The 113650-nt window shown below is 66.7% G+C and carries 114 protein-coding genes, 2 pseudogenes and 1 riboswitch (2 of these 117 running past the window's edge); of the genes and pseudogenes, 45 read left to right on the forward strand and 71 right to left on the reverse strand.

Translation table 11 applies throughout. From position 1 onward, the window contains the following. A protein-coding gene (locus ABZS43_RS05170) for a nitronate monooxygenase (RefSeq protein ID WP_355034533.1) crosses the window boundary here: on the forward strand, positions 1-572 show its 3' portion. 520 nt of this gene lie to the left of the window's left edge; 572 of the gene's 1092 nt are visible here — the last part of the coding sequence; its start codon lies off the left edge, out of view; its stop codon occupies positions 570-572. A gap of 114 nt (positions 573-686) precedes the next feature. Here the strand turns inward: ABZS43_RS05170 and ABZS43_RS05175 are convergent, their stop codons facing one another. Beyond that, complete coding sequence (locus tag ABZS43_RS05175; protein WP_355034534.1) at positions 687-1442, reverse strand: SDR family oxidoreductase; 756 nt, start codon at positions 1440-1442, stop codon at positions 687-689. A gap of 102 nt (positions 1443-1544) precedes the next feature. Between ABZS43_RS05175 and ABZS43_RS05180 the strand changes: the two genes are divergently transcribed. Then, entirely contained in the window at positions 1545-2372 is an 828-nt protein-coding gene (locus ABZS43_RS05180; protein ID WP_355034535.1) for a helix-turn-helix domain-containing protein, read from the forward strand. Between the two features lie 39 nt (positions 2373-2411). Here ABZS43_RS05180 and ABZS43_RS05185 read toward each other — a convergent pair whose 3' ends face one another. The 4 genes from ABZS43_RS05185 to ABZS43_RS05200 form a co-directional block, all read right to left on the reverse strand. Next, positions 2412-3602 (reverse strand): acetyl-CoA C-acetyltransferase, encoded by a 1191-nt coding sequence (locus ABZS43_RS05185; RefSeq protein ID WP_355034536.1) that lies wholly within the window; start codon positions 3600-3602, stop codon positions 2412-2414. Between the two features lie 8 nt (positions 3603-3610). Further along, positions 3611-4261: a TetR/AcrR family transcriptional regulator gene (locus ABZS43_RS05190; RefSeq protein ID WP_355034537.1), complete on the reverse strand. Its 651-nt coding sequence runs from the start codon at positions 4259-4261 to the stop codon at positions 3611-3613. Between the two features lie 42 nt (positions 4262-4303). Beyond that, on the reverse strand, positions 4304-5035 hold the full coding sequence (locus ABZS43_RS05195; RefSeq protein ID WP_355034538.1) for a hypothetical protein: 732 nt from the start codon (positions 5033-5035) through the stop codon (positions 4304-4306). A gap of 104 nt (positions 5036-5139) precedes the next feature. After that, positions 5140-5301: a hypothetical protein gene (locus ABZS43_RS05200; RefSeq protein ID WP_355034539.1), complete on the reverse strand. Its 162-nt coding sequence runs from the start codon at positions 5299-5301 to the stop codon at positions 5140-5142. A 241-nt stretch (positions 5302-5542) separates the two neighbouring features. Here ABZS43_RS05200 and ABZS43_RS05205 point away from each other — a divergent pair, with 241 nt between their 5' ends. Beyond that, the gene (locus ABZS43_RS05205; protein ID WP_355034540.1) at positions 5543-6034 is read left to right on the forward strand and encodes a hypothetical protein; all 492 of its coding nucleotides are present in this window, start codon (positions 5543-5545) and stop codon (positions 6032-6034) included. A 113-nt stretch (positions 6035-6147) separates the two neighbouring features. On the opposite strand, the gene ABZS43_RS05210 is transcribed toward ABZS43_RS05205, so the two are convergent. Together ABZS43_RS05210 and ABZS43_RS05215 are read right to left on the reverse strand one after the other, a co-directional pair. Beyond that, positions 6148-6594, reverse strand: a complete 447-nt coding sequence (locus ABZS43_RS05210) for a serine hydrolase (RefSeq protein WP_355034541.1) — start codon at positions 6592-6594, stop codon at positions 6148-6150. Between the two features lie 550 nt (positions 6595-7144). After that, on the reverse strand, positions 7145-7300 hold the full coding sequence (locus tag ABZS43_RS05215; protein ID WP_355034542.1) for a hypothetical protein: 156 nt from the start codon (positions 7298-7300) through the stop codon (positions 7145-7147). A 158-nt stretch (positions 7301-7458) separates the two neighbouring features. On the opposite strand from ABZS43_RS05215, the gene ABZS43_RS05220 reads away from it, so the two are divergent. The 5 genes and pseudogenes from ABZS43_RS05220 (at position 7459) to ABZS43_RS05240 (ending at position 11464) form a co-directional block, all read left to right on the forward strand. Then, the gene (locus ABZS43_RS05220) at positions 7459-7764 is read left to right on the forward strand and encodes a hypothetical protein (protein WP_355034543.1); all 306 of its coding nucleotides are present in this window, start codon (positions 7459-7461) and stop codon (positions 7762-7764) included. Continuing rightward, positions 7761-8234 (forward strand): DEAD/DEAH box helicase family protein, encoded by a 474-nt coding sequence (locus ABZS43_RS05225; protein ID WP_355034544.1) that lies wholly within the window; start codon positions 7761-7763, stop codon positions 8232-8234. Before ABZS43_RS05220 ends, ABZS43_RS05225 begins: the two co-directional genes overlap by 4 nt. Positions 8235-8314: 80 nt before the next feature. Continuing rightward, positions 8315-9399, forward strand: a pseudogene (locus ABZS43_RS05230) (N-6 DNA methylase). A 281-nt stretch (positions 9400-9680) separates the two neighbouring features. After that, entirely contained in the window at positions 9681-10538 is an 858-nt protein-coding gene (locus tag ABZS43_RS05235) for a DNA-processing protein DprA (protein WP_355034545.1), read from the forward strand. A gap of 401 nt (positions 10539-10939) precedes the next feature. Continuing rightward, the gene (locus ABZS43_RS05240; RefSeq protein ID WP_355034546.1) at positions 10940-11464 is read left to right on the forward strand and encodes a phosphoribosyltransferase; all 525 of its coding nucleotides are present in this window, start codon (positions 10940-10942) and stop codon (positions 11462-11464) included. 122 nt (positions 11465-11586) lie between these two features. Here the strand turns inward: ABZS43_RS05240 and ABZS43_RS05245 are convergent, their stop codons facing one another. Beyond that, positions 11587-12384 carry an SDR family oxidoreductase gene (locus ABZS43_RS05245; RefSeq protein WP_355034547.1) on the reverse strand — a complete coding sequence of 266 codons (798 nt, stop codon included), beginning with the start codon at positions 12382-12384 and terminating at the stop codon, positions 11587-11589. Then, complete coding sequence (locus ABZS43_RS05250; RefSeq protein ID WP_355034548.1) at positions 12381-13571, reverse strand: acyl-CoA dehydrogenase family protein; 1191 nt, start codon at positions 13569-13571, stop codon at positions 12381-12383. The genes ABZS43_RS05245 and ABZS43_RS05250 overlap by 4 nt, the downstream gene beginning before the upstream one ends. A gap of 108 nt (positions 13572-13679) precedes the next feature. Here ABZS43_RS05250 and ABZS43_RS05255 point away from each other — a divergent pair, with 108 nt between their 5' ends. The 7 genes from ABZS43_RS05255 to ABZS43_RS05285 all read left to right on the forward strand — a co-directional run bounded on the left by ABZS43_RS05255 (position 13680) and on the right by ABZS43_RS05285 (position 20876). Further along, positions 13680-15233: a FadD3 family acyl-CoA ligase gene (locus tag ABZS43_RS05255; protein WP_355034549.1), complete on the forward strand. Its 1554-nt coding sequence runs from the start codon at positions 13680-13682 to the stop codon at positions 15231-15233. Next, positions 15230-16150 carry an enoyl-CoA hydratase gene (locus ABZS43_RS05260; protein WP_355034550.1) on the forward strand — a complete coding sequence of 307 codons (921 nt, stop codon included), beginning with the start codon at positions 15230-15232 and terminating at the stop codon, positions 16148-16150. The genes ABZS43_RS05255 and ABZS43_RS05260 overlap by 4 nt, the downstream gene beginning before the upstream one ends. Then, positions 16150-17292: an acyl-CoA dehydrogenase family protein gene (locus tag ABZS43_RS05265; RefSeq protein WP_355034551.1), complete on the forward strand. Its 1143-nt coding sequence runs from the start codon at positions 16150-16152 to the stop codon at positions 17290-17292. The genes ABZS43_RS05260 and ABZS43_RS05265 overlap by 1 nt, the downstream gene beginning before the upstream one ends. Beyond that, on the forward strand, positions 17289-18320 hold the full coding sequence (locus ABZS43_RS05270; protein WP_355034552.1) for an acyl-CoA dehydrogenase family protein: 1032 nt from the start codon (positions 17289-17291) through the stop codon (positions 18318-18320). Before ABZS43_RS05265 ends, ABZS43_RS05270 begins: the two co-directional genes overlap by 4 nt. Next, complete coding sequence (locus ABZS43_RS05275; protein ID WP_355034553.1) at positions 18317-19372, forward strand: acyl-CoA dehydrogenase family protein; 1056 nt, start codon at positions 18317-18319, stop codon at positions 19370-19372. Before ABZS43_RS05270 ends, ABZS43_RS05275 begins: the two co-directional genes overlap by 4 nt. Before the next feature lie 190 nt (positions 19373-19562). Further along, the gene (locus tag ABZS43_RS05280) at positions 19563-20315 is read left to right on the forward strand and encodes a DUF427 domain-containing protein (protein ID WP_355034554.1); all 753 of its coding nucleotides are present in this window, start codon (positions 19563-19565) and stop codon (positions 20313-20315) included. A 150-nt stretch (positions 20316-20465) separates the two neighbouring features. Continuing rightward, a complete protein-coding gene (locus ABZS43_RS05285; protein ID WP_355034555.1) occupies positions 20466-20876 on the forward strand; it encodes a cupin domain-containing protein in 411 nt (136 codons plus the stop codon). Positions 20877-20960: 84 nt separating this feature from the next. On the opposite strand, the gene ABZS43_RS05290 is transcribed toward ABZS43_RS05285, so the two are convergent. Both ABZS43_RS05290 and ABZS43_RS05295 read right to left on the reverse strand, forming a co-directional pair. Beyond that, positions 20961-21290: a hypothetical protein gene (locus ABZS43_RS05290; RefSeq protein ID WP_355034556.1), complete on the reverse strand. Its 330-nt coding sequence runs from the start codon at positions 21288-21290 to the stop codon at positions 20961-20963. Next, the gene (locus ABZS43_RS05295; RefSeq protein WP_355034557.1) at positions 21290-22504 is read right to left on the reverse strand and encodes a Rieske 2Fe-2S domain-containing protein; all 1215 of its coding nucleotides are present in this window, start codon (positions 22502-22504) and stop codon (positions 21290-21292) included. Before ABZS43_RS05295 ends, ABZS43_RS05290 begins: the two co-directional genes overlap by 1 nt. Before the next feature lie 198 nt (positions 22505-22702). Between ABZS43_RS05295 and hsaA the strand changes: the two genes are divergently transcribed. Genes hsaA through hsaB form a run of 4 tightly spaced genes read left to right on the forward strand, consistent with a single transcriptional unit; the run spans position 22703 to position 26285 of the window. Then, on the forward strand, positions 22703-23866 hold the full coding sequence (gene hsaA, locus ABZS43_RS05300; RefSeq protein ID WP_355034558.1) for a 3-hydroxy-9,10-secoandrosta-1,3,5(10)-triene-9,17-dione monooxygenase oxygenase subunit: 1164 nt from the start codon (positions 22703-22705) through the stop codon (positions 23864-23866). Positions 23867-23878: 12 nt separating this feature from the next. Further along, entirely contained in the window at positions 23879-24775 is an 897-nt protein-coding gene (hsaD, locus tag ABZS43_RS05305) for a 4,5:9,10-diseco-3-hydroxy-5,9,17-trioxoandrosta-1(10),2-diene-4-oate hydrolase (RefSeq protein WP_355034559.1), read from the forward strand. Next, the gene (gene hsaC / locus ABZS43_RS05310) at positions 24775-25680 is read left to right on the forward strand and encodes an iron-dependent extradiol dioxygenase HsaC (protein WP_355034560.1); all 906 of its coding nucleotides are present in this window, start codon (positions 24775-24777) and stop codon (positions 25678-25680) included. Before hsaD ends, hsaC begins: the two co-directional genes overlap by 1 nt. Next, positions 25677-26285 (forward strand): 3-hydroxy-9,10-secoandrosta-1,3,5(10)-triene-9,17-dione monooxygenase reductase subunit, encoded by a 609-nt coding sequence (gene hsaB, locus ABZS43_RS05315; protein WP_355034561.1) that lies wholly within the window; start codon positions 25677-25679, stop codon positions 26283-26285. Before hsaC ends, hsaB begins: the two co-directional genes overlap by 4 nt. 113 nt (positions 26286-26398) lie before the next feature. Here hsaB and ABZS43_RS05320 read toward each other — a convergent pair whose 3' ends face one another. From ABZS43_RS05320 to ABZS43_RS05345, 6 genes are all read right to left on the reverse strand, one after another. Then, on the reverse strand, positions 26399-26926 hold the full coding sequence (locus ABZS43_RS05320) for a hypothetical protein (protein ID WP_355034562.1): 528 nt from the start codon (positions 26924-26926) through the stop codon (positions 26399-26401). Positions 26927-27080: 154 nt separating this feature from the next. Then, entirely contained in the window at positions 27081-27821 is a 741-nt protein-coding gene (locus ABZS43_RS05325; RefSeq protein ID WP_355034563.1) for a hypothetical protein, read from the reverse strand. A gap of 46 nt (positions 27822-27867) precedes the next feature. Next, entirely contained in the window at positions 27868-29706 is a 1839-nt protein-coding gene (locus tag ABZS43_RS05330; RefSeq protein WP_355034564.1) for an asparagine synthase-related protein, read from the reverse strand. Between the two features lie 11 nt (positions 29707-29717). Continuing rightward, positions 29718-30203 (reverse strand): hypothetical protein, encoded by a 486-nt coding sequence (locus ABZS43_RS05335; RefSeq protein ID WP_355034565.1) that lies wholly within the window; start codon positions 30201-30203, stop codon positions 29718-29720. Between the two features lie 12 nt (positions 30204-30215). Beyond that, positions 30216-31031: a hypothetical protein gene (locus ABZS43_RS05340; RefSeq protein ID WP_355034566.1), complete on the reverse strand. Its 816-nt coding sequence runs from the start codon at positions 31029-31031 to the stop codon at positions 30216-30218. After that, the gene (locus ABZS43_RS05345) at positions 31016-32035 is read right to left on the reverse strand and encodes a hypothetical protein (protein WP_355034567.1); all 1020 of its coding nucleotides are present in this window, start codon (positions 32033-32035) and stop codon (positions 31016-31018) included. The genes ABZS43_RS05340 and ABZS43_RS05345 overlap by 16 nt, the downstream gene beginning before the upstream one ends. A gap of 217 nt (positions 32036-32252) precedes the next feature. On the opposite strand from ABZS43_RS05345, the gene ABZS43_RS05350 reads away from it, so the two are divergent. Beyond that, complete coding sequence (locus tag ABZS43_RS05350) at positions 32253-32462, forward strand: DUF433 domain-containing protein (protein WP_355034568.1); 210 nt, start codon at positions 32253-32255, stop codon at positions 32460-32462. 209 nt (positions 32463-32671) lie between these two features. Here ABZS43_RS05350 and dmpG read toward each other — a convergent pair whose 3' ends face one another. From dmpG to ABZS43_RS05370, 4 genes are read right to left on the reverse strand one after another with little or no spacing between them, the layout of a single operon-like run. Further along, a complete protein-coding gene (gene dmpG, locus ABZS43_RS05355; RefSeq protein WP_355034569.1) occupies positions 32672-33709 on the reverse strand; it encodes a 4-hydroxy-2-oxovalerate aldolase in 1038 nt (345 codons plus the stop codon). A 10-nt stretch (positions 33710-33719) separates the two neighbouring features. After that, positions 33720-34664 carry an acetaldehyde dehydrogenase (acetylating) gene (locus tag ABZS43_RS05360; protein ID WP_355034570.1) on the reverse strand — a complete coding sequence of 315 codons (945 nt, stop codon included), beginning with the start codon at positions 34662-34664 and terminating at the stop codon, positions 33720-33722. A 51-nt stretch (positions 34665-34715) separates the two neighbouring features. After that, entirely contained in the window at positions 34716-35501 is a 786-nt protein-coding gene (locus tag ABZS43_RS05365; RefSeq protein WP_355034571.1) for a 2-keto-4-pentenoate hydratase, read from the reverse strand. A 1-nt stretch (position 35502) separates the two neighbouring features. Further along, positions 35503-37149 carry an FAD-binding protein gene (locus tag ABZS43_RS05370; RefSeq protein WP_355034572.1) on the reverse strand — a complete coding sequence of 549 codons (1647 nt, stop codon included), beginning with the start codon at positions 37147-37149 and terminating at the stop codon, positions 35503-35505. A gap of 110 nt (positions 37150-37259) precedes the next feature. On the opposite strand from ABZS43_RS05370, the gene kstD reads away from it, so the two are divergent. Further along, entirely contained in the window at positions 37260-38960 is a 1701-nt protein-coding gene (gene kstD, locus ABZS43_RS05375; RefSeq protein WP_355034573.1) for a 3-oxosteroid 1-dehydrogenase, read from the forward strand. Between the two features lie 105 nt (positions 38961-39065). Next, positions 39066-39926, forward strand: a complete 861-nt coding sequence (locus ABZS43_RS05380; RefSeq protein ID WP_355034574.1) for a MaoC/PaaZ C-terminal domain-containing protein — start codon at positions 39066-39068, stop codon at positions 39924-39926. 56 nt (positions 39927-39982) lie between these two features. Here ABZS43_RS05380 and ABZS43_RS05385 read toward each other — a convergent pair whose 3' ends face one another. The 6 genes from ABZS43_RS05385 to zapE form a co-directional block, all read right to left on the reverse strand. Continuing rightward, entirely contained in the window at positions 39983-40456 is a 474-nt protein-coding gene (locus ABZS43_RS05385; RefSeq protein WP_355034575.1) for a hypothetical protein, read from the reverse strand. Next, on the reverse strand, positions 40453-41880 hold the full coding sequence (locus ABZS43_RS05390; protein WP_355034576.1) for a DUF58 domain-containing protein: 1428 nt from the start codon (positions 41878-41880) through the stop codon (positions 40453-40455). Before ABZS43_RS05390 ends, ABZS43_RS05385 begins: the two co-directional genes overlap by 4 nt. A gap of 2 nt (positions 41881-41882) precedes the next feature. Then, entirely contained in the window at positions 41883-42845 is a 963-nt protein-coding gene (locus ABZS43_RS05395) for a MoxR family ATPase (RefSeq protein ID WP_355034577.1), read from the reverse strand. 46 nt (positions 42846-42891) lie between these two features. Continuing rightward, positions 42892-43389, reverse strand: a complete 498-nt coding sequence (locus tag ABZS43_RS05400; RefSeq protein WP_355034578.1) for a hypothetical protein — start codon at positions 43387-43389, stop codon at positions 42892-42894. Positions 43390-43408: 19 nt separating this feature from the next. Beyond that, entirely contained in the window at positions 43409-44320 is a 912-nt protein-coding gene (locus ABZS43_RS05405) for a DUF4129 domain-containing protein (RefSeq protein WP_355034579.1), read from the reverse strand. 181 nt (positions 44321-44501) lie between these two features. Then, a complete protein-coding gene (zapE, locus tag ABZS43_RS05410; RefSeq protein WP_355034580.1) occupies positions 44502-45479 on the reverse strand; it encodes a cell division protein ZapE in 978 nt (325 codons plus the stop codon). A 64-nt stretch (positions 45480-45543) separates the two neighbouring features. On the opposite strand from zapE, the gene ABZS43_RS05415 reads away from it, so the two are divergent. Next, the gene (locus ABZS43_RS05415; RefSeq protein ID WP_355034581.1) at positions 45544-46278 is read left to right on the forward strand and encodes a TetR family transcriptional regulator; all 735 of its coding nucleotides are present in this window, start codon (positions 45544-45546) and stop codon (positions 46276-46278) included. A 13-nt stretch (positions 46279-46291) separates the two neighbouring features. Here the strand turns inward: ABZS43_RS05415 and ABZS43_RS05420 are convergent, their stop codons facing one another. Continuing rightward, complete coding sequence (locus ABZS43_RS05420) at positions 46292-48898, reverse strand: valine--tRNA ligase (protein WP_355034582.1); 2607 nt, start codon at positions 48896-48898, stop codon at positions 46292-46294. Between the two features lie 64 nt (positions 48899-48962). After that, the gene (locus ABZS43_RS05425; RefSeq protein ID WP_355034583.1) at positions 48963-49409 is read right to left on the reverse strand and encodes an NUDIX domain-containing protein; all 447 of its coding nucleotides are present in this window, start codon (positions 49407-49409) and stop codon (positions 48963-48965) included. A 172-nt stretch (positions 49410-49581) separates the two neighbouring features. Between ABZS43_RS05425 and ABZS43_RS05430 the strand changes: the two genes are divergently transcribed. Next, entirely contained in the window at positions 49582-50004 is a 423-nt protein-coding gene (locus tag ABZS43_RS05430; protein WP_355034584.1) for a YciI family protein, read from the forward strand. 49 nt (positions 50005-50053) lie between these two features. After that, positions 50054-50449 (forward strand): annotated as a pseudogene (locus ABZS43_RS05435) (sigma factor); the annotation flags it as partial. Between the two features lie 269 nt (positions 50450-50718). On the opposite strand, the gene ABZS43_RS05440 reads toward ABZS43_RS05435, so the two are convergent. The 6 genes from ABZS43_RS05440 to ABZS43_RS05465 all read right to left on the reverse strand — a co-directional run bounded on the left by ABZS43_RS05440 (position 50719) and on the right by ABZS43_RS05465 (position 57736). Beyond that, positions 50719-51900: a lipid-transfer protein gene (locus ABZS43_RS05440; RefSeq protein ID WP_355034585.1), complete on the reverse strand. Its 1182-nt coding sequence runs from the start codon at positions 51898-51900 to the stop codon at positions 50719-50721. Between the two features lie 39 nt (positions 51901-51939). Beyond that, a complete protein-coding gene (locus ABZS43_RS05445) occupies positions 51940-52362 on the reverse strand; it encodes a MaoC family dehydratase (RefSeq protein WP_355034586.1) in 423 nt (140 codons plus the stop codon). Further along, positions 52359-53243, reverse strand: coding sequence for an OB-fold domain-containing protein (locus ABZS43_RS05450; protein WP_355034695.1), 885 nt, complete (start codon positions 53241-53243; stop codon positions 52359-52361). The genes ABZS43_RS05445 and ABZS43_RS05450 overlap by 4 nt, the downstream gene beginning before the upstream one ends. 67 nt (positions 53244-53310) lie before the next feature. Then, the gene (locus tag ABZS43_RS05455; RefSeq protein ID WP_355034587.1) at positions 53311-54480 is read right to left on the reverse strand and encodes an acyl-CoA dehydrogenase family protein; all 1170 of its coding nucleotides are present in this window, start codon (positions 54478-54480) and stop codon (positions 53311-53313) included. Beyond that, positions 54465-55529 (reverse strand): acyl-CoA dehydrogenase family protein, encoded by a 1065-nt coding sequence (locus tag ABZS43_RS05460; protein ID WP_355034588.1) that lies wholly within the window; start codon positions 55527-55529, stop codon positions 54465-54467. The genes ABZS43_RS05455 and ABZS43_RS05460 overlap by 16 nt, the downstream gene beginning before the upstream one ends. 26 nt (positions 55530-55555) lie before the next feature. Continuing rightward, entirely contained in the window at positions 55556-57736 is a 2181-nt protein-coding gene (locus tag ABZS43_RS05465) for an acyl-CoA dehydrogenase (protein ID WP_355034589.1), read from the reverse strand. Positions 57737-57883: 147 nt separating this feature from the next. Between ABZS43_RS05465 and kstR the strand changes: the two genes are divergently transcribed. From kstR to ABZS43_RS05490, 5 genes are all read left to right on the forward strand, one after another. Then, positions 57884-58615 (forward strand): cholesterol catabolism transcriptional regulator KstR, encoded by a 732-nt coding sequence (gene kstR / locus ABZS43_RS05470; protein WP_355034590.1) that lies wholly within the window; start codon positions 57884-57886, stop codon positions 58613-58615. Positions 58616-59008: 393 nt separating this feature from the next. After that, positions 59009-61579, forward strand: a complete 2571-nt coding sequence (gene otsB, locus ABZS43_RS05475) for a trehalose-phosphatase (protein WP_355034591.1) — start codon at positions 59009-59011, stop codon at positions 61577-61579. 267 nt (positions 61580-61846) lie between these two features. Further along, complete coding sequence (locus tag ABZS43_RS05480; protein ID WP_355034592.1) at positions 61847-62740, forward strand: zinc ABC transporter substrate-binding protein; 894 nt, start codon at positions 61847-61849, stop codon at positions 62738-62740. Positions 62741-62751: 11 nt separating this feature from the next. Next, positions 62752-63642 (forward strand): metal ABC transporter ATP-binding protein, encoded by an 891-nt coding sequence (locus ABZS43_RS05485; RefSeq protein ID WP_355034696.1) that lies wholly within the window; start codon positions 62752-62754, stop codon positions 63640-63642. Continuing rightward, positions 63639-64508 (forward strand): metal ABC transporter permease, encoded by an 870-nt coding sequence (locus ABZS43_RS05490; RefSeq protein ID WP_355034593.1) that lies wholly within the window; start codon positions 63639-63641, stop codon positions 64506-64508. Before ABZS43_RS05485 ends, ABZS43_RS05490 begins: the two co-directional genes overlap by 4 nt. A 29-nt stretch (positions 64509-64537) precedes the next feature. Here the strand turns inward: ABZS43_RS05490 and ABZS43_RS05495 are convergent, their stop codons facing one another. Next, the gene (locus ABZS43_RS05495; protein ID WP_355034594.1) at positions 64538-65419 is read right to left on the reverse strand and encodes an alpha/beta hydrolase; all 882 of its coding nucleotides are present in this window, start codon (positions 65417-65419) and stop codon (positions 64538-64540) included. Positions 65420-65499: 80 nt separating this feature from the next. Between ABZS43_RS05495 and ABZS43_RS05500 the strand changes: the two genes are divergently transcribed. Beyond that, complete coding sequence (locus tag ABZS43_RS05500; RefSeq protein WP_355034595.1) at positions 65500-66669, forward strand: acyl-CoA dehydrogenase family protein; 1170 nt, start codon at positions 65500-65502, stop codon at positions 66667-66669. 72 nt (positions 66670-66741) lie between these two features. Next, a complete protein-coding gene (locus ABZS43_RS05505; RefSeq protein WP_355034596.1) occupies positions 66742-67548 on the forward strand; it encodes an enoyl-CoA hydratase-related protein in 807 nt (268 codons plus the stop codon). Positions 67549-67576: 28 nt separating this feature from the next. Here the strand turns inward: ABZS43_RS05505 and ABZS43_RS05510 are convergent, their stop codons facing one another. The 6 genes from ABZS43_RS05510 to carD all read right to left on the reverse strand — a co-directional run bounded on the left by ABZS43_RS05510 (position 67577) and on the right by carD (position 72248). Then, on the reverse strand, positions 67577-67855 hold the full coding sequence (locus ABZS43_RS05510) for a DUF4190 domain-containing protein (RefSeq protein ID WP_355034597.1): 279 nt from the start codon (positions 67853-67855) through the stop codon (positions 67577-67579). 155 nt (positions 67856-68010) lie between these two features. Then, entirely contained in the window at positions 68011-68994 is a 984-nt protein-coding gene (rlmB, locus tag ABZS43_RS05515; protein WP_355034598.1) for a 23S rRNA (guanosine(2251)-2'-O)-methyltransferase RlmB, read from the reverse strand. Positions 68995-69064: 70 nt separating this feature from the next. Next, positions 69065-70465: a cysteine--tRNA ligase gene (cysS, locus tag ABZS43_RS05520; protein ID WP_355034599.1), complete on the reverse strand. Its 1401-nt coding sequence runs from the start codon at positions 70463-70465 to the stop codon at positions 69065-69067. A gap of 66 nt (positions 70466-70531) precedes the next feature. Continuing rightward, the gene (gene ispF, locus ABZS43_RS05525) at positions 70532-70999 is read right to left on the reverse strand and encodes a 2-C-methyl-D-erythritol 2,4-cyclodiphosphate synthase (RefSeq protein WP_355034697.1); all 468 of its coding nucleotides are present in this window, start codon (positions 70997-70999) and stop codon (positions 70532-70534) included. 2 nt (positions 71000-71001) lie between these two features. Beyond that, on the reverse strand, positions 71002-71757 hold the full coding sequence (ispD, locus tag ABZS43_RS05530; RefSeq protein WP_355034600.1) for a 2-C-methyl-D-erythritol 4-phosphate cytidylyltransferase: 756 nt from the start codon (positions 71755-71757) through the stop codon (positions 71002-71004). Positions 71758-71759: 2 nt separating this feature from the next. After that, positions 71760-72248, reverse strand: a complete 489-nt coding sequence (gene carD / locus ABZS43_RS05535; protein ID WP_011206964.1) for an RNA polymerase-binding transcription factor CarD — start codon at positions 72246-72248, stop codon at positions 71760-71762. Between the two features lie 487 nt (positions 72249-72735). Between carD and ABZS43_RS05540 the strand changes: the two genes are divergently transcribed. Next, positions 72736-73362 carry a hypothetical protein gene (locus tag ABZS43_RS05540; RefSeq protein WP_355034601.1) on the forward strand — a complete coding sequence of 209 codons (627 nt, stop codon included), beginning with the start codon at positions 72736-72738 and terminating at the stop codon, positions 73360-73362. Between the two features lie 120 nt (positions 73363-73482). Further along, the gene (gene radA / locus ABZS43_RS05545) at positions 73483-74871 is read left to right on the forward strand and encodes a DNA repair protein RadA (protein WP_355034602.1); all 1389 of its coding nucleotides are present in this window, start codon (positions 73483-73485) and stop codon (positions 74869-74871) included. A gap of 100 nt (positions 74872-74971) precedes the next feature. Here the strand turns inward: radA and ABZS43_RS05550 are convergent, their stop codons facing one another. Both ABZS43_RS05550 and ABZS43_RS05555 read right to left on the reverse strand, forming a co-directional pair. Then, entirely contained in the window at positions 74972-75616 is a 645-nt protein-coding gene (locus tag ABZS43_RS05550) for a hypothetical protein (protein WP_355034603.1), read from the reverse strand. Positions 75617-75729: 113 nt separating this feature from the next. Continuing rightward, positions 75730-76353, reverse strand: a complete 624-nt coding sequence (locus tag ABZS43_RS05555; protein WP_355034604.1) for a carbonic anhydrase — start codon at positions 76351-76353, stop codon at positions 75730-75732. 99 nt (positions 76354-76452) lie between these two features. On the opposite strand from ABZS43_RS05555, the gene ABZS43_RS05560 reads away from it, so the two are divergent. After that, positions 76453-77382, forward strand: coding sequence for an A/G-specific adenine glycosylase (locus ABZS43_RS05560; protein WP_355034605.1), 930 nt, complete (start codon positions 76453-76455; stop codon positions 77380-77382). Between the two features lie 30 nt (positions 77383-77412). Here the strand turns inward: ABZS43_RS05560 and ABZS43_RS05565 are convergent, their stop codons facing one another. Next, on the reverse strand, positions 77413-78159 hold the full coding sequence (locus tag ABZS43_RS05565; RefSeq protein ID WP_355034606.1) for an alpha/beta hydrolase: 747 nt from the start codon (positions 78157-78159) through the stop codon (positions 77413-77415). Between the two features lie 103 nt (positions 78160-78262). Here ABZS43_RS05565 and ABZS43_RS05570 point away from each other — a divergent pair, with 103 nt between their 5' ends. The 3 genes from ABZS43_RS05570 (at position 78263) to ABZS43_RS05580 (ending at position 79853) form a co-directional block, all read left to right on the forward strand. Next, positions 78263-78580: an antibiotic biosynthesis monooxygenase gene (locus ABZS43_RS05570; protein ID WP_355034607.1), complete on the forward strand. Its 318-nt coding sequence runs from the start codon at positions 78263-78265 to the stop codon at positions 78578-78580. 89 nt (positions 78581-78669) lie between these two features. Beyond that, positions 78670-78822, forward strand: a riboswitch (cobalamin riboswitch). Positions 78823-78849: 27 nt separating this feature from the next. Beyond that, complete coding sequence (locus tag ABZS43_RS05575; protein WP_216913352.1) at positions 78850-79044, forward strand: CbtB-domain containing protein; 195 nt, start codon at positions 78850-78852, stop codon at positions 79042-79044. Between the two features lie 20 nt (positions 79045-79064). Continuing rightward, positions 79065-79853, forward strand: a complete 789-nt coding sequence (locus ABZS43_RS05580; protein ID WP_355034698.1) for a CbtA family protein — start codon at positions 79065-79067, stop codon at positions 79851-79853. A 111-nt stretch (positions 79854-79964) separates the two neighbouring features. On the opposite strand, the gene ABZS43_RS05585 is transcribed toward ABZS43_RS05580, so the two are convergent. From ABZS43_RS05585 to ABZS43_RS05600, 4 genes are all read right to left on the reverse strand, one after another. Beyond that, entirely contained in the window at positions 79965-80405 is a 441-nt protein-coding gene (locus ABZS43_RS05585) for an OsmC family peroxiredoxin (protein ID WP_355034608.1), read from the reverse strand. Between the two features lie 56 nt (positions 80406-80461). Continuing rightward, complete coding sequence (locus tag ABZS43_RS05590; protein WP_355034609.1) at positions 80462-80848, reverse strand: SRPBCC domain-containing protein; 387 nt, start codon at positions 80846-80848, stop codon at positions 80462-80464. 156 nt (positions 80849-81004) lie between these two features. After that, complete coding sequence (locus tag ABZS43_RS05595; protein ID WP_355034610.1) at positions 81005-81841, reverse strand: ABC transporter permease; 837 nt, start codon at positions 81839-81841, stop codon at positions 81005-81007. Positions 81842-81849: 8 nt separating this feature from the next. Next, the gene (locus tag ABZS43_RS05600) at positions 81850-82752 is read right to left on the reverse strand and encodes an ABC transporter ATP-binding protein (protein ID WP_355034611.1); all 903 of its coding nucleotides are present in this window, start codon (positions 82750-82752) and stop codon (positions 81850-81852) included. A 217-nt stretch (positions 82753-82969) separates the two neighbouring features. Between ABZS43_RS05600 and ABZS43_RS05605 the strand changes: the two genes are divergently transcribed. Both ABZS43_RS05605 and ABZS43_RS05610 read left to right on the forward strand, forming a co-directional pair. Further along, positions 82970-84292: a histidine kinase gene (locus ABZS43_RS05605; RefSeq protein ID WP_355034612.1), complete on the forward strand. Its 1323-nt coding sequence runs from the start codon at positions 82970-82972 to the stop codon at positions 84290-84292. Positions 84293-84314: 22 nt separating this feature from the next. Then, complete coding sequence (locus ABZS43_RS05610) at positions 84315-84977, forward strand: response regulator transcription factor (RefSeq protein ID WP_355034613.1); 663 nt, start codon at positions 84315-84317, stop codon at positions 84975-84977. A 45-nt stretch (positions 84978-85022) separates the two neighbouring features. On the opposite strand, the gene ABZS43_RS05615 is transcribed toward ABZS43_RS05610, so the two are convergent. The 19 genes from ABZS43_RS05615 to ftsH form a co-directional block, all read right to left on the reverse strand. Beyond that, entirely contained in the window at positions 85023-85676 is a 654-nt protein-coding gene (locus tag ABZS43_RS05615) for a vWA domain-containing protein (RefSeq protein ID WP_355034614.1), read from the reverse strand. 264 nt (positions 85677-85940) lie between these two features. Continuing rightward, positions 85941-88499, reverse strand: coding sequence for an ATP-dependent Clp protease ATP-binding subunit (locus ABZS43_RS05620; RefSeq protein ID WP_355034615.1), 2559 nt, complete (start codon positions 88497-88499; stop codon positions 85941-85943). A gap of 370 nt (positions 88500-88869) precedes the next feature. Further along, the gene (locus tag ABZS43_RS05625; RefSeq protein WP_355034616.1) at positions 88870-89487 is read right to left on the reverse strand and encodes an anthrone oxygenase family protein; all 618 of its coding nucleotides are present in this window, start codon (positions 89485-89487) and stop codon (positions 88870-88872) included. Between the two features lie 145 nt (positions 89488-89632). Beyond that, positions 89633-90193 (reverse strand): FHA domain-containing protein, encoded by a 561-nt coding sequence (locus tag ABZS43_RS05630; protein ID WP_355034699.1) that lies wholly within the window; start codon positions 90191-90193, stop codon positions 89633-89635. A 319-nt stretch (positions 90194-90512) separates the two neighbouring features. Continuing rightward, complete coding sequence (locus ABZS43_RS05635; protein WP_355034617.1) at positions 90513-90872, reverse strand: Lsr2 family protein; 360 nt, start codon at positions 90870-90872, stop codon at positions 90513-90515. A 115-nt stretch (positions 90873-90987) separates the two neighbouring features. Continuing rightward, positions 90988-92499 (reverse strand): lysine--tRNA ligase, encoded by a 1512-nt coding sequence (gene lysS / locus ABZS43_RS05640; RefSeq protein ID WP_355034618.1) that lies wholly within the window; start codon positions 92497-92499, stop codon positions 90988-90990. 270 nt (positions 92500-92769) lie between these two features. Continuing rightward, positions 92770-93192 (reverse strand): rhodanese-like domain-containing protein, encoded by a 423-nt coding sequence (locus tag ABZS43_RS05645; RefSeq protein WP_355034700.1) that lies wholly within the window; start codon positions 93190-93192, stop codon positions 92770-92772. An 8-nt stretch (positions 93193-93200) separates the two neighbouring features. Further along, the gene (locus ABZS43_RS05650; RefSeq protein WP_355034619.1) at positions 93201-93797 is read right to left on the reverse strand and encodes a cysteine dioxygenase family protein; all 597 of its coding nucleotides are present in this window, start codon (positions 93795-93797) and stop codon (positions 93201-93203) included. Between the two features lie 192 nt (positions 93798-93989). Further along, positions 93990-94781, reverse strand: coding sequence for a type III pantothenate kinase (locus tag ABZS43_RS05655; RefSeq protein ID WP_355034620.1), 792 nt, complete (start codon positions 94779-94781; stop codon positions 93990-93992). A gap of 31 nt (positions 94782-94812) precedes the next feature. Next, positions 94813-95232 (reverse strand): aspartate 1-decarboxylase, encoded by a 420-nt coding sequence (gene panD, locus ABZS43_RS05660; RefSeq protein ID WP_355034621.1) that lies wholly within the window; start codon positions 95230-95232, stop codon positions 94813-94815. A 13-nt stretch (positions 95233-95245) separates the two neighbouring features. Then, a complete protein-coding gene (gene panC / locus ABZS43_RS05665; protein ID WP_355034622.1) occupies positions 95246-96205 on the reverse strand; it encodes a pantoate--beta-alanine ligase in 960 nt (319 codons plus the stop codon). Continuing rightward, a complete protein-coding gene (locus ABZS43_RS05670) occupies positions 96202-97167 on the reverse strand; it encodes a DUF2520 domain-containing protein (protein ID WP_355034623.1) in 966 nt (321 codons plus the stop codon). The genes panC and ABZS43_RS05670 overlap by 4 nt, the downstream gene beginning before the upstream one ends. A gap of 107 nt (positions 97168-97274) precedes the next feature. Continuing rightward, positions 97275-98489, reverse strand: a complete 1215-nt coding sequence (locus tag ABZS43_RS05675) for a DUF6779 domain-containing protein (RefSeq protein WP_355034624.1) — start codon at positions 98487-98489, stop codon at positions 97275-97277. Positions 98490-98646: 157 nt separating this feature from the next. Continuing rightward, complete coding sequence (locus ABZS43_RS05680) at positions 98647-99123, reverse strand: DUF3180 domain-containing protein (RefSeq protein WP_355034625.1); 477 nt, start codon at positions 99121-99123, stop codon at positions 98647-98649. Next, complete coding sequence (gene folK / locus ABZS43_RS05685) at positions 99120-99668, reverse strand: 2-amino-4-hydroxy-6-hydroxymethyldihydropteridine diphosphokinase (RefSeq protein ID WP_355034626.1); 549 nt, start codon at positions 99666-99668, stop codon at positions 99120-99122. The genes ABZS43_RS05680 and folK overlap by 4 nt, the downstream gene beginning before the upstream one ends. 37 nt (positions 99669-99705) lie before the next feature. Continuing rightward, positions 99706-100131, reverse strand: coding sequence for a dihydroneopterin aldolase (gene folB / locus ABZS43_RS05690; RefSeq protein ID WP_355034627.1), 426 nt, complete (start codon positions 100129-100131; stop codon positions 99706-99708). Beyond that, positions 100128-100979 carry a dihydropteroate synthase gene (gene folP / locus ABZS43_RS05695; RefSeq protein ID WP_355034701.1) on the reverse strand — a complete coding sequence of 284 codons (852 nt, stop codon included), beginning with the start codon at positions 100977-100979 and terminating at the stop codon, positions 100128-100130. Before folP ends, folB begins: the two co-directional genes overlap by 4 nt. A 99-nt stretch (positions 100980-101078) precedes the next feature. Further along, a complete protein-coding gene (gene folE / locus ABZS43_RS05700; protein ID WP_355034702.1) occupies positions 101079-101666 on the reverse strand; it encodes a GTP cyclohydrolase I FolE in 588 nt (195 codons plus the stop codon). A 197-nt stretch (positions 101667-101863) separates the two neighbouring features. Beyond that, on the reverse strand, positions 101864-104281 hold the full coding sequence (gene ftsH, locus ABZS43_RS05705) for an ATP-dependent zinc metalloprotease FtsH (RefSeq protein WP_355034628.1): 2418 nt from the start codon (positions 104279-104281) through the stop codon (positions 101864-101866). A 534-nt stretch (positions 104282-104815) separates the two neighbouring features. On the opposite strand from ftsH, the gene ABZS43_RS05710 reads away from it, so the two are divergent. Then, positions 104816-105760 (forward strand): hypothetical protein, encoded by a 945-nt coding sequence (locus tag ABZS43_RS05710; RefSeq protein ID WP_355034629.1) that lies wholly within the window; start codon positions 104816-104818, stop codon positions 105758-105760. Positions 105761-105781: 21 nt separating this feature from the next. On the opposite strand, the gene ABZS43_RS05715 is transcribed toward ABZS43_RS05710, so the two are convergent. Next, entirely contained in the window at positions 105782-106603 is an 822-nt protein-coding gene (locus ABZS43_RS05715) for a DUF1266 domain-containing protein (RefSeq protein ID WP_355034630.1), read from the reverse strand. Between the two features lie 129 nt (positions 106604-106732). Between ABZS43_RS05715 and ABZS43_RS05720 the strand changes: the two genes are divergently transcribed. Then, positions 106733-106978: a DUF2277 domain-containing protein gene (locus ABZS43_RS05720; RefSeq protein WP_355034631.1), complete on the forward strand. Its 246-nt coding sequence runs from the start codon at positions 106733-106735 to the stop codon at positions 106976-106978. 3 nt (positions 106979-106981) lie between these two features. Here ABZS43_RS05720 and ABZS43_RS05725 read toward each other — a convergent pair whose 3' ends face one another. Further along, positions 106982-108280 carry a helix-turn-helix domain-containing protein gene (locus ABZS43_RS05725; RefSeq protein ID WP_355034632.1) on the reverse strand — a complete coding sequence of 433 codons (1299 nt, stop codon included), beginning with the start codon at positions 108278-108280 and terminating at the stop codon, positions 106982-106984. A 173-nt stretch (positions 108281-108453) separates the two neighbouring features. Between ABZS43_RS05725 and ABZS43_RS05730 the strand changes: the two genes are divergently transcribed. From ABZS43_RS05730 to ABZS43_RS05740, 3 genes are all read left to right on the forward strand, one after another. Then, positions 108454-110046, forward strand: coding sequence for an aldehyde dehydrogenase family protein (locus ABZS43_RS05730; protein ID WP_355034633.1), 1593 nt, complete (start codon positions 108454-108456; stop codon positions 110044-110046). Further along, positions 110043-110870: an SDR family oxidoreductase gene (locus ABZS43_RS05735; protein ID WP_355034634.1), complete on the forward strand. Its 828-nt coding sequence runs from the start codon at positions 110043-110045 to the stop codon at positions 110868-110870. The genes ABZS43_RS05730 and ABZS43_RS05735 overlap by 4 nt, the downstream gene beginning before the upstream one ends. A gap of 438 nt (positions 110871-111308) precedes the next feature. Continuing rightward, positions 111309-112187, forward strand: a complete 879-nt coding sequence (locus tag ABZS43_RS05740) for a LysR substrate-binding domain-containing protein (protein ID WP_355034635.1) — start codon at positions 111309-111311, stop codon at positions 112185-112187. A gap of 64 nt (positions 112188-112251) precedes the next feature. Here ABZS43_RS05740 and ABZS43_RS05745 read toward each other — a convergent pair whose 3' ends face one another. After that, positions 112252-113650: the 3' portion of an amidase family protein gene (locus ABZS43_RS05745; protein ID WP_355034636.1), read on the reverse strand. The gene runs 182 nt beyond the window's last position; only the last 1399 of its 1581 coding nucleotides appear in the window; its start codon lies beyond the right edge, outside the window — the gene reads right to left on this strand; it ends in the stop codon at positions 112252-112254.

Consider the following 113650-nt stretch of genomic DNA (forward strand, 5'->3'; position numbering starts at 1 on the left):
GTTTCTTCGACGGCCGCGGCCTGGCCGCCGCACTGGCCTACGGCGCGGCGGGAGTAGCCATGGGCACCCGTTTCCTGCTCACGCAGGAGAGCACGGTTCCCGACGCGGTCAAACAGGAGTACCTGAGCAGGCAACTGCAGGACACCGTGGTCTCGACGAAGGTCGACGGCATGCCGCACCGGGTGCTCAATACCGAACTGGTGCAACGTCTGGAGCATTCGGGCCGTTGGCGCGGACTGAGCGCGGCCCTCGCCAACGCCGCCCGGTTCAAGAGTATGACCGGCATGAAATGGTCGACCATGGTTCGCGACGGTCTCGCCATGCGCAAGCAGAAGGATCTGACCTGGTCGCAGGTGGTCATGGCCGCGAATACCCCGATGCTGTTGCGCGCGGGACTGGTCGAGGGCAATACCCACGCCGGTGTGCTCGCGGCCGGACAGGTCACCGGCATCATCGAGGATCTGCCCACCTGCCGGGATCTGATCGAGCGCATCGTCACCGATGCGGCGGCGCGGATCGACGCGATGGGCGCGCTGACCGAGGAGACCGCGGCCGCCGAGCCCTCTGCTTGATGTTTCGAAATGGGGCCGCCGATCAATGACGGCCGCTGTCACCGCGGGAACATCGACCCGTCGAGGGTTCGTACCGAACGAGCCGCCCGGATCACCGATCCGGGCGGCTCGCGTTCACCAGGGCAGCACACCGTACTCGTCCTTGCCCGCACCTCCCCAGCGGTAACCCCAGAGTTGGCCGGTCGGACCGTCGGCGGGCAGGGTCGCCAACCGCACACTCACCTCGGCCCCCTGCGCTGCCGTGCGGAATCCATTGTGGCCATTGAGATCTGTCGCGCAATAGCCGGGATTGGCGGCGTTGACCTTGATGGGCGTATCCCACAACTCCTTGGCGTACATCCCGGTGACCATGGTCAGCGCGGTTTTCGATGACGGATAGGCGATCGCGGCCACCGGCCACATCGGACTGTCCGGATCCATCATCATGCCGAAGGAACCGACCTCGCTCGACACGTTCACGATGCGGGCGGCTTCGGCACGGCGCAGCAGCGGCAGCATGGCGTTGGTGACCGCGACGACGCCGAAGACATTGGTTTCGAACACTTCTCGCACGGTGCTCACGGCCGTGGAGGACGGTTTACCGTCACCGTCGAGTCCACCCGTGATGCCCGCGTTGTTGACGAGGACGTCGAGCCTGCCGAATTCGGCGTCGATATCGGCGGCGGCGCCGGCGATCGACTCCGCGTCGGTCACATCGAGGGGAACGAACCGGGCGTCGGCTCCCTCGGCCGCCAATCTCGCTGTCGCGTTCTTGCCGCGATCGGTATCGCGCGCTCCGATCAGGACGGTCATCCCCGTCGCGGCCAGCAGCCGGGCCGTTTCGAATCCGATCCCCTTATTGGCGCCGGTGATCAATGCGATGGTTGTCATATCACTGAGATTTCCACCGCATACGGCCGTCGGGGAGGCCCCTTCGAACGTGGTATCGGCTGTACCTCCCCCGCGACCACTCGAATCATCGACACTGGATCGGTGACCGACAAGACCGAACTGGCGGCATTCCTGCGAGCGCGACGCGCCCGCCTGCGTCCCGCCGATGTCGGCCTCCCCGAGACCGGCCCGCGCCGTACCCCCGGCCTGCGACGGCAGGAGGTCGCCCAATTGGCGGGCATATCGGTCGAGTACTACATCCGATTCGAGCAGTGCCGTGGCCCGCGTCCTTCGCAACAGGTGCTCGCCGCCCTGTCCAGAGCGCTGCTGCTCACCGTGGACGAACGCGATTACCTGCTCCGCCTGGCCGGATATCATCCGGCACCGGTGGTCGGCCCGAATCGCACTGTGCCGGAATCGATCCGGTTCATCCTCGACAGCATGACCGAGACGCCCGCCTACGTGGTGGACGCGACCTACGACGTGCTCGCGTGGAATCGGGCGGCGGTGCCGTTCATCGGCGATCTGGCCACCGTGCCCGAGGCCGAACGCAATATCGTGCGCTGGACATTCCGCACGGCGGCCGAGCACCCCCGATGGTCGGACGAGGACACCCTCGCCTTCGCCCGTTCCACGGTCGCCGACCTGCGCGCGGCCTACGCCCGCTATCCCGGACATCCAGCCATCGCCTCGCTGGTCACCGAATTACTCGGTACCGCACCGAGATTCGCGTCCATGTGGCACGATCACGATGTCGAGACCCGGCGCACGCACCGTAAACAGGTCGAGCATCCCGAATTCGGGCACCTCGAATTCGAATGCCAGGTACTGCATATCAGCGATACCGATCAGCGCATGATCGTGTATTGCGCCGCACCGAATTCGCCTACCGCCGAGGTGTTCCGGTCGTTGTCGGCGGCGAGCAGATGACCGTGGCGGCACGGCACGCCGCGCCACCACGGAACGAGATCAGCGATCCAGTCGTTCGATAATGGTGACGTTGGCCGTGCCGCCGCCCTCGCAGATGGTGAGCAGCCCGTACCGGCCGTTCACCCGCTCGAGTTCGTTGAGCAGCGTCGCGAACAGTTTCGCGCCGGTGGCTCCGAGCGGATGTCCGAGGGCGATCGCGCCGCCGTTGACATTGACCTTGTCCGGGTCGGCTCCGGTCTCCTTCAACCAGGCCAGTACCACGGGCGCGAACGCCTCGTTGATTTCGACGGCGTCGATATCGTCGATGGTGAGGCCGGTCTTCTCCAGCGCCCATTTGGTGGCCGGAATCGGCGCGGTCAGCATGAAGATCGGGTCCGCGCCACGCGCGCTGACGTGGTGGACGCGTGCCCGCGGCGTCAAACCGTATTCCTGCACGGCCCATTCCGAGGCGAGCAGGGTGGCGCTCGCACCGTCGGAGATCTGGCTGGCAATCGCCGCGGTGAGCGGGCTGCCCTCGGCGAGCGCGGGCAGCGAGGCCATCTTCTCCAGGCTGGTCTCGCGCGGGCCCTGGTCGATCCAGAAATCGCCGACCGGCACGATCTCCTTGTCGAAGCGCCCGTTCTTGATGGCGTCGCGGGCCCGCTCGTGGCTGCGCAGCGCCCACCGCTCCATATCCTCGCGGCTGATATCCCATTTCTCGGCGATCAACTGCGCGCCGCGGAATTGGGAGACCTCTTCGGTGCCGTACCGGTGATCCCAGCCCTCGGCACCGACGAACGGCGAGTCGAAGCCGTATTCCTTACCCGCCAGCATGGCGGCGGAGATCGGGATCCGGCTCATATTCTGGACACCGCCCGCGACGATCACCTCGGCGGTGCCGCTCATGATGGCCTGCGCGCCGAAATTGATGGCCTGCTGGGAAGATCCGCACTGGCGGTCCACCGTGACACCGGGAACCTCCTCCGGGAATCCGGCGGTCAGCCACGCCGTACGCCCGATGTTGCCCGCCTGCGGTCCGACATTGTCGACGCAGCCGACGATCACATCGTCGACGTGCTTCGGGTCGACCGGATTGCGATCCAGCAGCCCACGCAGGGCGGCGGCGCCGAGATCGGCCGGGTGCACGTCGGCGAGCGCGCCGTTGCGCTTGCCGACCGGAGTGCGCACCGCGTCGATCACATAGGCATCCCGTAGCGGGGCGTAGGGCCGACGGGCGGATGGTGCAGACATGGAATCTCCTACTCGGACTTGCCCTCGGGTACGACCGACCCGGAGCCGATGGCTTGCGTAGCCGTTGGGACGGTGAGCCCGTCCAGCACGATGGTCAGATATTGCTTGGCGAGGTTGTCGACGGTGATGGGGCCGCCGGGCTGATACCACCGCACCGCGACCCACACCGTGTCGCGCAGGAATCGGTAGGCCAGTTCGACATCGATCTCGGCGCGGAAGCTGCCGTCTTCGACACCGTTTTTCAGCACCCGGTGCCAGAGTTCACGGAATTCGGTGTTGTACTCGGCGATATAGGTGAACCGCTCCGAGTCGCGCAGCCGTTTGGCCTCGGCCTGGTAGATCGCGACGGCGGCGTGGAACCGGTCGAACGATCCATAGGACGCGATCACCAAGGCTTCCAAGGTATCTCGCGCACTCAGTCCGGCGGCGACGATCTCGCGATAGCGCCCGAACAGGTCATCGAGGAAACCGCGCAGGATCTCGTCCACCATCGATTCCTTGGAATCGAAGTGGTGGTAGAGGCTGCCCGATAAGATTCCGGCCGCGTCGGCGATATCGCGGACGGTGGTCGCACGCAGTCCTCGCTCGGCGAACAGGTCGGCCGCCAGCGCCAGCAACTCGTTGCGGCGCGCTGATTTCGAGGAGTCCGGTGCGGTCACCACGTCATAGTACAACCAAGCATTTGCTTGGTGCCAGCGGCGTCAGCGTGACGAATAGCGCAGCGGGGACGACATCGACAGGTCGGCGAGCAGTCGGTCGCAGATGAGCACGGGGGAAATTCCCGCGCGAACCATGCGGGCCACCAGGGCGAGTCGTCGTTCGCAGCTGTCCCATTCGACGGTGACGGGGCCGCGCTCCGGGCCCGCGTCCACGGTCGCCATGACCCGGGGCGGGCCGTGCGGGGTCGGTTGTTCGATAAGTTTCAGCACCATGCCGCGCTGCCAGGCCTGAAAGGTCTCCATATCGGAGCCGATGACCAATTTGTCGGTGGCGGCGCACAGTCCCGCCGCGATCTCGTCGGCGAAGGCGACGCGATCGAAGCGGAACCTGCGGCTCTTGTGGACGAGTTCGAGCAGATCCGCGCGCACCTCGCGCATCAGCGCCATCTGCCGCTGCCTGTGCCGATCCCGTTCGGAGGGCACACCGGCCTCGGGGTGGAGTCCGATGCGGCGGGCGCGCTCGTGGGCACGCGCCGTGTCGGCGCGCAGCGCGCCTCGCGGATCACGGGTGACCTCGGCTTCATCGACGGCGAACTGTTCGAGGATCTGGGCGGCCCTGCACGCGGTGGCCCGCGCGGATTCGTGCGCCATGAGTTCGGCGCCCAGGGTCAGCGCCGCGAGTACGAGGCTGTCCACTCTGCGTTTGGCCAGCACGACATCGCGCACCACTTCGAGTTCCAGTTGTTCGCGGGCGCGTGGGCGATTCGTGCCCATAGCCATCGCCCCTTAGGGAGTGCGGGATCCGACCACCCTCAGCATGGCACACCCGACAGCCCACCGCGCCCCCTTTTTCCCTGATCAGCGCCATCACCGTGGCCTCATGCGCGCACATGTCCGAGCGACGGCAGCGCGAGCGTCGACCGCCACCCGGCACCCGCCCACTCGAGTCCGCTGGGCTGCGCCGCGGCGGCCGCGCGCAGCGATGACATCACCGGGCCCGAGGATTCGTCGGGATGGTCCTCGCCTCGGTTGACGCCCACCTGATGGCCACCACTTGACACCATCGTCGGATAGCTCGGTCTGCCCGGCCTACGACGCGGACTGCTCGTCAGTCGGGGATGCGGTGGCTCCTCGGGAGTGTCATCCGGGTCCTTCGAAACGACCGTTCGCGAAACGATCAGGAATCGAGAAGCGCAGGTCACCGGCCATAGCTAATGTCGTCGTGATTGAAGCTCCCCGGCGGATCGCCGGGCGACGGCGGCTCGAATCAGAGGAGAATCGATGAATCGGAACATGCGGGTTCGGCAGACGCATCGTGTACTCGCTGTCGTCTTCACGGCGACCGTCGTTGTCACCGTCGTCGTGGTGGCGCTGAAGGGGCCGGTCTGGGTGTCGTATGTACCGCTGCCCCCGCTGGCCCTGCTCCTGTTCTCCGGCCTGTTCATGCTGGTGTCGTGGTACGTCGACGGACGTCGCGGCCGAGGGACCGCGGACGGCCCGGCAAGGCAGGTCGGGGCAGCGGCGGGCGGCTCGACCGCACCGCGCGCCCGCCGCCTGCATCGCGGGTCGGCCATCGTGTTCGTCGTGACCGTCCTGGCGACCTTCCTCGCCCTCGCACAGAAGGAACCCATTGTCTGGGTGTCCTACCTGCCGCTGTTGCCCCTGGCCGCACTCCTGTTCTCCGGCCTCTATATGTACGCCCTGCCGTATACCGCAGGACGACGCGGTGATCGGCCGGGGTCGCCGGTCCCCTTTCCCCCGACTGCGCGCTGACCGGCACGGTCAGCGCGCACGATGCAGCCTCACTTCTGTTCAGGGCGTGGAATCGTCGTGACGCGGGCAGACCGCGGAAGTCGCGGACGGCGGTGGCGTGTCTGTCCACGCCGTCACCGGTGAGCAGACCGGGCAGATACGTGTCGATCGACCGGGTCGATGTCGATCCTGTGTCCGGCCACCAGTTGCAGCACGATCACGGCGGTGAAGGTCTTGGTGACGCTACCGACCCGGACATGCTGGGGAAGATCGGTAGGGATCGGGGTTCCCTCGGCGATATCGCCGAGACCGGCGGTCACCACGGTGGTGGCGCCGTTTTCGGTGAGCGTGGCAATGGCCCCGGCACCCGAGCGCGGATCACCGCGTCGAGATCGCCGCGCACCGTGTCCACGAGGGCGGCTGCGCCCGATGGTGCGGAGGCGGGCTCGACCGTGCTCGTCGTGCAGGCAGACAGGAGCACCGCAGCTGTGCAGATCGGACGAGCGAAGGCTCGTATACGCATGAGCCGACGGTAGGAACTTCAAGCCCGCGAACACATCGTGCTGGAGTACTGCGGACATCAGCCTGGAGTACCGGGCTACGAACTGCCAGCGGAACCAGTACTCGGGCGACCACCGTTCCCCTGTTTGCTCCAGTCCACGAAAAGTGTATAGGTATCGCCGTGTGCGAGTCGGCACGACGCAACTCCCGGCGGATAGCTATTTACAGCCTGCTGGCACAGCTTGCGACCATTCGGTCCCGCGAACTGCCCAGCAATCTCTTCCCCCGCAGAGGCAGTCCCGGTACCGGAAAATCCGATCAGCGCAGCACTTGCGAGCGCCGCCGCAGTAGCTTTCGTCAGCATTCAGTTGTCCTTTTCCTCTCATCGGACCGCCTGACCCGACGGAGGGATCCTACCGTCCACCGCTGCCCGGACTCCCGGACTCGACTGCCGCGAGATCATCGACGCCCTGACCACTGCGCTGGCATAGCTCGAAGCGGTCGCGGCCGTGTTGGGGCAGAGCGCGGGGGCTAAACCGGAACTGTACTGAATACTGCCCGATCAACCGTTGCGCCGCCCTCACGCACATCAGCCCCGCCCTCGGCGAAATCCTCTGCCGCGCTGTCGGTTCAGCCTCCCTCGGTCAACCTGTAGACATCTTTACCCGCCGAATCGAGCGCCGACCGCAACGCGGCCGACAGTTCATAGACGTACGTACCGACGTCACGCACCTGATCCGGCACCACCGAGAAATTCGTGCTCAGCGGCGAAGGTCCATCGCTCATGACCGAGCGGTACCACCGCGTTCAGACCGCTCAATAGAGGTCGCTCGCGCTGTAATTCATGTAATTCATCAGCCTCGAGATCACGAATACCTGCCGATCCCGGGACCTGCGAAACGATCGTCGGCGAATGTCGTTCTCCTCCGATATCTTCGATTGTTATGAGCGACAAGCCCGCGGAACAACTTCTCGCTGCGGAACAACGCGCCAGGGCACTGATCGATGCCCAACTCGCCGCCGCCGGTTGGGCCGTGCAGGACAGGCGCGAACTCAATCTTTTCGCCGCGCAGGGCGTCGCTGTCCGCGAGGTCACGATGACGCGGGGACACGGCCGTGCCGACTATCTGCTCTACATGGACAAGAAGGCGGTCGGCGTCATCGAGGCCAAACCGATGGGAACGCCCCTGTCGGGGGTGGAGTGGCAGTCCGCGATGTACGCGGATGGCCTGCCGCCGAGGTTCGTTTGAAGGCACTGACGGTGGACGGGCGGCTGCCGTTTGTATTCGAGTCGAGCGGCACCGAACTCCACTTCACGAACGGCTACGACCCGGAACCCCGCGCCCGCAAACTGTTCCACTTCCCCAAGCCCGCCACGCTGGCCCGCATTCTCCGTGACGCCGAGGCAGACCCGGAGGCTCCCACCTGGCGCGGCAAAGTGCGCTCGCTTCCCGAGTTGGATACGTCAGGTTTGCGGCCCGCGCAGATCACGGCGATCCGAGGTATCGAGAAGAGTTTGTCCGAGCAGCGCTACAAGCGCAGTCTGGTGCAGATGGCGACGGGCGCGGGCAAGACCTACACCGCCGTGACACAGTCCTACCGTCTGCTGAAATTCGGCGGCTTCACCCGCGTCCTGTTCCTGGTCGACCGCAACAATCTCGCCGGACAACGTCGGCCACCCACGGTGAGGGTAAGTGCGGCGGCTGATCCGCCAAACTGAAGCGGCTCATCGTCGATCTGATCGACAAGGAGAACTGGTCCTCGTCCGGCACCGACATCAAGGGTGACGCCTACGAGGAGTTGCTCTCGAAAGGCGCTTCCGACAAAGGCTCCGGCGCGGGGCAGTACTTCACTCCGCGAGAACTGATCAACGGGATCGTCGATGTCATCGACCCCGGGGTGGCCGACACCGTCGTCGACCCGGCCTGCGGCACGGGCAGCTTCCTTCTTGTCGCCCACGAACACGCCGCGCGCGGTGCCGAGAATCTCACGCCCACCCAACGCGCCCACCTGCGTGACGATTTCACCACCGGCTTCGAGTTGGTCGACGGCACCGCCCAGCTGGCCGCGATGAATCTCCTGTTGCACGGGATCGGCACCCCGACCGGCGATTCGCTCATCGAAGTCCGTGACGCGCTCACCGCCGATCCCGGACAGCGCTGGAGCGTGGTCCTTTCCAATCCGCCGTTCGGGCGCAAGTCGTCACTGACGATGGTCGCGGCCGATGGGCGGGAGGTGCGTGAGGATCGCGAGATCGAACGTTCGGATTTCATCGTCACCACCAGCAACAAACAGCTCAATTTCCTCCAGCACATCATGACGATCCTCGACATGAATGGCCGTGCCGCTGTGGTGCTACCCGACAATGTGCTGTTCGAGGTGGGGCGGGCGAAACCCTGCGGCGCAAACTGCTGAACGATTTCGACTTGCACACCATCCTGCGGTTGCCCACCGGCATCTTCTACGCACAGGGCGTCAAGGCCAACGTGCTGTTCTTCGACAAGAAGCCCGCGTCAGAACAACCGTGGACCAGCAAGCCGTGGGTGTACGACCTGCGCACTAACCAACACCTCACCCTCAAACAGAATCCGCTGCGCCGCCGCCACCTCGATGAATTCGTCGACTTGTACCTCGTCGGCAAGGACCGGGCCGAACGCGAGGAATCCGCGCGCTGGAAGTCGTACACCTACGACAACCTCATTGCCCGCGACAAGACCAACCTTGACATCACCTTGTTGCGAGATGAGTCTCTCGAAGACACCGACAACCTGCCCGCACCCGAGATCATCGCCCGCGAGATCGTCGAAGATCTGACCGCCGCGCTGGCGGAGTTCGAAGCGGTCGCGGCGGCGTTGGAGAGCGCGGCGGCCGGACCGGAACTGTAGGTCTATCCGGTCCCCGGCAAACGCGGTCCGCCGACCGCACCGCTATGGCCGAGTTAGCCCATCCGATGCCGGGGTAGTCGGACTACGCTAGCGTCGGACAACGCACGAAACCGCAGGAGTCCGTCGTGGCCACGTGCCATAATTCGAACATTAGTTCGATATCGATCTGAGGAGTGTAAGTGACGAATGCGCACACCTCTTCGAGGTGCGATGAGCCGGCCGCAGGCGGTCGGCGACCAGATTGGGACGACGATCGGGACAGCGCCGCGCTGGTTGCCATGATGCGCCTGACACCGAAGAGGACCGAGTGGTCCGCCCTGACCGAACAGGTCAGCAATATCGGCAGCGCGCGCCAACTGTGGCTGAACGAACATCCCGACAATTTGTTCGGCACGAGCGAAGAGGCCGACATTCTCGACAGAGCGACACGCGACGTCGAATCCTGGAAACAGGCACCGTTCCAGATGCACACCTTTATGGATCCCAGTTACCCCGAGCGACTGCGCTCGGTGCGGCAGATGCCGCCGGTGGTCTTCACACACGGTCGGCGCATATCACGCGACACCGGAGTATGCATCGTGGGATCCCGCAATGCCTCCGAGGAAGGTCTGAAGTTCGCTCGCCATGTTGCGCAGGAACTGGTGACGAATCGCGTGACGGTGATCGCGGGTCTCGCCAAGGGAATCGATACCGCAGCGCATCAAGCCGCGTTGGATGCGAACGGTCGAACGGTAGCGGTGCTCGGAAACGGCCTCGATCACGTATATCCAAAGGAGAATCGGAGCCTACAGAGCACTATCGCCGAGCAAGGGATGCTGCTGACCCACTTCCTTCCGGAGTACGGGCCGTCACGATGGTCATTCCCCGCTCGCAACGTCACAATGAGCGCCTACGGGACAGCGACCGTGATCGTCGAGGCCGGTGAGAAGAGCGGTACCAGAATCCAGGCGCGAGAAGCAGTCGCACACGGGCGACCGGTCATCATGAACGAACATGTGGTCCAGTCCACCTCGTGGGGTCGCGCGATGCAGGACGAACCCGGTGTACATATCGCCCGCTCTCCGGTCGAGGCAGTCGAGCACGCGCTCCGAATCATCTTCGAGCGTTCGACGTTCATCGAACTGCTAGGGATTCGTTGACTCGCCCCTCACAGGATCCGCCCTTCCAACGGCTCAAGGAAATCCTGGCTCGCGAAGTTCAGCACGCGTCGCAGGAGAAGTTGCCTGCTACGTCGCCCGATGCGCTGCTGTTGCGGGGTATTGTGCGCGATCGAGTCGGCGGATTCTTCTCCAATGCGTATCCACCGGACGCTCCTGGCGTATGCGGTGTTTGTCGTGGCCCGTCGGGCTCGGGGCTGTGTGGACCGTGCGATGGAGGCCGCCGGACCTTCGGCGACCTGTTGGCCGACCGGACCATTTTGCTCACCTACGCTGTGGGAAACATGCCGGGAGGTCGCCACCAGTCGGCCCACCACATGCTCACCTACAAGGGCTACCGTGGTACCCCACCCGTCCACGAATGCTCCGAGGATCTACAACTGATGATCTCGGTGATGGTGGACATGCACCGGAAATGTCTGCAGTCATGGCTGGGTCACACCTGGGATGCGCTGACGTTCGTTCCCTCCAAGGAGCGGCCCGACGCGACGCATCCCGTCGCGGCGCTGGCCAATGCCACCCTGCCCAAATTCAATTTCGCAACCGCGCCTATGCCGAAGTTTCTGATGAGGCCGGGTCCAGGAAGCGATATCAAACGGAAGATGACAGCCGACCGATTCGAGATCGATGAGCGATGGCGCCAGCGAGTGCAGGGGAAACATGTGCTGATCGTCGATGACACCTGGACTACCGGTGCCAGCGCTCAGGGGGCGGCGATTGCGGTGAAGACAGCCGGGGCTGCGACCGCGACAATCCTGTGCATAGCGCGATGGTTACGCTGGGACTGGGACGATCACAGGACGCTGATCGACTCGCTCGGTGACGGATTCGATGTTCTGCGTTGCCCTGTGCACGGTCGGCCGTGCGCAGCCGTGAAACAGTACTCGGTTTCCGCTTCGCAGACATAGAGTGCGACCGCTCGGACCGCACGGTGTGTCCGGAGCAACCGGTCTGCGTGGACATTCTCGCCTCGATCGGACAGGTTTGCGGCCTTCGCGGACGACACTGTCCGCCCAGACCAGGGCCGTCGTCACGCCCGCTGACTGCTGACCGAGACCACCTCGCCAGTGAGATACGAGGTGTAGTCGCTGGCCAACATGGCGATGGTCGCGGCGACCTCCCACGGTTCCGCCGCGCGGCCGAAGGCTTCGCGCTCGGAAAGACTATCGAGCAGTTCGGTGGAACTGACCTTGTCCAGGAAGGCGTGCCTGGCGATACTCGGCGCGACGGCGTTGATTCGCACACCGAGTTCGGCGGCTTCGACCGCGCTACACCTGGTCAACGCCATCACGCCCGCTTTGGCCGCCGCGTAATGCGCCTGACCGTACTGGGCGCGCCAGCCGAGCACGCTGGCGTTGTTCACGATGATGCCGCCGTGCCCCGCTTCCCGGAAATATCCGAGCGCGGCGCGGGTGCAGCGGAAGGTGCCGTTGAGGGTGATGTCGAGGACGCGGTCCCACTGCTCGTCGGTCATGTCGACCACGGGGGTCTCACCGCCGAGCCCGGCGTTGTTGACCATGATGTCGACCCGGCCCATGGCCTGCGCGGCACCCCGGACCAGCGCGTTCACCTGTTCGGTGCGCTGCACGTCGCAGGCGATGGCGGCGATCCTGCGGTCCGGGAATTCACCTTTCAGTTCCACCTCGGTCTCGGCGAGGCGTCGCTCGTGCCAGTCGGAGACGACCACGTCGGCGCCCTCGGCCAGCAGCCTGCGCGCGGTGGCCGAACCGATTCCGGTGCCCGCCGCGGCGGTCACGACCGCGACGCGTCCGGTCAGCAGACCGTGGCCGGGAACGGGCCGCGGCGCGACGGACAGCGGGCCGGTCACGGCCGAGCCTCGCGCGGGAGACCGAGCACACGCTCGGAGATGATGTTGCGCTGCACTTCGTTCGAACCTCCGTAGATGGTGTCGGCGCGGGTGAACAGGTACAGCCGCTGCCATTCGTTCAGATCGTCGTCACCTGCCACGAGACCCGCCGGACCGAGTACTGCCATGGCGAGTTCGCCGAGGCCGCGATGCCAGTTGGCCCACAACAGTTTGGCGACCGAGGCCTGTCCCCCATCGTCGACGCCGGTGCCTTCCATGGTGCGCAGGGCGTGCGCGCGCAATACCCGCAGCCCGACCCACGCCCGGTCGATCCGGTCGGCGATGAGGGGGTCGTCGGCCGCACCGGTGCGTCGCGCCAGGGCCTCGATATCGGCGAGTTCACGGGCGAAGCGGATCTGCTGGCCGAGGGTGGAGACGCCGCGTTCGAAGGTCAGGGTGCCCATGGCGATGCGCCAGCCGTCGCCGGGAGTGCCGACGACCAGGTCGGCGGCGGTACGAGCGTTGTCGAAGAAGACCTCGTTGAATTCCGATGTGCCGGTGAGCTGGATGATCGGGCGCACCTCGATACCGGGTTGCTTCATGGGAACCAGCAGGTAGGACAGGCCTTTGTGGCGCGTCGAACCCTTCTCGGTGCGCGCGACGACGAAACACCAGTCGGCGACGTGCGCCAGCGAGGTCCAGATCTTCTGGCCGTTGATCGACCATTCGTCACCGTCGAGGTGGGCCGCGGTGCTGACCGCGGCGAGATCGGAGCCCGCGCCGGGCTCGGAATAGCCCTGGCACCACAGCTCGGTGACATTGCGGATCCCGGGCAGGAACCGATCCTTCTGCGCCTGGGTGCCGAAGGCGAGAACGGTCGGGCCGAGCAGTTCCTCACCCATATGCGAGACCCGCGCTGGCGCGTTGGCCTTGGCGTATTCCTCGTGGAAGATCACCTGCTGGCGCACGGTGGCCTCGCGACCGCCGTATTCCTTCGGCCAGCCGAGGCAGGTCCACCCGGCCGCGGCGAGGTGCCGGTCCCAGGCGAGGCGTTCATCGAATGCCTCGTGTTCCCGGCCGGGTCCGCCGAGTCCGCGCAGTTCGCGGAACTCACCGCTGAGATTCTCCGCCAACCACTCGCGCACTTCTGCCGAAAACCGCCCGTCGGACGCGGCGGTGTCGGAGTCTGAGGTCTGGATCGCAACCACGACGGTAGGATAACCTACCAAGCACTTGCTTTGTTAGATTGTCGACCTGATCGGTCCGGCGTCCCCGGATCGACCGGCGATGGGCCAGCACGAACGGTGAGGACAACCGTGACACCCCCTGCACAGACGACACCGATGGCGCTGCACGACGCCGCGCGCCTGTTCGGCGCATTACCCGCGGTCGCCGACGGCGAGGTCAGGCTCGACTGGGCTCAGCTACTCGGTGCCGTTCAGGAGGTGGCGCGCGCACTGATCGCGCGCGGTGTGGGTCGGGGCGACCGGGTGGCGATGTGGGCCCCCAATACCCACCACTGGGTGGTCGCGGCATTGGCCGCCCACTATGTCGGGGCCGGATTGGTGCCGCTGAATACGCGCTACGTCGCCGACGAGGCCGCCGATGTGCTCGGCCGCGTCGACGCCAAGGCGCTTTTCATCGCGGGCACCTTCCTCGGGCGGGATCGGCTCGCCGAATTGCGTTCGGCCGCGCCGGAGTTGGATATACCCACGATCGTGGTCATTCCAGTGGAGCCGGGAACCTCGGTGGAATCGGAAGCGACCGTGGCGAATTGGTCGGAGCTGGCCGAATTCGCGCGGTCGGTCACCCTCGAGGACGCGCGCGAACGGGCCGAAGAGGTGAGCCCGGACGATATCTCCGACATCCTTTTCACCTCGGGCACCACCGGGCGCAGTAAAGGCACCCTCGTCGCGCACCGGCAGGCGCTGTCGGTGGTGCGGGCCTGGGCCGAATGCGCCACGCTGAACAGCGACGACCGCTACCTGGTGGTGAATCCGTTCTTCCACAACTTCGGATACAAGGCGGGCATCCTCGCCTGCCTGGTCACCGGGGCGACGATCGTTCCGCAGGCGACCTTCGACGTGCCGCAGACCATGCGCCTGATCGGCGCGGAGCGGATCACGGTGCTGCCCGGCCCGCCGACCATCTATCAGACCATCCTGGATTTCCCCGGCCGCGAACAGTTCGACCTCAGCTCGCTGCGCGTCGCCACCACGGGTGCGGCGACCGTGCCGGTGGTGCTGATCGAACGGATGCGCTCGGAACTCGAATTCGACATCGTCGTCACGGCGTACGGCCTGTCGGAAGCGTCCGGATTCGGGACCATGTGCAAGCCCGACGACGACGCTGAGACCATCGCCAACACCTGCGGCGGGCCGATCGCCGGTTTCGAACTGCGACTCAGCGATGCGGGTGAGGTGCTGCTGCGCGGACCGAATGTGATGCTGGGGTACCTCGACGATCCCGAGAACACCGCGAAGACCATCGACGCCGACGGGTGGCTGCACACCGGTGATATCGGCGTGCTGGACGAACGCGGATATCTGCGCATCACCGACCGACTCAAGGATATGTACATCTCCGGCGGCTTCAATGTCTATCCGGCCGAGATCGAACAGGCGTTGGCCCGGCTCGACGGGGTGGCCGAATCCGCGGTGATCGGCGTGCCCGATACCAGGATGGGCGAGGTGGGCAAGGCCTATGTGGTCCGCAAACCGGGCGCGACGGTGACCGAAGAGCAGGTGCGCGCCCACACGAAAGCCGTGCTCGCCAATTTCAAGGTGCCGCGTTTCGTCGAATTCCGGGATCGGTTGCCCTACAGCGCCGCCGGGAAAGTGCTCAAGCGCGAACTACGTGAGGAGAAATGATGTCGGACGAGAACGGGGTTCCGGACGAAGGTGAGGTCGTCACCTATGAGACGCGCGGCCCCATCGCGATCGTCACGCTGAACCGGCCCGACTACCGCAACGCGCAGAACTCGGTGATGACCTACGCCATCGACGCCGCCTTCGTGCGCGCCGTCGAAGATCCCGACGTCAAGGTGATCGTGCTGGCGGGCAACGGCAAACATTTCAGCGCCGGGCACGATATCGGCACCCCCGGCCGCGATCATCACGTGCGCTACGAGAACAAGGCGACGCTGTGGTGGGACCACGTGGACCGGGTCGGCGGCGATCAGCGTTTCTCCCGTGAGACCGAGGTATACCTCGGAATGTGCAGGCGCTGGCGCGAAATCCCCAAGCCGACCATCGCCATGGTGCAGGGCGCGTGTATCGCCGGTGGCCTCATGCTGGCCTGGGTCTGCGATCTGATCGTCGCCTCCGATGACGCCTTCTTCTCCGATCCCGTTGTGCGCATGGGCATTCCGGGTGTGGAGTACTTCGCGCACCCGTGGGTCATGGGTCCGCGCGCCGCGAAGGAATTCCTGTTCACCGGGGACCGTTTCGACGCCGCGCAGGCCAAGGAATGGGGCATGGTGAACCGGGTGGTGCCGCGCGCGGAATTGGAAGAACGCACGCTGGAACTGGCCGAGAAGATCGCCACCATGCCGCAATTCGGCCTCGCGCTGACCAAGAAGGCCGTGAATCAGGCCGAGGATCTGATGGGGATGCGCAGCGGTATGGATTCGGTCTTCGGGCTGCACCATTTCGCGCACGCCCACAATGCCGAGATCGGGGCCGATTCGCTGGGCGGTATGAACGCCAAATCGATGAAGGCCACCGCGACGGCCGCCGACGCCGCGCCTCGGCAAGACACAGCAGCTCAGCAGAACGGGACAGCGTAGTGGATCTGGATCTGGATCAGGCGACGCGGGAATTCCAGGACGAGGTCCGCGAATTCCTCGCCGCCAACACGCCGAAAAGTCCATTGCCGTCCATGGACACGAAGGCGGGGTTCGAGGCGCACCGCGAGTGGGAGCGCACCCTCGCCGACGCGCGGCTCTCGGTCGTCTCGTGGCAGCGGGAGTACGGCGGGCGCGACGCGTCCCTGCTGGAATGGGTGCTTTTCGAGCAGGAGTACTACGCCGCGGGCGCACCGGGCCGGGTCAGCCAGAACGGCATCTTCCTGCTCGCGCCGACCCTGTTCGAGCACGGGAGCCAGGAGCAGTTGTCGCGCATCATGCCCCGGATGGCGCGCGGTGACGATATCTGGGCGCAGGCCTGGTCCGAACCCGAAGCGGGCAGCGATCTCGCCGGTATCCGGTCGACGGCCAAGCGCACCACAGGCGGCTGGCTGCTGAGCGGACAGAAGACCTGGAGTTCCCGCGCGGCCTTCGCGGACTGGGCCTTCGGCCTGTTCCGCAGCGATCCCGAGGCCGAACGGCACCGCGGACTCACGTATCTGATGTTCCCCCTCACCGCCGACGGCGTCTCGGTGCGGCCGATCCCGCAGCTGGACGGGGAGCCGGGTTTCGCGGAGATCTTCCTCGACGACGTCTTCGTGCCCGACCGCGATGTGATCGGCGAACCGGGCGAGGGCTGGCGGGTGGCGATGAGCACATCCAGCAATGAGCGCGGCCTTTCGCTGCGCAGTCCCGGCCGTTTCAGCGCCACCGCGCAGCGCCTGATCGACCTGTGGCTCGAGGTCGGCGACCGCACCAACACCGCACAGCGCGACGCCGTGGTCGACGCCTGGATCGGTAGCGAGGCCTACCGCCTGCACACCTTCGACACCGTCACCCGGTTGAACGAGGGCGGCAAACTCGGTGCGGAGTCCTCCATCACCAAGGTGTTCTGGTCCGAACTCGATATCGCCATGCACGAAACCGCGCTGGATGTCCTCGGCGGTGCTGGCGAGCAGGCTGGACCGTGGACCGACGGCTACCTGTTCTCGCTCTCGGGCCCGATCTACGCGGGCACCAACGAGATCCAGCGCAATATCATCGCCGAGCGGCTGCTCGGATTACCGAGAGGGAGCAGCCGATGAGGTTCGCGCTCAGCCCGGAACAACTCGATTTCGGGACCAGCCTGCGCAAACTACTGGATGCCGGACGCACCCCCGCCGCGGTGCGCGCCTGGGCGGGGGGTGATCCTCGGCTCGGTCGCGGCCTGCTGCGTCAACTGGCGGGCGCGGGCGCGCTCGGCCTTGCCGTCGAGGAGCGGCACGGCGGCATGGGGGCCGAGGCGATCGATCTGGTCGTCGCCTTCCAGGAGATCGGCCGGGCCGCCGCGCCGGGACCGGTGGTGGAGACCGCCGCGGCGATACCCGCGCTGTTGCAGGCGTTGCCCGGAGCGGAACTCGCGCACCGCTGGCTGCCCGGATTCTCCGACGGCGCCGCGCTCGGCACCCTGGCCTTCACCGCCCCCGGCCGCAATCCGGTGGCGCTGGACGCCGATACCGCCGAGGTGGCGCTGCTCGTGGACGGTGACCGGCTGTGCACCGCACGCCGCACCGGGCCCGTGCGTTCGATCGACCCCGCCCGCCGACTGTTCCAGGTGGCGCCGGACGACGTGCTCATCGAGGGTGAGTCCGTGCTGGAGGCGGCAGCGGCGGCATTCGACGCCGGTGTGCTCGCCGCCGCCGCGCAACTGCTCGGCGCCGGACACGCGCTGCTGCACGCGTCGACCGAATACACCAAGCAGCGCAAGCAGTTCGGCAAGCCGATCGGTGAATTCCAGGCCGTCAAACAGAAACTGGCCGATGTGCTGATCGGGCTGGATCTGGCCGAGCCGCTGCTGTTCCGCGCGGCGCTCACCACGGCCGCGCCGACCCGGGGCCGCGATACCTCCGCCGCCATGATCGCCTGCGGCGATGCCGCGTACGCCGCTGCCCGCGCGGCGCTGCAGGTACACGGCGCGATCGGCTACACCGCCGAATACGATCTGTCGCTCTGGCTGACCAAGGTCACCGCCCTTCGTTCAGCCTGGGGCACAATGGATCTGCATCGTTCGCGTATCGCGCGGGCGCTGCGTGACGAGGCCGTTCGCGAACGCGCGCTGCGGGGCACCGCATGAGCGCCGCCGAACATCAGGAATTCACCGCCTCCGTGCGAGCCCTGCTGACCAAACACGCGACCAGCGCGGCGGTCCGCGCCGGGATGGATACCGATCCCGGCTACGACCGGGAGCTGTGGCGGCTGCTGTGCGAGCAGATCGGCGTCGCGGCGCTCGCCATCCCCGAGGAGTACGAAGGGATCGGCGCGAGCATCGTCGAATCCCTGCTCGTCGTCGGCGAATTGGGTCGCACCCTGGCGGGCGTTCCGATGCTCGGCTCTGCCGTGCTCGGGGTCGAGGCGGTACTGCTCTCCGGCGACACCGATGCCGCCGCGCGGCTGCTGCCCGCGGTCGCGCGGGGCGCGGGCACCCTCGCCGTGTGCTGGGCGGGCGCGGACGGCTGGGATGAGCCGGGAGTCGACGCCGGCGGGGAAATACTCACCGGCACGGCGCATTACGTCCTCGACGGACTCCAGGCCGACACTCTGATCGTGGTGACCACCACCGGACTGTTCGAGGTCGCCGGGGATGCCGCGGGGATGACCAGGCGGTCGGTCGCCACCATGGATCCGACTCGCAAACTGGCCGAGATCTCCTTCGACGCGGTGCCCGCTCGTCGCCTCGGTGACCGCGATCCCCTCGTCGTCGCCGCGCGGTTGCGGGAGATCGCGTGGGCCGCGGTCGCGGCCGAACAGGTCGGAGCCGCGCGGCGCTGTCTGGAACTCACGGTCGAATACACCAAATCGCGGATTCAATTCGGCAGGGCGATCGGCAGTTTCCAGGCGCTCAAGCACCGGATGGCCGATATGTACGTCCTGGTGGAATCGGCCGAATCCGCCTCCAACGCGGCCACTGTCGCGGTCGCCGATGGCAGCCCTTCGGCCGCCGAGGATGTGTGGGCCGCGCGTATCCACTGCTCGGAAGCGTTCACCACGATCGTGTCGGAAATGGTGCAGATGCACGGCGGTATCGCCATCACCTGGGAGCACGACGCGCATCTGTTCTTCAAGCGCGCCCACGGCGACGCCCACCTGTTCGGCACACCGCGCAGGCCGCTGACGCAGCCCGCGTAATCGGTGCACAGTCATCCCCAGGAGTGCCGTTTCCTGGGGATGACTGTGCACTGTCCGCCGGTAGCACGCCGCACAGCCGTAATCGCAGGCCCCAAACGCGAGGCCGTATCGCGTCGGCGCAGGCGGTTCAGTCGAAACGCTGCGTTCGGACACCCGGGAACGACAGGGGCGCGGAGTACCGTCGAGCGATATGGGCGATGCGCGACGTGGGCGAGTCACACTGGAGACCGGCCGGAAGCGGGTCAGGGTCTATCTCGGCGGGCACGTGGTGGCCGACACCACCCGGCCCACGCTGGTCTGGGAGAACCCGCACTACCCGACCTACTATCTGCCCGCCGCGGACCTGCGCGCGAAGCTGGAGCCGAACGGAACGAACCAGCACTCCCCCAGCCGCGGTGACGCCACCGGATACGACGTCGTCATCGAGGGGATCACCGCAGAGAACGCCGCACTGCGCTATCACGATTCGCCGATTCCCGAACTCGACGCGCTGGTGCGGCTCGAATGGGGTGCGATGGACGAATGGTTCGAGGAGGACGAACCCGTCTACGTCCACCCCCGCGACCCGTATACCCGTGTCGATATCCTCACCAGCTCACGCCATATCCGCGTCGAGATCGACGGCGTCACTGTCGCCGATTCGCGTTCTCCGCGCATCCTGTTCGAAACCGGTCTTCCCGCACGGTATTACCTGCCGCTGACCGATGTGCGCATGGATCTGCTGTACGCCTCCGGCACTCACAGCAGCTGCCCGTACAAGGGCAACGCCGACTATTGGAACGTCTGTGTCGGCGATACCGAATACGCCGATTACGTCTGGATCTACCGTACCCCGTTGCCGGAGAGCCAGAAGATCGCCGGACTCGCCTGCTTCTACAACGAGAAGGTCGACATCTACGTGGACGGCGAACTCCAGGAACGGCCGAGGACGGCGTTCAGCTGACCGCATGACGCCCGCCGGTCATACCGCGACGAGCGGGGTTTCGTCCGCAGTGCGGCGATACCGGCCAGGCGCGAGCCCGTATTCGCGATGGCGAACGGAGTCGGCGGGGAGGTGGATGAATTCGGGGAGGGCGTCGGGCATAGTTCGATGATGACCGAGAACCGACCCGGCTTGGCCGCGGCACTGGACCTGGAGCCCCATCCCGAGGGTGGCTGGTTTCGCGAAACCTGGCGTAGCCCAGTGCGATTCATTCCGACCGGATACGCCGGGCCGCGGGCGAGCGCGACCGGCATCTACTTCCTGCTCATGCCGGGGGAACGGTCCGCCCCGCATACGGTCGCCTCCGACGAGGTGTGGCTGTGGCATCGGGGCGGACCGCTGGTACTCGATATCGGCGGCGACGAGGTGGTGCTCGGACCCGATATCGAACGCGGGCAGATGCCGCAGGCCGTGGTTCCCGGCGGAATCAGTCAGGCCGCGTGGCCGTTGGGCGCGGAGTACGCGCTGGTCAGCTGTATTGTTTCGCCGGGGTTCGACTTCGCGGATTTCCGGCTCGACTGAATCCGGCCCGAGCGGTCGTTCACACCGCGAACGGGCGGAATTCTCCGCCTCGATCCGCGGCATATCCGCTCGGGCCGGGTTGCCTCACGGCACCTCGATAACCCCTTCGTCCACCGCCCATTTGATGGTCTTCTCCAGACTCGGGCAGGGGTCGGGACGGCCGGGCGCACTGCCCTTGGCCGCGAGTTCGGCGTACACGGGGCAGTGGGCGGCCGGATTGTCCGTCCACTGCACCGAAGTCTGATGCGAACTCGTCTTGCGCACCAGTACCCGACTGCGACAGGCGTGACAACGCAGCGGCGTCAGCCCCTCTTCCAGGTAGCGGTGTTTGTCGGCGATGGTCTGGGACTGCACTTCGGCTCGCCGAGCGGGTTGATCGGCGAAGTCGGGTGCCTTGGCCCAGGTCGCGGCCATCAGACACTCGCCTCCGTCTGAGCTGCCTGCGCCGCGTCGTCTTCGGCCTTGCGCCGCAGGTTCTCCGCGACCTCGGCCTCCCACGCCTCATTGGCCTTGGTGGTGTCGACTTCGAATTCGAAACGCTGGGTCATCTTGTCGGTGACGTCGGCGAGGTCGACGTAGAACTGGTCGTACCAGCGGCGCAGCTGGTAGACGGGCCCGTCCTCCTCGCACAGCAGCGGATTCTCGACCTTGGACTTGTGCTTCCAGATCTCGACGTCCTGGAGGAAGCCGACGCTGATGCCATCGGTCATCTTGGCGGCCAGCTTGTCGGCGGTCTCGGCATCCACGCCCTGCGGCTTCTCCAGGGTGATGCCCCACTGCAGCACGAAAGAATCCTGCGTCACCGGGTAGTGACAGTTGATCAGGACGCTCTTGACCTCGTATCCGCTGTAGATATTGACCAGCGGGTTGATCATGTAGGAGGGTCCGAAATAGGACGCCTCCGATTTCAGCAGGGTGTCGCCGCTGTACTTGGAGGCCATGCCGATATCGGGACGGCCCTTGGTCTCCAGGAACTGGGTGGCGATATGACCTTCGAAGACATTCTTGAAGTAGGTCGGGAAGGCGTAGTGGATGTAGAAGAAATGCGCCATGTCGACCACGTTGTCGATGATCTCGCGGCAGTTGGCGCCCTCGATCAGCAGCGAATTCCAGGTCCAGTCGGTCCACCCGCTGTCGCGCTGCTCGGAGGCGTTGCCCTGCGCGTCGGTGTAGGGGCCGGCGATATGGGGGATGGTGACCTCGGGCGGCGGCTGAGCGCCCTCGTGGTCGTGCCAGACGAACAACTGTCCGTTGCGCTCCAGCGTGGTCCACTTGCGGGTGCGAGCAAGCGGGGGTACGCGGCGCGCGTACGGAATCTCCGAACATTTGCCATTGGTGCCCGACCAGCGCCAGTCGTGGAACGGGCAGGCGATGTCGTCGCCCTTGACCTCACCCATCGACAGGTCGCCGCCCATATGCCTGCAGTAGGCGTCGAGCACGCGCAGTTCGTCGTTGCTGTCGGCCCAAACGACGAGCTTGGTGCCGAAAACGTTCACCGCGTGCGGCTTGCCGTCGCGGAACGTCTTGGCAAGGCCGATGCAATGCCATCCCCGCGCATACCGGGTCGGCACGGAACCGACGTCCAGGTCCCTGACCTTCGCACCGCTCCCCTGTGGGGTAACCGCCATCGCGAATCCTCCTCCTTCTGTACTAGAACACGTTACAAAAATGTCGCGTTCCACGCCAGCGATTCTGCCGACTTCCAGCACATGTCCTTCGTCTCACACCGATGAACACGGGTTCTCGACATAAATAAGAACGTGTTCTAGTCTCAGAGGCAAATGAGTACCGGTTACCAATCCGACCAGGCAGGAGCAGGTCCCGAGATGACGCAAGAAGTGACCGAACGGGTCGAAGCGCTGTTGCCGACGCTGCGCGAGAAGGCGCAGGAGGCAGAGGACCTGCGGCGCCTCCCAGACGAAACCGTGAAGGCACTGCAGGAGACCGGATTCTTCCGGCTGCTGCAGCCCAAACAGTGGGGCGGCTACGCGGCCGATCCCGTGATCTTCTACGACACTGTCCGCAAGCTCGCGAGCGCGTGCGGCTCGACCGGTTGGGTCGCGGGCATCATCGGCGTGCACAACTGGCATCTGGCGCTGTTCCCGCAGGAGGCGCAGCAGGACGTATGGGGCGAGGACACCGAGGTCCGAATCTCGTCGTCCTACGCGCCGATGGGCGCGGGCGTCGTGACCGACGGCGGTTACACCGTGAACGGCGCGTGGGCCTGGTCCTCGGGCTCCGACCACGCGGACTGGGTTGTCGTCGGCGGGCCCGTCATCAAGGACGGCAGGCCCGTCGATTTCGGCAGCTTCCTCATCCCCCGCTCCGACTACCGCATCGATGACGTGTGGAATGTGGTCGGCCTGCGCGGCACCGGCTCCAATACCGTTGTGGTGGAAAACGTTTTCGTGCCGCGCCACCGGTTCCTCAGCTTCCGGGCGATGAGCGAACTGCAGTCCCCTGGCCTGGAACAGAACACCGACCCCGTGTACAAGATGCCGTGGGGCACCATCCACCCCACCACCATCTCCACCCCCATCGTCGGCATGGCCTACGGCGCGTACGCCGCGCACGTGGAGCACCAGGGCAAGCGCGTCCGCGCCGCGTATGCCGGGGAGAAGGCCAAGGACGATCCGTTCGCCAAGGTGCGGATCGCGGAGGCCGCCAGCGATATCGACGCAGCGTGGCGTCAACTGTCGGGCAATGTGGCCGAGGAATACGCGCATCTGGTCGCGGGCGAAGAGGTTCCGTTCGAACTGCGGCTGCGAGCCCGGCGCGATCAGGTCCGCGCCACCGGACGCGCCATCGCATCGATCGACAAGCTGTTCGAGAGCTCCGGTGCCACGGCGCTGGCGAACGACACACCGCTGCAACGATTCTGGCGTGACGCGCATGCCGGACGGGTGCACGCCGCCAACGATCCCGAACGGGCCTACACGGTCTTCGGCTCGGGCGAATTCGGCCTGCCGATCACCGACACGATGGTCTAGGAGGACCGAGCCGTGACTTCGACGGTGGAACTCACCTACGAATCGACTTCCCGCTACGCCCAGGTGCGTCCCGATCTCCGACTGCACTACCACGAAGCGGGCGTCGGCAACGGCCCGACGATCGTGCTGTTGCACGGCGGCGGACCCGGCGCTTCCTCATGGTCCAACTTCTCCCGCAATATCCCGGTGCTGGCCGATAACTTCCACGTGCTCGCGGTGGATCAGCCCGGGTTCGGCCGCTCGGACAAGCCGATCGATCACCCGCAGTACTTCACGCACAGCGCGTCGGCGCTGAACGATCTGCTCGATCACCTCCAGATCACCGAACGCGTGCACCTGCTCGGCAATTCGCTCGGCGGCGGTGCGGCGGTGCGGTTCGCGCTCGACTATCCCGATCGGGCGGGCAAACTCGTGCTGATGGGTCCCGGCGGGCTCAGCGTGAACGTCTTCGCGCCTGACCCGACCGAGGGCGTGAAGAATCTGGCGAAGTTCAATTACGAACCGACCAGGGCGAATCTGGAAGCGTTCCTGCGGATCATGGTTTTCGACCAGTCGCTGATCACCGAGGAACTGATCGACGAGCGTTTCGCCTCGGCGAGTCAGCCGGAATCGCTCGCCGCGACGAGGGCGATGGGTAAATCCTTCTCCGGACCCGATTTCGAACAAGGCATGCTCTGGCGCGAGGCGTACAAACTGCGCCAGCCGGTGCTGCTGATCTGGGGCCGCGAGGACCGGGTGAACCCGATCGACGGCGCCATCGTGGCCACCAAAATGCTGCCGCGGGTGCAACTGCACGTTTTCGGCGGCTGCGGGCATTGGGCGCAGTTGGAGAAATTCGACGAATTCAACCGGCTGGCATCGGACTTCCTGGCCGGTTCACGGGTGTCCCGCACAGCACAGGAGGGATGATGAGCATTCGATCACTGGGGTATCTGCGCATCGAGACCGCGAATATGGCGGCGTGGCGCGAATACGGGCTCAAGGTGCTCGGCATGGTCGAGGGCAATGGCTCGGATCCGGAATCGCTGTACCTGCGGATGGACGAATTCCCGGCCCGGCTCGTCATCGTGCCAGGCGACAAGGAACGCCTGCTGATCTCCGGCTGGGAGACCGCGAATGCCGGTGAACTCCAGGATATCCGGGACCGGCTCGACGCCGCGGGCGTGCCCTTCAAGGAGGGCACCGCGGCGGAGAAGCTGGATCGGCGCGTCGACGGGCTGATCCGTTTCGAGGATCCGTCCGGCAATACCCTCGAGGCATTCCACGGCGTCGCGCTGGAGGCGCGGCGTCTGGTCACGCCGTACGGGCACCGTTTCGTCACCGAGGAACAGGGCCTCGGCCACGTGGTCCTCAGCACCACCGATGATGCCGCGTCCCTGGTCTTCTACCGCGACGTCCTGGGTTTCCGGTTGCGCGACTCGATGCGCATGCCACCGCAGATGGTCGGGCGCCCGGCCGACGGCGAGCCCGCCTGGCTGCGTTTCTTCGGCTGCAACCCACGCCATCATTCGCTGGCCTTCCTGCCGCTGCCGACTCCGAGCGGGATCGTGCACCTCATGCTCGAGGTGGAGAACGCCGATGATGTGGGTCTCGCCCTGGACCGCGCGTTGCGCAAGAAGGTACCGATGTCGGCGACGCTGGGCCGCCACGTCAACGACAAGATGCTGTCGTTCTACATGAAGACGCCCGGCGGCTTCGACGTCGAATACGGTTGCGAGGGACTCGAAGTCGAGGACGAGTCGTGGATCGCCAGGGAGTCCACCGCCGTGAGCCTGTGGGGTCACGATTTCACGGTCGGCATGAAACCCACATGACGGACGGGGTCGGCGAATCCGTGACGGACGCGGCCGAGACGGTGAGTCCGGTGATCGATCCGCGTCAGTTCCGCGATGTGCTCGGGCAGTTCTGCACCGGTATCACCGTGATCACCACGTTCGACAGCGACGCGGCCCCCATCGGGTTCGCCTGCCAGTCGTTCGCCGCGCTGTCCCTGGAACCGCCGCTTGTCCTGTTCTGCCCGACCAAGACCTCCAGGTCCTGGGCGGCGATCGAACAGGCGGGCCGCTTCTGCGTCAATGTCCTCGCCGAGGAGCAGCGGGCGACGTGTGCCAGATTCGGTTCCCGAGATCCCGACAAATTCGCCGGAATCCCTTGGCGCACTTCCGAAATGGAACTTCCACTGCTCGACGACGCGCTGGCGACCATCCAGTGCGCGGTGGACAGCGTCATCGACGGCGGCGATCACTACATCGTGATCGGCCGCGTGCATGCCCTGTCGGAATCCACCGACTCCGGCAGGCCGCTGCTGTTCTATCGGGGCCAGTACACCGCCATCGAACCGGATAAGACCACACCGGCCCCTTGGCGCGCGGATCTGGACCACTTCCTCACCACGACCACCCTCGACACCTGGCTCTGACTTCGCGCACGCGGAACGGCCGCGCACCCGATGCGCGGCCGTTCCGCGTCTGCCCGGATTCAGCAGGCGATGCGCGGCCGGACCTCCACGACGAGATCGGCATCGACTGCGGGTCAGGCGGAGGCGGCGCGGAGGGCGAACCAGCCGGTGGTGGGGTCGGCGTAGCCGTGGTAGAGCAGGGGGATGCGCTCGTCGATGTCGAAGTGGCGGTAGATCGCGAGCATGGCTTGGCGCACGGCGTAGTCCTGGAAATCGTCCACGCGGCGGGGGCCTATGGGGCGTTCGGGCAGGAGGGACAGGCGGGCCATATCGTCGGCGTCGGCGGTGTCGAGGCCGACGGGGGCCGGATCGTGGATGAGGTGGTCGTGCAGGATCGCGCGGGCTCGTTCGTATTCGGGCAGGCGGGCGGGGAAGGTCCGGAATTCGGCACGAACCGAACTGTGCGGATCCACCTGGGTCTGGATCAGGGTCATCAGGTCGGGTCGCGGCATCGTCAGGCCCGCGCGCAGCGGCGTCTGTTCCAGGAGGTGCAGAATGCAGCGGCCGTGGGCGAGCGGTTCGGGGACGAGGAAGGCCGCCAGCACGGGATCGGCGTATTCGCGGCAGGTCAGGCAGGCTTTGACATGGGTCGGATCGGTCATGCTGTCTCCCTCCGAGAGGGGCGTCGGTCGCTCGGACTCGTCGGCGACCACCGGGTGTTATCCATCGAGCGCCGAACGCGGAGATTTCTCGCACCGCCCGACCAGATACGCCCCTGCCAGTATAGGGGCCGTGGCACCTGTCGGGCAGGCCCGATCAGGGGCGCACGGAAACCTCCGAACAGGTCGCGGCGGCGGGCGACGCGTCGGCGAGGAATACGGTCTGGGCCATCATGCGAAATCCGGACATCTGCTCGCGGAATACCTCGATCGATTCCTCCGGGTGCACCGAATCGATCACCGCGTGCGGGCCGAAGGCATTGAACTGGTGACTCACCCCGCGTGGAATCTGCATATCCACGAATGAACAGGGCGGGACGATCAGGTTGTATCGGAGGCGGCGCACTCCCGGCGGGGTATCGGGCAGATCGTCGGTGAACTGCTCGGGCCGGAACGGTGTCACGCCTTCGACGTGCGTCACCTCGAACGGCGAGAGGCTGCTCACCCGGATATGGGTGTCGGGGCCGGTCATCATCCGCACGAAACGCAAACCCGTGTGCAGATGCATACGCGAACAGATTCCGCGCTCGCCGACGTCGTAGAAATCCATCAGGTACCGGTCGGCGAAGAAACCGTCGAAGGGTTTCTCGATCATGTACACATCGCCCTCCTCGAATGTCTGCGCGCGGACGATGCCGTCGGCGTCGGGTGTGGTGGCCGCGTTGACCGCCTTGGCCTTCCTGACGATCTCGGCGAAGGTCCGCACGACGACAAGCGCGACCTCATCGGGGAAACGCGCGACGGGCGTCACCGCGTTGCGGCCCGCGTCTTCGAAGTCGGCCACCTCGTGGATCTCGTTCTCGTCGTCCGCGGTGTTCTTGATCCGAGGATCGGACATGGGTGGTGACTCCTCTCCGCCTGTGCTCGTGCCGGTCGCCGCCGGTTCAGGGGCCCACCTCGAAGGCGCGCAACCACAGTTCCAGCGACAGCACCAACCACAGCTTGCCGCCTTGACGCGGCAGCAGCGCGCCGTCCCCCCGCAGCCAGGCTCGAATGGTGTCCTCCTGGAACAATCCGCGAGCCCGTGCGGAGCGGCCGAGCAGTAGATCATGGCCGAGCTCGCGCAGCGGACCCGCCAGCCACTGCTGCACCGGCACCCGCATCCCGCTCTTGGGGCGGTCGACGATGGTCGCGGGCAGCAGATCGCGGACCGCCTCTTTGAGAATCCATTTCTCGGCGGTGCCCGCGAGTTTGAAGCGCGGAGGTACACGGAAGGCGTGATCGATCACGGCGCGATCGAACAGCGGTGCGCGTCCCTCCAGTCCACTCGCGGCGGTGAGCCTTTCGACCTTGGTGAGGATATGGTGCGCGCCTTTGGTGCGCAGATTCGTATGCAGCAACTGGTTGAGCAGACTCGTCATCGCGCCCTGTGTGAGATAAGGCGTGAGCAGATCGGTGAGCGGCGCCGCGTCGCTGAGCGCGGTGAGTGCGTCGGGGCTCAGGAGCACAGGAAGATCGCCGTAGCATTTGCGGTAACTGTCCAGATAGGCCAGCGCTCTTGCCCGGGGATCGGGATCGTCGCGGGTGAGTTCGAAGATCAGCATCGGCAGATTCTTGGGGCCGCCGAACACCGGATCACCGCCCTCGCCGTTGAGCACCACCCGCGCACCGTCGGCCGCCGCGGCTTCGGCGAGCAGCAGATTGGGGACCGTCAGCGGATCCCCGACGGGACAGTCCAATAGCGCCACCGTCTCGGCCAACCGGTCCGCGACGATCTCGCCCGGGACCGTGAGCACCCGGTGCTCGGTATGGCAGTGCGCGGCGACGAGTCCCGAATACGCGAGTTCGTTGGCCGTGGTCCCGGTGAAGGCGATGGAGTAGGACCGGACCGTCTGGTCGTGGGCCTTGGCGGCGAGTGCGGTGACCAGACTGCTGTCGATACCGCCGGACAGTAGTACGCCGACCGGTTCTCCCATGGGGAGTCGTCGCGCGGTCGCGTCTTCCAGCAGGGCGCGCAGTTCGAGGGCGTGTTCGGCGGCGGACCGGTCATCGATGGCCTCGCATGGCTCCCAATAGGTTTCCTCGCTGGTCGTCCCATCCGCGCGCAACCGCAGCAGGCGGCCGGGTAACACCTCGTAGACGTCGCGCAGCAGGGTTTCGCGGCCGGGCAGATAGGCGAAGGTGAGAAAGGACTGCACCGCGGGCAGATGCAGTCCCGTCCGTAATTCCGGCCAATGCCGCACGGCGCGTATCGAATTCGACGCCATCCACGAATCGCCGGTCCCCGCGTAGAACAGGGTGCGGGTTCCGACGTGATCGCGGACCAGCACGAGATCAGATCCGTCGCTGATAGCAAGGGCGAACATGCCGTTCGCGCGGGCGATTCCGTCGGCACCGAATCGCAGGTAGCTGTGCAGAAGTAGTTCGGCGTCGGTCCCCTCGCGCGGGGCGTGCGTGCCGAGGCGGGCACGCAGTTCGGCGGCGTTGAAGAGGGTGACCGCGCCGACCGCGGTCACACCGCCCGCGATGAAGGGACCCAAGCCGTCCCGCAGCGCGCCACGCCCCGAGTCCGTTCGCCGGTCACCGCCCGTATCGGCGGGGTCGTCGGACAATCCCAGCGCGGACCGGCCCGAGGTAGTTCGCCGATCACCGCCCGGCGTACCGGCGGGATCATCGAGCAAACCCAGTGCGAACCGCCCGGAGACCGACACCGGATCGCCGCCGACGGCGCGAATCCGACCGGCCGGATCATCCGGGGTGAGGAAGGCACACCAACGCGACATTCGCATCCCCCTCAGCCGAAATCGCCACCGTCGTCGCCCGGGTCGTCATCCCAGCCGCCGTAGTCGTCGGACCCGCTATCGGAACCGGAGGATTGCGTCGCGGCCTGCCTGCGCAATTCGTCCTCCTCGGCCGCCGACAGGCTGTGCGGCGGCATGATCAGACCGCCGAGCAGCGCACCGCCCGCGACCGCGGCCAGGATCGCGCCGAGCCTGCCGCCGAAGGAGGACCGGTTGACGGTGAGCAGCCCGTCGCCCCAGAGGGTGCGGCCGTATCCGGATTCCCTTCCGTACAGCACGGTTCCATCGCTGTACACACGTTTCACCAGGCTGCGTCCCAGCGGTTCGTCGATACCGGAACCACCGCTGTCGTCGCGCCAGGACACCACCGTCCCCGGTCCGCGCGAACGCCACTCCTGACGTCCGTCGGAATAGCGCCGATGCACCGTGCCGTCGGTGAGCAGTTCATCGGTGTAGGTGATCTGCCGTCGCACCGACATGGGCAGCCCCTTTCATGCGGTGGGCCAGGTCAGGAAACCGGATGCGCGGACTCGGCCCCACTGCGTCGACGTGCCGCGTGGACGTACCTCGCGCACGAGGCGGTGCACGGTGCGCAACAGGGAGGCCGGGCGTACCGCGTCCACTTCGACGAACCGGCCGCGCCGAAGCCAGGCGCGTTCCCACGGATCGACCGCGGATTCGAGATCGGTGGGCGGGCCGGACAGATGGGTCAGATGCAGCGAACCCGCTTGGCGCGGGCGCAATCCCAGCGCGACGACCCGGACTCCCGCGGGGACGTCGGTGAGTCCGGGCAGACGATCGCGGAAGGTGAGTCCATCGGCACTCGCCTCGTGCAGCAGGTAGATGGTCGCCCGCTCCACCAGAGTGAGCATGCCCGCCACCCGCGGATCCAGCGGCAGTTCGGCCGCACTCAGCACCGGACAGGCCGATTCCATCGGAACACCGTTGGCGCGCAACATCTGTGCGATGCCGTCGGATTCGCAGACGAGCAGGCGCGGCAGGCCGTAATCGAACAGATCCGGTTCGGGGGTGTGCCGACCGGCGGGAGACCTGCGGGCGGGTTCGGGGGTCAGCAGGCCCGGTACCGGTCCGTGATCGGCCAGCGCGGCAAGGAAATCCGGATACCGCACGGGTGCGGGGACGGTGAACGCGGGACGCCGCACTCCGCGCGGTACGGGCAGCAGGGTCCGGCAGAGCTCGTAGTAGAGCTGACGTTCGGTGAATCGCACACCGCTCGGTGCACCGGCCCGGTCGGCGGCGACCCGTAGCGCCCGGCCCAGGACCTGCGCTCTCACCCGGTCGGCCACGTCAGGAAACCTACCTCGCGGGCGCGCTTGCGGTCGGGGTCGGCTGCCTCTTCGACGCGCTCGACGGCGCGGGTGAGCGCGGCGAGCAGTTTGGCGGGCGGCACCGCCGCGAGCGGCGACCACCACCCTTCTGCCAGCCAGGCGATCTCGGCGTTCGACAGCGGCTCCGCGCGCAGTCGCGCGACATCGACGACGCTGCTGTCGACCGGGTCGCGCAATCGCAACGCCTTGTCCTTGCCGAGGAGCGCGCGCGGCGTCAGCCCGACCGGCACCGCTCGCTTGCCGAGCGCGGCACGGGCCTGCGCGGCGAAGGCGATACCCGGCACGCTCGCATCGTGCAGCACCAGCACCGGAACCTCGGGCGGTAGCCGATCGATTCGACTCGCCAGCGCCATCCCCCAGGTCTCGGCGACATTGTTCGCCGAAAGGCACACGAGCACACCGTGATCCGGGCACAACAGCGCGAGCCGCGGCGACCGCGGCGCGGGCGGCAATTCGGCCCGCTCGTTCACCGACCCGAGCGGCGGCGCGCCGTAGACCTGGAGCCAGCGGCCGACCACCTCTTTGTGGAACCGGTCGTAGGACACCGGCATCCGCACCGGAGCAGTGCGCATATACCGGGGACGCAGAGCGGTGAGCAGAACATTGACCAGCACCAGCGCGGTGATGCCGAGACCGAGGACGAGCATCCCGGGGAACAGAGCGGTCAGCAGCAGGACGAAGGTGGCGACGGCGATCGGCACCGACACCATCAACCGCCGTCTGATGAACTTCTTACGCAGGTCGGGAAGCTGTCTACGCGAGGCCGCGTACCAGAGTTGCGGCAGCGTGTACCGAAGATTGCGCCCGTCCCCGAGTCGTTCGGCCAGCTTGCGCACCCGCATATCGTGCAGGCCGAGCACGCTTTCCTTCGGCTCCAGCGCGAAGACCCGTCGGCATTTCGAACAGCGCCGATCACCGCGTTCCTTGCGCAGCAGATTCGCATTGCAGTGCGGGCAGATCATCGGTCACCGACCCTCCCGAACGCACAGCGACCCGGTCGCCGACGAAACTGGATCCTCACAGGTACGGCATACCGGATTCGTGAGAATTCCGCGACCGCTGCACACGAACCGCCTATGACACCCCGGACAATTCTTCGACAGTTCGCCCGCGACCCCACTCGTCCGGAGAGAGCCATGTTTCCGCACTCCTGTCTCGGGAGCCGGAGACAGTAGAGCCATGTCGCTACTCGGCCGCATCACGACGAACCCCGAAATCTGCCACGGCAAGCCCGTGGTCCGGGATTTGCGGTACCCGGTCGAGATGCTGCTCGAATTGCTCGCCTCCGGCATGACCGTCGCGGAAATCCTCGGCGACGCGCAGCTACCTCGTCGGCTTGCCACCTTCCTGGCGGATGGGAAGCGACCGACTCGTCGGACATACCGATAAGTCACCGACGGCCGACGAACTCATCGAGCGGCACAGGTAACAGCCACGCGTCGGCTACGCCCAGATGTGTCAGGCCGCCGACGAGGTCTTCGGCGGCGGGGATCGTACAGGCGATGACGAGGGGTCGCGCTCGTAGCACCGGGACATGGGCGGGAGCCGAATACCGAGACGGGCCACGTTCGGCGGCATGCCGGACATGCCCCCCGGTATCAGGCGGTCGCGGCGGACTGTTCGCGTTGCAGTTCCAGGGCGATATCGATGAGCTGGTCCTCCTGCCCGCCGACCAATTTCCGTTTGCCCGCGCGCACGAGCATTTCGGCGGCGGAGACGCCGTAGCGTTCGGCCTGGCGTTCGGCGTGCTTGAGGAAGCTGGAGTAGACGCCCGCGTAGCCCATCATCAGGGCCTGGCGGTCGAGCAGGCATTCCTGCGGCATGACGGGACGGACCACGTCTTCGGCGGCGTCGGCGATGGCGAAGAAATCGATGCCGGTCTTGATGCCGATCTTGTCGCACACCCCGACGAACGCCTCGACGGGGGTGTTACCCGCACCCGCGCCGAAACGCCGTGCGCTGCCGTCGATCTGCTTGGCTCCCGCGCGCACCGCGTACACCGAATTGGCCACGGCCAGATCGAGATTCTCGTGGCCGTGGAAACCGACCTGGGCGTCATCGCCGAGTTCGGCGACCAACGCCGCGACGCGATCGGACACCTCGTCGAGCACGAGCGCGCCCGCCGAATCGACCACGTAGACGCATTGGCAACCGGCGTCGGCCATGATGCGAGCCTGTTTCGCCAGCGCCGCTGGCGGCTGGGTATGCGACATCATCAGGAAGCCGACGGTTTCCAGACCGAGTTCGCGCGCGAGACCGAAATGCTGGATGGAGACATCGGCTTCGGTGCAGTGGGTGGCGATGCGGCAGATGGACGCGCCATTGTCCTGGGAGATCTTGATGTCCTCCTTGACCCCGACACCGGGCAACATGAGCACGGCGATCTTGGCCTGTTTCGCGGTTTCGGCCGCGATCTTCACCAATTCCTGTTCGGGGGTTCTGGAGAACCCGTAGTTGAACGAGGAGCCGCCGAGTCCGTCACCGTGGGTGACCTCGATGACGGGTACGCCCGCGCCGTCGAGCGCGGAGACGATATTGCGCACGTCCTCGCCGGTGAACTGATGGCGCTTGTGATGGGATCCGTCACGCAACGAGGTGTCGGTGACGCGGACGTCGAAATCGGTCCAGAAAGTCATGATGAGCTCCTCACACCCGAGCCGCTGTGTCCGATTGGTCGCCTCGCTGCGCTCGGCTTCCGATGTGCTGTGCCATGACCTCGCCCACCCGGGTGGCGGCCGCGGTCATGATGTCGAGGTTGCCCGCGTACGGGGGCAGGAAATCGCCCGCGCCCTCGACCTCGACGAAGACCGAAACCTTCGCCATACCACCGGAAATCACCGAGGGCGGATCGAATTGCGGATCGTTGAGCAGCCGGTAACCGGGCACATACTGCTGGATATCGGCGACCATGCGGTGCACGGATTCGGTGATCGCGTCGGTATCGGCGTCTTCGGGGATCGCGCAGAAGATGGTGTCGCGCATGATCATCGGCGGATCGGCCGGATTCAGGATGATGATCGCCTTACCGCGTGCGGCCCCGCCGATGGTTTCCACCCCGCGCGAGGTGGTCTTGGTGAATTCATCGATATTGGCGCGGGTGCCGGGTCCGGCCGACACCGAGGCCACCGAGGCCACGATTTCGGCATAGGGCACCGCGACCACGCGGGAGACGGCGGCGACGATCGGAATGGTGGCCTGGCCGCCGCAGGTGATCATGTTGACATTCGTCGCGTCGATATTCGCGCCGAGATTCACCGGAGGCACCACGGCCGGGCCGATGGCCGCCGGGGTGAGATCCACCGCCCGGATACCGGCCTCGGCGTAACGGGGCGCGGCGGCCCGATGCACGTAGGCCGAGGTGGCCTCGAAGACCAGATCGGGCAGTTCCGGCTGGGCGAGCAGCCAGTCGACGCCTTCGTGCGAGGTTTCCAGCCCGAGCCCAGCGGCCCGCCGCAAACCCTCGCTCTCCGGATCGATCCCGATCATCCACCGCGGCTCGATCGTCTCCGAGCGGAGCAGTTTGTAGAGCAGATCGGTACTGATGTTGCCGGACCCGACGATCGCGGCGGTGACGGTCCCATTAGTGGACACGATTGGCCTCCTGGGGATGGCAGCCGACGGAGTCGGCGGGATGGGGCGGGCTCAGGTGAATTGCAGACGGACCGAACCGAGTCCGGCGAACTCGGCGGAGAAGACATCTCCCGGCCTGGCATCGATGGCGCGGGTGCACGATCCCGGCAGCACGATGTCGCCTGCCCTGAGCCGCACACCGAACGAGGCGACCTTGCGGGCCAGCCAGGCCACCGCGATGACGGGATCGCCGAGTACCGCGTCGCTGCGACCCTCGGCGACGACCTCACCGTTGCGGGTGAGCACCGCGTCGATCGCCTTGATATCGATATCTTCCGGCGCGACGCGGGCGCGACCGAGGACGAATCCGGCGGAGGAGGCGTTATCGGAGATGGTGTCGCACAGCCCGATATTCCAGTCCTTGATGCGCGAGTCGATCAGTTCGATCGCCGGCGCGTAGGCGACAGTCGCGGCCAGCACGTCGGCCTCGGTGCAGTCCTCGCCCGGCAGATCCGCGCCGAGCACGAATCCGACCTCTACCTCTACCCGGGGGAACAGGTAGCGATCCGCCTCGACCGGGCGCTCCTCGTACACCTCCATATCGGCGAGCAGGTGACCGTAGTCCGGTTCGTCCACGCCCATCATCTGCTGCATCGCCTTCGAAGACAGGCCGACCTTGTGGCCGACCACCTCGGCGCCCTCGGCGAGTCTGCGCCGGATATTGATGAGCTGGATTTCGTAGGCGTCGACCACGTCGATATCGGGATACCGGTCGACCAGTTTGTCGATGGCGACCCGCTCACGTTCGGCGACAGCGAGTTCTTCGGCCAGGTGGATTCGCACCGCGTCGGACAGCACGCTAATTTCCTTCCACTGTGATGGTGTCGAAACCGGACACCCGTTCGGCCGCCGCGCCCGGATCAGCGGCGGCCGCCGCGCCCGCGCGACGGCCGGAGAAGACACAGTCGGCGAGGGAGAGTCCGCTGACATAGGAGTCGGAGCAGATGCCGACGGCGGTCCGGCCCGCGGCGAACAGTCCGGGGATGTGCTCGCCGGTGGTCGATCTGACCGCGCCGGTCTGCTCATCCACGACGACGCCGCCGAGGGTGAGCATCGGGCAGGGATTGATGACGCTGGGTTTGATACCTACATCCAACAACCAGAACGGCGCGGTCCGTACGGGTTCGGTGAATTCGGCCGGTTTGCCGACCGGATCCGGGGTGCCGTTCGCGATGGCGGCGTTGTGGGCGGCGACCGTTTCTCGCAATCCGTCCGGATCGATACCGGCCTTGGCCGCGACCTCCTCCAGGGTGTTGCCGCGCACCGCCCCGCGCCGGATCACCTCGAACTGGGCGCGCTGGAACCACGCGCCCTGTTTGCCGATCTGGGAGATCGCGGTGCGCATCAGCGGGTCGTCGGCGAGGACCCAGCCCTTGCCGTCGTGTTCGGTGATGAGCGCGTGCCCGACCGCGGCACCGTAGCGGGTTTCGTCGATCACCCTCCTGCCCGCCGCGTTGACCAGCAGGGACGCGGTGAACGAGCTGGGCGGAAGGATGAAACGCCAGGCGGAGATATTGCCCATCCGGTCGGTGTCGGCGCCGACCTGCCGGGCCATCAGGATGCCGCTGCCATCGTCACCGGTGCTGCCGAGGGCGAGTCCGTGGCGATAGCGCGGCCCGTATTCGGCCATCATGGTGCGATTGGCGATGAATCCGCCCGCGCTGAGCACGACGCCGCGGCGGGCAAGCACCCGGATCGTCGTGCCGTAGCGGCGATCGAGCCGGTCCAGCTGTTTTTCGATGGCCTTACGCAGCGGCGGGTAGTAGATACCCGGCTTGGCGGCGATTTTCGCCATCCGGGTGTACCGGTCGCGGACGCGGCCGGGGGCGTCGCGCAGCGAGAGACATTCGACGCCGATCACCGCGCCGTTGTCATCGGTGATCAGTGCCGTTGCCCGCGTCAGGGTTTCGACCCGCACGCCGCGGCGCGCGGCGGAGGCGGCCAGTGGTCCGGTGAGTTTCTTGCCCGAGGTGCCCTTGCCCTTGACCCGGTGGCCGCGTTGCGCCGGTTCGGCGACCTCGCGCCCGTAACCGGAGACCTCACTGCCCGAGTGGTACAGGTAGTAGCTGTCGTTCGGATACGAGGTCTTATAGGGGCACAGCGACGGCTCGAACGGCACGCCGTGCTCGGTGAGCCAGTCGATCATGGCCGGGCTCTGGTCGACGAATCGGCGCAATGTCTCCGCAGCCACGGCCGAACCGACCTCACGTCGCAGGTAGTCGAGCATCTGCTCGGGGGTGTCCCGCACTCCGGCCGCCTCCTGCACCCAGGTGCCGCCGCCCGCGTAGATGATCCCGCCCGACAGCGCCGAGGTCCCGCCCCCGGTGAACCGCTCGAGGACAAGCACCTGCGCGCCGGCGGCCGTCGCTTCCAGGGCGGCGGCGGCGCCCGCCGCGCCATATCCGACGACGACGACATCCGCGGCGAGGTCCCATTCGACGCCCATATTCACTCCGGTCTGAAACTGAAACGAGTTTCTCGGCTAGTGGAATGCCAAGTAAGTCTTCTGCCAGACAACATAGACCAATGGCGCCCTCATTCTATAACGTGTTCTACATGACTGATCGGGAATATGACGTGGTGGTGGTCGGCAGCGGCGCCGCCGGCATGACCGCCGCACTCACCGCCGCGCACCACGGGCTGAGCGTGGTGATCATCGAGAAGGCCGCCCACTACGGCGGTTCCACGGCGCGCTCCGGCGGCGGCGTATGGATCCCCGGCAACAAGGCGCTCACCGCTTCGGGTCGGCCCGACGACCGCGAGGTGGCACGGACCTACCTGCACAGCATCATCGGCGACGTGGTGCCCAAAGAGCGGATCGACACCTATATCGACCGCGGTGCGGAAGCCTTCGATTTCGTCCTCGATCACACCCCGTTGAAGATGCGCTGGGTGCCCGGTTACTCCGATTACTATCCCGAAGCGCCGGGCGGCAAGGGTGAGGGCCGCTCGTGCGAACCCACGCCGTTCAACGCCAAAATCCTCGGTGAGGAGCGGTTCAATCTGGAGCCGCCGTACGCCAAGGCTCCCCTCAACGTCGCCGTCACCCAGGCCGATTTCGTCCGGCTCAACCTCATCCGCCGCCACCCGAAGGGCATGATGCGGGCCATGCGTGTCGGCGCGCGCACCTACTGGGCGAAATTCACCAACAAACACCTGATGGTGATGGGCCAGGCGATCATCGCCGCTATGCGCAAGGGCCTGCTCGACGCGAATGTGCCACTGCTGCTGAACACTCCGATGACCAAGCTCGTCGTGGAGAACGGTGCGGTCACCGGGGTCGAGGCCGAGCAGAACGGCGAGACCGTGCGGTTCACCGCCAAGTACGGCGTCGTGCTCGGCAGCGGCGGATTCGAGCACAACGCCGAGATGCGCACCAAGTACCAGCGCCAGCCGATCGGCACCGAATGGACCACCGGCGCCGCGGCCAATACCGGCGACGGCATCATCGCGGGCATGGAGGCGGGCGGCGCGGTCGGCTTCATGGAGGACGCCTGGTGGGGGCCGACCATCTTCAAGGGCGGCAGGCCGTGGTTCGCGCTGGCCGAACGCAATCTGCCCGGCTGCATCATGGTCAACCCCGAAGGTAAGCGGTTCGGCAACGAGTCCGCGCCCTACGTCGAGGCCGTGCACACCATGTACGGGGGCGAATACGGACAGGGCGAGGGACCGGGCGAGAACATCCCCGCGTGGCTGGTGTTCGACCAGCGGTACCGCAACCGATACATCTTCGCCGGACTCCAGCCCGGCCTGCGCTTTCCGTCCCGTTGGATGGAGAACGACAATATCGTCAAGGCCGACACCCTCGAGGAGTTGGCGAGCGCGATCGGGGTGTCGGCGCAGACGCTGGCCGCGACCGTCGCCCGGTTCAACACCTTCGCCGAGTCCGGGAAGGACGAGGATTTCGGCCGCGGCAACAGCCACTACGACCGTTACTACGGCGATCCGACCGTGAAGCCGAATCCGTGCCTGGCCGGACTGGTGCAGGGGCCGTACTACGCGGCCAAGATCGTGCCCGGCGACCTCGGGACCAAGGGCGGGCTGGTCGCCGACAGCGCGGGCCGGGTACTGCGCGAAGACGATTCGGTCATCGAGGGCCTGTACGCCTCGGGCAATTCGAGCACCCCGGTCATGGGCCACACCTACGCCGGACCCGGCGCGACCATCGGCCCCGCGATCACCTTCGGCTACCTGGCCGTCCTCGATATCGCCGAACGCAAGAAAGCCGGTTCCGCCAAGGCCGCCGCCGAGGCGTGAGCCGATAGCACGACATCGTGCGGCTCGGTCCCCGACAACGGTTTCCCGGGGACCGTCCGGCGACGGTGCGACATTCTGTCCACAAGCCTCGACAAGGGAGATCCGATGCCCATCGACCCGAAGATCGCGCTCGGCGCCGAACTTCCCGACCTCGCGTTCGCCTGGACGCCCTCCGATATCCAGCTCTATCACCTCGGCCTCGGCGCGGGCGCTCGCTGGACCGATCCGGCGGAACTGCGCTACCTCGACGATCGCGCCCCGCAGGTGCTGGCGACCTTCGCCGCCGTCGCGCCGACCTTCCACGACACCGAACCACCCGAGGTGATCTTTCCCGGCATCAATATCGACCTGGCGAATGTGGTGCACGGCTTCCAGGAGGTGCGGCTGAACGGGCCGATTCCGACCTCGGGCAAGGCGACCCGCAAGGCGCGCATCACCGAATTGTGGGACAAGGGTTCGGCAGCCGTCATCGTGCAGGAGCACACCGTCGTCGGCTCCGACGGCGCGCCGCTGTGGACCACCCGTTCCTCCATCTTCGCCAAGGGCGAAGGCGGTTTCGGCGGCGAACGCGGTCCGCGTACCAGAACCGAATTACCTGACCGCGCCCCGGATTTCGACGTGACTGTGCCGACCCTGCCGCAGCAGGCATTGCTCTACCGCATGTCGGGCGATCGCAACCCGCTGCATTCGGATCCACAATTCGCCCGTGACGCGGGTTTCCCGAATCCGATCCTGCACGGACTGTGCAGTTACGGCATGGTGTGCAAGGCCGCCACCGATACGGTGCTCGACTCGAATGCCGGTCGCGTCACCGGATTCAGCGCCCGATTCGCGGGTGTCCTCTACCCGGGCGAGACCATCCACGCCCGTATCTGGCGGGGGGATGACGCGCTCACCATCGCCGCCACCGCGGTCGAACGCGAGGACGCGCCCGTCCTCGGTGACGTCACCCTGTGGTTCGAATAGGTCCGGCGACACCCGTTGTCCCCGTGGACAACGGGTTCTCGTGGCACCGCGCTCGACTATCGACCCGGCGGCGGTCCCGCCGCGACGGGACCGTCTGCCGCGGCCCGCGTCCTGCGCACAGCGACGCCCTGAATAATCAAGCCGTACAGCAGGATCACCAGAATCGGCGCGGCGATCGGCGCCCAGGCCAGCCGCACGGGTAGCAGGGCCGCGCCGATGGCGCAGACGGCGAAAACGACCGCGCCGGCCACCGAGGGCACCGTGGTCGGCACCACGCCCGCGGGCGCGGACACCGTCGCGGTATTCAGCAGATAGGTGGTTGCCACCAGACCCGCCGCCGCGGCGGCGAGTACGCCGGTATCGGCGGCGACGAGCACTCCGAGCGTCAGCAGCACCGCCGCCACCGCCGCGGGCCGCAACCACCAGCCCGCGACGACGAGGACGAGCGCGGGTATCGCCGCCAACGGCATCATCAGCATGACCGAGAGCACCAGCAGGCCCCCGGACAGCACCGCGAGGAATCTGGTCATCGGCGCACCCGAACCGTTCTGCGGTGTTCCGGCAACAGGCGCATGACCTGATCGAGCCTGGCCCCCTCGGGCCACGCGACGATATCCACACCGACCGTGCCCATATCCCGATACATCGTGGCCCGCTCCAGCTGCCACATGCGAGCCAGTGTCGGATCGAGCCCGTCGCGGAACGGCGTGCCGCGCAGGACGTCGACCACAACGACCACATGTCCGCGTTTACGCAGGTCGATCAGCGCGAGCGCGAACTGGGTGTCGAGCAGTGTGGAGAATGCCACGACGATCGCGCCGAGCGGCACCGCGGCGTGCGGGGCCAGGGTTCCGGTGGTCTCGATATGTTCGTCGCCGACCTCGAGCACCGTGTCGACGATGCGGTAGAACTGGCGGCGGCCGATATCGGGGCGCAGCCAGCGCGGCGTGCCACCGAGACAGACGACCGCGGTGCGGTCACCCGCCTGCAGGGTGGACTGCACGACCTGCGCCGCGCCGCGCACCGAGAGTTCCAGCGAATCCGTCGCGGGGCCGGGGGCCTGCTGCGAGGTGTCGACCAGGACGACGACATCCGCGGAACGATTGGTCAAACGCTCGGTGACGTAGAGCCTGCCCCGCCGGGCGCTCACCGCCCAGTTCACGGTCCGCAACTGGTCCCCCGGCGCGTAGGCCCTGATATCGGCGTATTCGACACCCGGCCCGTATTTCCTGGTCAGATGGGTGCCGAGACGTTCGGGAAGTTCGGTGCGCGGTAACCGCATTCGCTGCGGATCGGTGATCGGGTACACGTAGAGCTGACCGGCGGGCAGCACCGCGGTGGCGACGGCCAGCCCCGCCGGGCTGAGCGCGGAGACTCGCACGGCGCAGGGATAGCGTCCCCAGCGATTCGCGCTCAGAGCCAACCGCAACCCGGCGGGCGCCGTCCCGGAATCGCTCGCCTCCTCGATCTCGATCCCGAGTCCGTTGACCCGCTCCGGTTTCAGCCGCAGCAAAGCGTGCCCCGCGTCGACGTAGGCGGCGACGGCGAGGGTCACCTCTTCGGTTTCGAAGCAGCGCAGCGTGCCGCCGCCGTCGACCTGGATGCTGGTGCGCGACTGCTGCCACGGTGCGGTGGCGAGCACCCCGAGCATGGGCGCGGCGAACAGAATCGGCTGCCACTGCCCGAACGCGATCGCCGCCACCAGCGCTGTCGCCGCGCACACGGCGAGCATGTAGACCAGAGCAGCCGGACGCCACCGCAGTTCGGCCTCGACCGTCGTCGTCGCGTCGCGATGCCGCGCCGCGCCCGACCGCTCGGCGGCCGACGCCTGCGCCGCGTCCCGAAGACCGGCCGCGCCCTGGATGACGGCGGCGCTCGGGCCGACGCCGGACGCGGGGCGGGCAGCGGGCGCGGGCAGGTCGTCGCCGTCCGGTGCGCGATGCAGGCCTCGCATGATCACGTCACGCTTGCGCGCGGAACCGGTAGGCGGCGCAGCAATTCCGCGATCACATCCTCGCCTCGGATCCGTCGCACCCACATTTCGGGTCGCAGGGTGATCCGGTGCGCCATCGCCGGAATGGCCAGCGCCTTCACATCTTCCGGAACCACGTAATCGCGCCCGAGCAACAGCGCGCGCGCCCTCGCCATCTGCACGAGATCCAATTCGGCGCGCGGACTCGCACCCACCTCGACCTGCGGATGCGCGCGGGTGGCCGAAGCCAGCGCGACCACATAGCTGACCACGTCCGGGTGGACCGTCACGTATTCGACCGATTGGCGCATCTCGAGCAGGCCGCCCACCTCGACCACCTTGCCCACCTGCGGCGGTGTCGCGCCCCGCTCCAGCCTGCGCCGGATCATCTGGGTCTCGTCGTGCTCGGACAGGTAGCCGAGTCGCAATTGGATGGCGAAACGGTCCAGCTGCGCCTCCGGCAGCGGATATGTGCCCTCGTACTCGATCGGGTTGTCGGTCGCCAACACGATGAAAGGCTGTGGCAGCGGGAAGGTCTCACCGTCGATGCTCACCTGTCCCTCGGCCATGGCCTCGAGCAGCGCCGCCTGGGTCTTGGGCGGGGTCCTGTTGATCTCGTCGGCCAGCAGCACATTGGTGAAAACCGGCCCGCGCCGGAAATTGAATCGGCCCGACGACATGTCGTAGATCGTCGACCCGAGCAGATCCGCGGGAAGCAGATCCGGGGTGAACTGCACCCGGGTGAAATCCAGGCCGAGAGCGGCCGAGAACGACCGCGCTATCAGCGTTTTGCCCAATCCCGGCAAATCCTCGATGAGGATGTGTCCGCCCGACAGCACCGCGATCATGATCAGCTGCAACTCGTCCCGCTTGCCGACGACCACCCGGGAGATCTCCCTGAGCACGGCCTCGGTCCGCTGAACCGTCGCGTCCATCGGCATCGTCATTCGTCTTCTCGCACTTGTCTCAACCCATTCGTGTGATGAATGCCCACTACATGCCCTGCAGACGCCGCAGGATCTCGTCCAGCGCCGCCCGCCCCGGCGCGCGCGAGGTCTGATCGCGCAGTGCCGAGTTCGCCGGATCGACCCAGCGCCACAGCTCCGGTCCGAATTGCAGGATCCCGGCGGCTTCGGTCGCCCTTCTGTTCTTCGCGACCCGTAGGCCGGTGGACAATTCGAACTCCTTGGCCAGCAGCGGACGCAGATGCCTGTCCCAGTCGGCCCGCGTGCCCTCCGCCCGATCGGCCAGCATCTGCGCCCTCGCCTGCCAGCGATACAACATTTCGGCGGGACCGTTCTCCATATCGTCGGCGGGCTCGTCGGCCTCGACCTCCGCGCGCCGCCGCAGCCCGAGGGTCAACTGAATCATGGCGAGCGCCAAGGGGACCGCGGCCACCGGCAGCAGCGCGCCCGGCACTTTCCCGAAGGTGACCAGCTCCACCACCGCGATGAGGAAGATCGTGGTGGCCACGATCGCGACGCGATTCATCACCGCACCTCCACGACGCTCATATCCGCGCCCCCTGTAGATCGGCGAGGACGATACGCAGCAGCTGTTCGGCGCGCATCCGCTGCCATTCCATCATCGAATGCGGACTGAACCTGGCCTCCTCGAACAGGCTGACCAACTCTCGCGCCGACGCGTCGTGCAACGCGCCGCGTTCGAAGGCCCTGGCCAGCACCTCCATCGGGGTATCGGAGGCCAGTGGCGCCGCGGCGCGATCGGAGGCGAGGCCCCGTTCCATCGCGACATAGCAGGCGATGATCGCGGTGCGCGGGTCCTGGCCGGGCGCGCTCATCGCGGCCAGACCCATTTCTGCGGCACGGGTCAGTGAATCCACCACGACGGCGGGCGCGACCGACACCGGCGACGGCTCCCGGCGCGGTGTGCGACGGGCCGCCAGCACGACGACGACCAGCCCAGCGAGGGCGACCACGATCAGGGCGATGGCCGCGATGGCGGTGAGCAGCAGCGGCGTACCGCTGAGCCCGTCCATGGCGCTGCCGGGGTCAGCGGGCTGTGGCGCGACCTGATCCGGGGTGACGCCGGGACCGCTGTGGGCAGGCGGGGGCGTGGTCTCTTCGCGGCGTCTGACGCCGATCGAGTAGATCGCCGACCCCACGGCGGCGATCAGTGCCAGCACCGCGAGTACGCCGAGTGCGACCTGCCCGGCCCTGCCGAACTGCCACGGGCGCGTCGCATCGTCGCGATCGGTCTCCGGCATGGCCAACGGCAGCCGATGCTGACTCGCGATCACCCCAGCCAGCAGAATCACCACGGAGACGGTGAACAGCACCGGCGTCAGCGCGACCGCGATCGCCGAGGGAACCCAACGATGCTCGCCCGAATCGCCGGTGCCGGGGATATGCCCGCGCAACGCTATCGCGGCGCACGCAAGCAGCGTGATCAGCACGATCACGCGCGATATCGGCGCTCGCGCCCGAACCAACCGGATTACCACCAAACCTGAGTACTGCCCGGAACAGCCACATATTTACATGCGCGGCGGTCTGTTCGCGAGGGAATCGAATACTTCGTACCACCTCGGGTTTATCCGGCATATCAGGTACGAACGTACTATTCTTTCCCGTGTAGGTCCGCTACCCAGCCGGCATCGGAACAGGTTGTGAAATCTCACTGAGCCTGCTGTGGATTCGCCCGATATCGGGGACGTCCCGTACGTGCGCCACGAGCTCGGGCAAGGCCGCGGCGGCGTGGATGGTCAGTTCCAGATCGGCGTCGTAGAGGACGTCGACCAGGTTCACCAACCGCATCACCCGATCCGGGGCGACCTCGCGCAGGCGTGGCACTCCGGTGAGCGTCCATCGCCGGAAGCGGTGGGCGAGCCGGATATAGTCGGCCGCCGAGGTCGGGGTGCCGCAGATGGCCGCGAAATCGAGGACGATCGAGTCGGCGGTCACTTCCGTGGCGTGGATTCGGCGGGCGCCGACGACGACGATATCCGGAGGCTGTCGCGACTCGGTTCGATCGACCGGGCCGGCAGGAACTCGCGTGACCAGGTAGCGCCCGGCGGCGAAACCCACACGTCGGCCGCCGGACGCTCGGTAGTCCACGAGACCGTCGACGGCGATGACGTCGAGATGCGCGACGATCCGATCGATGGTCGGCACGAACTTGTCGTGGAACAGCGGATTCGGCAGTAACCGCGCGGGCGGATAATTCGAGGTCACGACGAGGACGACGCGACGAGCGAACAGCACGTCGAGCATGCGGGCGATGAGCGTCGCGTCACCGATATCGTGCACGTGGAATTCGTCGAAGCAGACCAGATCGGCGTCCCCGAGCAGTCGGCGCACCGCCTCATCGATCGAACCGGTTTCGTGCGCCGCCGCGTGCAACTGCGCGAAGAACCGATGGAAATGCCAGCGCCGCTTACGATCCGAGGCCACCCCGGCGAAGAACCGGTCCATGAGCATGGTCTTGCCGCGCCCCGGTCTTCCGTGCAGGTAGATCCCCCGACGACGTTTCACCGGCCGCCCCCGCCGGTCGAGCAGCTCCCGCAGCCGCGCCGCCACCCGCCGCTGATCGGCATCGAGTTCGACCACACCGTCTCTCACGGCACCCTCCTTTTCCTCTACAGTTGTAGAGGAAAGCCGACCGTCCCGGCCATCGAAGGTGAGGATGTCCACAACCGACCGCCGCGTCCGCATCGTCGATGCCGCCATCGACCTGATCGCCACCCGCGGCCTCCGCGCACTCACCCACCGCGCTCTCGATACCGCGCTCGAGCTGCCCCCCGGTTCCGCCTCCTACTACTTCCGCACCAAACGGGCGCTGGTCGAGGCCATAGCGGACCGCATCACCACCCGCTCCCGCGAGGATTTCCTCGCCGCGGGACTGCTCGACGCGATCGTCCACATCGATGCGGACGGCGATACTCACCTCGATCCGGACACCATCGCCCACGCCATCGCCCACGCCATCGCACGCTGGCTCGACCACCTGCTCACCGAACGCCGCAACCATCTGGTCGCACGGCACGCGCTGATCGTCGACTTGCTCGGCGAACCGGACCCCCACGATCGACTGGCCCGCGGTCTCTTCTCTGTCGAACGTGCCAGAGACCTCTTCCTATCCATGGGCAGCCCCGATCCGGACCGGACGGCCGCCGATTTCGTCGCGGTGGTCGAGGGCGCGGTATTCGACCGTTTCGCGGGCCTCAGGGCACAGACGCGGCCCGGGACGGCCGAGAGCGTCTCCCAATTGACCGCGCTGCTGGCGGCATTCCTCCACGGCGTCGCATACCTCGCCCGACCGAACCGCGCCGCCGAGGCGTGCACACCCGACCGGGCAGTCCGCTCACACCCCGCAAAAGGATCTCACCGACCCGGCTCGCCCCAGCCGAGTACGGAGTAGGGCGCTCCGGTACCTATCGGCGCAGTAGCTCGAGTCGGTGCTGAATCCGATCGGCATCGTTCTGTGCCTTATCTCTGCGACTGCGAATCCTTTCGACGACCTCGGTGGGAGCCTTCGACAAGAAGCTGTCGTTGCCCAGTTTCCGCGCGGCGCTTTCCAGCTCTTTCCGTGCCGCCGCGAGGTCCTTCTCCAGGCGGCGGCATTCGGCGTCGACGTCGATGGCCTGCGACAGATCGAGGCTGATTCGTGCCAGGCCGATCGGCAAAGTCGCGGTCGGGCTGAACCCGTCGGCGGCGGGTTCGAGCCGCGCCAACTGCCGGATCGCCGATTCTTGTGCGACCAGGACGGTAGACAGCTCGAGTTCAGCGGGCACCGGCTGACTGGCTGGCACACCTTGTTCGGAGCGGAACCGGCGGACCTCGGTCACGAGATATCGCAGTTCGGCTATTTCGGCCTCGGCGGCAGGGTCGCGGTAGCCGGTGTCGGTCGGCCATGCCGCGATCACGATGGATTCCTGACCGGTGAGGGTGGTCCACAATTTCTCGGTGACGAACGGGACGACCGGGTGCAGCAGCCTCAGCAGGGTGTCGAGGACGTGTCCGAGCACGCGGCGGGACGCGTCTGCCGTGTCACCGCCTGCGGCATAGATCGCCTTGGACAGTTCGACGTACCAATTGAAGACTTCGTCCCACGCGAAGTGATAAAGCCCGTCGGCCAGTTTGGCGAACTGATAGTCGTCGAAAAGGGTGTCCACTTCGGCCACAACGGTGTTCAGCCGCGAGAGGATCCACCGGTCGACCGCTGACAGGGCATCGGGGGCTGGGAGCGGGCCGGTGGTGGTCGCACCGTTGATGAGCGCGAAGCGGGTGGCGTTCCATACCTTGGTGGTGAAATTACGGGCGGCTCCGACCGATTCCTCGGCGATCGGCGCGTCGGCTCCGGGGTTGGCCGCGCGAGCGAGAGCGAAACGCAACGCGTCGGTCCCGTAAGCGTCCATCCATTCGATCGGATCGATGACGTTGCCGAAGCTCTTGCTCATCTTCTTGCCGTGCTTGTCACGGACCATGCCGTGTAACGCGATCGTCTGGAATGGTGGTCGGCCAGTGGCATACAGCCCGAACATCATCATTCGAGCGATCCAGAAGAACAGCAGATCGTAGCCGGTGAACAACACGGTGTTGGGGTAGAACTTGGCGAGGCTGTCGGTCTGCTCAGGCCAGCCCAAGGTGGAGAACGGCCATAGCGCCGCGGAGAACCACGTATCGAGAACATCGGGGTCCCGCACCCAGTCCTCGGGTGCGGTCTCGTCCGGCCCGAGGCACATCACTTCGCCTGCGGGGCCATACCAGATCGGGATGCGATGCCCCCACCACAGCTGTCGGGAGATGTTCCAATCGCGCAGATTGTCCACCCAGTCGAAGTAGCGGCCTGCCAGCTCGGGCGGATGGATGCCGACCCGCCCGGCTCGGACGGCATCGCCCGCGGCCTGCGCCAGCGGGGCGACCTTGACCCACCACTGCATCGACAGGCGTGGCTCGATCGTCGTGCCGCAACGTGAGCAGTGCCCAACCGCATGCGCATAGGGACGTTTCTCGGCGACGATGCGTCCGTCGGCCCGCAGCGCGGCGACGACGGCGCTGCGCGCTTCGAGCCGATCCAACCCCTGGAATGGGCCGACCGCGGTGATGATGGCTCGTTCGTCCATCACCGTGATCGAGGGCAGGCAGTGGCGTTGGCCGATCTCGAAATCGTTCGGGTCGTGGGCCGGGGTGACTTTCACCGCCCCACTGCCGAACTCCGGGTCCACGTGGTCGTCGGCGACCACCGGGATACGACGACCGGTCAACGGCAGCGTGATCTCGCGACCGACCAGGTGGCGGTAGCGATCGTCGTCGGGATGTACGGCGACGGCGGTATCGCCGAGCATGGTCTCCGCGCGGGTGGTCGCGACCACGATCGAATCCTCGCCGTCACCGTAGCGGAGCGACACGAGTTCGCCGTCGAGCTCTCTGTGGTCGACCTCGATATCGGAAATCGCCGTCGCGCAGCGAGGGCACCAATTGATGATGCGTTCCGCGCGATAGATCAGATCGTCGTCGTACAGGCGTTGGAAGATCGTCCGGACCGCACGCGAGAGCCCCTCGTCCATGGTGAAACGTTCACGATCCCAGTCGACGCCGTCACCGAGCCGACGCATCTGATCGGAGATCGCGCCACCAAACTGGTCCTTCCACTGCCAGACCCGCTGCTCGAACGCTTCGCGGCCGAGGTCGTGACGTGAAAGGCCCGCTCCGGCGAGTTCACGTTCGACCACGTTCTGGGTTGCGATACCCGCGTGATCCATACCCGGCTGCCATAACGTCTCGAAGCCTTGCATGCGTTTGCGGCGGGTGATCGCGTCGATCTGGGTGTGCTCGTAGGCATGGCCCATATGCAGGCGGCCGGTGACGTTCGGGGGCGGAATGACGACGGTGTAGGCGGGCTTGTCGCTGGTCTCGTCAGCCTTGAAATACCCTCGGTCCATCCACCGTGCGTACAGCTCGTTCTCGAGTTCTACCGGTACGAATGTCGTCGGCAGGGTCACGGGATCGGTACTGTCTCTGCGGTCGGTTCCGGTCACAGTCGCCCAGCATATTGCCGCTCTCCGGCGGCGAGGTCGACATGACCGCGCGAGACTCCGGGTGTCACCGGCTCCGTTCGCCCCAGCCGAGTTCGGAGTACGGCGCGCCGGTGCTGTGCGCGCGGATACCCTCCAGCGAGTAGGCGATGATGTCGTCGGGCAGGGCCGCGAGCGAGAACCATCGCAACTCATAGCATTTATCCGGTTCGCGGTTGACCGGATCACCGCTCCAGCGCCGGATTTCGAAGAAGAGGCCGAGTCGGGCTGGCCGGTGCGCGTCCACCACGTGCGAGACGTGGATCAGGCGCAGCTCCGCCGGGTGGAGGGTGACGCCGACCTCCTCCATGGCTTCGCGGGCAGCGGCCACCGTCGCGGACTCCCCGGATTCGAGTTTGCCCGCGGGCAGATGCCAGCGTCCGTCGAATTCGTCGGGACTTCGCCGCTTACTGAGCAGGATCTCGCCGTCACGCAGGAAGAGGACGTGCACGTCCACCAGGTGCTGAGCGGTCATCGAACTCCTTCGGGCGGCGCGGCGGTGCCGATTCAACGTACGCCGCGCCCACGGCCCCGTCCCCGCGTGCGACGAATTCGAAAAGACTCCGACGGGTGTCGATATCGGTCCTTCTCCTTCGACGTGATGGGTGAGAGGGTCGAGAAACGGCCCACGACGAAGGAGCGAAACGATGAAATACATGCTGATCTTGCGCTCGACCGACGAGGCGCTCGAAGCGGCGAAGGACATCCCGTTCGAGCAGATCATCGAGGCCATGGGCAAGTACAACGAGGAACTGATGAAGGCCGGTGTTCTCCTGGCCGGAGAGGGACTGTCCGGGCCGGAGGAAGGTTTCGTCGTCGATTTCGCCGCCGATCCGCCGCTCGTCACCGACGGCCCCTATGGCGAGACCACCGAACTGTTCGGCGGCTTCTGGATCCTCGAGGTGGCGTCCAAGGAAGAAGCGGCCGAATGGGCCAGGCGCGTGCCGCTGGGACCGGGCTCCAAGATCGAGGTGCGCCGGGTCACCGGGCCCGAGGACTTCCCGCAGGACAACGAATGGATCCAGAAGGAAGCCGGGTGGCGCGAACAACTCGACGCGCGCAACTCCTAGGACATCGGGGATCTGTGCCATGAACGACGCCGCGGCGCAGCGCGACCGGATGGATTCGGTACGGCGCTCCGTCGCGGCCGTCTGGCGCATCGAATCGGCAAGGATCATCGCGACAATGACCAGGACGGTCGGCGATTTCGGTGTCGCCGAGGATCTCGCGCAGGAAGCCCTTGTCGACGCGCTCGCGCAGTGGCCGCAGACCGGGATTCCGAAGAATCCGGGGGCGTGGCTGACGACGGTCGCCAAGCGCAAGGCCGTCGACCGGTGGCGGCGCGATGAACGCTATGCCCAGCGACTGGCCGAGGTCGCCAGGCAACTCGCGATCGAGGACGTGCGCGGGCCGGACGCCGATCCGCCGTGGGACCCCGACCGCATCGATGACGATGTGCTTGGCCTGGTCTTCATCGCCTGCCATCCGGTGCTCGCGCGAGAAGCGCAGGTAGCGCGGCCAGTCGCGGCGATACCTGGATGCGCCCCCGACTCCTGCTCGCCCGCCTGGGCCGCCGCGACGAGGCGCGCGCCGAATTCGAGGCGGCGGCGATCGCCGTGATGTCCTGATCGCCGCCCAGCCTCACATCAGCCGATCCAGACGCGGACAGGTACCGCACTACGGCGCTAGCGACCTTGCACCAGCGCCATTTTCGCCAGCCGCGTCCGTTGTGGGGAGCGGATCACGTCACGTTGCTCCTCTCCGACGCGCAGTGACCGGCCCGCTCAGCCTGCGCTGAGCACCAGGCCCGAGGTCGGCACGCCGGTGCCAGCGGTGACCAGCACATTGCGCACCGAATCCACCTGGTTCACCGAGGTGCCGCGAATCTGGCGAACCGCTTCGGCGATGCCGTTCATGCCGTGGATATACGCCTCGCCGAGTTGTCCGCCGTGGGTGTTCAACGGGAGTCTGCCGCCGAGTTCGATGGCGCCGTCGGCGATGAAATCCTTGGCCTCGCCGCGACCGCAGAAACCCAGCTCCTCGAGTTGCATGAGGACGAACGGGGTGAAGTGGTCGTAGAGGATGGCGGCCTGCATGTCATCGGGTCGCAGCCCGCTCTGGGACCAGAGTTGGTCACCGACCAGGCCCATTTCCGGCAGGCCGGTGAGGGCGTCGCGGTAGTAGCTGGTCATGACGTACTGGTCGGCGCCACTGCCCTGTGCGGCGGCGGCGATGACAGCGGGACGCTGCGGCAGATCCTCGGCCCGCTCCACGCTGGTCACGACGATGGCGACGCCGCCGTCGGACTCCTGGCAGCAGTCGAGCAGATGCAGCGGCTCGGCGATCCAGCGGGAGTTCTGGTGGTCTTCCAGCGTGATCGGTTTGCCGTAGAAGAAGGCGTCCGGATTCACCGCCGCGTGTTTGCGATCGGCGACCGCGATGCGCCCGAAATCCTCGCTGGTCGCGCCGTAGACGTGCATGTAGCGTCGCGCGACCATGGCGACCTGCGCGGCCGGGGTGCCGAGGCCGTGCGGATAGGACCAGCCCGCGTCGATCCCCGAGGAGGTGGGCGCGGCGGCGAGCGCGGTGGAGAACTGCCCGAAACGGGATACCGAACGCTCATTGAAGGCGCGGTAGGCCACGACGACGTCGGCGACTCCGGTCGCTACCGCCATCGCCGCCTGCTGCACGGTGGCGCAGGCCGCGCCGCCGCCGTATCCGATGTGGGAGAAGAACTTCAGCCGCGGGATACCGACGGCGCGGGCGACCGCGGCCTGGGTATTGGTATCCATCGTGAAGGTGGTCAGGCCGTCGACATCGGCGGGGGTGAGTCCCGCGTCGGCCAGCGCCGCGGTGACCGCCTCGGCGGCCAGGCGCAATTCGCTGCGGCCGGAATCCTTGGAGAAATCGGTGGCGCCGATACCGACGACAGCCGCGCGCCCCGACAGGGGGTTGTGCCCACTCACGCCGACCACTCCGATCGGCCACCGCGCGAGGTTCCGCGATTATTTCTCACCCTGACCTCCGAGGAACGCGATGACGGCTTTCGCCGTGATGTGGTCGCCGAGGCTGTCGCGCCCGATGACCTCGATATGGATATCCTCGCCGTCGAGCGCGGTCACGGTGCCCGCCATGGTCAGCGTGTCACCGGCGTACAGCGGCACCCCGAGGCGCAGCGCGATGGATTTCACGATCGCGCGCGGACCGGCCCAATCGGTGACGAAGCGCTGTACCAGTCCGGTATCGGTGAGGATGTTGACGAAAATGTCCTTGGATCCGCGCGCGACCGCCTTGTCGCGGTCGTGGTGCACATCCTGGAAATCCCGCGTCGCCAGGGCCGTGCTGATCACGAAGGTGGGATCGGCGTGGATCACCAACTCCGGCAGCACCGCGCCGACGTGGATATCCGGTTCGCAGACCTCTATCACTCGTTCACCTTCCAGAACGGCAGCGTGGCATCGTCGTCCAGCGCCTCGAAATCCACCCGCACCGGCAGGCCGATCTTGACCTCGGCCGGGTCGATGCCCCGCAATTCACCCAGCATCCGCACCCCTTCCTCCAGTTCGACCAGCGCGACGACGAACGGCAGTCCGCGGCCGGGCACCTTCGGCGCGTGATGCACGACGTAACTGAAGACGGTGCCCCGCCCCGAGGCGACCAGGTAATCGGTCGACTCGGATTTGTCCTTCCACAGCGCGGGAATCGGCGGATGACGCAGCGAGCCGTCGGGCAGTCGCTGTATCCGCAACTCACCCGCTTTCGCGCCCTCCCAGAAGAATTCGGTGTCCAAGGAGACCAGCGGCTTGACCCGCTCACCCGCGGGTTGTCGCGGTTTCGCGGTGCCAGGTGCGAATTTCAGTATGCGGAAGAGCATTTCGGTGACGGTCTCGTCGCCGACGTACCACTTCGTCCGGAAGGTCAGGAACCATCCGTCGCCGAGTCCGGTCCGCTTGGGTCCGACGATGCTGTCCAGCTGGCTGGTGACCGTCACCTGCTCCCCCGGCACCAGGTACCGGTGATAGATCTGCTCGCAATTGGTGCCGACCACCGAGGTGAATCCGGCGTCATCGAGCAGCGCGGTCGCCGCGCCCATCGGATCATCGGCGGGGCGAACTCCGTTGAGCCCGAACATGGTCCACACCTGGGCCATGGCGGGCGGTGCGACGATGCCTGGATGTCCGGCGTCGCGGGCGGCCTGCTCGTCGACGTAGATGGGGTTGGTGTCGCCGATGGCCTCCACCCAGTTGTTGATCATCGGCTGATTCACCGGATCGCGGGCCAGGCGCGGGGCGCATTCGCCCGCCGCCATGATCGCCTCGGCGGCGGCGGTGATCTCTTCCGGTGCTGTCGTGTCCGGCACGCGAGTCTCCTTCTCTCTATCGGGGTACACGCGGCAGTTTCAGCCCGGCGGAGGCGACGAGTTCGCGCATCACCTCGTTGACGCCCCCGCCGAAGGTCACGACCAGGTTCTGTTTGGTGCGACGGTCCAGCCAGGTCAGCAATGCCGCGGTATCCGGATCGGCCGGATCGCCGTAGCCGCCGACGATCTCCTCGGCGAGCCTGCCCGCTTCCTGCAACGATTCGGTGGAGTAGACCTTGGTGGCCGAGGCGTCGGCGATGACACCCATGGGGTCGTCGGACTTACTGTCTGCGGTGGCCGCGACCTGCCAGTTCAGCAGTTCGTTGAGCCGGACCATGGCGTGCATCCGGCCCAGCGAACGCTGGACATCCGGTTTGCCGAGCACACCGCGCGGCGCGGCCCAATTGCGCACGCGGTCGTAGATCTGTTCGATCTTGCCGGAAGGGCCGAGTCCGACCCGCTCGTGGTTGAGCTGGGTGGTGATCAGCTGCCATCCCCGGTTCTCTTGTCCGACAAGCATATTCGCGGGAACTCGGACACTGTCGAAATAGGTGGCATTGGTGTGGTGCGCGCCGTCGCAGGTGATGATCGGGGTCCACGAGTAGCCGGGATCGGTGGTGTCGACGATCAGGATCGTGATACCGCGATGGCGGGATTCCACCGTTCCGGTGCGGCAGGCCAGCCAGATGAAATCGGCCTCGTGCGCACCCGTGGTGAAGATCTTCTGTCCGTTGACGATCCAGTCGCCGGAGTCGTCGCGCACCGCGCTGGTGCGCAGGGCCGCCAGGTCGGTGCCCGCCTCGGGTTCGGAGTAGCCGATCGCGAAATGGATGTCACCGGACAGGATTCCCGGCAGGAATTTCCGCTTCTGCTCGTCGGTGCCGTAGGTCTGCAGGGTCGGGCCGACGGTCAGCAGCGTGACCAGGGGCAACGGCACATCGGCGCGCACCGCCTCGTTGTAGAAGATCTGCTGTTCGACCGCGCCGAAACCCTGGCCGCCGTACTCCTTGGGCCAGCCGACGCCGAGCCTGCCGTCGGCCCCCATGCGGCGCACCACGGCGCGATAGGCGTCGCCGTGCCGGTTGACCTGCATCTCGGCCTCCTCTTCCGGAGTGACGAGATCGGCGAAATACGAACGCAGTTCCGCGCGCAGCGCGCGTTGCTCGGTGGTCAGGTCGATGAACATCTGGCCCCCAATCGGTCGAGTCGGAACGACGCGCCGCCGAGCCAGCGGGCGATGTCCTTGGCCTGTGAGAAATAGCGGTGCATCGGATGCGTCACGTCGACGCCGATACCGCCGTGCAGGTGATGACATTTCTGCATGGCGGCGGGCAATTCGGAGGCAACGGTATAGGCCAGCACGTCCAGATCGTCGTCGATCCGCTCCTGATGCTCCGGCGTGGCGTCATCCTGGGACAACGCCCAGTTCGCCGACACCGCGGCGGCGTGCAGGGTGCGCGAGACGACGTACAGATCGGCGATCTGCTGGGCCACCGCCTGGAATTCGGCCAGCGGCCGGTTGAACTGGCGACGGGTCCGCAGATGTTCGGCGGTGAGGACGAGCGCCCCCTTCAGCAATCCGTCGGCGACAGCACCGATGGAGGCGACGGCGATGCGGTGCAATTCGGCGAGCCCGACCGGCAGCAACTGCCGCGCCGGTATCCGCACCCCGTCCAGCCGCACCCCGGCCTCCGGCATACCGCCGGAGGTGGGTGTCGGCGTGATGGTCAGTCCCTCGGCGCCCGCGTCGACGAGGGCGAGTCCGGCATCGGTCGGAATCACCAGCCAGCGGGCCTGCTCGGCATAGGGCACCGAGATCTTGTATCCGGTGACGCGCACCGCGTCACCGTCGACGACCGCGGTGGTCGCGGGTTCGGCGACGAAAGGAGCTCCGGGCTCGCTCAGTGCCACGGTGAGGATCGCGCCCGCGGCGACCTCGGGAAACACCTGCTCGGCGACGCTGTCCGGCAGCCAGGCCACCAGTGGCGGCAATGCGAGACCGACTGTCGGCAGGGCGGGTACGGCCACCGCGTCGGTGGCCAATTCGGTCAACATGACCGAGATCTCGGGCAGGCCCATGCCGTCGCCGCCGAAACGTTCCGGCAGGGCCACCGACAGCAGACCGCTGTCGACCAGAATCGGCCACAGCTCGAAATCGCGCGCCGGCTCACGCTCGAGCACGCTGACGACGACCTCGGCCACGGCGTCCTGGCCCTCGTCCCTGGTGAAGTCCACGCTGTATCTCCCAGTTCCCTCGTCGACTAACCGCTCGCGTCGCGAGGCAGGCCGAGAACCCGTTCACCGGCCACGGTGAGCAGGATCTGTTCGGTGCCACCCGCGATCGACAGACAGCGAGTGAGCAGGAATTCCTTGACGACGTCCGACTCCTGCGCCCCGGCCGGGCCCGCGGTGGTCGCGGCGAATTCCGCCACGTCCTGCCGGTGGCGCACACCCACCAGTTTGCGCACACTGCTGAGCGCGGTCGGGTCGCCGCCGGACAACATCTCGATCACCGCGCGCTGTTCGATCAGCAGCCCGGAAATGGCCTGGGCGATGAGTGCGCCGAGGCGGTCGGCGATCAGTTCCGCACCGGGTCCCGATGCGGGCAGTTTCGCGATCAACTCCTCCAGCGCCGGACCGATGCCGTTGCCGCCCATCGCGACCCGCTCCGCGGACAGGGTCGACCTGGAGATCTTCCAGCCGTTGTTCACCTCGCCGACCAGGCCGTCGTCGGGGACGAATACGTCATCGAGGAAGACCTCGCTGAAGCGGGCTTCACCGGTGATCTGCACCAACGGGCGCACATCGAGCCCGGCGCTGCGCATATCAACCAGGAAATAGCTGATCCCGCGATGTTTCGGCGCGGCGGGGTCGGTGCGGGCCAGGCAGAGACCCCAGTTGGCCCGGTCGCCCAACGACGTCCACACCTTCTGGCCGTTGAGCACCCAGCCGCCGTCCACCTTCTTGGCGGTGGTGCGCAATGCGGCCAGATCCGATCCGGCGCCCGGCTCGCTGAACAGCTGGCACCAGACCACCTCTTCGCGCAGGGTCGGCCAGACGAAGCGGTCGATCTGCTCCTCGGTGCCGTGCTGGAGCAGGGTCGGCACGGCCCAGCCGCCGATGGCGAGGTTGGGGACCTGCAAACCCTGGCGGCGCAGTTCTTCCGAAATCACCAGTGCGGTCATCGGATTCGCGCCACGCCCGTAGGGGGGCGGCCAGTGCGGCATGGTGAGACCGGCGTCGACGAGGGCGCAGGCGCGCTCGTCGGAGGGCAGCGCGGCGATGGCGGCGACTTCGGCGGCCAGATCCCCCGCCCCGTCGACCTCGACACCGTCGGCGGCGAATACCCGGTCGGCTCCCGTGGTGCGGCGCTGCCCCGCCCTGGTCAGCTCGGTCACCCTGGCCCGCCATCGGTCGGCTCCGCCGAGCAACTGGCGCAGCGCCGTCGCCCGGCGCAGGTAGAAGTGCGCGTCGTGCTCCCAGGTGAAGCCGATGCCGCCGAGTACCTGGATACAGTCCTTGGCGGTCTCCACCGCGGCGTCGAGCGCCACCGCCGCGGCGATGGCGGCGGCGATCGGAAGTTCCGCGCCGCCCTCGTCGACGGCCGCCGCGGCGTCGGCGGCGACCGCGCGGATCAGTTCGGTGCGGCACAGCATCCACGCGCAGATATGTTTGACCGCCTGGAACGAGCCGATTTTGCGGCCGAATTGCTCACGGACCTTCGCGTATTCGACGGCCGTCTCCAGGCACCAGCCCGCCAGCCCCGACAATTCCGCGGCGACGAGGACCACGAGGAGGTCTTCGGCGGCGTGCGGCGCGGCGAAGATACGCGACGCGGGAACCGTGACACCGTCGCAGTGCACGCGCGCCAGTGGCGTACTCGGGTCGGCCGAAGGCAGTTCCTCGATGCGCAGACCGGGCGCGTCCGGGGCGATCAGCGCATAGCGCGGACCGTCCGGAGTGCGGATCGACAGCAGCACCGATGTGCCCTCGGCCGCGCCGAGCACCAACTCCCAGACACCCGCGAGCAACACGTTCTCGCTTGCGGCCGGTACGCTGACCCCCGATTCGACAATGAAGTCGAGCGCGATACCGCAGGGCATATCCTCGTCGATCGCGCCCGCGGTGATCAGATTCGCTACCGCCGTGGACAGCACGGGTCCGCCGACCAGATCGTGCGCGGCCTGCTCGACCAGCACCGCGAGGTCGGAAACCGAGCCGCCCGCGCCGCCAGCGTCCTCGGCGACGGCGACGCGGAAGATCCCGAGATCGGCCAGTGCGCGCCAGTACGCGTGCCAGAACGGTTTTCCGTCCCGATCGGCCCGCGTGGGGTCTCCCGCGCTGGTAGCGGCCCGCATTGTTGCAATCGGCCGCACCGATCCGGCCCATCCGCGCATCGACTCCTGGACGGCTTTATGCTCGTCAGTGGTGGCGATGGTCACACTCCGTACCGCCTTTCCGGCGTGACGCCCACACCTAGAACATGTTCTAATATCAAGGCTGGGCGGAAGTCAAGAGAGGGACTTCCCCACCCGGCAACGCCGCGCATGCCAGCCGACGAGACGACGCCAGGAAAGGACTCTCACCACATGCCAAGTCCATCCCGATCGCAGCCCGCCGATTCGAGCCCTTCGGCGCCCGCGAACGGCGCGGAGGCGGTAACACGGCGCGAGAGCGGAACCACCAAGGAGCGGCGCGGGTCGAATAACGCCCGGCCAACCGCGACGGTCACCACGCTGAGCGAGGACGAACTGAGTTCGGCCTCGCAGCGGGAACGACGCAAGCGAATTCTGGACGCGACGCTTGCGCTGGCCTCCAAAGGCGGTTACGACGCGGTGCAGATGCGCGCGGTGGCCGAACGCGCGGATGTCGCCGTCGGCACCCTCTACCGCTATTTCCCTTCCAAAGTGCATCTGCTGGTTTCGGCGCTGTCGCGGGAATTCGAGCAGATCGAGGGCAAACGCAAACCGCTTGCCGGGCAGACGCCGCGCGAACGCATGCACCTGCTGCTCACCCAGATCACCCGGATGATGCAGCGCGATCCGCTGCTCACCGAAGCCATGACCAGAGCCTTCATGTTCGCCGACGCCTCCGCCGCGGCCGAAGTCGATCGAGTCGGCAAAGTGATGGACCGGGTCTTCGCCCGCGCCATGAACGACGGTGAACCCACCGAACGGCAACTCGCGATCGCACGGGTGATAAGCGACGTGTGGCTTTCGAACCTGGTGGCATGGCTCACTCGCCGCGCATCGGCCACGGACGTGACCGACCGCCTGGAACTGACCGTGGATCTGCTCCTCGGCGACAGCGCCCTGAAATAGCTGAAGGCTTTCGCGGGCACATCATCGCCGATCAGGTAGCCCGGCCGACGCACATCCGCGCGCCGACCGGGCTACCGTTGTATATATGCCGCGCTTGCCCGCGGTCGCCGAACCGGCACCGAACCTTGATGTACGGCAAAGCGACTCACCCCCGGCACCTGAGCCGAGGCGTCACCGCGCCTCGGCGAGCACACCTGTGATCGTCTCGCGACACGAGGAGCTCCGGTGCGCCGAAAGGTTACCGGCCGGTTACCTGCATGTTAACTGGGCGAACCCGGTTCGGGCGAGCGTATTCGTGCGCACGCGAACCGGCGCGCTGCGGTGCGATGAATTCAACACAGTATTGTTCTGCCCGCCCAGAAATAAAACTCCTCCGATCACTAGGTTGGATGCGTGAGCGCACAGGATCTGCCAAAGGAACTTCGCCGTGCATTGTCGACGGTCGCGCGCGAGCCACGGCTCTTGGTCGCATCGGATTACGATGGGACATTAGCGCCCATCGTGTCCGACCCGACCAAGGCGTATCCCCACCGGGAATCGGTGAGCGCGTTACGCGCCCTCGCCGGTCTCACCGGAACCACCGCCGCCGTGATCTCCGGCCGCGCGTTGCGGGATCTCGCCGCACTTTCCCGTCTCCCGGTGGAAGTACAACTGATCGGTAGCCACGGCTCCGAATTCGACGTCGGCTTCGTACACGCGATCGATAACGACGCCAAACACCTTCTGCAGGAGGTGCAGACCGCGCTGACGCAGATCGCCGAGGCGAATCCCGGCGTCGCGGTGGAGATCAAACCGGCCAGCATCGCGCTGCATGTGCGCAACGCCAGTCCCGAGATCGGACTACGCGCGGTGAAATCCGCCCGCCAGGGTCCGGCCTGCTGGGTCGGTGTCCAGGTGACCGAGGGTAAGGCGGTCATCGAACTGGCGGTCATCCCGACCGATAAGGGCACCGCGCTCGACACCATCCGGCATCAGGAGGGTGCGACCGCTGCGGTGTTCTTCGGCGACGACGTCACCGACGAAAAGGCGTTCCGTGTACTTTCCGGCCCCGATCTCGGCATCAAGGTCGGCGCGGGTGACAGCCTCGCGAAATTCCGGGTGGACAGCACCGAAGCGGTGTCGTGGGCGCTGGCCTACCTGCTGGAAGAACGGCGCACCTGGCTGGCGGGCGCGAGCGCGCCCCGCATCGAACGGCTGACCATGCTGTCGAGCCCGCGTTCGGTGGCGCTGCTCACCCCCGACGCGACGGTCACCTGGTTCTGCCATCCCGAACCCGATTCGGCCGCGGTCTTCGCGCATCTGCTCGGCGGTCCACAGGCCGGGCATTTCACCATCGCGCCGGAGCGGCCGGGCCTGCCGCTGTCCCAGCGCTATGTCGACGGCACCATGACCGTCGAAACCCGTTGGGCGAGTTTGGGGGTCATCGACTACCTGCCGCATGACGTGGCCTCGAACCGAACCGACCTGACCAGGGTCATCAGCGGCGACGCCAAGGCCGTCGTCACCTTCGCGCCCCGGCCGGAATTCGGCCAGGTGCCGGTGACCATCGAGCGCGAACAGACCGGACTGCGGGTGCTCGGCACCAACGATCCGATGGTGCTGCGCTCCCCCGGCGTCGAATGGGAGATCGAGACCGACGGCACCCACGCGGTCGCGCGTGCCGTCGTCGATCCGTCGAAGGGTTCGATCGTACTGGAATTGCGCTGCGGCACAGAGGATCTCGCGCCAGCCACGAATAGTGAACTGGAACGTCGCCGAGAAGCGGAGAGCTACTGGGCATCCTGGGCCGCCGGACTCGAATTGCCTTCGCTCAAGCCCGATCTCATGAAGCGTTCAGCGCTGACCCTGCGGGGTCTCGTGCACCAGCCATCCGGATCGATCCTGGCCGCGGCGACCACCTCGCTGCCCGAGGACATCGGCGGCGTGCGCAACTGGGATTACCGCTACTGCTGGCTGCGTGACGCCTCGCTCACCGCGCAGGCGCTGGTTTCGCTCGGATCGCTCGCCGAGGCCGACGCCTTCCTCGGCTGGGTGCACCAGGTGCTGGAAACGCTGCCCGGTCCGGAGCGGCTGCACCCGCTGTACACGCTGTACGGCGAGACGCTGCCCCCCGAGGCCGTCATCGATCAGCTGCCCGGTTACGCGGGTTCGCGGCCGGTGCGCGTCGGCAACGCCGCGAATATGCAGGTGCAGCTCGACGTCTTCGGTCCGATCGTCGATCTCATCGCCTCGCTGGCCCACGCCCGCGAGCACAAGGGCGTCACCGAAGCGGCGCAGGTATTGCCCGACGCCGACTGGGAACTGGTGCGCGCCATGGTTTCCGCGGTCCAGCGGCGCTGGACCGAGCCCGACCACGGCATCTGGGAGATCCGCGGGAACCCGCGTCATCACGTGTACTCGAAGGTGATGGGCTGGCTCACGGTCGACCGCGCGCTCACGCTGGCGCAGAAATTCGATCGCGAGATCGATCCGGCCTGGGTGGTGCTTCGCGACACCATCGCCGACGAGGTCAAGACCAAGGGCTGGAACGACGAGGTGCAGTCCTACACCGCCGCCTACGACGGCACCGACCTGGACGCGGCCACCCTGCATATCGGGCTGAGCGGACTGATCGATCCGTCCGATCCGCGTTTCGCCGCGACCGTCGTCGCCACCGAGGCCGAGCTGCGCAGTGGTTCGACGGTCTACCGGTACCACCACGACGACGGCCTGCCAGGCGGCGAGGGCGGATTCCATCTGTGCGCGGCCTGGCTGGTGGAGGCGTATCTGCTGATCGGCAGGCGCTCGGACGCCGAGGCGCTGTTCGCCCAGCTGGTGGATGTCGCGGGACCGACCGGACTGCTCAGCGAGGAGTACGACCCGGTCGCCGAACGGTCGCTCGGTAACCATCCCCAGGCATACAGCCACCTCGGCCTGCTGCGTTGCGCGCAACTTCTCGGCCAACCCGCCGAGGCGCTCGTCTGATCCGAATCCGTCATCGAACGCCGCGTCCGGTCACCTTGTCATCGGACGCGGCGTTCAGCGTTCAGCGGGCTGACGCGCGAATTCGCGGCGTCGGACGCCGGGTGGGCAGGGTTTGGGCGGCGGGTGGGCGGTTCTCGGGTTGCGGTGCCCTGTTAAAGTTAAACGGTAACGATTTCCATTATGATCTAGAGCACTCCGGACCGCGGGGATCAGCCCTTGTCCCCGTCCGGAACGCTCCGCAGATCCACCGCACCAGGAGTCCTCAGCGTGAAGAGTCGATTCGCCCTGAAGTTCGCATGCCTCGCCATGGGGGTGGCGACCGCGGCGATGTCGACCGCGTGCGGCGGCTCGGAGGACTCCGGTAAACCCGAGGTCGTCGCCTCGACCAACGTGTGGGGAGCCGTCGCGGCGGCGATCGCCGGATCAGATGCCGAGGTGACCTCGATCATCTCCGACCCGTCCGCCGATCCCCATTCGCACGAGACCTCCGCGGTGGAGTCGGCGAAGATCAGCGACGCCGAGCTGATCGTCTACAACGGCGGCGGTTATGACGAGTTCATCGACAAGGCGATTCAAGGCAGGGATAAGCGCACCGTCGACGCCTTCGAATCGCGTGCCGACGCCTCCGACGAGAACGAGCACGTCTGGTACGACGTCGCCACCGTTGCCACCGTCGCCGACCGGATCGCCGTGGCACTCGGCGAGATCGATGCCGAACACGCCGCCGGATACGCCGAACGCGCGGCGGGTTTCACCGCCCGGCTGACCGGGATCTCCGCGATCACGGGCAAGATCGCCGCCGAACACCCCGGCACCCCGGTGCTGCAAACCGAACCGCTGGCGCACTACCTGCTGCTCGCGGCGGGCTTCGCGGACCGTACCCCGGCCGAATTCCAGGAAGCGATCGAGCAGGAGACCGACCCCGCGCCCGCGGCTGTCGCCGCCACCCGCGACCTGCTGACCGGCAAACAGGTGCGCGCCCTCGTCTACAACGTGCAGACCCAGGACAAGATCACCCGTGACCTGCGCGATATCGCCAGGGCGAACGGTGTGGCCGTGGTCGAGGTGACCGAAACCCTGCCAGACGGCGTGGATTACATTCAGTGGCAGATCAACAACGCCGAGGCACTCGCCTCCGCACTCGGGGTGAGCGCGCGATGAGCAAGGCAACCATGCTGACCGAACACACCGAGCGGGTGCGGCGACGGACGACGGGCGCCGACGGTGACGCCGCGGTCCGCCTCGAAGCCGCCCGCCTCAGCTTCGGCGACCGCACCCTCTGGCACGACCTGGACCTCGAGGTCGCGCCCGGCGAATTCATCGCCGTCCTCGGCCCCAACGGATCGGGTAAGACCTCGCTGATGAAGGTGCTGCTCGGGCGGCTCGCGCTCAGCTCGGGAAGCGCCTTCATCGCCGGCGCGCCGGCGCGCGCGGGCAATCACGATATCGGATATGTGCCGCAACAGAAGACGATCGATGCGGGTGTACAACTACGCGGCGTCGACCTCGTCGGTCTCGGCGTCGACGGGCACCGCTGGGGTCTGGGGCTGCGCGGGCGCGCCGCACGCAGACGCAAGGTGGCCGCCGCCATCGCCGACGTCGGCGCCGAGTCCTTCGCCCACCACGCGCTGGAATCCCTGTCGGGCGGCGAGCAGCAGCGGCTGCGGGTCGCGCAGGCATTGGTCGGCGATCCCAAGGTGCTGCTGTGCGATGAGCCGCTGCTGAGCCTGGACCTGGCCAATCAACGGCTGGTCTCCGAACTCATCGATCAGCGCCGACGCGCCCACGGCACCGCGGTCCTTTTCGTCACCCACGAGATCAATCCGATTCTGCCCCTGGTGGATCGGGTGTTATACCTCGTCGATGGCAGGTTCCGGATCGGGCGACCGGACGAGGTGATGACCTCCGAGGTGCTCTCCGAGCTGTACGGGACAGAGGTGGACGTGTTGCGGGTACGCGGGCGGCTCGTCGTCGTCGGCACCGGCGACACCATGGACGCGCTCGGCGCGGCGGGCGCGCAACACTGCCACGCCGATCCCGATCCGAGACGGGTGGGCGCGTGATCGACAAACTCTCGGGCGTCTTGTCGAAGATGTTCGATATCGGCACCACCGCCGACCTGCTGTCCTATGACTTCGTCCAGCAGGCGGTGCTCGCCGCGGCGCTGCTCGGACTGCTGTCGGGCGCGATCGGGCCGCTCATCATCAGCAGGCAGATGTCGTTCGCGGTGCACGGCACCAGCGAACTGTCGCTGACCGGCGCTGCCGCCGCGCTGCTCGCCGGTGTCGGCGTCGGGCTCGGCGCGATCGTCGGGTCGGTGATCGCGGCGGTCCTGTTCGGCGCCCTGGGAACCAAAGCGAGGGAACGCGATTCGGTGATCGCGGTGGTGCTGTCCTTCGGCCTCGGCCTGTCCGTGCTGTTCCTGTGGCTCGGGCCCGAACGCGCCGGATCGAAATTCTCGCTGCTGACAGGTCAGGTCGTCAGCGTCGGCTACAGCGGACTCGCGCTGCTGACCACCTGCACCGTCGCGGTGCTCGCGGTGCTCGCCTTCGTCTACCGCCCGCTGCTTTTCGCCAGTACCGACCCGGAAGTCGCGGTGGCACGGGGTGTTCCCGTGCGCGCGCTGTCGATCGTTTTCGCGGTGATGCTCGGCATCACCGCCGCCTTCGGTGTGCAGATCGTCGGCGCGCTGCTCGTTCTCGCGCTGCTGATCACCCCAGCCGCCGCCGCTGCCCAGCTCACCGCGAATCCGGTGCGCGCGACGGTGCTGGCGGTGGTCTTCGCCGAAATCGCCGCCGTCGGCGGAATTCTGCTGTCGCTCGCGCCGGGGGTGCCGGTATCGACCTTCGTCACCACGCTGTCGTTCCTGATCTACCTGATCTGCCGCGTCGTCGGCGCCCGGCGGCGTCGGACGGTAGGCGTGCGCTGAGCGGGCCGCTCACAGTGTGAGCGGTATGGTCACTGCCCGCCCCGGTCGACGGCGGCGAGGAACGGTGTCAATACCGCGAGGTAGGAGGGAATGTCATGGCTCCACAGGCCGTGACCGCGCTCGGGTAGCGTCACGACTTCGACGCCGGCGGCGCGATAGCGGACGGCGGCCGCATCATCGACGACCGAACCCGACCGGCCACCGCGGATGACCAACATCGGGCAGGCGAGCTCATGCAGGCGCTCCCACAGCGACACCTCCTCACTCTCCTCGACAAGGGCTTCGATCGCGTGCAACGGCATGCGTTCGGCGAGTGTGCGGCCGTGGATCCTCATCCGGCACAGTGGCGCGACCGCCGCCGAGGGCAGGCCGACGTGGCGGGCCTGATAATCGTTGATCACCAGCCCGGACACCTGTTCACGCGCGTGCAGCGCGGCACCGATCGCGTAAGGACAGCCCCGCGAATAGCCGATCATGATCGGCCGCCGCAACCCGCACTCGGCCATCACCGCGAGCACATCGTTGTAGTGGTGTTGCCAGGTGTACCCGCTGGCTGGTGCGTCACTGCGGCCACGCCCGCGCACGTCGACAATGACGACACGCCGGTCGCCCAGCGCGTCGAGCTGCCAGGCATACTCGTCGGCCTCCTCGCCGGTGCCTGGCACGACCAGCACCGGCACGCCCGAACCGTCACGCTGATTGTCGCGGGCGTGCAGCCGCACACCGGCGTTGTCGACGTACACCGTCGCCATCGTTCCTCCACGAATGCGGCTCAACCAGGAAGTATTTTGTGTGGCCAACAAAGTTATCGTGCGCGCGACATCAATCGCAGACAAGCGCCGACGGTCGCTTCGGTTGAACTCCCGCCCAGCTCGAAGGGCGTGCGGGTCCGGACAGGAGGCGCCGGTCATTGATGGCAGCCGCCTTCAGTCATAACGTCCCGGTTTCGTATGCTCGACGGCAAACACCGCCGACCGAATGGTGATCACCGATGATCGATTTCACGATTCCCGCCGACCTCGCCGCCGAACGCGACCGCGTGCGGCAGTTCGTCGCCGACAAGATCATCCCGTTCGAGCGCGACCCGCGGCTGACCTCGCACGGCCCCAACGACGAACTCCGCCAGGAACTGGTGGAATTGGCGCGGGCCGAGAAACTGCTGACCGTGCAGGCTCCGGAGGGACTGGGCGGGCGCGGACTGACCCATGTCGAACAGGCGGTCATCTACGAGGCCGCCGGATGGTCCACCCTCGGCCCGGTGGCCATGAACTGCGCCGCCCCGGACGAGGGCAATATGTACCTGCTGTCCAAGATCGCCAACCCGGACCAGGTCGAACGGCACCTGATGCCCGCCATCAACGGCTACCAGCGCACCGTCTTCGCGATGACCGAACCCGACGGCGCTGGCTCCGATCCGAACCAGCTCGCCACCGAGGCCGTCTTCGACGGTGAGAATTTCACCATCAACGGGCGCAAATGGCTCATCACGGGTGCGAACGGCGCCAAGACCTGGATCATCATGGCCCGTGTCGCGCCGAACCCGCACGTCCCCGACGGCCCGACGCTGTTCCTGACCGATGGCGAACAGCCCGGCATCGTCATCGAACGCACCATGAACACCATGGACCGCAACTACGTCGGCGGTCACGGCGTGGTGCGTTTCGAGAACCTCGTGCTGCCCAAGGAGGCGCTGCTCGGCGAAAGCGGCCAGGCACTGCGCTACGCCCAGTTGCGGCTGGCTCCGGCGCGGCTGACCCACTGCATGCGCTGGCTGGGCGCGGCCGAACGCGTGCAGAGCATCGCCGTCGACTACGCCAAGACCCGCACCGCCTTCGGCAAGCCGATCGGCGAGCACGAGGGTGTGTCGTTCATGCTCGCCGATAACGAGATCGCCTTGCACCAGTGCCGACTGACCATTTGGCACGCCTGCTGGCTGATGGACCAGGGCGAGAAGGCCAGGCACGAGAGTTCCATCGCGAAATCGTTCGTCTCCGAGGAACTGTTCAAAGTCGCCGACCGCTGCGTCCAGGTACTCGGCGGCATCGGAATCAGCGACGAGACGGTCGTGGAGATGATCTTCCGCGATATGCGCGCCTTCCGGCTCTACGACGGCCCGACCGAGGTGCACAAGTACGCTATCGGCCGCCAGGTCCTGCGGTGATCGATACGGACGGCGACGTCCGGATCCGGTAGAGCCACAGACGACTCGAATCGCTACGACTACCATGCTGGCATGAATTCGGAACTGCTCGTCGATGTCTCCGCGGGCATCGCCGTGCTCACGCTGAATCGTCCCGCGCAGCAGAACGCGTTCACCCCGGCGATGGCTGCCGAACTGAGCGCGGCGCTGCGACGATGCGATGCCGAGGACGCGATCCGCGTCGTCGTCATCACGGGAACACCGCCCGCTTTCTGCGCGGGCGCGGACCTGTCGCACCGGGTCGGGGAAGTCAGCGCCACCATCGACCCGGCCCCCTGGCAGGTCCGCAAACCGGTGATCGCCGCCGTCAACGGCCACGCGGTCGGGATCGGCCTCGCGTTCGCCCTGCAATGCGATCTGCGTTACGTGGCCCGCGACGCGGTCTACGGCCTCACCCAGGTCCGCCGCGGCGTGGTGGCCGACGGATACGCGCACTGGACGCTGCCCCGGCTGGTCGGCATGGCCAATGCCGCCGACATCATGCTGACCGGGCGCACCTTCGACGGCGAGGAGGCCAAGGCGATGGGCCTGGCCAACAGCTGCCTCAACGCCGCCGAAGTGCTGCCGACCGCGCTGTCGGTGGCACACGACCTGGCGAACGGGTCGGCGCCGCTGCCGGTGGCGCTGTCCAAGCGACTGCTATGGGAAGGTCTGCGGATGAGCCCGACCATGGTCGGACAGCTCGAAACCGACCTCAACGCGCACGCCGCGCACAGCGTCGACGGTAACGAGGCCATGGCGGCGTTCCGCGATCGCAGACAGCCCCATTGGACCGGCAGTATCAGCGCCGAATGGCCCGCCTGGGACAAAGCCGTCGCCGAACGACCGGTACTGGACTGACCGGGGCCGGCTCGACCGCGGTGCTACCTCAAGCGTTGCCGCCCAACACGATCAGAACGAACAGTATCGCGAAGATGATCATCAGAATGGTGCCGACGACACCGAGGACGTATCCCACCAGCACCTGAGCCCGGCCACCGTAGGCGCCGCCGGATTCCTCGATCTGGTCGAGTGCGCGCCTGCCCAGCGCCCACGCCACCGGCCCGAGCGCTCCGCAGCACAGGACGCTGGCGGCGCCGATGAACAACACGGCCTGCGCATTGGGATGCTCGACGGGCTGCCCGATGGGCTGGTTCGGTATCACCACTCACCGAATTCTACGGGGGGCAGGGGGTTTTTGGCAGCGGCTGCGGCGCAGCGTGTTCGGCGGCCCATTCGGCCACCCCACGGGGCCCATTCGGCGACAAGGCCCGTCCAGCCGACCGCGCTATGCGGGCGGCCGGACGAGAATCCAGGCGGCGATCAGGCCGAACGGCGTTGGCGGGCAACCTCGGCCAGCACCACGCCCGCGGCGACGGAAGCGTTCAGCGACTCGACCGGTCCGGCCATCGGAATACTCAAGATGGAATCGCAGGTCTCGCGAACCAGACGGGACAGGCCCTTACCTTCCGAACCGACGACGATCACGGTCGGCTCGCGGCCGTCGAAATCATCGAGCGTGGTGTCGCCGCCCGCGTCCAGACCGATGATCTGATAGCCCTGATTCGCCCAATCCTTCAGCGTGCGAGTCAGATTGGTGGCGCGGGCGACCGGCAGCCTGGCCGCGGCGCCCGCGCTGGTCCGCCAGGCCACCGCGGTGACGCTGGCGCTGCGGCGCGACGGGATGAGCACGCCATGGCCGCCGAAGGCCGCGACCGAACGGATGACCGCGCCGAGATTGCGTGGGTCGGAGATATTGTCCAGCGCGACCAGCAGGGCCGGTTCCGCGGTGCCGCGGACACGGTCGAGCAGGTCGTCCGGATGCGAGTAACGGTACGGCGGCACCTGGAGCGCGACGCCCTGGTGCATTCCGTTGGCGCTCAACCGATCCAGATCGGTGCGGGGCACCTCGAGAATGGAGATGCCCGTATCGGCCGCGAGTTTCACACTCTCGGTCAGCCGATCGTCGTTCTCGGTGCCGACGGCGACGTACAGCGCCGTCGCGGGCACCCCGGCCCGCAGACATTCGACGACCGGGTTGCGACCGAGTACCAACTCGGGCCCGTCATCGTTCTTGCGACCGGCCGGACGCCCCTGGGAGCCGCCACGTTTGCCCGGCTGGTTCGCCGCCGCCTTCGCCTTCGCCGCAGCGCGTTTGGCCGCGGGATGTTTGGTGCGCGCCTCGGCGGGCGGGGTCGCGCCGCGGCCTTCGAGACCGCGCCTGCGCTTACCGCCGGAGCCGACGACAGCACCTTTCTTGGTGCTGCCCTTGCGGACCGCACCTCGTCGCTGCGAATTCCCTGCCATCAGTACGCCTTTCCGCGCGGTGTCGTGCGGGAGCGCCCGCACCCCTTCGGCCCGGTGAGCACGTCGCGGCTCATCGGGCGTCCCGGGGATCGACAAGCGACCATTCCGGTCCGTTGGATGTATCGGTCACTTCGATACCGGCGGTCTGCAACCGGTCCCGCGCCGCATCGGCGCTCGCCCAATCCTTGTCCGCACGCGCCTGCTGGCGGCGGTCGAGTTCGGCGCGCACCAGGACATCGAGGGCATCGAGGGCGACCGAGTCGTCCTTCGCGGTGTACCAGTGCGGATCGAACGGGCACACGCCGAGAATCGCCAGCATGCCCCTGACCTGGCCTGCCAGCTCACGCGCCGCATCGACCGAACCCGATTCCAGCGCCTTGTTGCCCTCGTGCACCACCCGGTGCACCTCGGCGAGCGCGCGCGGCACCGCCAGATCATCGTCCATGGCTTCGGCGAAGGCATCGGTCCATTTGCCGACCGGAATCTCCCCGCCGCGATCGGCCACCCGGTGCAGGAAGGATTCGATGCGCTGATAGGAGGCCGCCGCGTCGTGCAGGGCCTTATCCGAATACTCGAGCATCGAGCGATAGTTCGCGCTGCCCAGATAGAACCGGAGTTCAACGGCGCGAACCTTTTTCAGCACATTCGGCACGGAGAGCACATTGCCGAGCGATTTCGACATCTTCTCCCCGCCCATGGTCACCCAGCCGTTGTGCAGCCAGTAGCGCGCGAAACCGTCGCCGGCCGCCTTGGACTGGGCCACCTCGTTCTCGTGGTGCGGGAAGATCAGATCCATTCCGCCGCAATGGATATCGAATTCGGGGCCGAGGTAGTACTCGGCCATCGCCGAGCATTCCAGATGCCATCCTGGACGTCCAGGCCCCCACGGCGACGGCCAGCTCGGCTCGCCCGGCTTGGCGGCCTTCCACAGCGTGAAGTCACGCGCGTCGCGTTTACCGGCGCCGGCGCTCTCCCCCTGGTGCACATCGTCGAGCCGGTGGCCCGACAGCTTGCCGTAATCCGGGAAGCTCACCACGTCGAAGTAGACATTGCCCTCGGAGGCGTAGGCATGCCCGCGATCGATCAGCCGGTACATCAGATCGATCATCTGCGTGATGTGCCCGGTGGCCCGCGGCTCGGCGGACGGCGGCTGCACACCGAGCAGGTGATAGGCCCGGTCGAAGGCGCGCTCGTAGGTCGCGGCCCACTCCCACCACGGCCTGCCCGCCTCGGCGGCCTTGGTCAGGATCTTGTCTTCGATATCGGTGACATTGCGGATGAACCAGACGTCGTAATCGTGCGCCTGCAACCACCGCCGCAGCACATCGAAAGCGACGCCGCTGCGCACATGGCCGATATGCGGTTCACCCTGAACGGTTGCGCCACACAGGTACACCGAGGCGCGGCCGGGGACCAGCGGCGCGAATTCGCGCTGGGTCCGCGTTTCGGTGTCAAAGAGGCGCAGAGTCACGGCAGTCGATCCTAGTCGGTGTAGCTGGGCGTTCTTGCCCCGGCTCAGGTCTGCCGAACCAGGGTGCTATACGCGTTGTCGCAGCAAAGCCGTGGCGATAGCGGCGATGCCCTCGCCCCGGCCGGTGAGACCGAGGCCGTCGGTCGTTGTACCGGAGACCGACACCGGCGCGCCGAGCAGTGCGCCGAGGACGTCCTGGGCCTCCGCGCGACGCGGTCCGATCTTGGGGCGGTTGCCGATTACCTGTACCGCGGCATTGACAACATCGAAACCGGCCTCGCCGAGGAGCCTACGCACCTCTTCGAGCATGGTCGCACCGGATACGTTCTCCCACTCCGGACGACCCACCCCGAAGACCGCGCCGACATCTCCGAGTCCGGCGGCGGAGAGCAACGCGTCGCACAGGGCGTGCGCGGCCACGTCACCATCGGAATGTCCGGAGCAACCGTCGGCATCCTCGAACAACAGGCCTGCCATCCAACATCGGCGGCCGGGTTCGATCGGATGGACATCGCTGCCGATTCCCACGCGCATGGTCATGGCGTCCGCGCGATTTCCGGACGCTCGGCGGCGAGACGAGCGAGCATCGTCTCGGCGAGCATCAGATCGAGCCGGGTGGTGATCTTGAAAGCCAGTGGGTCGCCGTCGATGGTGTGTACCGGCGCGCCGAGGAGTTCGACAAGACCCGCGTCGTCGGTGGCCCGCACATCGGCCGCGTACGCGGTGCGCAGCAAATCGGCCTCGAAGCCCTGGGGGGTTTGGATGGCGCGCAGCGCGGCCCGGTTCGGCGTACCGGTCACGGCGCCGAGCGCGTCGACGGATTTGATGGTGTCGACCACCGGCAGCGCGGGAACGACCGCCGGATGACCCGCGCGCAACTCGGCCGCGACCTCGGCGATCAGCCGGGGCGGGGTCAGCGCGCGAGCGGCGTCGTGCACCAGGAAGTAGGAAGCCTCGGGCGCGGCGGCGATGCCAGCGCGCACCGAATCGGTGCGTTCGGCTCCGCCGACCACGACATGAACCATGCCCGGCTCGGACGAGCGGGGCATGGACGAGCCGACGACAGCCGAGAGCGACAGCAGGGCGACTGTGCTCTCGACCGATTCCGGCGGAACCATGACGATGATCCGGTCGACCGCCCCGGAGGCGATCAGGCCGTCCACGGTCAGCCGGACCATAGGTGTGCCGCCGACCTCGACGAACGCCTTGGGCGCATTCGCACCCAGACGGACGCCGCGACCGGCGGCAGGTACCAAGGCAACGACAGATCCGTCGTTGTCAGTGTTGTTCACGTTCAGGAAGCCGCTGCGAGGACCTCGTCGAGCAGGGTCTCGGCCTTGCCGTCATCGGTTCCCTCGGCGAGCGCGAGTTCGCCGACGAGGATCTGACGCGCCTTGGCCAGCATCCGCTTCTCACCCGCGGATAGTCCGCGGTCCTGCTCACGACGCCACAGGTCGCGAACGACCTCGGCCACCTTGTTCACATCGCCGGAGGCGAGCTTCTCCAGGTTGGCCTTGTAGCGGCGCGACCAGTTGGTCGGCTCCTCGGTGTGCGGCGCCCGCAGCACCTGGAAGACTCGATCGAGACCCTCCTGGCCGACGACATCACGGACGCCGACGTATTCGGCGTTCTCCGCGGGAACCCGAACAGTAAGATCGCCTTGAGCGACCTTCAGGACCAGATACTCTTTTTGCTCACCCTTGATGGTGCGAGTCTCGATTGCTTCGATCAGCGCCGCTCCGTGGTGGGGGTAAACGACGGTGTCTCCGACCTTAAAAATCATGTGTCCCGTGCCCCTTTCGATGTTCACAGTTTAACATGCGACTCGGTAACGGCGCGATCAACGGCGCAGGTCAGGGCCACAACGAGGCAACCGGCGGGGTTGACAGAACCGGCGGGGTGTGCATTACCTTGTGGCAGAACGGGTTATCTAGCGGCGTTGTCCCCGCCCCGACCGCCGCGATTTACCCAGCAGCGTCCTCGCAATCACTGTCCGCGGTCGCGGAAACCGTTATGCAAAGGATGCGAAGCAAGATCAGAAGTCGCTTTCACCGATTTTTTCGCCCGCGCGTGTCCGAAAGTTCCGCCGACTCGGAATCGCGGCCCGACGCGGGCTGAAAGCACAGCCGGTGCGATCGGACTCGACGGGGACTACTACGCTGCCTAGTTACTACTCTCTGTAGCGGAGTGAGCCCGGTCGACATGGAGGACAACCCGTGACTGCCTTGAATGCTGTGACCGCCTCTTCGGGGGCGCGGACGCGACGTCGCATGGTGACGGTTGCCGCACTCGCCGCGGGCGCGGCGATCGCGATCTCAGGCTGTAGCGCAGGCAAGATCGCGCAGACCGCGAATCAGGTCGCCGCCGTCAACGGCAGCAGCGTGGACGCCGAGCAGATCTCGCTGCGCAACGCGCACATCGTCTACCCCGGCACGGGGTACACCAACCTCAAGGGCGGCAGCGCCCTGCTCGCGCTGTCCATCATCAACAACAGCGCGACCAAGGACGACAAACTCGTCAGCGTCACCACCGACCTCGGCGCGGTGAAGATCACCCCGGCCTCCGGTCAGTCCGCCATCGTGATCGCCCCGCAGCAGAACGTCATCGCGGCACCCAAGAAGACCGAGGCGAGCGCGAGCGATTCGCACGCCGCCGCGCCCTCGGGCGACAAGGCCGCCACCACCAATCCCGAGGCTGCCACGGCGCAGATCGAGATCACCGGCCTGACCAGGGATATCATCCCCGGCCTCACCTACAGCGTTGTGTTCAATTTCGAGAACAACGGGCCGGTGAAGATCGAGGTTCCGGTCGACGCTGGCACCGATACCGCTCGGCATCAGTCCGATAAGTCGGGCCCGGCGGCCGAGGGCGGACACGGATCTTCGGGCGGTCACTGAACCACCCGCCCGCACACAGGCGAATCGAGGCTGCCCCACCACCGGTGCGGCAGCCTTCGTCATCGATGGAGCCGGTCGTCGGGACGAGCCGGTGTCGGACTCGATACGTAAGGTGCGCGTGTGGCCAAGACCAAGCCGATCTTCCGGTGTTCCGCCTGCACGCACGAGGTAGCCAAATGGGTCGGTAAATGCCCCGGATGTGGCGCGTGGGGCTCCGTGGACGAGGTGGCCGTCGCCGCGACCCCAGCGGGCGTGCCCGCGCGCCGCGCCATGCTGCCGAGTACCGCGGCAGCGCCCATTTCCACCATCGATTCACAGGTGACCAGGGCGCGCTCCACCGGAGTCTCGGAGTTGGACCGGGTACTCGGCGGTGGCGTCGTCCCCGGTTCGGTGGTACTGCTCTCCGGCGAGCCCGGAGTCGGCAAATCGACCCTGTTGCTCGAGGTCGCCTACCGCTGGGCCGCCCAGCGCGACGAGAAATCGCTGTATGTCACCGCCGAGGAATCGGCGGGACAGGTCCGGCTGCGGGCCGACCGCACCGGCGCGATACACGAGCGGGTGTACCTGGCCGCGGAATCCGATCTGTCGATTCTGCTCGGGCATGTCGAGCAGGTGCGCCCGACCCTGCTCGTCGTCGATTCGGTGCAGACCATCCTCGCCCCCGAGGTGGACGGCGTCACCGGCGGCGTCACCCAGGTGCGGGCGGTGACCGCGGCGCTGACCTCGCTCGCCAAGGCCAGCGGGATCGCGGTGCTGCTGGTGGGGCATGTCACCAAGGACGGCAATGTCGCGGGCCCACGCACGCTCGAGCACCTGGTGGATGTGGTGCTCCAATTCGAGGGCGACAAGAATTCCACGCTGCGCATGGTGCGCGGCATCAAGAATCGCTTCGGCAGCGCCGACGAGGTCGGCTGTTTCGAATTGCACGAGGACGGCATCGCCGGAGTCGACGATCCGTCGGGCCTGTTCCTGCACCACAGGACCGATTCGGTGCCGGGTACCGCGGTCACGGTGGCGATGGACGGTAAACGTCCGCTGGTCGGCGAGGTCCAAGGCCTCACGGTGCGAACCGAGATCCCCTCGCCGCGGCGGGCGGTCAGCGGTCTCGACTACAACCGGGTCGCGATGGTGCTGGCCGTCCTGCAGAGCCGGGGCCGTGTATTCCTCGGCAAACACGACGTCTACGCCGCGACGGTCGGCGGCATGCGCCTCGTCGAACCGGCCGCCGATCTGGCCATCGCACTCGCCATCGCGAGTTCGGAATCCGATATAGCGCTACCGGCGGGGTGGATCGTCCTCGGCGAGGTCGGATTGGCCGGTGAGGTACGCAAGGTCACGGGGTTGACGCGCAGGCTGGCCGAGGCCGAACGCCTCGGCTTCACGAACGCGGTGGTGCCACCGGGTTCGGATGGTCCGAAGGGCGGGGGGATGAGAATTCACGAGGTGGCCGATCTGCGGTCGGCGATCCGGCTCAGCGGGTTACGCAAGACGCGGGGCGCGAGCGAATGACACCGGGGGCGGGTGCCTGCTCGCGTCCGAGCGACAGTCCGTCGACGAGATCGGGCAGAGCCCGTACGGGTCGACCGACGCGACCGGACGGGCCCTCCCCTCAGGCGATGTTGAACGGCTCGGCCGCGCTGCGCACCGAACCGAGCTGCGCGACAACCGAATAGGCGCCCGCCGGGACCGGAACGCGTTCACCCGCGCAGTTGGGCTGGGAGGTGGATCCGGACCAGGTGACCTGGAAAGCCGCCTGCTCACCACGGTTAAGGGTCCGCAGATCGGGCTGCCCGTCGGGGTAGCAGTCGGTACTCGACCACAGCCTGCGCTGGCCGTCCAGCGAGTACACCGAAATCTGCTGGAGGCCCGAACCCACGTCGCGAGAACACGCCGTCGACGAGATATTCGTGATGACGATGCCGAAAACCGGCTGCTCGCCGGGCCGGTAGGTCGGCTGCTCCACCGTCACCTTCACCGCGAGCGACTGATCGGGACACTGGCCCGCGGCGACCGCGGTCACGGTCGGCGCGACGCTGCCCGCCGCCTTGGCCGGTTCCGTGGTCGCCGAGGTCTTCTTGACCGACGACGTGGAACCGGCGGCGCCGGCATTCGGATCGCCGGGGGAGTTGCCGCCGCGCGCGACCATCACCACCAGCCAGATCACCACGGCGAGCGCCAGGACCAGAGCGCCGATGGCGAAGACACGACGACGCCAGTAGATCTCAGGTGGCAGCGGTCCAGTCGGTTCCAGCACGCCTCAACGTTAAAGGCACGGCAGGGTAACGCGACTCAGGACCTCGGCGTGTCGGGTCGCGAGCCACCCACGTGCCGATAGGGTTACCGCCCGCACGCTGGGTGAACGCCGACTCAGACCACCTCGCCGATGTTGCCGACGACACGATGGAGCTGCACTCTGCCGTCGACCAGTTTGTAGGTGACGCAAGCGATAGCGCATTCCCCGGTCGCCACCCGCTGAGAGATGATCATCGACCGCTGCATGAGCAGCCTGCTGGTTTCCACCACGTGCCTGGCCTCCATCTCGTCGACGGTCTCCAGACCCTCGCGGCGGCCGATCAGAATGGACGGGGTGACCTTCTCGACGATACTGCGGATGAATCCGCCCGGTACCTCGCCGCCGTCGAGCGCATCGATGGTGGCCTTCACCGCGCCGCAGCTGTCGTGTCCGAGCACGACGATGAGCGGCACGTTCAGCACCTGCACGCCGTACTCGATCGAGCCGAGCACCGAGCTGTCGACCACATGGCCCGCGGTACGCACGACGAACATATCGCCGAGGCCCTGGTCGAAGATCAGCTCAGCGGCTACCCTGGAATCGCCGCAGCCGAACAGAATCGCGGCCGGATACTGGCCGCTCACCAGCTTGGCTCGGTCGGCGGCGCCTTGGCTAGGATGTAGCAGCGTGCCATTGACAAAGCGCTCGTTGCCCTCACGAAGAGATTTCCAGGCGCTGATCGGGTTGGAATCAGGCATACCGTCCATTGTGCACAAGGGCTTCGCTACCAGCGAGTCCGTTGCGTTACGGGTCGGCAAATATCGACTTGCCGCGGCACGGCGGGAGCGGTGAGGACGATGGCCCCAGTCACAAGGCGCGTCGTTTCGTCGCGACGTGCGATCGATCCCGGCGCTGTCGATGCCGAAGCGTTGCTGGGATGGTATTCCGCGACGGCGCGCGATCTCCCCTGGCGACGGGCGGGCGTGACCGCCTGGCAGATTCTGATGAGCGAGATCATGCTGCAGCAGACCCCGGTCGTCCGGGTCGAACCGATCTGGCGGGAGTGGGTCGCGCGCTGGCCGGTGCCGTCGGCGATGGCGGCCTCCTCGCAGGCCGTGGTGCTGCGGGCCTGGGGAAAACTCGGTTATCCACGCCGCGCGCTGCGATTACACGAATGCGCGCGCGTGCTCGCCGCCGAATACGGCGACGAGGTGCCCGCAGAGGTCGACGTCCTGCTCGAGCTGCCAGGAATCGGGGCATACACGGCACGCGCGGTGGCCTGTTTCGCCTACGGACAACGCGTCCCCGTGGTCGACACCAATGTTCGCCGAGTGGTGGCGCGGGCGGTGCACGGACTGGCCGAGGCGGGCAATCCCTCATCGCGCGATCTCCCGGAGACCGAAGCGCTGCTGCCAATGCCCGTCGACCGCGCCGCCGCCTTCTCCGCCGCCCTGATGGAACTCGGCGCGACCGTGTGCACCGCGCGCAGTCCCGACTGCCTCCGCTGTCCGCTCCCGAAATGCGCCTGGATCGCCGCCGGGCGACCGGCCTCGGAGACCGTGCGCCGCGTTCAGAAGTACGAGGGCACCGACCGCCAGGCCAGGGGTCGACTGCTCGACGTCTTGCGCGACGCCAGCGGACCGGTCGAACGGGTACGCCTGGATCTGGCGTGGACGAGAGATCCCGGCCAGCGGGACCGCGCACTCGATTCGCTCCTGGTGGACGGACTGATCGAACAGACAGCGGACGGACTGTTCGCGTTGGCGGGCGAAAGTGGACCGGCCTGACCGGAATTCCCGCTCCGAATTCGGCGCGAACTAATCGGCGAGCACGTCACCGAGGAAACGCTCGACCTCGGCGCGGTACCGCTGCGGCTGATCGTCGTGCACCAGATGACCGGCAGCGGGCACGAGCACATATTCGGTGCCCGGCCTGACCTCGGCCATCCGCCGCATCTGCCCGGCCGGGGTGATGGTGTGCTCCCCCTCGATCAACAGCGCGGGAACCCGCGTCGCGCGCCACTGCGACCAGAAATCCCTGCTCCCCCACTCCTGGGAGATATCGCGGAATGTCGAGACCGAACCGTGCAACCGATAACCGTCGGGACCGTGTTCGAGTGAATTCAGGAAATAGCGTCCCGCGACCGGACCGAAGAAATCGATCACCGCGTCCGCGTCGGGAAACGGCTGCGGCCACGCCTGCACCATCTCGGCCCAGTCCTCGGCGGTACGGCCCGTGAAATCGGGAGCGATATCCTCCACCACCAGCGCGCGGACCCGGTCCGGATAGTGCGCCGCGAAAACCCAGCCGTGCAGTCCGCCCATGGAATGCCCGATCACCACCATCGGTTCGGTGATCGGCGCGGTGGCGGCGGCCAGATCGGCGATGAACGCCTCGGTGGTCAATTCCGACGGGGCGGGGCGACCGTGCCCCGCGGCGTCGAAGGTGTAGACGTGGCCGTAGGGACGCAGCCAATCGAGGTGATCGGCCCAGGTCCGGGCGCTGCCCATCAACCCGTGCAACAACAGGATGGGTGTTCCGGAACCGCCCTCGTCATACAACACTGTGATATTTTGCCGCGCCTGCGGCGCGGCGGGTTCGCGGCCCCTCTGTCTCGCTGCACCCTCGCGTGTTCGCGATCACTACTGTCTCCGTATTGTCGGGGTCATGGCTGTTGTGAAGATCAATGCGATCGAGGTTCCCGAGGGCGCGGGCCCCGAGTTGGAGAAGCGGTTCGCCCACCGCGCGCACGCGGTCGAGGGTTCGCCCGGATTCCTGGGCTTCCAGCTGCTGCGGCCGGTGGCGGGAGACGACCGGTATTTCGTGGTCACCCAGTGGGATTCCGAGGAATCCTTCGCGGCGTGGCGGGACGGACCCGCCCGCACCGCACACGCGGGCGGCGAGGGGCAGAAACCGGTCTCGACCGGCGCGTCGCTGCTCGAATTCGAGGTCGTTCTCGACGTGGCGGCCAAACCCGCTTCCTGAGAAAAACCGGCGATCGGCTGGCGAATCGCGGGTATCAGACATGGTGGGTGACGCGCCGCGCGCGTGGTGACCACTCTTCGCGTGTATTGACGCGGGGTGCCCGCGGGTGTCACAGTTCGAGGGATAGAGCGATGGTGACGCGGTAATCCGGTGTGAATCCGGAGCGGTCGCGCCACTGTTTTCCACGCATCGAGCCCCGGTGCCGGAAGAGCCAGACACCGGCACCATCGCATCAACTCGACGGGACGCGCATCCCTAGGAGGACTCGAATGGCCATCGCGCATTCACCGAGCCGGACCGCCGAATCCCTGGCGACCGTTCTCATCACAGTAGGTGTCGTACTTCTCGCACTGCTCACGCTGTACCTCGTCGGTTTCGACCAGGGCGCCATCTCACGTAGTGGGATGTTCATGCACGAGCTGATGCACGATGGACGCCATCTGCTGGGTGTTCCGTGCCACTGATTTCACCCACGTCTACCGCACTGCCCCTGGGTGGATCACTGAAAACCCTGCTGTTGCGTGGCCTGCTGGCCGGTTTGATCGCCGGCCTGCTGGCAGCGACGGTGGGGTATTTCGTTGGGGAGCCCAAGATCGATGCCGCCATCGCCATCGAGGAAGCGGCGGCCGCGGCGGAACCGGCACATGACGGCGCGGCGCAGCCCGCGGGCCATTCACATGGTGACGAAGAAGAACCGTTGGTGAGTCGCGACGGCCAGCAGGCCGGGCAATTCCTCGCTCTCGGTCTCGGCGGGATGGCCTTCGGCGCGATATTCGCGGCGGCGGCACATCACGCACGCCGTTTCACCACGTTGTCCGGACCGAAACTGGCGATCGGACTCGGTATCGGCGGTTGGCTCGCCATCGTCGCCGTGCCGTTCTTCAAATATCCGGCGAACCCGCCCGCGGTCGGTGATCCCGAGACCATCAACGACCGCACCCTGCTGTGGGTGGCGGCGGTTCTGCTCGGTCTCGTCGCCGTCGGCGCCGGGGTCTACGTGTACAAATCGCTGCACGGCAAATTCGACACGCTCCGGCTGATCGCTGCGGTCGTCGCGTTCGTCGTCATCGTCGCGCTCGGCTACATCCTGTTGCCCGGCGTCGACGAGGTGAAGGCGGATTTCCCCGCCAGTCTGCTGTGGCAGTTCCGGGTGGCCTCACTGGCCCAGACCGCGACGCTGTGGGCCGCACTCGGTCTCGGCTTCGCGTTCCTCACCGAATTCAGCACTCGTTCCAGTACTCCGGTACGGGGAGAAGTCGCTACCGCGGCGTGATCCGCGCACCGAATACCCGAAGGCAGTGTCGGTCTCATGACCGGCACTGCCTTCCGCGGGTGAGTACCTTCCCGCACACCACTGGTCGGATGCGCGGGAAGGTGACGACGGCTAGACGAGCGCGGCGTCGAGGGTGATGTCGTCGACGCCCGCGAGCGCCTTGCTCACCGGGCAGCCCGCCTTGGCCGCAGCCGCGGCGGCGGCGAAACCGTCGGCGTCCAGGCCGGAGACCCTGCCGCGAACGGTCAGCTTGATACCGGTGATCCGGAATCCGCCCGCCGGATCCGGGCCGAGGGTGACGTCCGCGCTGACGTCCAGGCTCTCGGGCGTCCCGCCCGCATTGCCGATCTGCGCCGACAGCGCCATCGCGTAGCAGGAGGAATGCGCCGCCGCGATCAGTTCCTCCGGGCTGGTGGTGCCGTCGGCGTCCTCGGCGGAACGCTTCGGGAACGACACGTCGTACTTGCCGACTCCGGAGCTGGCCAGTTCGACCTGGCCCGAGCCATCCTGTAGGCCGCCGGTCCAAGCGGTGCGCGCGGTACGAGTTGGCATCACGGTCCTTTCACAGATGATTTCGATCCGTTCGCAGACGAACCTACTCGCCGCGTTCAGTCCACGGTGCCGGTACGGCGATCGAGCTGTTCGAGGACGAGCGGCCACGCGACGAGGTGCCGGTCGCGCGCCGCTTCGTTCGGAAAACCGGCGTGCCGCAAGCGAAGTCGGATACCGCGCGGTTGGTGCACGAATTCCACGGTGACGATGGTTTCGGCGCCTTCGGTGCCGTCGGCGCCGGTGACCCAGGTCAGTTCGACCAATCGCTCCGGTATCAGGCGAAGGAAACGGCCGTAATGCGGATAACGGTTGCCCGCGTGCTCGGTCTCGAAGAAGAACGGCTCGTTCACCGCGGGTTTCATCAATACCGAACCGGGTGCGGCAAACCAGATATCGAACCCCTGGGTGAGTGCCGCGTATAGCAATCCCGGCGGGGCTGACATCACACGCTCGACTTTGAGCTCGTGCGGGCGAGCGGATAGATCCGGAAAGCGAATCGGCTGGTCGGACATGACTGGACAATACCCGTGCCGCCCCGCCGAACCTGGAATTCGCTACTCAGGACGGGTAACCCGCACCGATCCGATACCGCCTGTGACTCAGATCAGATCCCGGCGCCGGATCAGCCACAGCGTCCCCGCCGCGAATACGCAGGCGTAGACCCCGAGCGCGATCAGCGATTCCTCGCGCGAGAGGATCTCGAGCACCCCCGGCGTCGCCGGACCCCGCACCGTCCGCATGGCGCCCGCGAGCGAACCGGCCGCCGTGCCGGGCAGATGGTCGGTCACCGCCGCGATCGGACTCCAGATACCTGCGACGCCGCGCAGCAGATTCTCCACGACGAGCACCCAGACCAATCCGAGACCAACGGCGAGCGCGGGGCCGCGAGCGATCGCGCCGATGAGGGCGCCTGCCATCGTCCACATGCCGAGTATGGCTATGCCCGTGACGATTCCGTCGATCGACCGCGCGATCCCCGGCAGCAGGAGCGACTGCGACTGCCCGGCCGCGATCAGCGAGGCGACCCCGAGATCCGCGACGAAGGCCGTGCAGACCAGCGCGACGACCACCACCGCGAGGGCGACCACCGCGCCGCCGCTCGCGGCGATCCGCGACGGCCCCTGTGTCAGTGTCGTTTTCCATGTACCCCAGCCGTATCCGCTTCCGATCACGAGGGCGCCGAGAATCAGCATCAGCGCACCGCCGAACATCGCCATGCCCTGGGTGAAGACTTCCGGCACCGCGGCGGGCAACATCTGTTGCAGCAGTGTCTCTTTCGGCATATTTCTGGCCATCGAACTCGTTTCGCCCGAGGTGTAGGCGAGGTAGTTGAACAGATAGGAGAACGTGAGGTTCAACAGAATCCACGTTCCGAGAATGATCCAGAAGGCGGGCCATCGACGCAGCCGCAGCGATTCCGCACGCACACTTGCCATCAGATCCCTCATCGCACTGCCTCCAGCCCGGTCATTTCGAAGAACACTTCCTCCAGCGACTTTTCGTCGACCCGCAGTTCCAGCAGGTCGGCCCCCGCGGCGACCACCGCCCGCGCTACCTCCGGCGCGGACCGCGCCCCCGCCTCGACCCGGATACCGCCCGAGGTGAGCAGGACGCCGCGTGCCCCGATCACCTGCCGGACCGCGCGAAAGGCCACCTCGAGTGGTTCGGCCCGCAACGACAGCGAGGCCGCGCCGCGTAATTGCGCCACCGTGGATTCGGTCAGCAGAGTGCCGCCGGAGATGACGCCGACCCGATCGCAGATCTGCTGCACCTCGCTGAGCATGTGGCTGGAGAGCAGGACGGTATGTCCGTCGGCGGCGAGGCCGGTGATCAGTTCGCGCATCTCGGCCATGCCCGCCGGGTCGAGACCGTTCGTCGGTTCGTCCAGAATCAGCAGGTCGGGGTCGCCGAGTAGAGCCGCACCCACCCCGAGTCGCTGTTTCATTCCCAGGGAGTAGGTGCGGAACGCGTCGTCGGCGCGACCGGCGAGACCGACGCGATCCAGCGCGGCGTCGACCTGCGCGGCGGTCTGCCCGCGATACCTCGCCAGCACCCGCAGGTTGTCGCGCCCGCAGAGGTAGGGGTAGAATCCCGGTCCCTCGATGAGCACCCCGATACGCCGCAGCGCCGCCGGATCACCCGGCGCGCGCCCGAGGACTGTCGCGGTACCCGAGGTGGGCCGGATCAGGCCGACGAGCATGCGCAGTGTCGTGGTTTTTCCCGCCCCGTTCGGGCCGAGGAAACCGTAGATCTCGCCCGGTGCGACATTCATGGCGACGCCGTCGACCGCGGCATTGTCGCCGTATCGCTTGGTCAGCCCCTCGGTGACCACAATGGAATCTGTCATGTACCGAGAATCCGCCAGCGGCGGCGCGGGCACATCCGTCGCGCGGCGGCGTTCGCGGTACGCGGCGCGGCTTATACCGCCCGACGCCGCGGCGCTCATGTCCCGACGACCGGCGGGAGATCCGGCGAGGCGGACTAGTCTCACAGGGGTGAGAGCGCCAGGCATACCCAATCGTGGCTCGGTCGTGTGGGACTGTGGCCTCGCATTCGCAGTCGCGGTGGTGCAGGTGGTGGGGGGCCGCGCGGCGAATCTGGGGCAGCACGACGTCCATGCGCTGGATTGGTTCGGTTACATCCTGCTACTCGCCGGGCCGGTAGCGCTGATATTCCGCAGGCGTCAGCCGCTCGCGGTCCTGCTGATCGCGCTGGCGGCTGCCGGGATCTACCTGGCGCTCGACTACGGATACGGCCCGATCTTCGTCTCCCTCGTCATCGCCTTCCTCACCGCCGCGATCATCGGATCACGCTGGTGGACTTACCCGTTGGTGCCGGTGGGATATCTGTTGATGGTCTGGCCGCTGCCGCGTCTGCTCGGACGTCCCACCGATACCTGGCAGCAGTTCGGCATCATGGCCTGGCTCATCGTCCTGGTCGCGGCGGCCGAAGGCATCCGGCAGCGCAGGGCGGTGCTGCAAGCGCGTGCACAGCGCGCCGAAGCGACACGCCGCGATGAGGAGGCGCAACGAGAGCGCCGGGCGGGCGAGGAGCGGCTCGCCATCGCGCGAGAGCTGCACGATGTTCTGGCACACAGTCTTTCGCTGATCAATGTCCAGTCCTCGGTGGCCCTTGAACTGTTCGACAAGAAGCCCCAGCAAGCGGCGACCGCGCTGGCCGCGATCAAGACCGCGAGCAAGGAGGCGCTCGCCGAAGTACACGTCCTGCTGCAGACCATTCGCACCGGAACCGTCTCCGCCACGACGGAGGAGGACTCCCCCGCGGCATCGTCCCAGTCGCACCGTCACTCGACGACGCTGTCCCGCAACCTTTTCGGCGTACGACGCGACACGGACGAGCGCACCCGCAACGGCGACCGGGCCGCGGCGGCCGAATCGAAGCCCGCCCCGGCCCCCCGAGCGCCGACACCGACCATCGACGATCTCGACGGACTGCTGCAGCGCACCCGCGCGGCCGGTGTGCACGTCGATACCCGCGTCATCGGTACCCCCGAGAAATTGCCGAGTGTGCTCGATGTGGCCGCGGCCCGCATCATCCAGGAATCGCTCACCAATGTGGTCAGGCACGCGCCGGGCGCCAACGCCATCGTCACCGTGCGCTACACGCCCGAATCGGTGGACCTGACCATCGACAACACCAGACCCACCGCGCCACAATCGAAGTCGGCAACGGGCGGGCGCAACGGCATCATCGGAATGCGGGAGCGGGCGCACGCACTCGGCGGTCAACTCACGGCTGGCCCGAGACCGAGCGGCGGCTTCCGGGTCGCGGCCCGCCTGCCCGTGCGGGTCAGGGCGACGACGGAGCAGAACGGCCGCGGCGGGTCCACGCCCGCACCGGACGATTCGACGGCGCGGGAGGCGTGATGGCCACGGGACGGGAATCGCGATGAGCATTCGGGTGCTCGTGGCCGACGATCAGGCGCTGGTGCGCGGCGGATTCGTCGCGCTGCTCGACGCGCAGGATGGTATCGAGGTGGTCGGCGAGGCGGACAACGGCGAGCAGGCCGTCCGGATGACGCGCAGCCTCGATCCCGATGTGGTGCTGATGGATATCCGGATGCCGGTTCTCGACGGTTTGGCCGCCACGAAGCTGATCGCCGAGGATCCACGTCTGTCGGGGGTCCGCGTGGTTGTGCTGACCACCTTCGAATTGGACGAATACGTTTTCGAGGCGATGCGTTGCGGGGCGACCGGTTTCCTGGTCAAACACACCGAACCCGCGGATCTCGTGCGCGCGGTCCGGGTGGTCGCCGAGGGCGAGGCACTGCTGTCCCCCGGCGTCACCCGCCGCCTGATCGCCGAATTCTCGGCCCATGCCAAACAGCCGCCGCCCGCCGCCCTGACCGAACTCACCGATCGGGAACGCGAAGTGATGACGCTGGTCGCCGAGGGCCTGACCAACGCGGAGATCGGCGAACGCCTTTTCCTGAGTCCGGCCACCGCGCGCACGCACGTCAGCCGGATTCTGACGAAACTCGGCGCCCGCGACCGCACCCAACTGGTGGTGCTCGCCTACGAATCCGGACTCGTACGCCCCGGCTGGCAGTAGTGCCGTTCGCGGTCGATCGCGCGCACGGACGGTCCGACCATGTGGCTACACCTGTTCCTGGCCCGGTTGCGCGTCGGCCCGCTCCGCGTCGGAGAAACCGCTGCCCCACGCTGCCGCCGGGGCCGTCCGGCGACGTGCCGAGTAGGCCGCGCTCGCGCGGAACGCCCCCGCTACGCCCGCGGGCGCGGCGGTGTAGGTGATGGACCGGCGCGGGTCGAATCCCATCTGCGAACCGATCTGCACCGCGTCCATATTCGCGCCGAGGAAAAGGAAATCCCAGGAGTAGACCTCTTGCTGCTGGGTGATCAATGACCGCACCGCCTCGTGCGTCCATTCCCTGCTCGAATTCTCGTGCCCGTCGGTCAGCACGATCACGATGACCGTGCCCGGCCGCTGTTCCTCCGGCCGGGCCGCCAGATCCGCGCCGATCTCGGTGACCAGTTTGCCCACCGCGTCGTACAGGGCCGTACCGCCGCGTGGACGCAGGTTCAGCGGGGGCACCTGCGCGATCGGCAGATTGGCGTAGACGCATTCGTACTCGGTATCGAATTGCGCCAACGTCACCTCGATGGTTCCCGGCAGCGTGCGCTGTTCTTCGATATAGGCGTCGAAGCCGCCGTCGGTATCCGATTTGATGGATTGCATCGATCCCGAGCGATCCAGCAATACGGCGAGCAAAGTCAGTTCGGTATTCGTCATCGTCCAACCCCCGTTAGGTGAGATATCCGACCGCAGTCCACGGTACGCCGCGCCGCATATCGCCTGGCGGACCGCTTTGCGCTGGACTACGTGCCGGACATCTATCGGCGGCTACACCATTTCTTCATCGACACCGCGGCCGAACGGCACGGGGCCGCGACGATGTGCGACCGACAGTGACAGGGCGGACAAACCCGAGCGGACGCGGAGACGAGAAAGGCCCACCCCCGGCGCGTGCCATTGGGGTGGGCCTTTCCGTATCGACTACTCGCCCGCGGCGGCCTCGGTCGGGCCTTCGGTCGCGCCGGTCAGCACGACTTCCGGCTTGTCCTCGGTGGCGGGGGGCTTGGTCAGCTTCGCCTTGCCGACGAAGGTGAACTTGGCATCCTCGCCGGAGCCTTCGCCGTCCCAGCCCTCGACATCGACATAGACGGTCTGGCCGGGGCCGATCTCGCCGAAGAGGATCTTCTCCGAGAGCTGATCCTCGATCTCGCGCTGGATGGTGCGACGCAGCGGCCGGGCGCCGAGTACGGGATCGAATCCGCGCTTGGCCAGCAGAGCCTTGCCCTGTTCGGACAGCTCCATCGACATGTCCTTGTTCTTCAGCTGCTTCTCGACGCGGCCGATCATCAGGTCGACCATCTGCACGATCTGATCGGTCGTGAGCTGGTGGAAGACGATGACGTCGTCGATGCGGTTGAGGAACTCGGGCCGGAAGTGCTTCTTCAGCTCGTCGTTGACCTTGAGCTTCATCCGCTCGTAGTTCGAGCCCTCGTTGTTGGACTGCGTGAAGCCCAGTCCAACGGCCTTCGAGATATCCGAGGTGCCGAGGTTCGAGGTGAAGATCAGCACCGTGTTCTTGAAGTCCACGGTCCGGCCCTGGCCGTCGGTGAGACGACCGTCCTCGAGAACCTGCAACAGGGTGTTGTAGATCTCCTGGTGGGCCTTCTCGATCTCGTCGAACAGCACGACCGAGAACGGCTTGCGGCGCACCTTCTCGGTGAGCTGGCCGCCCTCTTCGTAGCCCACGTACCCGGGAGGGGCACCGAACAGGCGCGAAGCGGTGAAGCGGTCGTGGAACTCGCCCATGTCGATCTGGATGAGCGCGTCGTCATCGCCGAAGAGGAAGTTCGCCAGCGCCTTGGACAGCTCGGTCTTACCGACACCGGACGGGCCGGCGAAGATGAACGAACCGGACGGACGCTTCGGATCCTTCAGGCCGGCGCGAGTGCGGCGGATCGCCTTGGAGACGGCCTTGACGGCATCCTCCTGGCCGATGATCCGCTTGTGCAGCTCGTCCTCCATACGGAGCAGACGGGTGGTCTCCTCCTCGGTGAGCTTGAAGACGGGGATACCGGTCCAGTTGGCCAGCACCTCCGCGATCTGCTCGTCGTCGACCTCGGCCACGACGTCCAGATCACCGGAACGCCACTGCTTCTCGCGCTCGGCGCGCTTGGCGACGAGCTGCTTCTCCTTGTCGCGCAGCCGCGCGGCCTTCTCGAAGTCCTGCGCGTCGATGGCGCTTTCCTTCTCCCGGCGCGCGTCGGCGATCTTGTCGTCGAATTCGCGCAGGTCCGGCGGAGCGGTCATGCGACGGATGCGCATGCGCGCGCCCGCCTCGTCGATCAGGTCGATCGCCTTGTCCGGGAGGAACCGGTCGTTGATGTAGCGGTCGGCCAGCGTCGCGGCGGCCACGAGCGCCCCGTCGGTGATGGAGACCCGGTGGTGCGCCTCGTAGCGGTCACGCAGACCCTTGAGAATGTTGATGGTGTGCTCGACGGTCGGCTCGCCCACCTGGACCGGCTGGAACCGGCGCTCCAGGGCGGCGTCCTTCTCGATGTACTTGCGGTACTCGTCGAGGGTGGTGGCGCCGATGGTCTGCAACTCGCCGCGAGCCAGCTTGGGCTTGAGGATCGAGGCCGCGTCGATCGCGCCCTCGGCCGCGCCCGCACCGACCAGCGTGTGCAGTTCGTCGATGAACAGGATGATGTCGCCGCGGGTGTTGATCTCCTTGAGCACCTTCTTCAGGCGCTCCTCGAAATCACCGCGGTAGCGGCTGCCCGCGACCAGGGAACCCAGGTCGAGGGTGTAGAGCTGCTTGTCCTTGAGCGTCTCGGGGACCTCGCCGTTGACGATGGCCTGCGCGAGACCCTCGACCACGGCGGTCTTGCCGACACCGGGCTCGCCGATCAGCACCGGGTTGTTCTTGGTGCGGCGGCTCAACACCTGCATGACCCGCTCGATCTCCTTCGAGCGGCCGATGACCGGGTCGAGTTTGCCCTCGAGCGCGGCCTGGGTCAGGTTTCTGCCGAACTGGTCGAGGACAAGCGAGGTGGACGGTGTGCCCGTCTCACCGCGGGAACCGGATTCCACCGGCTCCTTGCCCTGGTACCCGGACAGCAGCTGGATGACCTGCTGACGCACCCGGTTGAGGTCGGCGCCCAGTTTGACCAGCACCTGGGCCGCGACGCCCTCGCCCTCGCGGATCAGCCCGAGCAGGATGTGCTCGGTGCCGATGTAGTTGTGGCCGAGCTGCAGCGCCTCGCGCAGGCTCAGCTCCAGCACCTTCTTCGCACGCGGGGTGAACGGAATATGACCGGACGGGGCCTGCTGACCCTGGCCGATGATCTCCTCCACCTGGCTGCGCACACCCTCCAACGAAATTCCGAGGGATTCCAGCGACTTCGCCGCGACGCCCTCGCCCTCGTGGATCAACCCAAGCAGGATGTGCTCGGTGCCGATGTAGTTGTGGTTGAGCATCCGGGCCTCTTCTTGGGCCAGGACAACGACACGCCTCGCGCGGTCGGTGAACCTCTCGAACATCGCTCCCTCACTCTCCTGCTCAAGCCTTCACTGGCGTCCGACGCTTCAGTGCCGTTGTCCAACCTGTGGTCGTCAGCCTGCCATGAAGCCCGGGGGTTGCGGTCCCCGCCTCCACTCTAGTTGGCAGGGGTTCGGGCCGCCTCCAGTCCACCCTATTGGTGGCCGGTGACAGCACGGTCATTCACTCACAACGTGAGCGCTGCGGGATTCGTTTCCGTGCAGGTTTTGCCTACAGCGAACAACCGCCTCCCGACCCCGCATCGGCCGCTTACCCGCATCATCCTTCATTAACGCCGCGCTCGCCACACCGATTCCACAGTGTGGCGAACGCCCGGCTCGGACGAGCCGGTTCCCCGGGAATTCCGGGCGATCAGTAGCTCCGCTCCGTCGCCACCGCCGGTCGGACATCCGCGAACGGGGTCCCCGCGCCGGACACGGAGGACACAGAGGGCCGAGAGGACACAGAGGGCCCAGAGGACGCAGCTGCCCTGCCGTGCTGCGCACCCGCCGTGAACAACGCGCCGCACAGCACAAGCAACGCCAGCGTGTGCAGTACCGCGCGGACGATATTCCAACGGATCCAGGCGGATTCGAAATCGGCACGCACCGCGGCCGGGTCCGCGAGCGCCGCGACATCACCGGCCGAGGCGAGTTGATCGTTCAACGGGACATTGAGAGCCCCCGTGACCGCGAAGGCGATCACGTTGAGCGCCAACGCGATCCCGATCCAGATCAATGTCGCGCGATGATCCGCGCCGAGGTGCAGTGCCGCCGCGGCGATGCCGAATACCAGCGTGCCGACGAATCCGATCAGGAACCACGGATTGATGATCACCACGTTGATCTTCTGCATCACGTCGATGATCGTCCGGTCGTCGGCGCGACCGAGCGCGGGCATCACCGATATCGCGTACGCGTAGAAAACCCCCGCGATCAGACCGGTCGCCAGCGTGGCCGCCACCAGGGCGGCGATTCGGAGCGCGAACATATTCTTTCTCCTGCCTCGGAAAACCCGTCCCGATCACCGGTCCGGCTCGATACAACCGAGTCAACCGTTTCCGGGCGAGCTCATCCATGGCCGAGAAGCTCGGCTGCCTAAGCGATCGTCCACGGCACCCGACCGGGCGCGCCGATCACAGGTCGCGGTCGGAGATGATGCCGCTCTGCATGGCGAGAAAGGCCAGCCGTACTCGTTTCTGATTCTGCGGCAGACTCTCCACACCGAACTTGGCGAACAGCGCGCGCAGATGGGTCTTGATCGCGTCGACGCTGAGGAACAATTCCTCGGCGATCTGCTGGTTCGAGGCGGGAGTCGCGAAACTGGCGCCATTCTTGTACGGCCTGCACAGCGCGATCAGCACCGAACGCTGCGTTTCGGTGAGCGAGCGCAGCGTGGGGATGGAGCCGGTGGCGGTGCGGGTGGCGTCCTCGGGCACGCTGCCGAAATCGTGGAAGGAAACCAACGAGGTGCCGACCCGAATTCGGTCACCTGCCATCAGCCGATGCCTACCGACCAGACGCTCACCGTTGACGAACGTTCCATTGCGGGACAACCCGTCGTCGACGATGGTCCAGTGCGCGCCGAGATATTCGACCGCCGCGTGCAGACGGGAAACCTCGGCATCCCAGCTCAGGGTCACGTCGGCCTGGGGGGAACGCCCGATGGTGATCCGCTGCCGGTCCGGGGTCAGCATGACCTCCTGCTGACGGCCGGCGTCATCGGTGAATCGCAACAATGATCCGACGAATCCTGTCACTGCACCGATACCTCATCTCTCCATACCGCCAGTGACACTCTTCGCACACTTCTCATGGTGCCGCCTCGGGGTACTACGAGCAAGATCGGGCCGCGCCGTCGACCGACCACCTCGATTCACCCGACCTTCCCACTATGGCGCACCGGCGTTCACACCGCCTCCCGCGCCGACACCGGTCATATCCGAGCCCCGTCACAAACGAAGCTGCCGCCCCGGCGTCGCACGATTCGACCGGGGGCGGCAGCCCGAATTCGAGTCAGCCCTTAGCGGCCTTGTTGTAAGCGTCGGTGATGTCGGCGGAGATACGACCCCGCGCGGATACCTTGTGCCCATTCCGGCGTGCCCACTCGCGAATTGCGGCACTTTGTTCCCGATCGATCGAGACCCGGGTCTTCGGACTTGCCGCGGCACCGGCCGCGGCTTTGACGCGGCGGCGACCGCTGACCCGACGCGCGCTGGAAACCCACTGCTCCAACTCGTCACGAAGCTTCGAAGCATTGGCCGACGACAGGTCGATCTCGTACGAAACACCATCGATCGCGAACTCGATGGTCTCGTCCGCGATGGACTCACCGTCGACATCGTCGATCAGGCTAACGGTGACCTTCTTTGCCATGAGATGAACGTCCTCTCGAAATCGTGCGACCCGCATACTAGGCCGATTACCCGAGGCAAGAATACCTCGAATTCTAAAAATTCCAAGACGAGACTTCGGCTATGCAATCCAGCACTCAGCGAGTGACCGGACGCACAATTGGGAACAGTATCGTTTCTCGGATTCCCAAACCTGTCAGCGCCATCAACAACCGATCGATTCCCATACCCGTTCCGGTTGTCGGCGGCATGCCGTGCTCCATCGCGGCGAGGAAGTCTTCGTCCAACACCATAGCCTCGTCGTCACCGGCGGCGGCAAGCCGAGCCTGATCGAGGAACCGCTCCCGCTGGATCACCGGATCCACCAACTCCGAATAGCCGGTTGCCAACTCGAAGCCGCGAACATAGAGATCCCACTTTTCGGTAACTCCGGGCTTGCTCCGATGCTGTCTGGTGAGCGGAGAAGTCTCCACCGGGAAGTCTCGCACGAAAGTCGGGGCGTACAACTTGTCGCCGTACTGATGCTCCCAGAGTTCCTCGACCAGTTTGCCGTGGCCGTAGCCCTTACCTTCGGGAATTTCCAGTCCGACCCGATCGGCGAGTGCACGCAATTCTTCGACCGTAGTTTCCGGCGTTACCGCGACACCCAGCGCATCGGAGAGCGACGGGTACATCTCGACGGTCGTCCACTCGCCGCGAAGATCATATTCGGTGCCGTCGGCAAGTGTTACCACCTGGGTGCCGAACGCTTCCTGCGCTACTTCCTGAACCAATTCTCGGATCATCCGAGCCGAGTCGTCGTAGGTGCCGTATGCCTCATACGTTTCGAGCATCGCGAACTCCGGCGAATGCGTGGAGTCGGCGCCTTCGTTCCGGAAGTTCCTGTTGATCTCGAAGACCTTCTCCAGACCGCCGACCACGCACCGTTTCAGGAACAGCTCGGGCGCGATACGAAGGAAGAGATCCATATCCAGGGCATTGGAATGGGTGACGAAGGGCCTGGCCGCCGCACCGCCGTGCAGTGTCTGCAGCATCGGGGTCTCGACCTCGAGAAAACCTCGACGCTCCAGCGAGGCACGGAGAGCGCGAACCACGCCGACCCTGGTCCTGGCCATTTCCCTGGCCTCCGGCCGCACGATCAGATCGACATAGCGCTGCCTGACCCGCGATTCCTCGTTCATCTCCTTGTGCGCCACCGGCAGCGGTCGCAGGGCCTTGGCCGACATCGACCAGGAATCGGCCATGACGCTCAATTCTCCGGTTCGCGACGCGATGACCTCACCGTGGACGAATACGAAGTCGCCGAGATCGACATCGGACTTCCACGCCGCGAGCGCGTCGGCGCCGACACCGTTGAGGCTGATCATCGCCTGCAACTTGGTGCCGTCGCCCTCCTGCAGCGTCGCGAAACACAGCTTCCCGGTATTCCGCATGAAAATGACGCGGCCCGCGACGCCGACCTGTAAACCGGTGTTCGTATCCGCGACCAAGTCCGGATAGGCGGCCCGAATTTCGGCGAGAGTGTGTGTGCGCGGCACCACGACGGGGTAGGCCTCGGTGCCCGCGTCGAGCAAACGTTCCCGCTTGTCCCGCCGAATGCGGATCTGCTCGGGAACGTCGTCGGACGAAGGGTGTTGCGGGGTGCTCACGACCGCGCCTCGCTGACGCTCGGCTCGGTCGCGAGCAATGCTGCTGCGCCTCTGGATCGCTCGCTACGCTCACTCACAACCAACTACCCTAGCGGGCACCGGAAATCGTTTTGCGAGCCGCCCGTGCAGTGCCGTGCGGTTGCCAGCGGGCCCCGGATTTCCGCCGGTACCGGCGCACAGCTTTACCCGGCAGCGGACCCGCCGATAGCCAGGCGCTGTCCGAAACCTATTGCGTCGCTGAAAATTTCGACGGTGGATCGACCCGCAGAATTACAGCGAGGCCAGCGAGGCCACCTCGCGGGTGAAGTGCGAGGCGCGGATTCCCACGGTCAGCAGACCCGCGGCCTTCAAAGCCTGGTATCCGCCGACGAGATCGGTCGCCCGGCGCAGTCCGAGTTCTTGCAGCGACGCCGCCGCCAGGCTGGAGGTATAACCCTCCGAGCACAGGATGATCCATTCCACGTCGTGATCGGTCGCCGTGGCCAACCGTGCGGAACTGGTCGGGTCGAGCCGCCACTCCAGCACATTCCTTTCGATCACGAGGGCGCCGGGCAGGGTGCCTTCACGATCGCGCTGGGCCTGCGGCCGGATGTCGACCAGAATCGCCCCCCTGGCGAGCGCCTCCGGAATTTCGAAGGCATAGATCCGATTCAATCGGGCGCGCGCGTTATCGAGCATCTGATCTATGGTCAGGCGGCTCATCAGATATCACCTTCGGGCTGGTCGGTGAGAACAGTTCTGGTACGTCGCAAGGTGCCGTGACCGGTCACCTCGTAGTACGACATGGCGGTGAGCGGCGGCGAATAGGCGTGCACGCTCAGGGTCGGATCGAGCGGACCCGCGGATTCCACGGCATCGGGCGCGCGCATGACATCGTGCACCCAGCCGATGGGGAAAGATCCCTGATCGCCCGCGGTCAGCGCGCGGCTGCGCAATTCCGTGCCATTCCAGCGAAATTCCGAAAGCGCACCGCTGAGAACGGTCAGCGCGCCGAGCGAACCGGCGTGATCGTGCAATTCGGTGGATTTGCCCGGCGTCCAGCTGATCAGCCAGAGATCGACCTCATCGTCGGAGAGCAGCCGGGTGGCCCAGCGCTCCTCCGTCGGCCAGATGCCCTGGTGGGGCAGCAGATGATCGTAACGGCCGGCCAATACGTCTTCGGCGCCCTCGTCGGTCAGGCGCAGCAGATCGGCCGGACGCAACCGGGTGGGAAGCGCGGAGGCGACGGCACGATCGACCGATGGGAAGGTCGAATGCTTGTCACGTCCGGAAGAAGGGGAAAGGACGGAAGAACGCATGAGCGAATCTCCAGGATTTGTGTCAACGGTCGAGGGACGAAGTCAGCCTCGAACGGTCGAGGCCCTATCAGCCTCGACAACACTCCGTGGTGTTCAGATCCTGGGTGCTCACGCCGTAATACACGGGAGCGAGCATAGCAGCGAATGCTCGATGAGCAACACCCACCCGAGGGTGACCTACACCCCATCCGGTCATTTGCGGCGCTGCTGATTGCGCTCGTAGACCAGGCGAAGTCCGGTCAGGGTGAGATGTGGTTCGTGATGGTCGATGGTTTCGGATTCGGGGACGATCAGCGGGGCGCTGAAACCCGTCGCGACCACCGCGACATCATCACCGGCGAACGCGTCGAACTCGTCGCGGATGCGATCGATGAGTCCGTCCACCATGCCCGCGAACCCGAACACCGCCCCGGATTGAATAGCCTCGACCGTATTCTTGCCGACCACCGAACGGGGTCTCGCCAACTCCACCCGGCGCAGCGCCGCCCGTTCGATCAGGGCTTCGCTGGAGATTTCCACGCCGGGAGCGAGAACACCGCCGAGAAATTCTCCCTTGGCCGAGACCAGATCGACGGTGGTCGCCGTGCCGAAGTCGACGACAATCGCCGGCTTTTCGAAACGATGGTGCGCGGCAAGGGTATTCACAATTCGATCGGCGCCGATCTCCTTGGGATTGTCGACCAGCAACGGAATTCCGGTACGAACCCCCGGTTCCACCACCACGTGCGTCACGTGATTCCAGTAACGGTCCAGCATCACGCGCAATTCACGCAGCACCGGCGGCACGGTCGACAGCGCCGCGACACCGACCACCTGTTCCAGCTCGTTGCCGACCAGCCCACGCACCTGCATCGCGAATTCGTCGGCGGTCAACAGCGGATTGGTATGCATCCGCCAGTGCCGCACCAGTTTCGCGTGCGCGCCGCTTCCGGAGAACAGACCGAGTTCGATACTGGTATTGCGGACATCGATGGTCAGCAGCATTGCTCTACCGATCCCGTGGTCGCGGTCGTCGTCAGGCGAAGGTCAGCGAACGCGGCGAGGTCAGGCCCGACCCCTCGGGCGCGTGCGCCGGATCAGCGCCGAGTTCCTTCGGGCGGTTGCGCTCGTCGACGAAAACGACCTTCGGCTCGTAGTCCGCGATCTCCTGCTCGTTCATCATGCCGTAGGCGATCAGGATGACCAGATCGCCCGGATGCACCAGATGCGCTGCGGCGCCGTTGATTCCGATGACCCCGGAACCGCGCTCACCGGCGATGACATAGGTTTCGAGGCGGGCGCCGTTATCGATGTCGACGATGCAGACCTGCTCGCCCTCGAGCAGGTCTGCCGCGTCGAGCAGATCCTGGTCGACGGTGACCGAGCCGACATAGTGCAGGTCGGCGTGGGTCACGGTGGCCCGGTGGATCTTGGACTTCATCATGGTGCGCAACATCTTCGTCGCCTTCCTAAAAAGCTGCCCGAGCGGGCTGGGAACCGCCCCCGGCCTGCCGGGGTTCGGACACTTGGGGATCCGACACTGTCGGATGGCCGTCGATCGTGACGCCGAGGGGGACGGCCACATTGTCGATCAACCGGGTGGCGCCGACCCTGGCGGCGACCAGGAGCCTGGCATTGCCCGTGGCCTGGACCGGTTCGAGGGTCGCGGAACGCAGTTCGAGGTAATCGAGCTCGATACCGGGCGCGTTGTCGAGTACCGCGCGGGCGGCGGCCAGCACGCCGTCGGGACCGAGTCCGCCCGCGTGCCTGCCCGCGGCCAGCGCGGCAGACAGGGCGAGCGCCGATTCACGCTGCGCGGGATCGAGGTACCGATTACGCGAGGACAGGGCCAGACCGTCGGCCTCGCGCACGGTGGGCAGCGGCACGATTCTCACATCGAAATTCAGGTCGCGGACCATCTGCCGGATCAACGTCAGCTGCTGGTAGTCCTTCTCGCCGAAGAACGCCTCGGTCGGGCGCGCGATCTGCAGCAGTTTGGCGACCACGGTCAGCATGCCCGCGAAATGCGTCGGCCTGCTCGCGCCTTCGAGTTCCGCGCCGAGCGGACCAGGATGCACGGTGGTACGCGGGCCATCCGGGTACATGTCGGCGACACTCGGCGCGAAGACCAGGTCCACGCCCTCGGACCTCAGCAGTTCGACATCGGCGTCGAGGGTGCGCGGGTATTTGTCGAGATCCTCGTTCACGCCGAATTGCAGCGGATTGACGAAAATCGAGACGATCACCACCTGATTGGTCCGCTTGGCGCGACGCACGATCTCCAGATGGCCCTCGTGCAGCGCGCCCATGGTCGGCACCAGGCCGATGGTGCGCCCGACCCCGCGCAGCGCCTTGGCGACCGCGCCGAGTTCGGCGGGGTCGTGGTGCACGGTCAGCTCACCCGGTCGGTACGGCTTTCGATCCGTCATCGCGGTCCTTCCAGCAGCTCGATCAGGGCCGGATCGGTTCCGGCCCACTGGGCGGTACGCAACGAGAGCGCGCGATAGCTCTCGGCCACCCGTGGGTCGACGGCGCCGAGCGCTTTTAGATGCGCGGCGACGGCCTGCGCGTCACCGCGGGCCACCGGGCCGGTCAGCGCGGCCTTGCCGCGGCGAAGGGCATTGTCGAGCGCGGCCGATGCCAGCGGGGCGAGCAGCCGTTCGGCGAGCCCGTTCGGCTGGTCGTCGACCACCTGCTGCCCCAGCAGTCCCTCCCCCGACAACGCCTCGCGCAGGGCGGCGACCGCGTCGACGATCACCGTCACCAGATGATTGCTGCCGTGCGCCAGCGCCGCGTGGTACAGCGGGCGGTTCGCCTCCTGCACCCGGACCGGTTCGCCGCCCATCTCGATGACGAGCGATTGCGCGATGGCGTAGCCGATATCGTCCGCGGCGGTGACGCCGAAGCAGGCATTGCCCAACCGGGCGAGATCCTCGTCGTGCCCGGTGAAGGTCATGGCGGGGTGGATCGCGAGCGGCAGGGCGCCCGTCGCGGCGAGCGGGGCGAGCACGGCTACACCGTTGGCGCCGGAGGTATGCGCCACGATCGTGCCGGGACGCACCAAGCCCGCGCTCGCCAGACCGCGCACCAATCCCGCCAATTCGGCGTCGGGCACCGCGAGCAGCAGCAATTCACTGCGCGCGGCCACCGCTTCGACCGGAAGGATCTCCGAATCGGGCAGCCTGGTCTTGGCCCTGCGAACCGACGCGTCGGAAATCGCCGAGACGCCGAACACCACGTGTCCCGCGCGTTCGAGCGCAGCGCCGAGAGCGGAGCCCACGCGTCCCGCCGAGACGATTCCCACCGTCAGCCGTGCGGGCGCCGGGTCGAAATCGGTCGATCCTGAACTCTCGGGCGCGTTATCGGAAGAAACGCTTCTCGAGGTCAACATTGTCCTCTCGATGTCGTTCCAGTCCCGCTGTGCGGGTACCGGACGTTACGTGTCGAGGATATCGGCCCCGGATTTGCCCACGCCATGCCCCCCCGGCGTGATTTGCGCTACCCGCCGCCGTTGCCGTTCTCCTCGGACCGGAGGTTGGCCATGATCTCGGCGACCGACAGCCGACGAGGGGCCGTGCCGGATTCGGCGTCCTCGTCCACCCTGCGACGGCGACGCGCGGTGCCGACCTGTTTCACCGGGGCCGCCGGCGCGGCCACTCGCGGCCACGGCGCGGGGGTCGGAGTCTGCGTGGGACGTGGTTGAACCGGCTTCGGTTGCTCGGTCTTCGGTCGCTCGGCCTCGGGTTGCTCGGCCGCCGGCACATCGGCTTCGGTGAACGCGTCGGACCACCGCGATGACGCGGCAGGCGCGTCGGCGGTGTGCTCGCTGCTCGAGGCCGCCGATTCGTCGTAATCGTCGACGTAGTCGTAGCCGTCATCGACGTAGTCGTAGCCCTCGGCGTCGCCGTAGCCGGCCGCGCCCGCGTCGCCGTAGCCCGCGTACTCGTCGGCCTCCCGGTAACCGTCGTAGCCGTTGCCCGACCCGGCGGCATAGCCGTAACCCTCGGCGTTCGCGTACCCGGGGGCGTTCGCGTACCCGAGGGCGTCGCCCTGGCTGCCGTAGCCGTCGGAGTCGTCGTAGTCGTCGGAGCCAACCCGGTAGTGGCCGGAATCCCCGAGCCCCACCGACTCTCGGTTACCGGCGGGTTCGACCGAAACGATCGAGGTCTCGGCGGTGACCGGCTCGTCGAAAGGACTGGCGAAGAGCGGGGCCTCGGGATGGTGTGGTTCGAAAACGGGCGTCACCGAACTACGCGGCGGATGGGGCAGATGCGGACCCCAGCGATCGGCATTCGCGGAGCTATTGTTCGCCGGATCGGCCGATCCGCGCTCCAATTCCTGGATCCTGGTGGCGTCGGCGTGCAGAGCGGGCCGGTCCACGAGTAGCTCGCCGTCGAACAGTCGCTGCAAATTCTGCCGGAGCACGGTCAGCTCCATACGCAGCGCGGCCATTTCGGAAGCGTCCGCGCCGACCTCCTGGCGCACCCGAGCCTCGACCCCGAGCTCATATTCGCGCCGCGCCGTGACTTCGCGCTCCAACTGCAGTTCGTAGACGGTTTGCAGATCGCGCGCCTTGGCCTTGTCGACCGCGGACTCTTTACGGAATTTCGTCGCAGCCAACGCCCCGATCGCGGCCGCCCAGAGTGCCGCGACCAGCCCGATCCGAACAAATTGCAGGCTATTGCTGAAGACCAGGAAAACGCTGGCAACCAAACCGAGAAGAACCAACGTACCGACGAACAATTTTCCCGCTTCGTCCCGTCGTCGACGGGAAGTGCTGCTACGGGAGGGTGAAACCATGAACGCCAGGGTAGCCCGGATGCGACCGCACGCCCAGAAAATGATCCTGTGATTCCACCCGGAACGATTGCTAAGTAGTAGCCGCATCATCGGTCGGGTCATCGGGGGCCCGACAGCAATACTCGAGCCACAACGCCGCGGCCACCAGGGCCGCTCCCGCCAGCATGCCGACGATCGCCCCCGGCGAATCGGCGGCTGCCGCGCGCAGCGTTCCGCGCTGCGGGAACACCCAGCACAGGAAGCCGAGCCAGACCCCGGCGGCGATCGAACCCACGTGCACCGACGCCTTCGCCAGCGCCACCGCCCTCGCCACGGTGATCGGATGCAATTGATGTCGGCCGTCACCGATTTCGCTATCGCTGACCCGTGACCGGATGACGAAGGCGAGCGCCGCCTCGATCGCGGCCACCGGATACAGCGAGGCGCCGACGAGAACCGAGATCGGCGGAAAACTACTGTAGGCGACCCTGGTCGCGATCCACGCGGCGATCGCGGCGACGAGGAAGTCCGCCACCAGGTCGAGCACGCGCGTCGGCGTGAGTTTCACGATATGCCCCCCAGCGCGTCCGGTCCGGCAGGCCCGGACAGCGAGAATTCGGTCCTGCGCACGCCGTCACGCTCGGTGACCGCCAATCCGGCCAGCAGATCCCGCACCGCGTGCTCCACGCCGTCCACCAGCAATGTCGCGGCGGGTTCGACCTCCAGCCACGGAATCAGGACGAAAGCCCGATGACGCGCCTGGGGATGCGGCAACGTCAGCACCGGATCGTCGCTGTGGATCGCCCGCTGCCCCGACCCGCACCAGACCACGTCCACATCCAGGGTCCGCGCGCCCCAGCGCACGACGCGCACCCGATCGGCCGCCTGTTCCAGCCGTTGCCCCGCAGCCAGCCAGTCACGGCATTCGAAATCCGGATCATCCACCAGCACAACGGCATTGAGATAGTCTTCCTGATCGACGCCGCCCCACGGCGCCGTCGTGTACACCGAGGACACCGCGACCACCCGGTCCGCGAAACCGGTCACGACACTGCGTAGATGCCCCAGCCGATCCCCCATATTGGAACCGACCGACAGAACAGCCCGGCTCACGAACACCCCTCGCACGCACCGGGCACGATCATCGCGGTCATCCGGTGACGTCCCTGGTCCGGGAGGTCACGACTCGGACATCGGCGAAAGTATGCGGAATCGGCGCGGAAGGTTTGTGCACGACCACCTCGACGGCGTGGATCCGCGGATCGGTCATCGCGTCGTCGGCGATCTCCGACACCACCGTCTCGATCAGATTCCTCGGTGTGCCGCGCACGATCCGCACGGCCCGCTCCGCGAGAGCACCGTAGTCGACGGTGGCGGCGAGATCGTCGGAAGCGGCGGCCAGCGCGAAATCCACCCACACGGTGAGGTCGACGACGAACTCCTGGCCGTCGCGGCGTTCGTGCTCGAAGACGCCGTGATGTCCGAACACTCGCAATCCGCGCAGTTCTATCCGGTCGTGCCCGGAACCGAAGCCGCGATCACGGCCGTCGAAGCGGGGAGTCGGCGATTCGGTCATCCGGCGACTCCCCCTGACTGCGCGCTCACCGACGCGGCGGGCCGTCGCCTCTCGGCGGCCCGCCAGGCATCGGTCACCGCGAGTGCGTCCAGCGAGGCGCGCACATCGTGGACCCGCACACCCCAGGCGCCGTGCAGGGCGGCCAGCGCCGAGATGGTCGCGGTGGCGGTCTCCCTGCCGTCGGGCGGGCGCGGGCCGGACTCGTCGGCCAGCAACGTGCCGAGAAAACGTTTACGTGACGCGCCGATCAGAATCGGGAGTCCACCGGCCGCCAGTTCCGGCAACGCGCCGAGCAGCGCCCAATTGTGTTCGGCGTTCTTGGCGAAGCCGAGTCCGGGATCGAGTAGCAGCCGTCGCGGGTCGACCCCGGCGGAGACGGCCATATCCACCTGGGCGTGCAGTTCGGCGCGGACCTCGCCGACCACATCGTCGTAGTGATCGGCGGGGCCGATATGCCGGTAGTCGGCGCCGGCTCGCCAATGCATGAGAATCCATGGGATATCCGCCGCCGCGACGACCTTCACCATCTCCGGATCGGCCCGGCCGCCCGAGACGTCGTTCACGACAGAAACCCCGGCCGCGATGGCGGCCTCGGCCACCCGGGCGCGCATGGTGTCGACACTCGTCGGCACACCGGCGTCGACCAGGGCGCGGATCACCGGGGTCACCCTGGCCGCCTCGGCCTCCGGATCGACGCGGATCGCTCCCGGCCTGGTGGATTCGCCGCCGACGTCGATGATGTCGGCGCCCATCTCGTAGAGGGCGATGCCGTGCGCGACGGCCCGATCGGTATCGAGATACCGACCGCCGTCGGAGAAGGAGTCACTGGTGACGTTCACCACGCCCATCACCACGCAGCCGCGCCCGTCGCGCGGGGCGACGCTCCCGACTCGCGTCACCGGCTCACCGCCATCGTGACTCCCGAGCGCTCGGACAACGCCCCTGCCTCACTTTCGCAGAATGAGATCGAGTGCCTCGGAGCGCGAGGCGGCATTGGTCTGCAACAGACCTCGCACGGCCGAGGTGGTGGTGCTCGCACCTGGTTTGCGGATACCGCGCATCGCCATGCACAGATGTTCGGCCTCCACGACGACGATCGTCCCGCGCGGATCCAATTTCCGCATGACCGCGTCGGCGACCTGACTGGTCAGCCGTTCCTGCACCTGGGGACGCTTGGCGTAGAGGTCGACGAGTCTGGCCAGTTTGGACAGACCGGTGACCCGTCCGTGCGGGCCGGGGATATAGCCGACGTGTGCGACACCGTGGAAGGACACCAGATGGTGTTCACAGGTGGAGTACAGCGGAATATCGCGGACCAGCACCAATTCCTGATGCCCCTCGTCGAACGTGGTGTTGAGGACCGCGTCCGGTTCGGTGTACAGACCCGCGAAGATCTCCCGGTAGGCGCGGGCGACGCGGGAAGGGGTATCGATCAGTCCCGGTCGGTCGGGATTCTCGCCGACCGCGATCAGGAGTTCCCGGATGGCGGCTTCCGCCCGAGGTTGGTCGAACTGCCGCCCGGTCTCGACTCCGATGAGTTCCGGCGTGGCCGGGCTCGAATCCGACGCACTTCGCTCGGCCTCGGCCGAGCCGTTGAGCCTCTGACCGATGATGTCATGGTTGGCCGACAATCGAGGACACCTCCAAAATCCCGGGTGCAGGCAATCAATCGGCACCCCGATGGTCGAGCGTAATCGGCGACTTCCGGTGACCACACAGGGCCACCGGAAAATCAGTTCCGACCGTTCGGTCCATCCCAATCACGGTTCTCGCCGTCATTCTGATGAGCGGGCTCGTCGTAACCGCCGCGGTCGTAACCACGATCCGCGCCGGGCTGACTCTGTTGCGGATTGGCCCACGGCTGATAGCCGGGATGTTGCGGCTCACCCTGAGCCTGCCTGCCACCGCTGTAGCCCTGCTGACCCGACGGCTGCTGCGATTCGTCGCGCGGCGGCCAGCCCGGTGCTGACCACCCCGCGGGGGCGCCGTAATCCGGGCGCGAACCGTGGGTCGGACCACCATGGCGGGGCACGGACTGGGTCGGCGCCTGGGGTAGTGGATAACCTCCGGTGGGATGACCGCCCGTCGACGGTCCCGGATAGCCGTACTGCGGATGAGCCTGATACCCCTCCGGCGGATAGCCGTTGGCCGGCGCGGGCTCGCGCTGCGCGGACGCGGCGGCGGGCAGCGGCACCACCTGCTCCGGCGGCCACGGCTCGCCGCGCTCGGCGGCCAGCTCACCCGGCGTCTTCACCGGCGGCTTATCCGAAGGAACCCGGTCACCGAAATCGTTGAACGCGGTGATCCGCGGCCGCTTCTGCACCGCGGCGAGCAGCGTCTCCAACTCCTTGCGGTGCAGCGTCTCCTTCTCGAGCAGCGCCGTGGCGAGTACGTCGAGCACATCGCGGTATTCGTTGAGGATGGCCCACGCCTCGGTGTGCGCGGCTTCGATCAGGTTGCGCACCTCCTCGTCGATGGCGCCCGCGACCTCGTGCGAGTAATCCGAACTCACGCCCATCGAGCGGCCGAGGAACGGGTCGCCCTGCTCCTGGCCGTAGCGGACGGCGCCGAGGCGCGAACTCATGCCGTATTCGGTCACCATCGCGCGAGCGATCTTGGTCGCCTGGTCGATATCGGAGGAGGCGCCTGTGGTCGGCTCGCGGAACACCAGTTCCTCGGCCGCGCGACCGCCCATCGCCATCACCAGGCGAGCGATCATCTCGGAGCGGGTCATCAGCCCCTTGTCGTCCTCGGGCACGGTCATGGCATGGCCGCCGGTGCGACCGCGGGCCAGGATGGTGACCTTGTAGACGGGTTCGATATCCGGCATCGCCCATGCCGCCAGGGTGTGGCCGCCCTCGTGATACGCGGTGATCTTCTTCTCGTGCTCGCTGATGATCCGGCTCTTACGGCGCGGACCGCCGATGACCCGGTCGACCGATTCCTCCAGCGAGTCGCCGGTGATCACCGCGCCGTTCTCGCGGGCGGTGAGCAGGGCGGCCTCGTTGATGACATTGGCCAGATCCGCGCCGGACATGCCGACCGTGCGTTTGGCGAGACCGTCGAGATCGGCGTCGGGGGAAATCGGCTTCCCCTGCGAATGCACGCGAAGGATGGCGCGGCGGCCCGCGAGATCCGGATTGCCGACCGGAATCTGCCGGTCGAAGCGGCCGGGACGCAGCAGCGCGGGATCGAGGATGTCGGGACGGTTGGTCGCGGCGATCAGAATGATGCCGGTGCGGTCGCCGAACCCGTCCATCTCGACCAGCAGCTGATTCAGCGTCTGCTCGCGCTCGTCGTGCCCGCCGCCGAGGCCGGCGCCGCGCTGGCGGCCGACCGCGTCGATCTCGTCGACGAAGATGATGCAGGGGCTGTGCTGTTTCGCCTGCTCGAACAGGTCGCGCACCCGGGAGGCGCCGACACCGACGAACATTTCGACGAAGTCCGAACCGGAGATGGTGAAGAACGGCACGCCCGCCTCGCCCGCGACGGCCCGCGCGAGCAGCGTCTTACCGGTTCCGGGCGGACCGTAGAGCAGCACGCCCTTCGGAATCTTCGCGCCGAGCGCCTGGTAGCGCACCGGATTCTGGAGGAAGTCCTTGATCTCGTACAGCTCTTCGACGGCCTCGTCCGCGCCGGCCACATCGGAGAAGGTGGTTTTGGGCATATCCTTCGACAGCTGCTTTGCCTTCGATTTGCCGAAGCCCATCATGCCGCCGCGACCACCGCCCTGCATGCGAGCCATCACGAAGACGAACAGGCCGAGCAGGATGACCATCGGCAGGACGAACAGCAGGATCTGGGTGAGCCAGCTCTCCTGTTTGACCACCGTGTCGTACGGCGCGCCGGACTTCTGTACGGCGTCGAAGATCTTCGACGAGGTCTCACTACCGCCGGGATATTTGGCGATGATCTTGTTCTGACCGTCGGTGGCGTCGTTGCCGTCGTTCAGCTCGATCCGCAACTGCTGTTCGCGGTCATCGATCTGGACGTTCTTGACGTTGCCCTTGTTCTCGAGCTGGCTCAAAGCCACCGACGTATCGACGCTCTTCCAGCCGCGCGTGTCGTTACCGAAATAGCTGAACGCATATACCACGAGCAGGATGCCCGCGATTATGGCCAGAGTGCGAAACACTGTCTTGCGGTTCATAGAGCGTCGGCCGGGTGGCCAGTCCTTTCCGGTGTCTCCGGTTCTGCCTAGCGGAACGTCGGGCGCGTCGTTGTCGCAACCCGCCGTGGCGGTGTCGGATCACACCCTCACCCACCCGCGCACGGGGGAGATTCGGATGCGGACAAGCCACGTTACCGCGTACGGTCTACTCGATACATCGCGCAGTTCGGCAGTCGGTGCAGTTCGACAGGTAAACGGCCGGGGAACGAAGGTGGTTCCCGAGATCCCCGCTCCGGATTACCCCGAGTGGTCACAATCATGGCATGTTCGGCCTATCGTGAGCGACGACACAACATCGCGGAGTAGGCAGAGCGGGCTCGAAGGAGGTTGCGGAGCGTCACCACGAAGGCCCGGCCGAGTGCCTACCGGTAGGACGTCCGGCACGGCGGGCATCAGCGGAACCGAGACAGCGTTCGGCGGCCGACCGGCATCAGTCGGCGGTATTTCGGCTGACAGAATTCGCATCCACGAGTCGCCCGCGTACGCCGCACACCAGACAAGAGCGCAGGGGGTATGGACATAGTCGAGCTACGGACACCCACAGCGATAGTGCGCCACGGTCGCGGACGGTTGATAGTCCTGCGGCCGGGTAGCGACGGCGAGCGTGTGCTCGACGTGCCGGTCACCGACCTGCTCAAGGTCCGGTTGAACCGCAGGGCCGACGACGCGGTCGTCATCGAGATCTACCTGCGCTACCCCACGCCCGTACTGACCGGCGTTCCCGCCGACCGCACCCCGCTTCCCGTGCTGATCGCCGAACACGACGTCCCCGCAGCGACGGAGATCGTCGACCGGATCAACGATCAGGTGCTGGCGACCCAGCGCCTCGACGTGGCGGCCCCCGATCTGCATCCCCCGGCCCCGATCTGGGCCAAGAACGGCCCGACCCGCGCCGACGTCGACCGCGCGGTGCGCAGAATGACGCCCAAGCGCGAGGCCAGATCCGCCGTGGCCGCCCTGCAGCGCTATGTCACGCCCGACGAATACGTGCTGGAGACCGCGGTCGCCGTGGCGCATCCGCCCGCGGGCACCGGTCAGGGCCTGCTGGCCGCGACCACCGAACGGCTGCTGTTCGTCTCCATCGGTCCCGGCGACCGTTACGCGCACGAACTGCCGATTCCCGCCGTGCTGTGGGCGCGCACCACCGAGGGCGGCCCCGCCGCGCCCGGCGAGATCGGCGCGCGCGGCGAAACCGGTATCGATGTGCACGACGGGAATCTCACACTGCGTTTCACCGGCACCGATCGCGCCGATACCGAGCGGGTGACCTGCGCGGTGAATTTCGCGGTGCGCCGCGATTCCGCCGACGGCGCCGCCGGACCGCCTGATCCCGGTGTGGCACAGCTGTATTCGGAATGGGAGTTGCTGGTGGAACGGCATTCCCTCGGCATGGTCGACGATACCCAGTTCCAGCGTTACGGCCGCGGCATCCTGCGATCACTGCCCGACGGCGGGTAGGGTCCAGCCGTTCGGGTGGCGTCAGCCGGCGTTGAGGGTGATCCGTCGCCAGGGACTTGTCGGGCGCTGCCACAGGCGCAGCAGCTCCATGCGCCGGTCGACGCCGCCGTTCTTGAGTTCGGCGAGATCCTCGCAGGCCTGCCAGTAGGTCCACCCGGCCAAGTAGGCGTCGCCGAATTGGCGCCAATTGCGGTATTTGCGCTGTGCCAGCGGAAGCGCGCGCATCAAATAGTCCCAGGCCACATCGGCCTCCAGGTAACCGGCGGTGAAAGCCATCCTCGCCACCGCGACAACCCTGGCGAGATCCCACGCGTGGATATCGCTCGGCAACGGGCGGGCAAGATGGTCGGTGAAACCGATCTTGATCGCCTGCGACCAGATGTCGTAATCGCGCACGAGTGCTTCCGGATTGTCCATTCCGCGAAATGATCCGACCTGACGCAGAAATGCGCGGTGCCGGTCGGCGCGTTCACCGAAGCGGTCCCGCTCGCTGGCGTTGATGGACGCCATCACCAGGGGATGCACCAGCGCGTAGAGCGGCGCGTGCATACCGGCGAGCAACTGTTCCATCGAGGCCTGCGCCTCGGTACCGTCGGTGATCCCCCACGCACCGGTCAGCGTGTCGATCGCGAGTTCGCGGCGGTCGCCGAGCGGATGCTCGCGCTCTGGGCCGAGTAACAACGCGTCGTGGAAGGCGTCCCAGCGGGCCGAATAGAAACCGCCGAGCGCGAGCGCGCGCAGTTCGTCATCCGATACCGCGGACCCTGACCAGTGATCTTCTTCCCGCTTGTCCAGTTCGTCGTGGGGGAATGTGGTCAACGGGGGTACACCGCGGGAAGGCATATTTCTGATTCTTCACCATGATCTCCGTCGGTCCCGTACTTATCGTCAACACGTGAGTCCGACGAGAGATTTTCACCTCCTCGCAAACTTGTCCTGACGCATTCCGTGGTTCAGGGCTACTGTGCACCCATGCGCGACAACATCACCCTTCTGCGTGGCCTCGAGCCTGCCGCTACCGAGCAGGAAATCTACGCTGCCGCACTGCAGTACGTGCGAACGGTCGGTGGGGTCTCCGGCCTGAGCACCGCCACCAAGGCGGCCGTGGACAAAGCGGTCAGCGCGATCGCATCGGCTACCACGCAGCTACTGGCCGATCTGCCGAATGCCCCCGCTCCGTCGACGGCGCAGTCGACGCTGCGCGGTGCGTCCGAGTAACGCTCACGGCAGCACGTCGACCCCGTAGGCGGCGACGCAGGCCAAGGCGATCTCCAGCGCCAGACTGCGCTGTTCGATCGGATGACCGAGCAGTTGTTCGATCCGCTGGATCCGATAGCGCACGGTGTTCTTGTGCACCCCGAGGAGTTTTGCCGTGCCCTCGGGGCTGCGATGACTGAGCAGATAGGCATGCAACGTCTCGCGTAAGCGCGCCGCGTTGACATCGCGACCTGCCAGCGCGCGCAATTCCCTGGCGACGAGGCCGTGCATGGCCGCCTCGTCGACGCCCGCGAGGTAGGCGACCTCGACGGCGCGGTAGGCGGTCACCCTCGAGGCGCCCGCCACCGATCCCCGTTCGGCGACCTGACGAGCCGCGACCGCTTCCCGATGACTTTCTCTGAACCCGGCCAAATGTCCGGCCGCGACCCCGAACGCCGCCCGCACCGGCGCCTCCAGCACACCGGATAAGGCCCGCTCCAGCGTCCCCGGTGCGGATAATTCCGCCGCGCGTGCCGCGTCGTCCAACCCGGCCCACGCCCACATACCGCTCGCCCCCGACGGCAGGGTCAGTACCCGGCTGCTGCCGAGCGCCCCGGCCAGTTTGGCCGCGGTCCGATCGAGCAGACCGACCATCTCGCCGCCACCACCGGGTTCGGCCGCCGGTTCGTCGGCCCACAGCACGAAGGCCAGATGCTGTTGCGACAGCCGGTAGCCCAGTCGCACCGACGCCAGTTCGACGTCGATCTCATCCCCGGCCAGTAGCGCGCGCACCGTCTCGGTCCGCCGGTTCAGCGCGGCGCGCAGCACCTGTTCGCGCTCTTCCATGTAGGTGTCGGTGAGCCGCTCCACCGACATGCTGATCCATTTGGTGGCCCGATCGAACAGCCGCAGCGTGACCGCGCGCTCGATCTCGGGCGGGATCGGGCGCTGGTCGATGGCGTCGTTCATGTAGTCGAGGACCGCGTCCATGCCCGCGTGATAGGTCCGCAGCAACACCCGCAATTCGAAACCGCGCCGGGCGATGGTGCGCGCCAGGGCGTGCGCCTCCTCGGGGAGCTGGAATTCCTGGCCGTCGGCGGTGAGACCGCTCAGGATGGTCCGCGCGTGCGACCGGGTACTCGCGGCCAGATCGCGGCGCATATCGCGGTCGGTGAGTTCGGGAACCCGCGCGACGATCGCGGTATCGAGACGCTCGACCACCTGCTCGAGGGTTTCGGCGCGCATCGTCTCGTAGCCGTACTCGGCCAGCCACTCGCGGACCACTTCGCTGTCGGGTCCGACGCGTTCCGGTGGCGCAGCCATCGCCGTTCCCCTGTTCTCTCGTGCGAATTTGGTTTCTGGTCACAAATGAGTCAGCCATCCTTGACCGCGAAGGCCAAGAAAGTCCGCACGTATTGTGTCACGATCATAGACAGTGAGCTGATTCACAGCATCGGTTCTCGCGGTTCAGCACAACGTCAGTGGGAGAACAGCAAATGACCAATACCGAACGGCCCGAGGCCGTCGACGGGAAGGCGACATCGGAGGGCACCGGCCCCGCCGTCATCGAGGTGCGCAATCCCGGCACGGGCGAAATCGTCGGCTCCGTGCCGGACCAGAGCGCGCAGGAGGTCGCGGCCAAGGTTCGCGAGCTACGCCTCTACCAGCCGGAATGGGAGGCCATCGGCCCCGACGGCCGCAAGGAGTGGTTGCTGAAACTCCAGGACTGGCTGATCGACAACACCGAACATCTGGCGGACGTGCTGCAGTCGGAAACCTCCAAACCCCGCGCCGACGCCCTCATCGACCCCGCCTTCGGCGCCGATCTGATCGGGTACTACGCGCGCCGCGCGGCGAAATTCCTCGCCGACGACCACCCCTCGCCGCATAGCCCGCTGGCCAGGGTCAAGAAGTTGACCACCGTCTTCCGGCCGTATCCGGTGGTCGGCGTGATCACCCCGTGGAATTTTCCGCTCGCCATGCCGATCATGGACGTGTTCCCCGCGCTGGCCGCGGGCGCGGCGGTGATTCTCAAACCGTCCGAGGTGACCCCGCTGTCGGCTCTCGAATTGGCAAGGGGCTGGGCGGAAATCGGCGCGCCGCCGGTTTTCGCCGTGGTCACCGGTGCGGGCGCGACCGGTGCGGGCGTCGTCGCCCATGCCGACTACATCCAGTTCACCGGATCCACCGCGACCGGGCGCAAGATCGCCGCCGCCTGCGTCGAGCGGATGATCCCCTACAGCCTCGAGCTGGGCGGTAAGGATCCGGCCATCGTGCTGGCCGACGCCGATATCGATCGGGCCGCGCACGGCATCGCCTTCGGTGGCATGTTCAACGCCGGTCAGGTGTGCATCTCCGTCGAACGCGTATACGTGGAAGCGCCGGTCTACGACGAATTCGTCACCAAACTCACCGCGAACGTCAAGGCATTGCGCCAGGGCATCGACGGCCGCGAGCTGAACAACGACGTGGGCGCGCTGGCCAACGAGAACCAGGTGAGCATCGTGCAGCGGCACGTGGACGAGGCCGTCGCGGCGGGGGCGACCGTGCTCACCGGCGGTAAGCGGACCGGGCAGGGCACCTTCTTCGAGCCGACGGTGCTCGTCGACGTGGACCACAGCATGTCCTGCGTCTACGAGGAAACCTTCGGCCCGACGCTGCCGGTGATGAAGGTCGCCGACGAGGCGGAGGCCATTCGACTTGCCAACGATTCGATCTACGGACTTTCGGCCTCGGTCTGGACCGGGGACAAGGATCGCGGCGAACGGATCGCACGGCAGCTGAACGCGGGCGCGGTCAATATCAACGACGTCTTCGCCAACCTGTTCAGCTATGCGCTGCCGATGGGCGGCTGGGGACTTTCCGGGGTCGGGGCGCGCTGGGGCGGCGCGAACGGCGTCCGCAAGTACTGCCGTCAGCAGGCCATCACCAAACCGATTCTGCCGACCCAGCAGAAGGAATTGTTCTGGTATCCGTACAAGGCATCGACTCTGCTGACAGCCCTGGGCGCCATGCGCGCGGCGGGCGCGCGCGGCCTGCGCCGTATCGATATTCCCGCCTTGCTCAAACTCAGAGGAGATAACAAGTGAGCGACAAGATCCGCGGAAAAGTCGTCGTCATCACCGGTGGCGCGCGCGGCATCGGTTTGGCCACCGCCACCGCGTTGCAGGCACGCGGGGCGAAGATCGCCATCGGCGATATCGATGAGACCACCGTGAAGGAATCCGGCACGGCCCGCGATTTCGAGCTGTACGGCAAACTCGATGTCACCGATGCCACCTCGTTCGAGAATTTCCTCGACGAGGTCGAACGCACGGTCGGCCCGATCGATGTGCTGATCAACAACGCGGGCATCATGCCGACCGGCCGACTGATCGATGAACCCGATCAGATCACCCGCCGGATCCTCGACATCAACGTCTACGGCGTGATCCTCGGCTCCAAATTGGGTCTGGCACGGATGCTGCCGCGCAAAAGCGGCCACATCATCAATATCGCGTCGCTGGCGGGGGAAAGCCATGTCCCCGGCCTGGCCACGTATAACGCGAGCAAACACGCGGTGCTCGGCTTCACCGACACCCTGCGCGAGGAATACCGGGGCTCGGGTGTCCACATCTCCTCCGTGCTGCCGACGCTGACCAATACCGAACTCGGTTCGGGGGTCTCGACGCCGAAACTGCTGCGTCCGGCCGAGCCGGAGCAGATCGCCGACGGCATCGTCGGTCTTATCGCCTCGCCGAAGTCGAAGATCAGGGTGACGGCGGTGGCCGGAGCGATCATCCGGTTCGTCGGGCTGCTGCCGGAATCCGTCGGCGACAGCATCGGGCGTGCTCTCGGTTCGAGCCACACCTTCCTCGACGACGTCGACGCCGAGCGACGCAAGGCCTACGAGGAGCGCGCGCGCAGCCTCTGATCCACCGCACGAACGCCACTGGGCGCCGGGGTTCATCCCCGGCGCCCAGTGGCGTTCGACGGGGTGTGGACGGCGATCGGTGAGCCCTCCCGGCTCCCCCGCACACCCCACCAAACCAATTTGTGACCAATGTCACTATTTTGGCGCGCCCGGTCCGCGCCCACCCCGTAAACGGTTTTCTGCCGATTCACCATCGCGCGACGGCCGACTCCACCCGGCACGCACCCCACACCCATCCATGCTGGTCAAGAGTCCAATATTGACACTTCGCGCCGCATCGCCGAGGGATGCCCGAGATTCGCCATCTCGATGGTGCACGCGGCCATCACAGGCAATATGCTATCTCTAACAAACCTATCGACTGTTTCTAACGCCGTATTCGAACTTTCCGGCCTAATAAGGCTAGAAATTCCCGACTAATTCTGATAGCAAGGGGCTATGGACCCGCACTTGCGCGACCTGCGGTATTTCGTCGCCGTCGCTGAGGAACTGCATTTCACCAACGCCGCCCAGCGGCTGCATATCGCTCAACCCACCCTGTCGCGTCAGATTCGTCAGCTGGAACGGCAGCTCGACGTGGTCCTGTTCGACCGCAACCAGCGCAGCGTCGCGCTGACCGTCGCGGGCAAGGAACTACTCGAAGGCGCTCGCAAGATCCTGGAACTGTGGGAGCTCACCAACGTCTCTCTCCAGGAAGCGGGCGAGGTGCTGCGCGTCGGCATCCAATCCGCGCTCGGACGTGGGCTGCTCAACGATCTGGAGAGCGCGAGCGGGCACCGCTTGGCCCTGCATGCCGCGTCGTGGACCGACCCGTCGAGCGGTCTGGCGGGCAGACAGGCAGATCTCGCCCTGGTGTGGCTACCGCTACCCGATCCGAACCGCTATCGCTGGCAGGTACTGCGCACCGAGCCGCGCTGGGTGCTGCTCCCGGAGAATCACGCGCTGGCCGACAACGAGACCATCGACTTCGCCGACCTGCTCGATGAGCCGTTCATCGCGCTTCCCTCCGAGGCGGGTGCGGTGCGCGACTTCTGGCTCGGAAACGACGGACGCAACGGACGTCAGCCGAAAATCGGTGCGGAGGCGGCGACACCCGAGGACAAACTGGAGGCCGTCAGCCTCGGTCTCGGCGTATGCCTGCTGGCCGAGAACAATGTGCCGATGTACCGCTGGCCCGGACTCACCGCACGTCCGATCACCGGACTCGCGCCGTGCGAACTCGCGGTGGCATGGCGGGCCGACGACTCCCGCCAGACCATCCTCGAATTCGCCGGACGCGCGGCCGACGGCGGATTCAGCGCGACGACGCCCAACTGATACGCGTCGTCGGGGACGCTTCGACGCCACCCCGGCCGCTTCGCCCGGTGGGCACTTCGCCTGCCTAGGACGCGGTGCGCCGCCATGGTCGGCGCCGCTCCAATTGGGCGGCGAGGCCGAGCAGGACGGATTCACTGCCCGGCGGACCCGCGAGTTGGGCCGCGATCGGGGTGGTGGAACGGGAATGCATTCCCATCGGAATGGATGCCGCGGGCCAGCCGACCAGATTCCACAGGGGGGTGAAAGGGGAAAGGCGGGCGGTGGCGAGGATGTTGGCGAGCCAGCCGCGGGCGCTCCAGATTCGTGCGCGCGGCGGCGGGGTCGCGAGCGTCGGTGTGATCACGACGTCGTAGTTGTCGAACAGTTCCAGCAACCGCGCCTCAATCCGATCGATCTGCGCGGGACGAACGAGTCGCAGGCGGTGCACCAACCTGCCTAGAGCGAGATGACGCCGGGTTCTCGGTTGTAGTCGCTCGGGTCGCGGTAGTCGTTGCGCGTCGGGTAGTTCCGCGATGAGCCACCGTAGGAGGGTCGCCGGGACGGTCGCCCCGTAGGGCACGGTGACCGGCTCCACGATATGTCCGGCCCGCTCGGCTAGCTCGGCCGCGGTGCGCGCCGCCTCGGTCCACTGCCTGTCGACCCGGAAGAAGCGATGCGGCGCGGCCACGGCTAGTCCGATGCGTAGTCGATCCGGCGGGTCGGGTTCGGCCAGGTCCGGCCTGGCCGCCAACACCGACAGCGCAAGCGCCGCGTCGCCGACCGTCGTTGCGAGAACACCGTTTTCGGCGAGTCCGCCCCATCCGTCGACGCCGATATCGGCGGGCACGGTATACCTGCCGGGTTTGATGCCGAAAACTCCGCAGCAGGCCGCGGCGATGCGCACCGCGCCGAATCCGTCGACGCCGTGCGCCACCGGAACCAGACCGGCCGCGACCGCCGCGGCGGCCCCGCGGGCTCCGCGTTCGAGATTCCACGGGTTGCGGGTCGCCGAATCCGCGTCGTCGGACATCGGCCACAGACCCAGTTCCGGTATCGCGGTCGCCCCGACGATCACCGCGCCGGCCGCGCGCAACCGACGCACGACGGGGTGATCAGCGGTGGCGGGGGCGGGATCGGTCGCCGCCGAACCTCGGCGCATCGGCACGCCCGTCACCGGCAGACCGTGCTCGACCGCGACGGGCACCCCCGCGAGCGGCAACACGTCCAGATCGTCGCGCTGCTCGACGGCGACTGCCTCCGCGCGCGCGGCATCCGTGCGAACAGTGGTGAACGCGTTGGTTTTCGGATCATCCGCCGCGATCCTCGCCAGCGCCGCGTCGACCGCTTCGGTCGGCGTGAGCGCGCCCTCCCGCACAGCCCCCGCGACCGCCGTCGCGGTGGCGGGAACGGCGATCGCGGACGATTTCGGCCCTTCCTCGGTGCACGGGGGGACCCCATCGGCGGGCGGCGATCCGGGCTCGGCT

Origin of the sequence: Nocardia sp. NPDC005366, assembly GCF_040606855.1 — a bacterium.
Lineage (GTDB): Bacteria > Actinomycetota > Actinomycetes > Mycobacteriales > Mycobacteriaceae > Nocardia.

Excerpts from the sequence above, each read along its gene's own strand:
- hsaB (WP_355034561.1), top strand. The coding sequence starts at position 25,677 with ATGACGGACGGGGTCGGCGAATCCGTGACGGACGCGGCCGAGACGGTG.
- ABZS43_RS05710 (WP_355034629.1), top strand. The coding sequence starts at position 104,816 with ATGGACATAGTCGAGCTACGGACACCCACAGCGATAGTGCGCCACGGT.
- ABZS43_RS05555 (WP_355034604.1), bottom strand. The coding sequence starts at position 76,353 with ATGCCTGATTCCAACCCGATCAGCGCCTGGAAATCTCTTCGTGAGGGC.
- ABZS43_RS05625 (WP_355034616.1), bottom strand. The coding sequence starts at position 89,487 with ATGTTCGCGCTCCGAATCGCCGCCCTGGTGGCGGCCACGCTGGCGACC.
- ftsH (WP_355034628.1), bottom strand. The coding sequence starts at position 104,281 with ATGAACCGCAAGACAGTGTTTCGCACTCTGGCCATAATCGCGGGCATC.
- ABZS43_RS05390 (WP_355034576.1), bottom strand. The coding sequence starts at position 41,880 with ATGCGAGGCCTGCATCGCGCACCGGACGGCGACGACCTGCCCGCGCCC.
- ABZS43_RS05670 (WP_355034623.1), bottom strand. The coding sequence starts at position 97,167 with ATGTTGACCTCGAGAAGCGTTTCTTCCGATAACGCGCCCGAGAGTTCA.
- ABZS43_RS05630 (WP_355034699.1), bottom strand. The coding sequence starts at position 90,193 with ATGCTGACCCCGGACCGGCAGCGGATCACCATCGGGCGTTCCCCCCAG.
- ABZS43_RS05655 (WP_355034620.1), bottom strand. The coding sequence starts at position 94,781 with ATGCTGCTGACCATCGATGTCCGCAATACCAGTATCGAACTCGGTCTG.
- panD (WP_355034621.1), bottom strand. The coding sequence starts at position 95,232 with ATGTTGCGCACCATGATGAAGTCCAAGATCCACCGGGCCACCGTGACC.
- ABZS43_RS05500 (WP_355034595.1), top strand. The coding sequence starts at position 65,500 with ATGATCGATTTCACGATTCCCGCCGACCTCGCCGCCGAACGCGACCGC.
- panC (WP_355034622.1), bottom strand. The coding sequence starts at position 96,205 with ATGACGGATCGAAAGCCGTACCGACCGGGTGAGCTGACCGTGCACCAC.
- ABZS43_RS05195 (WP_355034538.1), bottom strand. The coding sequence starts at position 5,035 with ATGGGCACGAATCGCCCACGCGCCCGCGAACAACTGGAACTCGAAGTG.
- ABZS43_RS05730 (WP_355034633.1), top strand. The coding sequence starts at position 108,454 with ATGACCAATACCGAACGGCCCGAGGCCGTCGACGGGAAGGCGACATCG.
- ABZS43_RS05215 (WP_355034542.1), bottom strand. The coding sequence starts at position 7,300 with ATGAGCGATGGACCTTCGCCGCTGAGCACGAATTTCTCGGTGGTGCCG.
- ABZS43_RS05415 (WP_355034581.1), top strand. The coding sequence starts at position 45,544 with ATGTCCACAACCGACCGCCGCGTCCGCATCGTCGATGCCGCCATCGAC.
- ABZS43_RS05740 (WP_355034635.1), top strand. The coding sequence starts at position 111,309 with ATGGACCCGCACTTGCGCGACCTGCGGTATTTCGTCGCCGTCGCTGAG.
- ABZS43_RS05635 (WP_355034617.1), bottom strand. The coding sequence starts at position 90,872 with ATGGCAAAGAAGGTCACCGTTAGCCTGATCGACGATGTCGACGGTGAG.
- ABZS43_RS05600 (WP_355034611.1), bottom strand. The coding sequence starts at position 82,752 with ATGACAGATTCCATTGTGGTCACCGAGGGGCTGACCAAGCGATACGGC.
- folB (WP_355034627.1), bottom strand. The coding sequence starts at position 100,131 with ATGACCGAATCGCCGACTCCCCGCTTCGACGGCCGTGATCGCGGCTTC.
- ABZS43_RS05585 (WP_355034608.1), bottom strand. The coding sequence starts at position 80,405 with ATGCCAACTCGTACCGCGCGCACCGCTTGGACCGGCGGCCTACAGGAT.
- ABZS43_RS05350 (WP_355034568.1), top strand. The coding sequence starts at position 32,253 with ATGTCGCTACTCGGCCGCATCACGACGAACCCCGAAATCTGCCACGGC.
- ABZS43_RS05240 (WP_355034546.1), top strand. The coding sequence starts at position 10,940 with ATGATCTCGGTGATGGTGGACATGCACCGGAAATGTCTGCAGTCATGG.
- ABZS43_RS05610 (WP_355034613.1), top strand. The coding sequence starts at position 84,315 with ATGAGCATTCGGGTGCTCGTGGCCGACGATCAGGCGCTGGTGCGCGGC.
- ABZS43_RS05320 (WP_355034562.1), bottom strand. The coding sequence starts at position 26,926 with ATGACCGATCCGACCCATGTCAAAGCCTGCCTGACCTGCCGCGAATAC.
- ABZS43_RS05590 (WP_355034609.1), bottom strand. The coding sequence starts at position 80,848 with ATGTCAGCCCCGCCGGGATTGCTATACGCGGCACTCACCCAGGGGTTC.
- ABZS43_RS05400 (WP_355034578.1), bottom strand. The coding sequence starts at position 43,389 with ATGAATCGCGTCGCGATCGTGGCCACCACGATCTTCCTCATCGCGGTG.
- ABZS43_RS05285 (WP_355034555.1), top strand. The coding sequence starts at position 20,466 with ATGACCGAGAACCGACCCGGCTTGGCCGCGGCACTGGACCTGGAGCCC.
- ABZS43_RS05615 (WP_355034614.1), bottom strand. The coding sequence starts at position 85,676 with ATGACGAATACCGAACTGACTTTGCTCGCCGTATTGCTGGATCGCTCG.
- ABZS43_RS05560 (WP_355034605.1), top strand. The coding sequence starts at position 76,453 with ATGGCCCCAGTCACAAGGCGCGTCGTTTCGTCGCGACGTGCGATCGAT.
- ABZS43_RS05290 (WP_355034556.1), bottom strand. The coding sequence starts at position 21,290 with ATGGCCGCGACCTGGGCCAAGGCACCCGACTTCGCCGATCAACCCGCT.
- ABZS43_RS05720 (WP_355034631.1), top strand. The coding sequence starts at position 106,733 with ATGCGCGACAACATCACCCTTCTGCGTGGCCTCGAGCCTGCCGCTACC.
- ABZS43_RS05275 (WP_355034553.1), top strand. The coding sequence starts at position 18,317 with ATGAGCGCCGCCGAACATCAGGAATTCACCGCCTCCGTGCGAGCCCTG.
- ABZS43_RS05430 (WP_355034584.1), top strand. The coding sequence starts at position 49,582 with ATGAAATACATGCTGATCTTGCGCTCGACCGACGAGGCGCTCGAAGCG.
- ABZS43_RS05185 (WP_355034536.1), bottom strand. The coding sequence starts at position 3,602 with ATGTCTGCACCATCCGCCCGTCGGCCCTACGCCCCGCTACGGGATGCC.
- ABZS43_RS05485 (WP_355034696.1), top strand. The coding sequence starts at position 62,752 with ATGCTGACCGAACACACCGAGCGGGTGCGGCGACGGACGACGGGCGCC.
- ABZS43_RS05335 (WP_355034565.1), bottom strand. The coding sequence starts at position 30,203 with ATGTCGGTGCGACGGCAGATCACCTACACCGATGAACTGCTCACCGAC.
- rlmB (WP_355034598.1), bottom strand. The coding sequence starts at position 68,994 with ATGGCAGGGAATTCGCAGCGACGAGGTGCGGTCCGCAAGGGCAGCACC.
- ABZS43_RS05650 (WP_355034619.1), bottom strand. The coding sequence starts at position 93,797 with ATGCGTTCTTCCGTCCTTTCCCCTTCTTCCGGACGTGACAAGCATTCG.
- kstD (WP_355034573.1), top strand. The coding sequence starts at position 37,260 with ATGACTGATCGGGAATATGACGTGGTGGTGGTCGGCAGCGGCGCCGCC.
- ABZS43_RS05325 (WP_355034563.1), bottom strand. The coding sequence starts at position 27,821 with ATGTCCGATCCTCGGATCAAGAACACCGCGGACGACGAGAACGAGATC.
- dmpG (WP_355034569.1), bottom strand. The coding sequence starts at position 33,709 with ATGACTTTCTGGACCGATTTCGACGTCCGCGTCACCGACACCTCGTTG.
- ABZS43_RS05205 (WP_355034540.1), top strand. The coding sequence starts at position 5,543 with ATGAATCGGAACATGCGGGTTCGGCAGACGCATCGTGTACTCGCTGTC.
- ABZS43_RS05725 (WP_355034632.1), bottom strand. The coding sequence starts at position 108,280 with ATGGCTGCGCCACCGGAACGCGTCGGACCCGACAGCGAAGTGGTCCGC.
- ABZS43_RS05380 (WP_355034574.1), top strand. The coding sequence starts at position 39,066 with ATGCCCATCGACCCGAAGATCGCGCTCGGCGCCGAACTTCCCGACCTC.
- ABZS43_RS05495 (WP_355034594.1), bottom strand. The coding sequence starts at position 65,419 with ATGACCGGCGCCTCCTGTCCGGACCCGCACGCCCTTCGAGCTGGGCGG.
- ABZS43_RS05455 (WP_355034587.1), bottom strand. The coding sequence starts at position 54,480 with ATGTTCATCGACCTGACCACCGAGCAACGCGCGCTGCGCGCGGAACTG.
- ABZS43_RS05220 (WP_355034543.1), top strand. The coding sequence starts at position 7,459 with ATGAGCGACAAGCCCGCGGAACAACTTCTCGCTGCGGAACAACGCGCC.
- ispF (WP_355034697.1), bottom strand. The coding sequence starts at position 70,999 with ATGCGCGTGGGAATCGGCAGCGATGTCCATCCGATCGAACCCGGCCGC.
- ABZS43_RS05715 (WP_355034630.1), bottom strand. The coding sequence starts at position 106,603 with ATGCCTTCCCGCGGTGTACCCCCGTTGACCACATTCCCCCACGACGAA.
- ABZS43_RS05425 (WP_355034583.1), bottom strand. The coding sequence starts at position 49,409 with ATGACCGCTCAGCACCTGGTGGACGTGCACGTCCTCTTCCTGCGTGAC.
- ABZS43_RS05280 (WP_355034554.1), top strand. The coding sequence starts at position 19,563 with ATGGGCGATGCGCGACGTGGGCGAGTCACACTGGAGACCGGCCGGAAG.
- ABZS43_RS05505 (WP_355034596.1), top strand. The coding sequence starts at position 66,742 with ATGAATTCGGAACTGCTCGTCGATGTCTCCGCGGGCATCGCCGTGCTC.
- ABZS43_RS05330 (WP_355034564.1), bottom strand. The coding sequence starts at position 29,706 with ATGTCGCGTTGGTGTGCCTTCCTCACCCCGGATGATCCGGCCGGTCGG.
- kstR (WP_355034590.1), top strand. The coding sequence starts at position 57,884 with ATGCCAAGTCCATCCCGATCGCAGCCCGCCGATTCGAGCCCTTCGGCG.
- ABZS43_RS05370 (WP_355034572.1), bottom strand. The coding sequence starts at position 37,149 with ATGGGCGTCGAATGGGACCTCGCCGCGGATGTCGTCGTCGTCGGATAT.
- ABZS43_RS05260 (WP_355034550.1), top strand. The coding sequence starts at position 15,230 with ATGATGTCGGACGAGAACGGGGTTCCGGACGAAGGTGAGGTCGTCACC.
- ABZS43_RS05570 (WP_355034607.1), top strand. The coding sequence starts at position 78,263 with ATGGCTGTTGTGAAGATCAATGCGATCGAGGTTCCCGAGGGCGCGGGC.
- ABZS43_RS05270 (WP_355034552.1), top strand. The coding sequence starts at position 17,289 with ATGAGGTTCGCGCTCAGCCCGGAACAACTCGATTTCGGGACCAGCCTG.
- ABZS43_RS05450 (WP_355034695.1), bottom strand. The coding sequence starts at position 53,243 with ATGGCGGCGGGCGAATGCGCCCCGCGCCTGGCCCGCGATCCGGTGAAT.
- folP (WP_355034701.1), bottom strand. The coding sequence starts at position 100,979 with ATGGGCGTGGTGAACGTCACCAGTGACTCCTTCTCCGACGGCGGTCGG.
- ABZS43_RS05395 (WP_355034577.1), bottom strand. The coding sequence starts at position 42,845 with ATGACGATGCCGATGGACGCGACGGTTCAGCGGACCGAGGCCGTGCTC.
- ABZS43_RS05620 (WP_355034615.1), bottom strand. The coding sequence starts at position 88,499 with ATGTTCGAGAGGTTCACCGACCGCGCGAGGCGTGTCGTTGTCCTGGCC.
- ABZS43_RS05175 (WP_355034534.1), bottom strand. The coding sequence starts at position 1,442 with ATGACAACCATCGCATTGATCACCGGCGCCAATAAGGGGATCGGATTC.
- ABZS43_RS05595 (WP_355034610.1), bottom strand. The coding sequence starts at position 81,841 with ATGGCAAGTGTGCGTGCGGAATCGCTGCGGCTGCGTCGATGGCCCGCC.
- carD (WP_011206964.1), bottom strand. The coding sequence starts at position 72,248 with ATGATTTTTAAGGTCGGAGACACCGTCGTTTACCCCCACCACGGAGCG.
- ABZS43_RS05345 (WP_355034567.1), bottom strand. The coding sequence starts at position 32,035 with ATGATCTGCCCGCACTGCAATGCGAATCTGCTGCGCAAGGAACGCGGT.
- ABZS43_RS05575 (WP_216913352.1), top strand. The coding sequence starts at position 78,850 with ATGGCCATCGCGCATTCACCGAGCCGGACCGCCGAATCCCTGGCGACC.
- ABZS43_RS05235 (WP_355034545.1), top strand. The coding sequence starts at position 9,681 with ATGCGCCTGACACCGAAGAGGACCGAGTGGTCCGCCCTGACCGAACAG.
- ABZS43_RS05295 (WP_355034557.1), bottom strand. The coding sequence starts at position 22,504 with ATGGCGGTTACCCCACAGGGGAGCGGTGCGAAGGTCAGGGACCTGGAC.
- hsaC (WP_355034560.1), top strand. The coding sequence starts at position 24,775 with ATGAGCATTCGATCACTGGGGTATCTGCGCATCGAGACCGCGAATATG.
- ABZS43_RS05385 (WP_355034575.1), bottom strand. The coding sequence starts at position 40,456 with ATGACCAGATTCCTCGCGGTGCTGTCCGGGGGCCTGCTGGTGCTCTCG.
- hsaA (WP_355034558.1), top strand. The coding sequence starts at position 22,703 with ATGACGCAAGAAGTGACCGAACGGGTCGAAGCGCTGTTGCCGACGCTG.
- ABZS43_RS05540 (WP_355034601.1), top strand. The coding sequence starts at position 72,736 with ATGGTGACGGTTGCCGCACTCGCCGCGGGCGCGGCGATCGCGATCTCA.
- ABZS43_RS05210 (WP_355034541.1), bottom strand. The coding sequence starts at position 6,594 with ATGTCCGCAGTACTCCAGCACGATGTGTTCGCGGGCTTGAAGTTCCTA.